The following is a 115,343-nucleotide window of genomic DNA, read 5'->3' as shown; positions in this document are numbered from 1 at the left end:
AGCTCTACCATTTCTTCCAAAGCCATCCCAGAGCTTTGCAGCACCTCCGCATCCGGATTGCCCAAGGCTACCAAATCCTCGTTTACGAGAGAGTCCGTGTAGAGAATCACGTCTGCCTTTTGCAAGAGCTTCAAGCCTTTTACCGTAATGAGATCGGGATCGCCCGGGCCTGCGCCTACGATGTACAGCTTCATGATTTTTTCACCACCATCAAGGTAAGATAGCTGAGCTCTGCGCGCTCCAGCTCCCGCACATCTGTCCACACCATTTCCTCTGAAGAGGTCACTTTCGTAGCAACAGCCGCTTTGTCCACCAGATTCATTTCTTTCAGAAGTCCGATGATCATCGGCAAGACTTTCGCCACCTTCAGGAAGATGACGCAATCGTGTGTCGCAATCGCCTGGCGCATCGCTTCCTTGTCTTCTGTAGCCGGGATGATCCCGATCTGCTCGTCGCCGTCTGCGAGCGGCAGATTAAAGCGGGAAGCCGCTCCCAAAAACGAGGAAACGCCTGGAACCGTCACAATCGGTACCTCGGGGTGCTCATCCTGCATCACGCGCATCATATGAATAAAGGTGCTGTAGAACATCGGATCGCCCTCTGTGACGAACGCCACGTCCTTGCCCTCGGAGAGACGCTCCCAGACCAGCTCCACCGTGTTGTTCCATTCGCGCTCCAAAATTTCCGGATCACGGGTCATCGGGAATACGAGCCCGAGCATTTCCTTATTGCCGGCAGCAGGCTGCACATACATCTCTGCGATTTGATGCGCGTAGCTCTTGCTGCCCATTCGCTTTTTCGGATAGGCGATAACCGGCGTTTGCTGCAGCAGACGAAACGCCTTTACTGTAATCAGCTCCGGATCGCCGGGACCTACTCCCAGTCCGTACAAGGTACCGATCTTGGTCACTTGCTGTCTCCCCCTTTTTCTTCCTCGACCTTTTTGGCCCATGCTGTGATGATGTAGATCGGATTTAGTGCTTCAAATCGAGTCAGAGACAAGATCGGCTTGCTGCGCGACAGCTGTGCGAGCGTTACAGATGTCTCAAATCCCTCTGCTGCAAAAGCCTGTGTCGCCTCATACAGCGTTTCGATGGTAGCGGCATTCACTACGATCCGGCCATTTGGACGCAGACGTGTGCAGCAGATGTTCAAAAGCTCGCGAAGCTCTCCCCCGCTGCCTCCGATGAAGACAGCATCCGGGTCCGGAAACGTGTCCAAACCGTGTGGTGCCCGGGCATTCACTACTGTCAAATCCGTGCGAAACTTGGCCATATTCTGGCGGCAGTTTTCCAGATCGTCTGCGTTTTTCTCGACACCGTATACTTCTCCATCCCGTGCGATACGCGCTGCCTCAATCGCTACCGAGCCTGTGCAGGTACCGATGTCCCAGACAATGCTTTTGGCATGCAGCTGCAGCTGCGCGATGCTCAGGATGCGCACTTCTTTTTTTGTAATGAGACCTTTGTCCGGCTTGCGCTGAGAGAACTCCTCGTCCGCGATGCCAAAAGGCCAAACCGGACTTTCCCGACGTTTTTTCAGGATGACGACATTCAGATCGGAAAAGACGCCGTCGGCCATTTCATCCAGCGTGTACCAGCCCGTTTTTTCCTCGTCGCTCCCCAGATTTTCTGCTACAAATGCGTCGTACTCCGTCATCCCAAACGACAGCAGATAGCCTGCAATCGCTGCCGGACTGTTTTGGGCGTCCGTCAACAGGGCCACCTTTTCCTTGCCGTCTATGCGCTGCGCCAGTCCCTTGATGCTGCGACCGTGTACACTCATCAGTGCCGCATCCTGCCACGCTTCTCCCATTTTGGCAAAGGCTAGCTGAATCGAGCTGTGATGGGGATAAATCTCCACGTTCAGCTTTTTGGCGAGCAGACTGCCAATTCCGTAGAACAGCGGGTCGCCCGATGCGAGAATCACGGTCTTTCTCGTCTCGCTGCGCAGCTCTTCTATCAGCGCCGTAAGACCACCTTTTAGCACACGTTTTTCGCCCGCGTACTCAGGGAAAAACGACAGATGTCTCTCGCCGCCTACTAATAGTTCACTTTCTTCTATCCTTGAACGGTACAACGGCAGCAGGCTTTGCTGTCCGTCATCCCCGATCCCGATCACTTTCATGGTCTGTGTCATCGATCGTCACCTTTCCCAACAGGGACCCTTTCATCGTAATGATCACGGTCTCCACCTCGATCCCGCCACCTACTTCCTGCAGGGCGGCACGGCAGCATTTTTCGCACATGATTTCAAAGAAGGCAGGCGTGTCAGCCATCAAATCGCCTACCTGTGCAGCTGTGTTCGCCCCGCGAATCTGGGTGAGCAGCTCTTCGGATGCTCCTGCTTGCTCCGCCATCTGGGCGAGATGTCCAAAATCAATGGGCGCGCTTTTGGAATGCACCATCATGACTCCCTGCGCGACCTTGGAGAACTTGCCCATCATCCCGACGAGCGTCACCTTCTTCATCTTCTTGCGCTTGCATTGCTGCAGGGAAAAACCGACGAAATCGCCCATCTCTACAAAGGCCTCCTCCGATAGCTGCGGGTACATCTCGATCCCGTAGCTTTCGGTTTTGCCTCCTGTAGAAAGGACGATATGCTCGCAGCCCGCTTCCTTGGCGACATTGACTGCTTGTGCCACACTCGCCTTGTAGGCAGAAGTGGAAAACGGCACCACGATTCCGCGCGTCCCCAAAATGGAGATGCCGCCGAGTATACCGAGTCTTCCGTTCAACGTTTTCTTTGCAATCTCTTCGCCAGCTGGCACCGAGATCACAATCTTGATTCCCCGATCGATTTCAAACTGATCGAGGACCTCCTGCGCGGCTTCGCGGATCATTTTTCGCGGAACGGGATTGATCGCCGCTTCGCCGATAGGGACAGGGAGCCCTGGCTTGGTCACCCGTCCTACACCAACTCCTCCGTCCAAAACGATCCCTGGCTCATCCAGCCACTCCACCGTACTGATGATCAAGGCACCGTGCGTCGCATCCGGGTCGTCACCGCCATCCTTGACGGTAGACGCAGTCGCCATAGCCTCGGTGAACTCGCAGCTCTCCATCTGGAAAGTCACGGTTTCACCGATCGGCAGACGAATCGTTGCTTCCCGCTGCGGTTCTTGGGTGATCAGCGCGAGCAAAGCAGCCTTCGTCGTCGCCGTTGCGCAGGATCCTGTTGTATAACCGTGGCGAAGGGGTTTTGCCTCTTTGTCATCCGTCGCTGCTTTTGCCGCCATGGTTTTAGTCCAACCGTTCCGCCATGATGGAAATGGCATTCAGTGCCGCAACCGTTACCGTACTGCCGCCTTTGCGTCCGATATTCGTAATGAACGGAATGTCCAGCTTCGCCAGCTCTTCCTTGGACTCAGCAGCGGATACAAAGCCAACTGGCATCCCGATGACGAGACCTGGTTTTGCTTCGCCTTCTTTCACCAAGCGAATCAGCTCGAGCAGAGCGGTAGGCGCATTTCCGATGCAGTAGATGCCGCCGTCCGCTTCCTTGATCGCTTTGCGCATGGAGATAATCGCACGCGTGGTGTTCAGGCGCTTTGCTTCCTCCATGACATCGCGGTCGGAGATGTATACGTTTACCTCGCCGCCATATTTTTCGATGCGGTTTTTGCTGATGCCAACCTGCACCATCTGCACGTCAGCTACGACCTTTTTCCCGCTGCGGATGGCTGCAATCCCTGCCTGAATGGCATCCTTGTGGAATACGAGGCTGCGTCCGAGATCGAAGTCTGCGGATGCGTGGATGACACGCTGTACGACAGGGAATTGCTCCTCCGTAAATGGATGCTCTCCCAGCTCATCCGCGATGATTTGGAAGCTCAGGTCTTCGATTTCTTGCGGCTGTACAGTCATTGGTTTGAAGTCGGTACGAAAATCCATGATTACTTTCCTCCCGTTACTAGTTTCAGTTGGCCAAGCACATTTTCGTAATCAGAGAACTTGGTGCCATAGTCGATCTGCGGGCGGCCGATGACGATCGTTTCGATCCCCATTTCGAGCGCAGCCTCCACCTTTTCATCAAAGGCGCCTACCTTGCCGCTCTCTTTGGTAATCATCAGCGTCACGCCGTAATGATCGTAGAGCGCTTTGTTCAGTTCTTTGGAAAAAGGACCTTGCATCGCGACGATGTTTTTCTGCTCGAGGCCCAGCTCTTCGCATTTTTGCATGTTGTCGATGCGCGGCAGCATTCTCGCTACCAACGTCGTTTCTGGCAGTCCTAGCAATCTGTCCGTAAAGGTCTTCAGCGTCTTGCTTCCAGTCGTCAGCATGATGACTCCGCGTTTGTCAGCAGCCAGCTCAGCCGCCTGCACGTAATCATCGACCATGATCAGCTTTTCACTGCCCGGTGCAGAAAGGCTTTCCCGCTCATAGCGAATGTAAGGAACCTCAGCCGCCTTCGCACCTGCCATCGCATTTTTGGATGCTTCCTCTGCAAATGGATGACTGGCATCGACGACTGCCTGCACGCCTTTTTCGGCGATCAGTGCCTGGATATCCTCTGCGGTCAATCGGCCTACCTGAACGGGGACCCCCGCTTCCTCCATGCTTTTGGCGGCGTTGTCCGTCACCACTGTCGTGAGCAGTGGGTAACCGGCTTGTTGAATCAAGATTGCCAGCTCCCGCGCATCGCTCGTTCCAGCCAATACGAGAATCATGTGGCGTACCTCCTACTTGGTCACGTGGTCGTGGTCGTGCTTATGATCGTGGTGGTGATCGTGTTCATGGTCATGGTCATGATCGTGGTCGTGATCATGGTGGTGATGCCCATGATGATGATGGTGATGATGTCCGTGTTCGTCATCGTGGTGATGATGGTGATGATCGATGTGCTCCATCGCTGCCAGTCGGTACTGACAGGTGTCGCAGTTCAGCTTGACTTCGCCGTGCAAGGCTTCCTCCACGCGGTCTTTCAGTACCTCTTTCAGCAGGGGATGGAATCCGAAATACTCCGCCATGGTGAACTGTGCGTCTGGATATTTCCCACGAAACTGCTCCAGCTGATCGCTCATCCGCTTGATCAATACCCCAGTGAACAGGAAGTACGGCAGCACCACCACATGGCGTGCCCCCAGCTTCAGGCAGCGCTCGATTCCTTCGTCATACAGCGGATAGGTCACACCCATGAACGCGGTTTCGACCCATTTCGCTTTGTAGCGCTCCCAGAACAGTCGGGACATTTTGTAAATATCGCTGTTGGCATCTGCATCGCTGCTGCCGCGTCCAATGACGAGAACAGCCAGGTCTTCATGCTCTTCGCCAGAGGCAAAGCCAGCATCGTTCATCCGGGTCGTCAGAATGTTGATGACTTCATCGTGAATGCCGATCGGGCGTCCGTAGATGAACTGGACGTGCGGATGCAGCTCCTTCGCCTCGTCGATCGCCGCAGGAATGTGGATTTTCGCATGTCCGGCCGAGAACAGAATGATCGGGATGACGGCTACGCGTGTCGCTCCGCGTTTGACGCAGGTGTTCAGCCCTTGGAGCATGTCCGGGCGTTCGAACTCCAGGAAACAAGTTTCAATGATCGGTACATCCAGCTCGGGTGCGAGCGAATTTACAAACTGCCTAATCTCTTCATTCCCGTCTGGGTCTTTGCTTCCGTGTCCGACAAATAATACTGCGTCCATGTAATCTCCTCCTGAAATCTGTATGGTTGTATCGTGAAAAGGTCAGCGCTGCTAGTCGCCGCAAGCCGCGTTTTCAATCTCTGCTTTCGCCGGTTCGCGCCAGGCGTAGCCTTCCAGCTCGCCTACCCGTTGGAAAAACTTGTGGAAGCGCTCGTTCGGGAAGGCTTCCTGTTTGAAACGAGTCACGATGCGCTCCACCACGGAGACGATCTCTTCCTTCGGGATGCCCTCTGCGACCGGGATACCGGAATGCGCGTTGCGTCCGACTGTTTTCGCTCCGAGGAACAGATCGAACTTGCCTTTGCGAAACACGATTCCGATATCTTCCTTGACTGCGCCGTAGCAGGCCATCCCGCAGCCGTTAAAGCCGATTTTCAGCTCCTTGGGCATTTCCTTGCCGCCCAGCTTTTGATGCAGCTCTTCTGCGAACGGAATACCGTCCTTTTTCTCGCCATCGCAAAAATCACAAGCTTTCACCGATACGACGTCACCAATCGGGCAAAGAATCAGTCCGAGCTGGCGGAGCTTTGTCGTGATGCTGTCCGGATTGGCAGTCGGGACCCGCAGGATCATCTGATGATGCGGCGTGTACTCCAGTTCGCCTCTTTCCCCGGCTACCTCGGCGAGTGCCATCATCTGCTGCGGCGTCATCTTTTTATTGGCAACACCCGGGCTAACCGCACACTCGAAAATCATTTCCGGCACAAAGGAGGATGCGGTACGCGCAGCTGGACTCACGCTCTGTGGCGCGACGATTCCTTTGGCTTCATTGGCAATGGTCAGTGCCTGCATCGCCCAATCCAGCGGCGTTTGCTTAGGCTCTGTCGCAGGCGGTGCCTCCAAAACAGCTGTCGCCGTCGTAGTCGAGAACTCAGCTAGGCTGGATGCGCCTGGCCCTTCCAATGGTGGGGAGAGCGTCACCGACTCACTGCCCTTCTCTTCGCGGGCGGATGGAGCAGATGCGATCGAGACTTGCGCTTCTGGCCTCATCTCGGCTTCTTCCGCCGCCTCCAGCGACCACGGCTCATTTTCTACACGCAAACGCTGATGCGGCTTTAGCGGCTGTTCATCTGCAGACAAGGTGTATTTGCGCTGGTAGCCGCGCGGGGTAATCATCTTTCCATCGTAGACGAACGTCGAGGTGTTACCGATAATCACGGTCGTCAGCATGCCGATATCGTGCTCGAGCATCTGCGCGAGCGTAGTCACTACGACATGCTCCCGTTCGCGAAACGCACTTTTGACGATCCCGACAGGCGTGTCCGGCGAGCGGTATTGGAGCAAAATGCGCTGCGCTTCTACAATCTGGCGCGTACGGCGACCACTGCGCGGATTGTACAGCGCGATGACGAAGTCTGCCATCCCTGCCGCATCGATTCGGCGGGCGATCAGCTCCCACGGCGTCAAATGGTCACTGAGACTGATCGTGCAGGCGTCGTGCATGATGGGTGCGCCCAAAATCGCCCCACAGGAGTTGATCGCTGAGATTCCCGGTACGATCTCGATTGGGACTCCAGTCGCTTCCGTCCAGCCCTTTTCCACCAGGACTTCGTAAACCAGACCTGCCATGCCGTATACACCGGCGTCGCCACTGGAGATCACAGCTACCTTTTTGCCCTCCTCCTCCGCTTGTCGCACAGCCTCACGAGCACGTGTCACCTCTTCTGTCATCCCGGTGCTGACCACTTCCTGATCCGTCAAAAGCTCACGAATCAAATCCACATACGTCGAGTAGCCAATGATGACATCCGACTCCTGAATCGCTTCCCGCGCCCGTTTGGTGATATGCTCAAAACTTCCCGGGCCAAACCCGATCACAAACAACTTGCCGCTCATACGGCCCCTCCTCTCCACTGGCGATGCCAGCGCTCCTTTTTCGTACTTTCTATCCCTGTTTCCATGTGTCGGGCACGTTACCTCAGCATGAAAGCTAACGCCATGCAAATGAGCAGACATAGCAAGGAAACCAGGTACATTAAACGAACGGTCGATTGAATATCTCCTGAACGCAAGGGTCTTAGCGGATCACCCATCCTCGCTCGATCGGACGGGACTCCCTGATAATAGTTCAGACCGCCCAGCTGCACCCCCAGAGCCCCTGCCGCGCCTGCTTCCGGCAAGCCGCTGTTTGGGCTTGGATGCAAATGCGCGTCACGACGAATCATTTCCCAGCACTGCCGATAGTCCAGATTCGCCAGTTGACTTGCCAACACCAGGAGAATGGCCGTGAGCCGAGCAGGAATGTAGTTCAGTACGTCATCAAAGCGGGCAGACGCCCAACCAAGATTCAGATACTTTTCATTCTTGTAGCCCACCATCGAATCCAGCGTATTGGCTGCCCGGTACGCCATCGCCAGGGGTGCCCCTCCAATGGCTGCGTATATCAGGGGAGAAACGATCGCATCCACGATGTTTTCCGCCACCGTCTCCACTGCTCCCCGGCAAATTTCCGATTCGTCCAAATGTTCGGTATCGCGACCCACTACCATCGAGAGCGAGCGCCTCGCCTGTGCAAAATCCCCAGCCAGCAAATGCTTCGCAATGTCCAATCCCGCATCTGCCAAGCCTTTTGTTGCGATCGTCGTCGAAATGAGCCAAGCACTTACGCACCAGCCAAGCAGGGGATGGATCCATGCGGCAACCCAGACGATCAGCCACACTGCTGCATAGCTGCCTGTGACAATCAGCAGCGGAAACAAGAGCCCCGCCCATTTCAAATGCTCTTCCTTTTTGACTCGTGCGCGGATGACTGCCTCCAGCCGTGCGATCCACCAGCCAATGATGACAACGGGATGCGTCAAGCCGCGCGGATCGCCTACTACCCGATCAATCAGGTAGGCTGCACCCAATATCAAAGCCTCGTTCATCTTGATCCTCTCTCGTTTCTAAGAGATTGCTTTACAAAGCATTGGCCGTTCCATTCCACGAGCATGGCTTCGCCGTTTTTCAAGCCTTCTGTCTGCCAGTAGCGACTCGGATTCTGCATGAGCCACGCTGCCTGAAACCAGCGGATGACACCGCCGTGTGTGACCAATACCTTTGTCGCTCCCTGCTTTTGTGCGAGTGCTTCACGAAGCATTCCTCGCAGCCACCCGTCGACCCGCTCCCCCAGCTGCAGCAAGCTTTCGCCGTCTGGCGGGCTGTACGCAAAAGGATCGTCGTACCACTGTGTTGCCCGCTCTTTGTCTCTTTGCATCAGTTCCTCGTATGTAAGCAGCTCCCATTGGCCAAAGGACAGCTCTCGCAGCGCAGGGACCGTTACGATCGGCACGCCCCAGCGAGACGCAAGGGGCTTCGCCGTCTGCACGCAGCGCTGCAAATCACTGGAATAGAGCTGAACAGAACCGTACTCCTCCCGCGCCAGTCTCTGTGCGAGTTCCTCTGCTTCACGCAGCCCTTGCTCGTTCAAAGAAACATCACTGTGGCCCAAATACCGCTTTTGCCGATTCATTTCTGTCTCTGTGTGGCGTATCCAGAGCCATTTCATCCCCACCAGCTCCCTGCCAATACGAGCAGCATGACTGCCTCGCTGCTCTCGATCACAGCCCCGTAGCAGTCGCCGTTCAGGCCTCCAAGCTTGCCTGCCACCGTACGCGATAACCACAGGGCAAACAGCAGCGATACCGCGATGGCTGTCACCGCTGCCCATCCGCCGAGAAACCATCCTGCTGCGAGCAAGAAGAGATAGCTGAGCCAGATGGCAAATGAAGACAGGCCTTCGCTGATGCCCTTGCCAATCCCTTTCTCAGCGGATAGATACGGCCAAAAGCGGATCGACAGCAGCACATGCGTCCTCGCCGCGAATGGCACAAGGACGAGCAGCGCCCATTTGGCAGAAGCCATTTCAGCCAGGGAAGCCGTTTTGAGCAGCAGCAGCAGAATCGCTGCCAGCACGCCCATCGCACCTACACGGCTGTCTTTCATTATGGCGAGAATTTGCTCTCGCGGTCGGCTGCTGCCCAGACCATCCGCCAAGTCCATCCACCCATCCAGATGAAGTCCTCCGGTGATGTACACCCAGACTGCAAGCGTCAATACGGCCGCAAGCAATGGGCTGAAGAGATACAACGCTGCTTGATGTATCGCACACAGGATGAGCCCGATCACGATCCCTACAACGGGATACCCATTGACACTCTTCTTCCAAGCCGTATCCGAAGGCTTCAGCCACGGGACGGGAATTCTCGTAAAAAACGCAATCGCATGCCACAACGCATTCATCCTTTTATCCTCCACGGAATCCCGGACAACACTGCGTAGACAGCATCCGCCTGCCTTGCCGTCATTTGATTGACGTCTCCCAGCACATCGGCGAACCAGCGCCCCAGTCGGCTCAAGGCTACTCCACCGAGTCCGACCTCGCTGGTAACGGCGATGACCGTCTGCTTTTGACGAGCGTCCTCTATCGTCTCCAGCCATTCCTGCGCGTCACGAAGCACTTCCCGCGTAATGGCCTCGCTTCGCAGCTCCTGCTCGGGTACGCACATCAACCGATTGCTCACCCAGGTCGACAGGCAATCGATGAGCACCACCTCATAGCCGGCAGCTGGAGCAATAGACGCGGTCAAACGCCCTCCTACCTCTACACAGCCCCAGCTTGCGGGGCGACGCGCCTGATGCCGCGCGATTCTCGCTGTCATTTCTTCATCCCAGGCTTCACCCGTTGCTACATAGAGGACAGATTCGCTCGTCTTTTCTGCCAGTTCCTCTGCAAATCGGCTCTTTCCAGAACGCACTCCACCTGTTACGAGGATGAGGCTCATCGCTCCCACCTCCCACCGCACCAGATGTCGCGCAGGGCTGACACGAGCTGTTCGTTTTCCTCTCGACCACGAACAGCCAAGCGCACATCATGTGCAGTCAAGCCGGGATACATGGCACAGCTGCGGATCAGGATTCCTTTTTTGCCGAGCAGCTCTTGCAATTGCTCCGCTGTCTTCTCTTTGGGAGAGCGAACCAGCAGGAAGTTGGCTTCTCCAGCCCATACCTTCCACCCCAGCTCTTCCCGAATGAAGCTGGTGAGGTAAGCTCGCTCCCCGGCAATCAGCTCTCGCGTCTTTTTCTCGTACTCCTGCTCTTGCAGACACAACTCGCCCGCCCGCAGCGCCAGGGCATTCACACTCCAGCTCACCTGCTTTTCACGCATGCGACCGATCACATCTGGATGCGCTATGGCATAGCCGAGCCTCAGTCCGGGGATCGCGTACATCTTGGTCATGGAACGCATGAGGATGACGTGTGGAAAGCTTTCCAGCTGGTCCGCCAGCGTATACTGTCTCTCCTCCTCCACGAAGTCGAGAAACGCTTCGTCCACGACCAGCCACGTCTTCGTCTGCTCCGCCCAGTCCGCCATTTTCACCAGCTCATCCGGCTGGTACAAAATGCCCGTCGGATTGTTCGGAGATCCGACGAAAACCAGATCCGCCGCTTCGAACAATCGGTACACCTCGCCCATCTCGGGCTTATAGCCGTTTTCTTCCACGCCGTAGCAGCCGACGACTTTTGCACCAAACTGGGTGGCCAGCTGCGCGTATTCGGAAAAGCACGGATAGACCACTCCGACCGTCTGCGGTTGAAGCCCTAGTATTGCCAGTGCCATAGCTTCCGCTGCTCCATTCGCTGGCAAGAGCCACTCTTTTGGCAAGCCCAGACGTGTAGCCAAAGCGGCCCGGAATACTCGATGCCCAGGGTCTGGATACTGCGTGACATCGGCTATGGAAGCCACCAGCATTCGTTTGACACTCTCCGGCATCCCGAGCGGATTGATATTCGCGCTGTAATCGAGAAAGTCCCCCGGAGACACTCCAAATCGCTCTGAAGCTGTCAGCAGGTTCCCGCCATGCCCAAACGTTTCTATGACGTTCATCAGAATTCCACTCCAAGGACGGCAGGAATTCCTTCGTCGTAATAGTGCTTGATCGGCTTCATCTCTGTGACCAGATCGGCCATGTCCATGATCTCCTGCTTGGCGCTGCGTCCGGTAATTACGAGGTGAATGTGCTTCGGTCTGCTTTTGATCGTCTCTAGGACGTCTTCCAGCGGCAGTACGTCATCAATCGGGAAGCGGTCGATCGCCAGCGCATTGTTCAGCTCATCGAAAATCACGACATCGTAGCCCCCGTGAAGGAGCTGCTCTTTTGCATAGCCCCACGCAGCTTGCAGCGCCTCGCGATGCTCTTCTGGCGTCTTCGTCCAGGTAAAGCCAATCCCTTTTTGCACGATGTCGATGCCAATCTTGTCAAACACGAGCTTTTCGCCATAGGTACGATCCGGTGATTTGATGAATTGCACCATCAGCACTTTTTTCCCACGTCCGGTCGCACGTACAGCCAGCCCGAGCGCCGCCGTCGTCTTCCCTTTTCCGTCTCCTGTATAGACCAGCAGCAAGCCTCGTTTTGCGTCTTGTTTACTCATGGAAAATCCTCCTGAAAATCAAATAAAAAACGCTTTGTTCTCCTTCATGCAAAAAAAGGAAAACAAAGCGCGGATGGCAAGCAAGCAACGATCCTCACCTCTTCCTTTGACCCGAAGGAAATCAGTGTAAACACAAAAACAGGCAGGTCTCCTGGCTCGAGGATCATCGCTTTCCTTCTCCTTCCCGCTCCCTATTGGGCAGTGGATGGCAGACGCCGTGAAGAAAAGCTCCTCTCTTACAGTGGCGGGACCGCGTTGGCATTTCACCAAACTTCCCTTTTAACCTTGCTCCTGCAAAAGGATTTCGCAGAAACAAGGACCTGTTTGTACTAACGTATTCAGTTGTCATTCACTCCTATGACAAACACTTGTTTTAATAATAGCAAATGCCTGTCGGGATTCAAGCAAAAGCTGGCAAAAAGGTGTTTTCCCCCTCTAGTAAAAAGAACTTCTCTAAAATCCTTTTACAAAATTTAGCAATCTACTACAGCAATGATTAGGATATATTTTCCATACAAGGAGTGAGAGAGTTGTCATCTACAGCTAGGTTATCGTCTCCCATCCGCTTGTTTTTGATGGGAGTTGTCTTGATCGCATTGTTGCTTGTCCACCTTCCCGTACAGGCTGCAGAAAAAAGGATAGAGGTTCCGGTGAAGCTAACCGTTGCTCCAGGAAATTACGAGCTTGGGGATGAAATTACCTTGGAAGCTGTAACTGAGAGGATGGGAGATTCTTATGAGGTGAAAACAGGAGATAAGCTGGGAGAGCTTCATGTGGAGACCACCCTCGAGGAGGGGAAATATATTTCGAGAATGTCATTTCTGGCCGAATACATCGGCGAGAAGACTTTTGACTACTCCATTTCTATGTACGGTGATGGGCAGGAATGGGTGGGACATGCCTCCGTTTCGATTCGGGTGAAAGATAACACGCCTCCGATGCTTCCTTCTGTGGATTCAAAGTTGCTGAAAACCCCAAAATCACCGTCACTCTCTCCCCCAATACCGCTTACATGAAAGCCGGGGAGGATATCTATCTTTCTGCCGCCTACATGGTCCAAAAGAGTCCAGCGTTTTCCGATCAGCTCATCACCTGGAATCAGCCTGGCCTTGATAAAATCTTTGGAACTTACGATGAAGAGCTCGGCGGATACCGATACCTCTATCGCTTCCATCCAGAGAAAAAAGGTACCTACAATCTCGAGGTGACCTTCCAAATGGAAAGCGATGGGGTGAAAAGAGAAGGCAAAGCGAAAACAAAAATATACGTTCGGTAAGGAAAAACGGGTACTCTGCAAGTCATTCTCTGGCTTGCAGGAGGTACCCGTCTTTTATTTGCTGCAAAGAGGACTCCCCTCCCTTTTCTCCTTTTCTTGGATATTTTGGCAACTCTCTTAACAAACTAATCTTAATAAGGAGAAAGTTGGAAGGGAGTGAGCGAGTAACCGATGCTTGATGCCGTCCTGCAGAAATTGTCTTTGTCGATGGATGTAGCCGTTTACCCTGTCGTCTCCTCGCCTTACAAAATATCGCTTGTCTATGTGTCGAGCATTGTGGACAAAAACCAGCTGCTCCAGTTTGTCATCCGACCTCTAACTGAGCATATGCCATGCGTGACAGATGATCCTGCCGAGAGCTTCCGATGGTGCAACGAATATTTGCCTGTTGCTGAAAAACAGCAGGCCTCATCCGTACAAGCGTGTGTGGAAGGTATTTTAGCGGGAAAATGTCTGATCGCCATCGACGGATTGTCTGCTGGCCTCCTACTCGATACAGCCAAATTTCCAACTCGCGCCATATCCGAGCCGACTGCGGAGACTTCGATACGAGGTCCCCAAGAAGGGTTTACGGAAGAGCTGGAGATCAATATCTCTTTAATCCGCAAGCGCCTGCGTGACCCCAGGCTCCATTTTGAAAAAATCATCATTGGCCATACCACAAAGACGAATATCAGCGTCGTCTACCTGTCTTCTCTCGCGGCAGATGAGACCGTGAACAAGATATGTTCACGTCTGCGTTCCATACAAACAGACAGCGTCCTGGAGAGCGCTTACCTCGAAGAATGGCTGCAAGAAACCATTTGGTCCCCTTTCCCAACGCTCTTGAACACAGAGCGCCCTGACGTAGTGACTGCCCACCTGTTAGAAGGAAAAGTAGCCATTTTGACAGAGGGTACACCTACCGCCATATTGGCTCCCATGACTTTTTTCCAAATGTTCGTCACCCCCGAGGACTATTATCAGCGGTCGGAGTTTGCCACCTTGCTGCGCTGGCTGCGGATTCTGGCGTTTCTTTTGGCTGTGTTCACGCCTGGTCTGTATATTTCCATCGTTTCCTTCAACCAGGAGCTGCTCCCCACACCGCTTTTGATCAGCCTTGCCGCCCAAAGAGAAGGAGTACCTTTTCCCGCTTTTCTCGAGACTCTCCTGATGATGGCTATTTTCGAGGTACTACGCGAAGCTGGACTGCGGATGCCGCGAATCGCAGGGCAAGCGATCTCCATCGTCGGTGCCCTGGTAGTGGGAGAAGCAGCTGTCGCGGCAGGACTGGTCTCGACAGGCGTGGTCATCGTCGTCTCTGTGACCGCCATCGCCAATTTCGTCGCTCCCAATTACAGCTTTGGCATCTCCCAGCGAATCATCCAGTTCCTTTTTCTATTCCTGGCAGGCTTCATCGGGCTCTTTGGCCTTTTGTGCGGCTTCCTGCTCCTGTTGATCCACCTCGTTTCCTTGGACTCATTTGGTACCGCCTATTTCGCCCCTCTTGCTCCGACAGTCCTATCTGACTGGAAAGACACGCTGGTCCGTGCCCCCAGAAAGTGGATGCATACGATGCCGAGAATCTTTCGCCCCAAGCGGAAAGTGAGGTGAATGACTGATGCCCCCTGCCAAATGGAAGCTGCCCGTTGTCGTGATCCTAGCCTCCTTTCTCCTCGCTGGATGCTGGGATATGAAAGAAATCAATCAGCTGGCGATCGTCAATCTGATTGGGGTAGACCATCACAAGAATACTGACAAGCAGGAGCTGTACTATCAAGTGATCAACCCAAAAGGGATCGCGACACAGGCAGGAGCTCCCGAGAAAGCGACGGTTTACACATACCGATTCATCGGAAGACTGGGCGATCAATTTGAAGATATTTCTCCCGACGTCATCCCCCGCCAGCTTTTTACGCAGCATTACCAGGCGATCGTCGTCTCCGAGCGGTATGCAAAAAGCGGTCTGCGAGAGTTGCTGAATTTTAAGGAAGGCCATCCTGAGCGCGGCACGAACGTCTATCTTCTCGTATCCGATGCGCCTATTGACCGGATCATGGATTCCTTTATTCCACTCGAACCGCTCCCTGGCCGTTCCATGCGATCCATCATTGAAAATCAGTCGGAAATGACCGGAAGAATCAGTACCCACACGAGAATGAAAGACCTGATCGAAAATATGGAGACGGGCCAAATCAGTGTCTTTCCGATCATCACCTACATCGGGGAAAAATCATCAGAGAACTCCAACCGACTCGAACATATTCAGGGCACCAATGGCAATATCGCTCTGCTCGGAGGAGCTCTGTTTATCCATGACCGCATGGTTGGAAAGCTAACCAAGGATGAAATGAAATGGTACAACCTCCTGAATAGAAAGCACGAGCGCTTCCTGGAAACCCTGGCCATAAACGGCGAGTCCGTGCAAGTAAGGACGTTAAATACACGACTCATGAAAAAACTGGAGCTTCACGGTGAAGAGCCGATCCTGCATATCCAGCTCTTTGCCAACACTAATCTCATCTTCAATGACCAAAAAGTCCCTACCTCCACTACCCTCTTCAACCAGATTGAAGCCGAATTCAATCAGAGAATCCAAAAAGAGTCGCAGCGATTCATTGAGGACTCTCGCAAAAAAGGCTGGGACGTCCTGGGGATCCAATATCTGCTTCACTTAAAAAAAGGGGCCCAATGGAAGCGGCTTGCCGAAGATAAAGACCGCTGGAAAAAAGTCAAGGTCGTCATCTCTTCCCACAACAAAATTGAGACGATCGGGAGCCTAATCAGCCCGTACAAAGGGGAGTAATCATGGAAAGCAAGAGCATTACAGCATGGCAGATGTTTCTCTTGGTTTTTAGCTACACATTGGGTACGGCCATTTTTCTAAGACCGGGAGAACTCATTTTCACAACCAAGCAAGATGCATGGCTGGTCCCGCTATGGTGCGGCCTGCTCGCGACGGTTCTCGCCATTTTCTGGCTGCTGCTAGCTCGGAAGTTTCATGGTCAAAGCATCGTACAAATCTGCGTGACGGTACTTGGGAAAAAAGCAGGGACGCTTTTTGGACTCCTGTATGCCTGGTATTTCATCCATTTATCCAGCTGGGTGGTCCGAAATTTGGGTGATTTCATGTCAGCCACGATCATGCCGCGAACACCGATCACTTCCTTTCACCTCTTGTTTTTGCTCGTCTGCACCTACGCCGTCATCCAAGGAATCCGCACCATCGGCAGGGTCTCGGAATTTTTGACACCCTTGATCTTTTTGACTTTTTCCCTCGTCTGGATTACGAGAGGCGGAGATTGGAACTTTGAGAGATTTTTACCGGTTTTCGAGCTGGATCTGTGGAAGTCGATTGTTGAAAATCGGCAAATGCTTGCTTTTCCGTTCATGGAAACGAGTGCCTTTTTGATGATCTTCCCACTCGTCCACGACGGCAAATATGTGAAGCCGTTTCTAAAGGGCATCGTTTTATCGTCCTTGACGCTTTCACTCGTGACCTTCCTTACGATTGGCATTCTAGGTGTCGTCCGCGCATCGCATTTGACCTATCCCCTGTTTACGATCGCGAAGGAAATCGATTTCGGCAACTTTATCCAGCACGTTGAGGCGACCACAACCATGTTTTGGATCTTTGCCATCTTTGTCAAATTAACCGTCTCGTTTTACTGCGCTACGCTGGCGCTATGCCAGCTATTCCACATCCAAAAGCGGGGGGTTGTCGCCTTTCCTCTCATCTGGCTGATTGCAGGCATTGCCCTCTCTGATCATGCAAACGTCGTGGAGATGATGGATTGGGATCACAAGTATGACTTCGCTTATCAGCTCCTTTACAGTCTGTTCATCCCACTCCTGCTCATCGCCGTCAGCTGGATGCGTAGAAATCATGTACGTCATGGGAGTGAGGAGTCCGTATGACCATGCTTGTCCTGATCTATGCAGCGGTGACCTTCCTGCCGATGCACGTCTTCGCTCGAAAGGGCTACGAGAAAAAGGAGATCATCCTCTTTTTTATCCTCTCCACCCTGAGCTTGTTCGTATGGCTGAGCATTCTGCTCAAGCATCCGTTCAGTCCAGATACCATTGCTGCTTGGACCATCGATCGTTTTCTTGAACTACTGCCCTAAGAGATCTTCCTTGGAAAAACAAAGAGCAACCCTATAGACTCTTCGATCCGCTGCGAATAATGGTATGATCAGTAGATAGTGGCTATGATTCTCGCGGAGGTGGAAAGTGAACAATCAGCATGTTCACACGAGCGCAATGTGAAAATATCCTGTTTCCCATTGCGGGACGAACGCGATCAAGTCAGTGGATGGGCCTCGATCATTCGCGATTTTACGGAAGAAAAACAGGCACAGGAGCTTCTGCTTCGAACCGAAAAGCTGTCTGTCGTGAGAGAGCTTGCGGCCGGTATCGCCCATGAAATCCGCAATCCTTTGACTTCTGTTAAAGGTTTTTTGCAATTGCTAAAATCCCAAGCCTTGGAAAACGGTATATACTACGACATCATGCTGTCGGAAATGGACCGCATCGATTTGATCCTCGGTGAGATGCTCATGCTCGCCAAGCCGCAAATAGCCCATTTTTAGCGAAAAAATGTCTGTTCGCTGCTGGGAGAAGTGGTAACGCTTTTAGAGGCACAAGCAAATATGTGTAACGTACAAATCGTGATGAAGTCCGCTGCGGATGACATCTATGTAACCTGTGAGGAAAATCAGCTGAAGCAAGTGTGCATCAACTTTATCAAGAATGCCATTGAAGCCATGCCAGATGGCGGGGAGCTGACAATTCAGCTGGAGGTGGAAAAGGAGACCGTCTCCATTCGCTTTATTGATCAAGGAGTTGGAATTCCCAAAGATGTCCTGGAGAAATTGGGACAACCTTTTTTCACAACCAAAGAAAAAGGAACCGAAAACCACGATGGAACCGTTCACGTATCCAGCGAGGAACAGAAGGGAACAACCATTGAGATTCGATTATCCGGGCTGTAAAGAATCATCAGGATTTACGAATGCTTTTTTATAAAGTGAAGCAAAGTTTGACCAAGTGCAGTTAAGATAACTCCTCTCCCGTCACACTTGGGACAAGCTGCCTTTTCCTCGTTCAAAATTACATATTTTTCTCCATTGCAATGCGGGCAGGGCAGTTCTAGATCATCGGTTGATATCGTGACTGACACTTTTCTCACCTTCCTTTTTTGGTGTGCGCGTTCTACTGGATCTGCGAGCATCCAACACTTCCATACTTAGGTTACCATACCAAAAGATTAGAGGGTCCTTCAACTCATTTGGCGGCGGTTCAGACGATACTTTTTCGTCTTGAACCGCCGCTCTTTTCAGGCTGGAGGGCTCCGCAAACTCGCTGGCGATACCTCTTCTTCTCCCTTTCCATCCGATAATTGCAGAAAATTAAATATAATTGCAGTTTACTAAAAACAGATTTTCCGCTACCATATTTCCTAAAGTCATCCAATCCTACCAAACATCAACCTACCAAGGAGGTGAACGATATGAACTATCCTCTGATCCCAGCAAAACACGATGATCGAACGGCCTACACGCCTCCAGTAGTAGAATGCGGCGAAGCGATGGTCCCTCTCTCTACTATCTCTCCTAGAATCACGGTCTACCCTGCCTACTATCACCTCGGCTATGCAGGCACTCAGACAGAAGCTTACCTGCGCAAAGGAGTCGCTGACAGGCTGATCCTGGCCGCTGACCGGCTTCCCGATGACTTGCGGCTGGTTGTGCTCGACGGCTGGCGCTCGCATGAAGTACAAGCGTCCCTGTACGAAGGTTTTCGCCAGGACCTGATCGCACAGGGCTGGACGGACGAAGAGGAGATCACAAAAGAGCTGAGCAAATTCGTGGCAAAGCCTACCACCGATATCTTGATTCCCTCTCCCCATCTCACGGGAGGAGCCGTTGATCTGACGATAGCAGGACCTGATGGCTGGCTTGACATGGGGACAGACTTTGACGATTTTACCGAGAAGGCGTTGACTCGCCACTTCGAAGAGCTTTCCGAGCCTAGCGAAAAGGACATCGAGATTCGAAACAACCGACGTCTCCTCTATCACATCATGATCGATGCCGGCTTCACCAACTATTCCAACGAATGGTGGCATTACGAGTACGGCACCCGCTCCTGGGCACGTCAGACGAATGGGCAGCCATTCTACGGCGGGATTTTGGAAATGAACGAAAAAAATGTTGAATAACGTCAATATTTGCAATATATTAAAAATTAATTAAATATACTATAGTACTTGGGGGTCGAATTCATTGAAGCGTCGATGGTCATCTCTCTTCACTTCTTCCCTGCTCGTCCTCTCCCTGATGGTTTCTGCGTGTTCAAGCACGCCAGCGAGCCAATCCCAAGGAGAAGCCAAGCCAGCGGAAAGCAAGCCTGCCGAGGCCGCGAAGCCAGCATCTACTACGCCTGCTGACACGCTCTTCGTCGGGATCACATCCGATCAAGGCACACTGGACCCAGCAGTCACATTCGACAACAGCGCTTGGAAAATCACCTATCCTACCTACCAGCGCCTGGTCGAATACGACGGTGGTACGACGGAAGTGAAGCCAGGTCTGGCAAAAGAATGGAAAGTGAGCGAAGACGGTCTTACCTGGACATTCACACTCGCAGAAGGCAACAAGTTCTCCGACGGTACGCCTGTCACAGCTGAAGCAGTCAAATTCACCTTTGATCGCACACTGAAAATCAAAAAAGGTCCTGCAGATGTCTACAGCGTCATTAAAGAAATAAAAGTAGACTCCCCGACCAGCGTCACCTTCGTACTCTCGAAAAATTTCCCGCCGTTCCTCTCCACCTTGGCAGCCAACTATGGCGGCATCGTCAATCCAAAGGTCATGGAAAAGGAACAAAACGGCGATCTCGGCCAAAACTTCCTCGCAAACAACACCATGGGCAGCGGTCCCTATCAGCTTTCCGAATGGAGAAAAGGCGAATACCTCAAGCTAACTCTCAATCCAAACTCCTCTGTGAAGCCTGCACTCCAAAACATCTTCTTTAAAATCATCCCAGATGCTACAGCACAACGCTTGCAGCTCGAGCAAGGCGAGATCGACATCGCCGAAGGTATTCCAAACGAACAGCTCAAAGCTCTCAAAGACCTGCCAAACGTCGAAGTCCTGCAGCAGCCTAGCCTGTTTGTCGATTACATCTACGTCAACTCCAGCAAAGGCAACCCGGCCCTGCAAAATCCAAAAGTACGTCAAGCGCTCAGCTACGCAATCGATTACGATGCACTGACAGAATCCGTACAGGAAGGCTATGCTACGCAAATGCGCGGTCCGATTCCAAAAGGTCTGTGGGGCTATGACGAGTCCGCACCGCAATACAAGCGCGATGTGGAAAAGGCAAAAGCACTCCTGGCAGAAGCAGGAGCTGCCAACCTGACGATCGACCTCTTGTACTCGGACAACAAAGCCTGGTGGGAAACAGAAGCACTCGCTCTGCAAGCCTTCTTCTCTGACATTGGCGTAAAGCTGAATCTGAAGAAAATCGCGTATGCCACTTCCCGCGAAATGATCGACAAAGGCGAGTTTGACCTCGCGATGGGTGTATGGAGCCCTGACTTCGGTGATCCGTACATGTTCATGAACTACTGGTTTGACTCCGTAAACTTCGGTCTCGCTGGAAACCGCGCTTTCTATAAAAATGACAAAGTGGACGAGCTGGTACGCAAAGCCGCTTCTATCAATGACAAAGCCGAGCGCGAAAAGCTGTACAAGGAAGCTCAATTGATCACGATCGACGAAGCTCCTTACCTCTATCTGTACCAGAAGGATTTCTTGCTCCCTGTCAGCAAGTCCGTAAAAGGCTTTGTTTACAACCCGATGCTAGAGGGGATTTACAACCTCGCCGAAATGTCCAAATAAAGCCGTTTGAAGGAGTGTCTTCCTCATGAGACAAATCATCACCAAACGCCTGTCCATGCTCGTGCTGGTTCTTTTGGGTGTGACGCTGATCACGTTCTTTCTCTCCCATGTCATCCCCGGAGATCCTGCTCGAATGATGGTAGGGCAACGCGCCAGTGAGGAAACACTGCAGGAAGTCCGCCGTCAATTGGGCCTAGACCAGCCGGTCTGGGTCCAATATTTTACGTATATGAAAGGACTTCTCGCAGGTGACTTTGGCAGCTCGATCCGTACACAGCAGCCCGTTGTCGACGATCTGATCAAATTTTTCCCTGCCACGCTGGAGCTAGCCTTGACCGCATTTATCATCGCGATTGTCATCGGGATTCCCATCGGCATCCTGTCCGCCGTCAAAAAGGATACAAGCTGGGATCACGCCGGGCGCTTTTTTTCTATCGCCGGTATCTCGACTCCCGTCTTCTGGAGCGGACTGATCGGGATTTTGGTTTTTTACAAGTTTTTTGACCTGCTGCCCTCGAGCGGCCGCATCGATTTGACAGTAACACCGCCGCCTACCATCACAGGATTGTACCTGTTCGACAGCCTCATCACAGGCAATTGGACAGCTTTTGGCAACAGTCTTTGGCATCTCGCTCTGCCTGCTTGCACACTCGCTTTTGCCCAGCTCGCGATCGTTACCCGCCAGGTACGCGCCAGCATGCTGGAGGTTCTCGGCCAAGAATACATTCGCACTGCCCTTGCCAACGGTATTCACGGGCCTGTCCTGCTTTTCCGCTACGCCCTGCGCAATGCGCTGATTCCTACGATAACCGTCGTTGGACTATCCTTTGGTTCCCTTTTAGGCGGAGCCGTTGTCACGGAAACGATCTTCAGCTGGCCCGGCATGGGAAAATACGTCGTCGAATCCATCGCGTTCCTCGACTTTCCGGCGATCATGGGCTTTACGTTTGTCATTTCGTTCGGGTACGTGATCATCAACCTGCTCGTCGACCTCACCTATTACGCACTCGATCCACAAATTAAGGAATAGAAAGGGGGATTTCCGATGTCTGGCATGACTGCGAATACAGAAAGCATCTCGAAAGTGGCAACCACGAAACCGGTCAACCCCTTTTGGTATAAAATCCGCAGAAATCCGCTGACGCTGTTTGGCTTGTTTCTGCTGCTACTCATCCTGCTCGCATCGATCTTCGCACCCTTGATCAGCTCGTATGATCCGACCAAAATCAACATCACCCAGCGCTTCGCTCCCCCAAGCGGGGATCACTGGTTTGGCACCGATGAAGTCGGGAGGGACATTTTCACCCGCATCCTGTACGGAGCGCGCCTTTCCCTCGGCGTTGGTGTCGCCGTCGTATTCGGTGCAGGTCTGATCGGTACCGTGATCGGAGCGATCTCCGGCTATTTCGGAGGAAAGCTGGATCAGATCATCATGCGTCTCATGGATATCGTGCTGGCGTTTCCTTCTCTCGTCCTGGCCATGGCCGTTGCTGCCACGCTGGGTCCCAATCTGCAAAACGCCATGCTCGCGATTGCCATCATCAAAATTCCAGTTTACGTCCGTCTGGCGCGTGCCGAAACGCTCGCCTTGCGGGAAAAGCTGTTTGTCAAAGCAGCTGTCACATTTGGCATCAAGCCTTGGCGCATTATTGCCCGTCATATCATTCCGAACGCACTCTCCCCTGTCGTCATCCAGGTCACCCTGGACATCGGCGACGCCATCCTGCTGGTCGCAACTTTAGGCTTCCTCGGATTGGGCGCACAGCCGCCAACACCTGAGTGGGGCGCGATGATCAGTATCGGCTGGAAGTACTTGTTGGACTACTGGTGGTACCCCACATTTCCTGGGCTTGCGCTATTCTTGGCTTCCTGCGGTTTTAATCTGATCGGCGACGGAATCCGAGATATTCTCGATCCAAAAGCCAACCGGTGAATGAAGGGAGAAATGGCACATGCTGCTGGAAATCAAAGAACTGACTGTTGAGTTTACCTCCATGCAAGACAAGATCAAAGCGTTAAAAAATGTCTCGATCTCCATCAACCAAGGAGAGATCGTCGGCATCGTCGGAGAGTCTGGATCGGGAAAATCCGTTACCGCTCTGACCATTTTAGGCCTGCTGGAGAAGAATGCGTCTATCCCGGCAGGTTCGATTACCTACAAAGGACGAAATATCCTCACTCTCGATAAAAAGGAATTGCAGGCTTTGCGCGGAAAAGAGATCGGTATGGTCTTTCAAGAGCCGATGACCGCTCTGCATCCTACCATGCGCATCGGGGATCAGCTCGCAGAGGTCATTCATCGCCATCGCAGGATCTCCTACCGCGAGGCCTACCAGCAGGCGGTCATCAGCCTGGCAGAGGTACAAATCAACGACCCAGAGCTCGTCGCCCGCAAATATCCGTTTGAACTGAGCGGCGGGATGAGGCAGCGCGTGGTCATCGCTCTCGCTATGTCAGCTCCGCCCGATCTGCTGATAGCAGACGAACCGACTACCGCTCTGGACGTGACCATCCAGCACGAAATCCTCAAGCTCATGCAGGATCTCGCCGCCAAGCGCGGGACCTCTATCATGCTGATTACGCACGATCTGGGTGTCGTCGCCGAGGTATGCCAACGCGTCGTGGTCATGTACGCGGGTGAGGTCGTCGAAACAGGAACGACAGAGGAAGTGCTGCATAGACCGAATCATCCTTACACGAAGGCGCTGATTGGTGCCCTCCCCGATCTCGCAGTGCCAGGACAGGCGCTTTCCGCCATTCCAGGTGAGTCCCCCGATCTGCGCAATCGCCCGCGTGGATGCGTCTTTGCTTCGCGCTGTGCAGATTCGCTTCCGATTTGCGTAGAGGAACCTCCTGTGCTGGAGCAAGCGTACAGCGGAGTTCATACCCATCAAGTCGCATGCTGGAGGAGGGAAGCCGAATGAATCCGTTGCTGCAAGTAGCAGGTATCGGCAAAGAGTACCGAAAAGGCAGTCAAAGCTTTCACGCTGTCTCTGGTGTCGATTTTTCCATTGCAAGAGGCGAAACTTTCGGTCTGATTGGTGAGTCTGGCTCTGGAAAAAGTACGATCGGGAAAATGATTACGGGTTTGGAGCATCCGACAAGCGGCTCACTCCTGTATGACGGCACTCCACTTTGGACGGACAACAAATTCAATCGACTGAAGCCGGGCGAAATGCAGATCGTCTTTCAGGATCCGCAATCCTCGCTCGACCCTCGCATGCGGGTGCAATCGATCATTATGGAGCCGCTGCAGGCCCTGCCGGCTGTGGAGAGAAAAGCCAAGGGAACGACGGAAAAGCTTCACGCCCTCATCACACGTGTCGGGCTGAAAGTCGAGCATCTGAACCGCTTTCCGCATGAATTCAGCGGTGGGCAGCGCCAACGGATTGCGATTGCCCGTGCCTTGATCACGGATCCGGCCTTTGTCGTACTCGATGAGCCTACTTCTGCCTTGGACGTGTCCGTGCAGGCTCATGTGCTGAATCTCCTGCAAGAGCTGAAGCGTGAGCGCAATCTTACCTATTTGTTCATTTCCCATAACATGTCTGTCATCCGCTATATGTGCGATCGCATGGCCGTCATGCAAAAGGGTCGCATCGTGGAAACGGGAACGGTCGCCGACATTTTCAACAGCCCCAAGGACGCATACACCCAAACCTTGCTGTCCTCCCTACCTAGTCTCCATGCAAAGAAGGTTGATAATGAATGTTCAACGGAGCAGAGCTTAGAGAAATCCGCAAACAAAAGCAGCTGACCCTGCAAAATCTCGCCGATAAGACTGGACTGAGCATGAGCTTGTTGTCACAGATCGAACGCGGACTGGTAGACCCCACCGTGGGCACCTTCTGGAAAATCTGTTCCGCATTGGAAGTGCCGATCAACCATTTCTTCCGTGTAAAAGATGATCATGAGCCTGTCATCCGCAAAGGGCTGCACAAGATTATCCAGCTGAAAAATACGATGACGAAATACCACGTGCTCACCCCTCTACAGGAAGGCAAAATCGAATTTCTGCTGATTGAAATCGAGCCAGGAGAAACGCTCGAGCAGGAGCAAATCTCCCATTCTGGAGAAGAGTGCGGCTATATTTTGCAAGGCGAGCTGAAAGTGCTGCTGGCTGATCGGGAATACCACCTGTACGAAGGCGACAGCATCGGCTTCAATAGTACCTCGCCCCACCGCTTTATCAATCCAGGCAAGTCTGTCTCCCTAGCAGTCTGGGCGAGAGCGACGTAGCCATAGTGAAAAGAGGAGTTTTCCCCTGCTTCAGCGGTGGAGGACTCCTCTTATTTTTAATTATTATAATTTGATATTGAATATAATCTATTATCGTGTTACTTTATTACCAGGATTTACATGCCTACGATCTACAGAAACGAGGAGAGACCTACATGACAGCACGCATCGGACTTCCTGCACCTGATTTCACCATGGACACGGTTACGTTTGAAAATGGCTTCCCCATCCCCAAGAGCCTGGTCGATTACCGCGGCAAATGGCTCATGCTGTTCTTCTATCCTTTTGACTTTTCCAAAGTGTGCCCGACCGAGCTTCTCAGCCTGAATCGCAGAATCAAAGAATTTTCGGATCTGAATGTCGAGGTACTGGGCATCAGCGGCGATAGCATTCACACCCATAAAGCTTGGATGCGCGCAAGCGACGGGATCGGCCCGCTGTCTTTCCCTCTCGCATCTGACTATAGCAAAGAAACGACCCTGAACTACGGCGTGCTCGATGAAGCGACGAAGGCACCGCTGCGCGCAACGTTCATCATTGACCCCGAAGGTATCGTGCAGTATTCTGTCATCTCCAATTCAAAGGTGGGCCGCAGTGTAGACGAGACGCTTCGGGTCATCTCCGCGCTGCAGTCTGGTGGACTATGCCCGATGGACTGGAATCCCGGACAAAAAACGATTTCCTAGTCGACGTTATTATCCCTCCACACCAAAAACCGCACGGCCCCGGAGGCTCGTGCGGTTTTCTTATGCGAAAAGCAGCTTTAGTCGTACCGTTCGTCTTCCATTCTCTCCTGTCCTTCTACGATCAGCTCCAGCTCCGTTTCAAAATTCAACTGAAGCTCGACAGGCAGAAGCTCCATGCTGGTTGCCATTTCTGGCAGGAGCAGTGCGTCCTCCAGATTCTTTGGCTTTTGTTCCAGCTCTTTGTACCACTGACGTACCGCCTCGATCCACTTGTAAAAGGAAGCCTCGAACTGCTCGGCATCATCTGCAGCGTCATCTTCGTGGCTCTTCTTCATCTTTTCCCAGTTGTCGAGTACCGTCCGCAAAGCTTTTTCCAATGTTGCATGCATCATGACCGTTCCTCACTGGCAGCTTACAGGACAGCTGCTTTTCCTCCATCAATGTTAACCGATGTCCCGGTGACATAAGAAGCAGCATCTGATACCAGGAACGTGATTACCTTTGCCGCCTCTTCCGTTTGGCCAATTCGTCCGAGTGGAATCGCATGGCGAGGGTCTTTTGCAAACTCATCCCACGTAAGCTCTGGTGCCGATGCTTGCCAGAAACGCTCGATCTGGTCGCTGCGAATCAAACCGATGCACACCGCGTTGACCCGGATGTTGTCTGGTGCGAGGTCCTTGCTCATCGCTTTGGTCAAAGCCAGACCAGCAGCCCGACTCACAGAGGTTGGCATCGAGGAAGCGGACGGTGTTTTGCCGCCGACTGCCGTCACATTCAAGATCGCTCCGCCCCCGTTTTGACGCATGTACGGAACAGCTGCCCGCGAAAAATGAACCGCTCCAAACAGCTTCAGATCCAGGTCGGCTTCCCACATGTCCTCGGACACTTCCTCAAATGGACGCGCAGCAGACGTGCCTGCATTGTTGACCAAAATATCCACGCTGCCAAAGCGCTCTACCGTCTTCTCCACAGCCAAGCGAACATCTTGCTTTGCGGACACATCAGCGGCAATGACCAACGGCTCCTGCCCCGTCTGTGCCGCAATCTGTTCCGCTGCCTTTTGCAGTGCCTCCAAACCCCGGGCAACAAGCGCTACATTCGCGCCTTCTGCTGCCAATGCCATGGCGGTTGCAAATCCGATCCCTTTACTGCCTCCCGTAACAATCGCTGTTTTTCCTTGCAAACCCAGATTCATCGCCTGATACCTCCTGCTCCATACCGATAGGGTGATAGGGACGTCTACATTCTTTGCATCTTTTTCCCATCCATTATACCGTCCCCCTGTCCTTTCAAACAGACGCTTCTTCCTTGGAAGTGCAGCCACGGTTTCGGCACTCGGCAGGAGTTAGTATCAGCGATCGATATAGATCGGCAGGCTAGTCAGTGTAGAGCCATGGGAAACGAGATGATCCCAAGGGCGGTACCCCTCTGCGAGACGAATATTGGCAAACGCCTTCATAAAAGATGTCATCGCGTACTGCGTTTCCAATCTCGCCAAAGGAGCGCCCAAACAGAAGTGCTGCCCGTTGCCAAAGGAAAGGTGCTCCTTGCTGTTCTGCCGGTGAATATCAAAAGTCTCTCCGCCTACAAACTGGCGCTCGTCGCGGTTTGCAGAAGACATCCAGGCAATCACGATCTCGCCACGCTTCATGGGTACGCCGAGAACGTCGGTATCCTCCTTCACGGCACGATCCAGGCTCGCGATAAAATGATAGCGCAGCACTTCTTCACAAGCCTGCGGAATCAGCTCCGGCTGTTTGCGCAGCTGTGGGTACACCCCTTCCTTGGCAAAATAATAGAAGCACTGCGTCAGCCAGGTTGTCGTCGTCTCGTTGCCTGCTCCCAATAGCCCGATTCCGGAGCCGACGACTTCCTCATCCGTCAGCTTTGTCCCCTCGTACTCCGCCTGTGTCAGATCGGACAGGATATCGTCTTGCGGCTGGCTGCGCTTTTGCTTGACCAACGGCAGCAGGTACGCGCCAAACTCCTTCATGACTTTTGCTTTTTGCTTGGTTGTCTCCTCGATTTCCTCCTGATGGTGCGGCAGGAACAAAATATCGGACCATTCCTTGATCTGCTCCCAATCCGAGTTCGGCACCCCTAGCAAATCGGCGATGATGGTTACGGGGAGACGAACGGCAAATCGCTCGTAAATATCTACAGGCTTGGACAAATCCTCAGCCGAAATTCCTTGAATCAAGAAGTCCACAACCGCTTGAATACGAGGCTTCCAGGCATCGAGGCTGCGCGGAGTAAAAGCGCTTGCGAGCAGTCCGCGGCGCTTTCTATGCTCGGGCGGATCAACCGAGGTCAGATTGATGCTGCTCTCCAGCTGTATCGGAATCGTACTCCGCTCCCGCTCACTGGTAAACGTTTTGTAATCGGAAAGAACCCGCTTGACGTCCTCATAACGAAAGACATTCCACACCCGCTGCTGCTCATCGAAGAAAATCGGGTTATGCTCCCTCATCTCCCTGTACCACGGGAACGGATTCCACCTCTCCTCATTCGTCTCAAGCTTGGATATGCCACTCAAAAAAATGATCTCTTTGCCATTCATACTGCCCCCTCCTCACCGTCCAGAAAAATGTAGTTCCACTGCCACACTTTGGCGTACCTATTTTGTCCTGCCGTCCTATCCCTTACCCGCGCAGATCCGGATGACCAGCAAGAACCCGTTTTCTTGTCAGGCCGTCCATAGTAAACTAACGATAAATAACATGCACGGCTCTTGGCTTGGCAAGTAGGATAAGGTGATAGAACGGTGAGTAAAAACAAAACGATTCAACGAACACGCATGTGGAAATATTTTGTGGAGGCTACGGCGGATATCATTCTGGAGGAAGGCGTACCCAACGTCACGATCCGTAAAATTGCCGATCGGGCCGGCTATAACAGCGCGACGATCTACAACTATTTTAGCGAGCTTTCCCATCTCGTATTTTTTGCCGCCATGAAGTTTCTCAAGCCCTACACGGAAGCAGTTGTTCAGACCTATCAGGACCCACAGCTTTCGGCACAGGAGCGCTACCTGCGCGTATGGGAAATCTTTTGCCAGCATTCCTTTCAAAATCCGCAAATTTTTCATGCGATCTTCATCGCGGACCTGGGGAGTCAGCCCGAGGAGCTGCTCTCGCACTATTACAGCGTCTATCCGGCTGATCTGATTGCGATCCCGGAAGAGCTGCAGCCTATGCTGGGCACGTACAACATCAACAGGCGCGGACTTATCAGTCTGGAGCTTCTCGTCAAGGAAGGCTTTTTGCTCCAGCAAAAAATCGAGGCTGTCAACGAGCTAACCCTCTTGATCTGGCAAGGCATGTTTACCGCTTTCCTGAACAATCGCAGCAGCTACGCGCCAGAGAAAGCCGCACGGCATGCGGTGCGCTACATTCGGGAAATCGTGCTGAATGCCAACCAACTGAATCTTGAGGACGAAGCGAGGACAGGAAATACGTCCCCTTTTGCCCCCTCTCTATGAACGAAACAGAAAAGCCAGCGAAAGCCCTCTTATAGGGACCACCGCTGGCTTTTTTTCATGTTTTCTCGCTCAAGGGCGCAGGCGCTTCACCCAAAATCCGCCTCGTAACTGCTTCGGTTCCAGGGAGATAACAAACGCTTTCGGCGCAATTTCATAAATATGATTCCACAATTTCTTTTCATTCGTGCGCTTGGTCAGGACCTGCATCATCAGCCGCTGGCCATCGCGTCCTTCGGCTACCCAAGAGGTCACGCCGAATCCGCATTGACGCAGCTTGTCCGGCAGCTCCAGATCGACCGAATCGACAACCACTTGCAAGGTGACGTAGCCGAGAGCCAAAAACTCCTCAATCTTGCTCCCAACAAACACACCCAATCCCCAGCCAATGCAATAGGCCGCCAGATTGACGGGATTGTCCAGGTTGTCCAGAACCAGACCCAGCCCTTTCAAGTAAACGAAAACCTCGACCATGGCGACGATTGATGCCAAAAAACGATACCCTTTGATCACCATCAGTAGCCGCAGCGTAAAGAATGACACGTACAAAATGTTGATGCCAATGATGATCAAAACAAACTCCCAACCCATTGCGCTCCTACCCCCACCCGAACCGGGCAATCCTGTATTTTCGTAATCGTGATTATAATATAATCCATACGAAATACAAAATCCAGATGGAAAATTTGCACACAATAGCGATTGGGACAACCTCACACAAAGCATCGCGCTATCGCATTTTTTCCTTTGTGGCTCTCGTTCAGCTCATCCGTTGCCAGCTTTTCATCGGTCTGCGTCAGAGTAATGATCTGCGGAAGAACGAGAAAATACCGGTTCTCCATCAAGGTTTCAAGAAAGTACTTGTTCTCCTGGTCCCACGAAAGAATACCTGAGATAATTCTGGTCTCCACATGCATCCTCCCTCTCTCATTTCAACTGCGGCTTGATTATATAGCAAAGACGGGTATGTTTACCCGCCTTCGTTGTCGTGTTCGATCCTGTTGTCTACGCTTTACGGCTGTTCCCGCTTGAGACGTGCGTCCAGTACAAAATTGCCAAATGGCAGCAGTGACGCGATAAACGCACCAGCCACTTTCAAAATGGACCATCTTTTTTGGAAGGTCACATGTGCAAGTGCAAGTAGATAGAGTACGAAGAACAAGCCATGCAGCGATCCGGCCACTTTTACGGCAACGGGCACATCCAGCCAATACTTCAGAGGCATTGCGATCCCGAGCAACACCAAATACGAGATTCCTTCCACAATACCGATTACACGAAAACGTCCGAGAGCCGTATTCATCATGAGCGGGTACCATCCTTGAATGTAATTACCATCATTATAAACGAAAAACTATCGAAAGAATGGTAATTGTCCAATGTTCATAATAATTTCAAAATCGGTCGCCCATCCCATTTTCCTCCAGCGAATCCAGCACTTATGCCCCGCCTCTCCCCGGATTTGGTTGCTTGTGCCCTGTGACATTCACCTGCACGCGCTCATTGCCCATCAGGATGATAAAGATGACGGCCAATCCCGCAGGAACCAACGCCCACAGAAACGTATGCGCGATAGACGAGGCGAGGAAATCCGTGATCTGATCCAGGATGGGGGAAGGTATCGCTGCCCGCGTTTCTGGTGTCAGGATCGCTCGCGGATCGCCTACGATTCCCTCTGGAAGACCGGATTGACCTGCAAACGCGTTTTTCATATCGCTCTCGAACAGGTTGCGCTGCACAATCCCAAAAATCGTAATTCCAAGCGTCATACCCAAGGAACGGAAAAACGAGCCTGTCGAGCTGGCCGATCCTCGCTGCCGCATATCAAACCCGTGAATGACCGCCATTCCCAGTACCGAGAAAGAAAAGCCTACTCCAAAACCAGTCAGTATCATGTAAATCGTGACAAGCCATCTCGGCACTTCCGGATTCAGCGTGCTTAACAGGAAAATACCAGGCACAAAAAAGACGGCGGATATCAGCATGATGCGGCGAAAGCTTATTTTCGTAGTGAGCATCCCGCCAAGCTGGCTGCCTATGACGGAGCCTACCATCATCGGTGTTAACAGCAAACCGGAATTGGTAGCCGATCCCCCGTACACCCCCTGAATATAAATGGGAAGATAGACCGTCGAGATAATAAAAGCAGCGCCATACAAGAGGGCAACGGCATTGCTGGCCGCAAACAAACGGCGCTTGAACATCGCAAACGACAGGATCGGCTCTGCCGCTTTCGTCTCGATCCATAGAAACAGGAGAAACAGAATCAGGAAGCACGTGAGCAAGCCCAGGATTTGCACCGACCCCCACGCGTATTGATTGCCGCCTAGCTCCAGGGAAAACATCAGGCTGACGACAGCTCCCACGAGGGTGATTGCGCCCCACCAGTCGATGCTTTGCTTTCGATGCTCCAGCGATTCCTTGTAATACACCGAAATGAAATAGAGGGAGAGCGCCCCAATCGGCACATTGATATAGAAGATCCAATGCCAGCCGATGTACTCGGTGATGTACGCGCCAAGCAACGGCCCAAACACACTGGACGTACCGAATACGGCACCGAAAAGACCCGTCATTTTCCCCCGTTTTTCTGGCGGGAACACATCAAAAATAATGGTGAAAGCGATCGGCATCAGCGCGCCGCCGCCAATTCCCTGGATCGCGCGGTAAATACTCAGCTCGACTATGCTGTTCGCTGTACCACACAAAATCGACCCTAGCAGGAATACGATCAACCCGAACACATAAAACCGTTTTCGACCATACATATCGGACAGCTTCCCGAAAATCGGCATCCCTGCCATCGTTGCCACCATGTACGCCGAGGTTACCCAGACGAACTTGTCTAGTCCGCCTAGCTCCCCTACAATCGTTCCCATCGCCGTTGCTACGATTGTATTATCCATTGATGCCATCAACAGGCCCAGCAAAAGACCTGCGAGGACAAAATTCACTTTGCTTTCCTTGGTGATCAACCAATCCCCTCCTTCCTTGCGGTACTTCCGGTTGCTCTTCCAAATGTATCCGCTTTTCCTTGCCTTTATAATGGTTCTACACGAAAAAAAATGCTCCTGCGCAAAGGAGCATGGAAACCATCTCATTCATTTTTCTGATACTAGGGCAGCCAGCTGTACATGTAGTTCGGATCTTCATAGGAATGGGCCTGCTTGACGACTCGCAGCGGACGGAAGGTATCGATCATGACAGCCAGTTCCTTTGTTTCCTTTTTGCCGATGCTGCCTTCCATTTTTCCTGGATGCGGACCATGAGGCAGCCCGCTTGGATGCAAAGTGATCGAGCCCTCGGAAATTCCTTTGCGGCTCATGAATTCGCCAGCAACGTAGTACAGGACCTCATCGCTTTCTACGTTGCTGTGCACGTAGGGAGCCGGGACTGCCAGCGGATGATAGTCGTACAGACGAGGAACAAAGGAGCAAACCACGTAGTTGTGCGCCTCAAAGGTTTGGTGCACCGTCGGCGGCTGATGGACGCGACCTGTAATCGGCTCAAAGTCGTGAATGCTGAAAGCATAGGGATACAAATAGCCATCCCACCCGACCGCGTCCAATGGATGAAAATCATAGAGGTACGATGTCAGCATCCCCTGCGCGCGTACGCGAACCTCGAATTCTCCCTGTTCATCCTTTGCCTCCAGTCTTTCGGGCACTCGAAAATCCCGCTCGCAAAACGGCGAATGCTCCAGCAGCTGTCCATGCGCATTGCGGTATCGTTTCGGCGGAACGATTTCCGAATTAGATTCGACCACCAGAAAGCGAGCCTCGCCCGTTTCCAGAACAACACGATAGGTCGTGCCAATCGGAATGATCAGGTAATCGCCCGGATAGAAGGAAAGCTCTCCGAAGATGCTCTCGATTTTCCCTTCTCCCTCGTGGACAAAGATCAGCTCGTCGCCTTCCCCGTTCCGGTAAAAATAAGGCATGCTCTGCGTCGGACGTGCCACTCCGATCGTCAGATCCTCATTTCCCAAAAACATGACTCTCGCTTCCATGAAGTCCCCGCCTGCTTCCACGCTTGCCGTCCCAAAATGGCGGTGCTTGAGGGCATCCTTTTCTTCCCATTCATAGTGAATGTCTTTGATTTTCTTTACGGCTTTCACCTGCGTAGGCGGGTTGATATGGTAGATCAACGATTGAATCCCGGAAAATCCCTTGGTCCCCATCAGCTGCTCGTAGTAGAGTCCGCCGTCCTCTTTTCGAAACTGCGTATGACGCTTCGGGGGTACGTTTCCCAGCTTTATATAGTGCGGCATCCATGCTCCTCCGTTTCCTATCCTTTATCACGTCTGACTGTCAGCTCGATTTTCCTGCTGGAAGAACGCGCCCCGTCACTTCACCAAATCCGATCCGATAGCCTTCCCCCTGACACCATCCGGTGATCGTCAGACGATCCCCATCCTCCAGCCAGACTCGCTGTTCGCCGTTTTCCATCTCAAGCGGTTCTGTTCCGCGCCAGGAGAGCTCGAGCAAGCTGCCCCGCATCTCTTTTTCCGGTCCGCTGATCGTTCCTGAAGCTAACAAATCACCAGGTCTCAGGTTGCAACCTCCCACGGTATGATGAGCGATCTGCTGTGCCATGCTCCAGTAGAGATAGCGGAAGTTGCTGGTGGCAATCCGCTGTGGCTTCCCCATACTCGCTCCTTGCAACGACACCTCGAGGTGAATGTCAAACGAGCCTGCGCCAGTGGACCGCAAATAGGGCAGTGGCTGCGGCTCCTGTTCGGGTCCTGCCATGCGGAAAGGCTCCAAAGCCTCAAATGGGATGACCCATGGCGAGATCGACGTCGCGAAGTTTTTCGCAATAAACGGCCCGAGCGGCTGGTACTCCCACGTCTGAATATCGCGGGCGCTCCAGTCGTTCACCAGCACAAGCCCGAAAATATGCTCCTCCGCCTCTTCCACCGGTATTGGTTCTCCCAGCGGATTGCCCGGACCGATCAGCCAGCCCATCTCCAGCTCGAAATCTAGCTGCTTGCAGGGACCGTAGACGGGTGCTTCTGCTGCCGGCGGCTTCATCTGGCCCTGTGGCCTGCGCACGTCCGTCCCGCTGAGAACAACAGAGCTTGCCCGGCCATGATAGCCGACGGGAAGATGCGTCCAGTTGGGCATGAGGGCATTGTCTTTTCCGCGGAACATGATCCCGACATTCGTCGCATGCTCCTTGGATGCATAAAAATCGGTGTAATCGCCGATCTGTGCTGGCATGAGCAGCTCGACGTCCGTCATCCGGTGAAAAGCCTTGTCCCGAAGCACGGCATCGTCGCGCAGGGTCGCTTCATCTGCACTGAGCAGCTGCTGGATTTTCGCCCTCACTTCCTTCCATACCTTGCGCCCGAGAGCCATATAGGCGTTCAAGGAGGGCTGGTCAAATACGTTTTTGCCAGCCACACCAGTCGTCTGGAAGTGCCCACATTTGTCGAGAACCGAAAGATCCAGGACGAATTCTCCGATGGCAACACCGATACGTGCCGTTCGGTCTGATCGTGGACGAAATACGCCGTATGGCAAATTCTGAATGGGAAAAGGAGATTCTGCTCCAACCTCGATAAAGGAACGCATCATGGTCATTTCTCCTCCTGAAAGGTAAAGTGCAAACCTCGCAAATCGTCCCGAGGCTCGTCAAAGCTGCAGCTGCCATACGAGCACAGGGCTACTTCTCGCAAACGCCTAATGTCTGCGGCAGAGATGGAAAGCTCTCGCCAAGTCAGCCCATCCGACTGAAACGAGAAGTGCTCGGCTTGCTCATCCCCGAGTATTTCCTGAACGGTCTGTGCATCCAGCTGATGGACGCAGGCTAGCAAGCCTGCTGTAAAAACGTTGAGAAAGCCATGCATCCGGGTTTGAACCTCCTGGCGGTACATGCGGATGGGATGGTGCAGCCCTGCCGTAAATTTGAGGGCAATCCCGCGGTCCCGACAACCGATGAGAACGGCTGCCACCTGCTCCACTGTTGGGAACGCTTCTGCCGTCACTCCTCCGGCACGCAGCTTCAGGCCCAGCTTCATGTCCCCTTGTGCGTTGATCGCGGCGATGGCATCGAGAGCTTCCATCAAACGAGCTTCCCGCTCTGGATGAAAGGGTTCCGCGAGCTCGCAAAAAACGCGCAGGTCTCGCTTTTTCGCCTCCTCCGCAATGAATGCTAGCAGGCTGCCGCCTTCCCAAGCAGGAGGAAGGGGCTGCTCCCAGACCCCGACCTTTCCCGACTCTGCGAATTCAGCGTGAAAGGAAGCCACCTGGTTCAGGTCTTCCAGCAAGTACTTCCTACAGCTTTCCTCATCTGCACTTTTCCGTCCCAGTGCAGCGATCTTCAAAGGCTGCTCTTTGGAAAACAGCGTCTTGTACGGAGCCAAATCCATCAAGGCCGAAGCCGGAATGACGAAGTGCCCCAGCATCCAGGCGTCAGGATCTGCCTGATAAGAAGCGTAATGACGCACCGATGTCTCCAGCGGCAGACTAGCTGGAGGAAACAATCCAGCGTAGTCAATCAGATGGGTCAGAAAAGCTTGTATGCTCCCCACTTCCAACTTCCCCTCCCGAGATACTTACATATTTCCACGCCGTTCTTGTTCGCGCTCGATCGACTCGAACAAAGCTTTGAAATTACCATCGCCGAATCCTACTGCCCCTTTGCGCTGAATGATCTCGATGAACAGCGTCGGACGGTCCACGATCGGCTTCGTGAAAATTTGCAGCAGATAGCCTTCATCGTCGCGGTCTACCAGGATATTCAGCTCCTGCAGCTTTTGCAGATCCTCGTCAATATCCCCTACACGGCTGGCCAGCTCTTCGTAATAGGTGGAAGGGGTCGACAGGAATTCAATGCCATTTGCTTTCAGCGCAGCTACTGTTTTGATAATGTCATTAGTCAGCAAGGCCAGATGCTGTACACCTGCTCCATTGAAGTACTCCAAATATTCCTCGATCTGCGACTTGCGTTTTCCTTCGGCAGGCTCGTTGATCGGAAACTTGATTCGACCCGTACCATTCATCATCACTTTGGACATCAAAGCGGAGTACTCCGTAGAAATATTCTCATCGTCAAAGTGCTTGAGAACCCGGAAACCAAACACGTTTTCATAGTAGGAGACCCACTTCTCCATCTCCTCCACGTTCCCTACGATGTGGTCGATCCCGATCAGACCCGTAGACTCGGCTGCAATCGTTCCCTCGTACGGCTCAAAGCCCGGCAAAAAGGCGCCCGTGTAATCCGTCGTTTCCACCAAGGTATGGATGGTGTCCCCATATGTACCGACAATCGCCTTCTTGACGGTTCCGTTTGCGTCCTTCTCTTCCCACGGCTCGCGAATCGCGATCGCCCCGCGCTCGACAGCTCCCCAGTAGGCCGCCTCCACATCGGACACCTTCAGAGCTATGTCGCTTGCTCCCTCTCCGTGAAGCTTGACGAAATCAGCAATCTCGGTATTCGCCGAAAGCGTCCCCGTCACGACAAAGCGGATCGCTCCCTGCTCGAGAACATAAGAGACTCGGTCCCGGCAATTCGTTTCCAGCCCTCGATAAAAAGTCATTTGAAAACCAAAGGCTTTGCACAAGTAATAAGCAGTCTGTTTGGCATTTCCTACGAACAGCTCAACGTGATGAATGCTTTGTACAGGGAAAATCTCTTCTCTTTGCTCGACTTTTCCAGTTACTTGTTGAACGGACATGAACATTTCCTCCTAGTGGTTTCCGAATTTTCATTTGAGGTGCGACTGAAATGATGAATGATTTTTACAATTCAAAATAGTAGGAGGAAATGATTGTCCGTGCAAGAACACGCGCCAACGCAGACGTGCTTTACCGGACTTGCCATGCGCTACGTTAAAGCGGTTGGGATTTGATGCATGCTCTTGCTGAGATTTCCATACGGCTTATAAAATTCATTCCAGAAGATCCAATACCGTTTTATGCAAAAGGGGCGAGGAATATGGAGCCTATCATCAAATTTTGTCCGTGCAATTTGGAAGGACAGCTGTGCGAGGTAAAGGAAAGGTTGAGGCAGCTGTCCAATGTCACCGTGACGGATGAGCGTTGCCTCAATTACTGTGGTCAGTGTCTGGAGAAGCCTTTTGCCCTGCTCCATAAAAAGAATGTTGTTGGCGATACGGCTGAGGAGCTCTATCGTCTTCTCGTGGAAAGGCTAGCTGTGGCGGAAAAGTCAGGAAGTACGTGACAGGTGGTCGTTTATGCTGTTGGGGAGGAGAGGAAAAGGGAGAAAACGCTCCGTTAGTAGGGCCACTTGCTTGGGGGCGTTCCTGTCCGGCTCCATTTCAAAAGCTTAAGCCCGCGTCCAAAGTGGTCGTTCCATAGATGCCTGTTCAGAGGTGGACGCTAAGAGCAGGTTCCGCTTTTTCCACTTCGCCTGGGCTGTGTCCCTAATGCCCTCGCTTATTTTCCCCTTTTCCTCGGCCAGCTAGATCGTTCGGGCGTCTTTTTTGGGGAATTTTCTTCGGTGTCCCTTCAAGAAATCAGGTGCCCAAAGCCAAGCAACGACGTTAAAGCAGCGTGCTGGAAACCATTTTAATTCTAAAGTGTGTGGGCATCGTATGGGAGTGCATTTTGGAAGCGTAGTATGCTATGAACCGGATTGGAAGATCGAACGCTTCCCCGCATAAAAAAACACCTTTCCTGTTTCCGCCAGAAGGCAGAGCTCCAAAAAAGGTGTCGTTTGGGTTTGTCCGTTTAATTTGTTTTCAAAACATCGTGATCTACATAACGCTCGCCGTTCAGCTCGCTGATGACATTGATCGCCACTTTTGCTCCATCGCCGGAAGTGATGATGGTATGTACGCTCACGCCAGCAACCGTACCTGCAGCCCAGATGCCTGCCACGTTTGTTTTTCCTTGTGCATCTACATCCACGACTGTCTTGATGCGAGGTTCTGTACCCGCTTTGGTAGCCACTCCCGCTTTTTCAGCCAGGTCTACCAGAGCACCAGTAGCCAGGATGACGTGCTTCGCTTCAAAGGAGCCTTTTTCAGCCGTTTCTACAGTCAGACCTTGCTCCCCTTTTACAATGTTCGTTACTTGATCGGTAATCAATTCAGCACCGAATTTGGCTGCATGCTTTTTGCCCGTTTCAATCAGGTCAGGGCCGGAAATTTCCATGATTCCATAATGATTTTCCATCCAAGCACGTTTTGTCATGCTTTTATCACTGTCGATCAACAATGTTTTTTTCCCTGCTTTCGCAGCAAACAAAGCTGCACTACCACCTGCGGGACCCGCACCAATAATCACGATATCGAACAAGACAAGCAACCCCTTTCCAAAATGTGTTTCACAACATAATTATATACTATGTCTAAAAAAAGAAAACCCCTGAAGTGTATCTCCAGTAGGTTCTCCAAAACCGGCACCCTGACTATTCGTTTATTATTACGCACTCCGTTCGCATCATTCTATCCGCTCCGCCAGCAAGGCTAGGGCAAGCTGCTCGATCTCGGCACTGATGGCGCGGTCTGTCTCCAGTGGCGGAACGATCGCGCGTACCCACTCCAGCTGCAGCTTGGTGCGTGGTGCAAGGTCGTCTTCCGCTTGCTGTAGATAGATCGCCTGCGAAGCGCAGATCATCTCGATGGCGATGACGCGGGCAGCATTATGAACGATTTCGCGTGCTTGACGGGCGGCAATGGTCCCCATGCTGACGTGGTCTTCCTGATTGGCCGACGAGGGGATCGAGTCGACGCTCGCAGGATGAGCCAGCACTTTGTTTTCCGAGACAAGTGCAGCGGCGGCGTATTGTGCGACCATCAATCCGCATTCCAGCCCCGGATTTACGGCCAGAAACGGGGAGAGTCCACTCAGTTGCGGATTTACCAGCCTCTCAATCCTCCGCTCGGAGATGTTCGCCCATTCAGCAGCAGCGATTTTCAGATGATCCATCGCCAGCGCGATTGGCTGTCCGTGGAATTGGCCGCCCGATAGGACCCGTCCGTCTGGAAGCACGATCGGATTATCCGTCGTCGCATTCATTTCTATCGTCAGTTTGTCAGCAACATAACCGACTGCTTGCCAAGATGCTCCATGCACTTGAGGAATGCAGCGTAACGAGTAAGCGTCCTGAACGCGAAGCTCGCCCTGTGCAGTCGTTCGTCTACTGCCAGCAAGCCATGTGCGAATACGGGAGGCTACTTGCTCAAGCTCACGATGGGGACGCGTCGCCAGTAGTTCGGCGTCAAATGCATCAGTAATCCCCCTTAGCGATTCAATCGTCAGGCAAGCCGCCATATCGGCAGCATAGCCAAGATTCTCCGCTTCCGTGATGGCGATCACGCCAACGCCAGTCATCGCCTGCGTACCATTGATCAAAGCCAGCCCTTCCTTTGCTTCCAGCCTGACCGCAACTAAACCTGCGCGAGCTAACGCTTCCGCCCCGCTCATCCTTTCTCCCTGATAGACCGCAGAGCCTTCTCCTACCAGTAGCAGCGCCATATGAGCCAACGGTGCCAAATCTCCACTGGCACCAAGTGAGCCTTTGCATGGAATGACAGGATGAACGCCGTGATTGATACAATCGATCAACAGCTGCAGCGTTTGCGGGCGAATGCCGGAGAAACCTTTTGCCAGTGCATTGGCCCGTAGCACCATCATGGCTCGTACGATATTTTCCGGGAGCGGCTCCCCTACCCCTACTGCATCTGCTCGCAGCAAGTTCAATTGCAGCAGCCCTACATCCCGCGCGTTTACGGAAACATCGCTTAGCTTGCCAAATCCGGTGTTCACGCCATAGATCACCTTGCCTGCCGCGATATGCTCCTCAATCAGACTACGGCTTTTCCGTACGCGCTGCCACGCCTCCTCGGAAAGTGCGCAGACCGTCTCTCCTTTGACGATCATCTGGATATCTTCACGCGTCAGCTGGTTGCCATCCAGCTCAACGATCCGGCTGCTTTTGCCAAGTTTGTTCATCTCTTCATCCTCCATCCCTTCGCTGCATCTGATTGGTTCGCCCTTTTTGCTTGTAAGCTATGAAAGCTACACGGCTGCATCGGCTTGCCCTCTTTTACCCAGGTCCAGATGACGCGTCGCCATACTGACTACGAGTGAAACGACCACATTGACGATCAACGCCACAATTCCGATATCTAGATCTTTAACCGCTTGCGGGAAAAAAGGAAAGATCTTGTCCATCGTCATATTCGTGACGGTCACATATCCAACGACGACGACTCCCGCGATGATTCCACAGAACGCTCCTTGAAGCGTCAGCACGTTTTTGCGCTGCAGACTGAAGACTAGTGCCGGGAACAGCTGGGTCACAAAGCCGTATGCCATAATCAGCAGCGTAATAATCGTCTTTCCGCCATGAAAGGTAAAGTAGAGGCAGATGAGAGCAATGACCGGAACGAGCCAACGGGTAATACGCGCAAGCTGGTCATCGGGCGTCTGCGGTTTCCAGACCTTGTAGACGTTTTTGGACAAGAGAGTAGCTGCTGCCATCAAAAGCAGGGAGCTGGGTACGAGCGCCGCCAAAATCCCCGCTGCGCCAATCACACCGACGAACCAGGGATCAAACACATTTTTCGCCATCTTGAACAAGGCGAGATCCATATCTGGGCCCTGCAGCCCCGGTACTTGCAGAATCGCCGCGAAGCCGATAAACAGCACCAGCACCAACACCAGTTGATACAGTGGAGTAAGCGCCGCATTTTTTCGCAAAGCACTCTCCGTTCTTGACGTAAAAATCGCACTGTACATATGCGGCCACATGCTTGCCCCGAAAGCGAACAGGATGCAGGTGGAGATGTACCAGGACACACTCAAACCTTTGTCAGGAACCAGCAAAAAGCCCGGCTTGGCTGCATCGATCGCCTGAAACATCGGCTTTAACCCGCCGTAATAGTGATACGGTAAGTAGAGCGCGACGAACACGATCACGACCAGCATCACAATATCCTTGATGACCGCTGTCCACGCAGAGCCATGAATCCCCGACACCATCACATAAAACGCGACAGACAGCATCCCGATCCAGACGGCTACGGTCGGCGAGATCAATCCGTAGGAGGCCTCCGATACGATGATGCCAAGCCCTTTTAGCTGCAGCACCAAGTATGGAACCATCGAGACTACCCCGACGACAGCGGCAAGCACGCCCAACGCCGGACTGTTGTACTTGCTCTGAAAAAAATCAGACTGGGTCAACAGCCGGTGCTCCTTGCCATAGCGCCAGACGATCGGTGTCACCCAGTACATCACGATGTAGCACAGGGCACTGAACACATAAATCGTTGGCCCACCCAGACCGTAAGCCGCTCCGCTAGCCCCCAGAAACGTGTAGGTAGTAAAATTTTCGCCAGCCATCAGCAAAAAGACGAGAAGTGTTCCGAAGCTTCGTCCGCCGACTGCCCATTGCTCGAAGTTCATCTGCTTGCCTTTACGCGCGCGAAACCCGAGATACAGCGAGAGCAGAAAAAAGAGCAGAATCATCAAAAGAGACATGTTCATCGCCTATTCCTCCTCCTTCTCGACCGTGAGCAGTTTATTGCTGATCAGGAGGCAAACAGAGGTCAAAACCATCCAGAGAACGGCCCAAAACATCACAAAAGGCATGCCCAAGACATAAGGCTCTACACGATTGATTACCACAAGCGAGCCCACAAACGGAAGAACACTCAAGACAAAATGAATTTTTCTCAAGACAATGCCTCCTAACTCCTTTGGGGGTCAGCGTCTGCGATCAGCCAGCAGCTTGCATGCAGCATAGACCGCCACTTTCACTCCGTTTTCCAGCGCGTCTTCGTCAATCGTGAACCGCGGATGATGATGCGCATACGTAATGCCTTTGGCCGGATTGCCAGCACCTGTCACAAAGAAAGCCCCCGGTGTCTTCTGCAAAAAGGCGGAGAAATCTTCACCACCCGTAACCGGTCGAAATTCTTCAAAGCTCTCGTCTCCCAGCACTTCTCGCACACTCTCCTCGATCACACGCGCGACCGCATGATCATTCACCACTGCCCGATATCCGAAGCGATACGTAAAATCATAGGAGGCTCCGTGCGCTGCGCAAATCCCTTTGATCACTTGCTCCATACGAGCAGGCATCGATTCACGCAGCTGACTGTCAAAGCTGCGCACCGTACCGGACAGGGATACGGTGTCGGGAATGACGTTGGTAGCCGTACCTCCGTGGAACTGCGTGACGGACAAAACGAGACTGTCGAGGGGATCGACGTTGCGTGCTACGATATGCTGCAGATTGGCTACGACCTGAGAGCCGATCGCGATACAATCCACTGCATGCTGCGGCATCCCACCGTGTCCGCCTTTGCCGTTGATTGTCAGGTAAAACTCATCCGAGGCAGCCATCATCCGCCCGTAGGTCACACCAACTTTACCGACGGGAAGCTGCGACATCAGATGGTTGCCGATCACGATGTCCACGCCCTCCATCACACCTGCTTGCATCATTTCCTCCGCGCCGCCTGGAAACTGTTCTTCTGCATGCTGAAAGAGAAAGCGTATCTCGCCCGACAGCTCCTCTCGTAGACCTACGAGGATTTTCGCCGCCCCTAAAAGCATCGCCGTATGTCCGTCGTGACCGCATGCATGCATGACACCCCGATTTTGGGAGACAAATGAAAAATCATTTTCCTCCGTGATCGGAAGCGCATCCATATCTGCCCGAATAGCAAGCACAGTTCCCGGCAGCTTGCCAGTCAGCCGTCCGACAACACTCGTTCGTGTCGGTCGGGAAAGCTCGATCTGTCCAAACGACTTCAGGGTGTCATACACGAATTGCGCCGTCTTCTCCTCGTGGTAGGACAGCTCAGGATGCTGGTGTAAATGACGACGCCATAAAATGACCTCTTCCTTGATCTCATCAACCAGTCGCGTAAGTCTCGCAGTGGCAAGCTCCATTCGGAATCCCCTCCTTTTTCCGGCATTATTGGTGGGCCGCACGCCATTCCTCGATCAGTGAAATGACACATTTGCCGGTATTGAACAAATTTTCTATGCTGATATGTTCCTTGAAGGTATGAATATTGCGAAAACCGAGTCCGAGCGTGATGCAGGAAAGACCATTCTCATTCAGTACGTTGGTATCCGCGCCTCCCAGTGTTTTCGTCAGATACGGCTCTACTCCGATTTTTTCAGCAGCGGCCAGTGCCGTGCGTACGTGAAGATCATCTGGAGCTGCCTGGAACCCCAGGTACTTTTTCTCGATGCGCGCAGTTGCTGTGCCCCCGTGCTGCATGGCGGCATCCTCGACAGTCTGGACCATATGCTCTATCTGTCGCTTGAGCCCCTCAGCCGAAAAGCTGCGTACCTCCGCCCCCATTTTGACTTTCCCCGGGATGATGGACGTCAGTTCTCCGCCTTCGATGACGCCGACATTGGCGAGAGTCTGATCGTCAATCTTGCCCAGCCGCATTCGGGTCAACGCCTCGGCTGCAATCAGGAAAGCGCTGATGCCTTCCTCTGGATTCAACCCGATGTGCGAGGACTTCCCTTGTACCTCCCACCAGATTCGGCTGCTGTACGGTCCTTGCAAAATAATCTGGCCCACGTCGCCGCTGCTGTCAAAAATGTAGCCGGCCTCGCTGCGTACAAGCGAGTAGTCGAGATGCGTGGCGCCTACCAGTCCAGGCTGCTCATTGACGGTCAGAATCAGCTCGATTGGGCCGCAGCGTGTTCCCTTTTCCTGTATCACCTCAATCGCTTCCAAATAGGCAGCCAGCGCAGCACGGTCATCCGCTCCCAAAATGGTGGTACCGTCCGAGTAAATCACGCCGTCGCGAATCACAGGCACGAGACCTTTTGTCGGCAGCACCGTATCCATGTGTGTAGAAAAAAACAAGGGTGGAATGTCCGAATCCGTCCCCTCCCACCAGGCGATCAGATTCCCGCAGCTCCCGCCAAACGCGTGGTGCGCCTGGTCGAATTGCAGGGAAAATCCCAGCTTCGTCAAGCGCTGAACAAGGTAGTCGGCGACAGGCTGTTCGTTTCCACTCGGTGCGTTGATGCAGGCGAGCTCCAAAAAGCTGTTCAACAAACGCTCTTCATTAACGGCAATTGCATCCGCAGTACGACCTTGATCCTTCATAGCAAAGGTCCCCTTTCACACGATCTACACCCACACTCTTTCTACCAAGGACCGGTCCACAACGACCTTGCCCCGTTTGACCACTTGATCAATGACGTTGACACCATAACGATAGATGGCGTGCTCGTAGCTAGGAACGTTCCATATTTGCAGATCAGCCAGCTTACCGGCTTCGATGGAGCCCCTGTCATGTGCAAGTCCCAGTGCCTTCGCTCCCCCTATCGTGGCTGCTCGCAGCGCTTCCGCCGGTGACATCCGATACAGACGACACGCCAGCATCATGACGAATTGCATCGACTCTGTCCAGCAGCCCGGACAAAGGTTGGTCGCCAAGGCTAGCGTCATCCCAGCGTCCAGCATCGCTCTGGCATCGAACGGGCGGGCATGCTGGACAGCAAAATCGATCCCTGGCATGATGACGCCCGGTACGTCGGCATCCGCAAGCTTGCGCATCACCGCTTTGGGTGTGTAATTGAGGTGATCCGCCGAAAGCATCCTCATCTCTGCCGCCAGATCTGATCCTCCTACATAGGAGTAGCAATCCGTATGAATTTTCGGCTGCAGGCCCGCTTTTTGCCCGGCCTCCAAAATGCGCGCCGATTCTGCCGCTGTGTAGTGCCCGTCATCGCACCAGACATCGCAAGCCGTAGCAATCCCGAGTCCACTGACCCACGGAATCATCTCCTCGACCAGGATGCTGATATAGACGTCCTTTGGCAGATCAGCCGGCCAGCCGTGAGCGCCGAGGAAGGTGCTGCAAATATCGAGCGGCAGCTCCTTTCCCAGACGGGCATTGACGTTCAGCATCTTAATCTCATCCTTCAGCGTCAGGCCGTACCCACTTTTGATTTCCACGGTGGTCGTTCCTGCGTGCATCATGCGGACCAGTCGCTCTTTTGCAGACAAAAACAGCTCCTCTTCGCTCTCTGCCTGCGTCATGCCCACGGAAACGTGGATACCCGTCTCAATGCCCATTTTCTTGAGCTGCTCCGGATTGTCCACGGTCATCCTAGCAGCGTATTCGGTCACGCGCGAGCCACCGAAAACCGTATGCGTGTGGCAATCGACAAACCCTGGCACTACAACCTTGCCGCTAGCCTCTATCACTTGTGCCTGTCCGCAATCCACAGCCGCAGTCACTTCTTGACGTGAACCGACTGCCACTATGCGCTCTCCTGCCACCGCGATCCAGCCGTTGGTCAGCTTGCCAATGGAATCCATGCCGTCCCCTGTGCAAGTCAGCACTTCTGCTGCCCCCGAAATCACCAGGTCAGCCTTTGGTTTTCCGTTCCTCTCCATACTTTCACCCCCCTGCATTTGTAGGGGGACTTCTTGGCCCCCCTCATTGAAAACATGCTGCTGCGCTTATTCTTCTTACAGGTCTTTAGGACCGAAAGTGGCTTTTGGCGTCCACCAGAGCGGCACTTTGATGCTCTCCTTCGTCAGGCTTCCTTTCCCGTTAGCGACGTCCTTTGCCGTCTGATAGCCTGCCTGCGCGTGACGCACGACACCGATGCCAGAGTCTACCGTCATGCACACAGACAGACGCATATTGGCTTCGTCGGTTCCATCCGCAATCATCGTGACGCCCGTATGGACCGCTTCGCCCATCGAGTAGTTCGCCTGCAGCGCGATCAAGTCACACATGCCGACTGCATTGAGCAGCCCGTTGAGCACCGGCCAGTCGGAGATGAGGTCTCCTCCGTCGAGCATTTTTTCGGATTCAAACGTGGGGTTGACGATCGAGCCAGAGTCCAGATTGTCCCGAGAGAATGCCACCGGACCTGCCAGTTCGCCGCGTCGCACCATTTCGTTTACTTCCAGGGCAAACTCCTTGCGTTGACCGAAGCCGAGGTAGCAAATGCGGGCGGGAAGCCCTTCGATGGGAATATGCTCACGCGCCAGCTTGATCCAGCGGGTGACAAGCAGATCGTCCTTGAATTTGTCTAGCACCATCTCATCGATCTTCGCTAAATCAGACGCTTCTCCAGAGAGGCAGACCCAGCGAAACGGCCCGCGGCCTTCGCAGAACAGCGGGCGGATATACTCAGAGACAAAGCCTGGAATCCTCATCGCTTCGTCCTCTGGCATCCCGGCATCGCGACATTCCTTGCGCAGGCTGGTGCCGTACTCAAACGCATGGACACCCTCATCAAAGAACCTGTTGGTCACACGCAGCTCGCGAATCATCGTCTCCCGCGCCTTTTCCAGGTACAACTCACGGTCTGCTTTGCGCAGCTCTTCTGCTTGCTGCACAGAATAGCCGGATGGCAAATAGGAGATCGGGTCGTGAGCCGGTGTCATCGAGGTAAGGATATCCGGCCGGAAGCCTTTGGCGAAGGCTTCCTCGAACAGATCGGCAGAGTTGCCCACTACCGCGATCCCGATCGCTTGCCCCTCGTTCGCATGCTCGCGCGCCAGCTGGATTGCTTCATCGAGCGAATCGGCAAGCAGGTCGATATAGCCCACCTTCATGCGGCGGCGAATAATCTCTTCGTTGGCATCAACCAGGATGCAGACTCCTCCGTGCATCGTCATCGCTCTCGTTTGATTACCACCCATTCCACCTGCTCCAGCCGTAAGCAGGATTTTTCCGACGAGCGTATCGTTGTAGTGCTTGCGTGCGATTGCAGACAATGTTTCAAATGTTCCTTGGATCACGCCCTGTGTCCCGATGTACTCCCAAGGTGCTGCCGTATACTGGGCAAAGATTGTCAGGTTTTTATCCTGCAGGTCATAGAACGTGTTCCACGATGGGCGCATGATGTTGGTCGTCGCCATGACGACTGTCGGCGCAAATTTATGTGTTTTGAACACTGCTACTGGCATCCCCGATTGGACGACCAGCGTTTCATCGTCCTCCAGCTCTTTCAACGATTGGACGATCGCATGGTAAGACTCCCAGTTCCGTGCGCATTTGCCGATCCCGCCGTAGATGACGAGCTCCTCCGGCTTTTCCGCGTTCTCCATGTTGTTTTCCAGCATGCGCAAAATGGATTCCTGCCGCCAGCCTTTGCATCGCAGAACCGGTCCGCGCTGGGCTTTGACGGAGTAAAGTATTTCTGGCTTTTGCGAAGTGATTTCGGATTGAGACATGTTGAGATCCCCCCTGGTTTTTATTGGCGAAAATCATCGATTCAGAAAATGAGTGGCTGGTCTTGTTCATCCCACAGCTACTCCTCTCTGTCTGCCCTCTCTAAATAGCAAGCCCCGTGCCAAATCAATACGCCAGACCTTAAAGAGCCGTTTTCCTTGCTGCATCAAGGCTTTTCAGGCAAAGGCTTCTCCATCCCCTCCTCCTGTTTTCCTCTCCAACGCAAAAGAAATCTGCCGCCAAATTTATCTGCGGCAGACTTAAAAAGTCGCTTCTGTTCGAAATCCCATCCTTCTGATATGGTAAATTGAGCGAAAGTTCTGAAAGAGGTACATAATGGCAAACAGGAGTGTGATCACCAAATGGTTGAAGCTGCTGCGATTGGAACCCTGCTGACAGAAATCGTGCCGGGTGTTGTCATTCTGGATGAAAATAGCCGTGTCGTCTGGCATGGAGGACGTTTGAACGACTGCTTTCCCTTAAAGAACGGCATGCTCGCTGCGGATATTTTCCCTTTCGCCTTGCCTGCTGCGCAGGATCAAACAACGACCTTTACGACCTCTCAGAGCAGAAAGTTTCTGCTGCGTTGCAAGCCGCTTGATCTCCCCACGACACGTATGACCATTCTCATGCTCGAAGAACTGACGGACCTTTTGGAAAACAAGGACGCGCGGCTCGCTTGCCTCGAGACAATCATCGATTCTCTCGACGAAGGCGTCATCCTGAGCGATTATCGAGGCAAAATGCTTTTGTACAACAAGGCGCAGGAGAAGCTGGAAGGGCTAGTAAGCGACAGGGTCGTAGGTAAATATTTATGGGAGGCCTACAATTACAGCCCCGAGCTGTCCGAGCATCGCCGTGTGTTTGACTCCGGTACTCCGATCATCGCGCAGTATCGGGCGCACGCTACTATTAAAGGCAAGCCGCAATATGTCACCTATAGCACCTATCCGATTGTGAAAGATGGCGAAACGATCGCGGTATTTTCTGTGAGCACCAACGAGACGAAGCTGAAAGATTTGCTGCACGAAACGCTCGAGCTGAAACGGCGCATCTCCGACCCAAGCAGCGCGAGTAAAGAGAGACCTAGCACGGGAGCCATGTATACGTTCTCGGACATTTCCGGGATCAGCCCTGCTTTTCGCAATCTGATTCAGGAGGCGGAGAATATTGCGCTTCACAACACCGACATTCTGATCGTGGGCGAAACAGGGACAGGCAAAGAGCTGTTCGCACAAAGCATCCATAACCTCAGCAAGCGCTCTAAAAGTCCGTTTGTGGCTGTCAATTGCGCAGCCATTCCAGAAAACCTGCTGGAGAGCACCTTGTTTGGCGCGGTAAAAGGAGCGTACACCGGTGCAACGGATCAGACAGGCCTGTTTGAATTCGCCCAGGACGGAACCTTGTTCCTCGACGAAATCAACTCGATGCCGATCGCACTGCAGTCCAAGCTGATGCGTGTGCTGGAGGAGCGCATGATCCGGCGCTTGGGCACGACCACGGTCACACCGATTCGCTGCGCTGTCATCAGTGCGTCGAACGAAGATCCCCAGGAGCTGATCACTGCAGGCAAGATTCGACTCGATCTGTACTACCGAATCGCCCGTTCCTGCCTTTACATTCCACCGTTGCGGGAGCGCAAAGATGACATCGCCTATCTGCTCCGCCATTTTATCGAGCTATATAACAAAACAATGAACAAGAGTATTACAGGCATGACGGATCGTCTCCGGGAGCTGCTCCTGTATTACCGTTGGCCAGGCAATGTGCGCGAGCTGCAACACGTTATCGAAAATCTGGTGATCCGCTCGAATGATAAACAGCAATTGCTCGATCTGAGCCACTTGCCTGCCTACCTGCGCGCAACGCTAAACAGCCAGCGAAGCACCGCACATTCACGCAAAAACGAGACACGCCCTCTGAAAACAGCGGTCTCTTCGGCTGAGCGTGATTATATTCTTAATCTGCTGGAACAGTCGGGCTGGAATATCACCAAGACCGCACAGCAAATGGGGATGACACGTCAAAGCTTGCAGTACCATTTGAAAAAGCTCCACTTACGGAAGGAAGAGCAGAGCTATTGAGCAAAAAAGAGAGCCAACCCACACGTTTAGTTCCGTGTAAGCTGGCTCTCCTATCTAAGCTCGCGACATTTCAGACTGTCATCGCTTCCTTATATTTCTACCAGGTTTTTGTTACCGCCGTTTTCATAGCACACCTCTCCGCCGATGATGGTCCGCTCAATCTGTGTGTTCAAAATCTCGTCGGCTTCGACCTTCATCAGATCCTGCGAATAGACGGTCATGTCGGCAAACTTCCCGCGACTCAGGGTACCTTTGACCGTTTCCTCGTTGGTCGCGAGTGCACCGCCGTATGTGAAAATACGCAGCGCTTCTTCGATCGTCAGATTTTGACCCGGGTTGTAGCCCGCATGCGTATCTTTTGGTGCACGGCGCGTAACCGCAGCGTGAATCCCGAGCAGTGGCTCCAATGGCTCTACTGGTGCATCTGAGCCGCCTGCACACATGATCCCTGCCTCCAGCATGGTCTTCCAAATATACGCTTGATCCGCTCTGTCTTGCCCAATGCGATCAGCTACCCAAGGGAAATCGCCTACCACAAATCTCGGCTGGATATCGGCAATCATCGTGGGACGCTTCAGTCGAGCAAGCTGATCAGGACGCAGGAGAGAGGTGTGAATCATGCGATCCCGCAGTGCAACCGCAGGAAAGCGGTCCAAGGTATCCAGTACGTTGTCCAGCGCGAGATCACCAATGGTATGAACCGCGATGGGCATATTCGCTGCCCGAGCCTCGCGGAAGATCTCATAAAGCCTGGCGTTGTCGTGAATCTCACTGCCTACGTTGCCCGCATCATCTGTGTAAGGCGCGGATAACAATGCCGTTCGGCCCCCAAAGCTGCCGTCCGCAAAGACTTTGACTGCACCGATTTGCAGCGTTTCATTGCCGTACCCAGCGTACATCCCCAGTTCCCGCACGCGCTGAATATGCGGATAGTAGATGAGCAGATTGCAGCGAAGCCTTTCCTGCTCCTGATTTAGCAGCTCATCGTACAGCTGCCATGTTTGGTCGATGCCGCCAAAGGTGCGCAAATCCTCTGTATGTACGCCAGTCAGACCTGTACGGATTGCGTAGCGAATGGCTTCTCGCAGGGAGTCCTTGTACTGCTGATAGGTAGGCTCCGGGATGTGTCGCTCGATAATCTCCGCAGCGGTTTCCAGCAGCATGCCTGTCGGCCGCTTCGTCTGAGGGTCCAAGACGACCGTTCCTCCAGACGGAATATCCATATCAGGAGAATACCCAGCGATCTCAAGCGCTTTGCTGTTCACCATATCGACGTGACCGCACACCCTCGTGAGGATAACTGGCCAGTGCGGAGCTACCCGATCCAGCTCCTCGATGGTCGGCATTCCGCCCTCGGTGAAACGGTTTTCGTCCCAGCCTCTTCCCTGAATCCACCCATTTACAGGTGTTTCGTCAGCCTTTTCTTTAATCGCCTGGAGCAGCTGACCCTTCGTCGTGATCGATCCGAGATCCATCGTCATCATTTTCGTCGCGATGGAAGACAGGTGCAGATGGCTGTCAATGAGACCTGGCGTAACCATGCTTCCTCCCAGATCCTTCACCACCGCGTCTGCTCGCCCCCACTGCAAAAGCATGTCACTCTGGCTTCCCAAATCGATGATTCTTCCATTTCGAACAACAACTGCCTCGACTGTCGGCTGATTCTGGTCAAACGTGTAAAAGCGGCCATGCGTATAGATCGTTGTCATAGATATCCGTCCTCCATCATTTGATAAACATCGCTGTGCGCCGCCACAATATCGTCTCGGGAGCGTCTGCTGATCTGCACGGCTGCCTCCTGTGCTTGTCGAATTGCTTCCTTTTCGTCTACCGTCAGCAGCTTGCGGTCCTCCATGATGATTTTCCCGTCGACGAGGACCGTCTCCACCTCGCTGCCTTTCGCCGAATATACGAGATTGGGTACGATATTGCGGATTGGATCGGTATAAACGGGGCTAAGACTCGGATCCTGTAAATTGATAAGGAGAAGATCGGCTTTTTTCCCTTTTTTCAGGCTGCCGATTTCATGCGCCAGACCGATCGCTTTGGCGGATTCGATCGTTGCCAGTCTCAAGGAAAGCCACGCCGGAAACACCCGGGGGTCGGAGCGTTTCACTTTATTTAGAATAGCAGCGAACTTCATTTCATTGAACATGTTATTGCAGTTGTTTCCCGGTGCTTGATCCGAGCCAAGTGCCGCCTGACCCCCTGCCTCCAAAAAGTCCATGACAGGTGGAACCAGTCCATCGATGATCCCGATGCTGCCTGCGCAGTAGATCATCGATGCACCACGTCTGGCTACGAGCTGCGCCTCTTCCACAGTGGCCTCCGTCAGATGAACCGCCATCAGGCGAGAATCCAGATAGCCGAGCTCATCGAGATACGGGATGGAACGTTTGCCGTACCGCTTGATCATCTGATTGATTTCGCGGTCACCCTGCGCCACGTGCATATGGATGCGCGTATCGTACTTTTCTGCCAATGCTTTGACTTCCAGCAGCAGCTCCGTGCTCATCATGTCTGGTCCCTGCGGCCCAAACAGCACCGTGATCCGCCCGTTTTCCTGCCCATGCCATTCCTCGAACAGCCGGATATTGTCCTGCAGTCTCTGTTCCCCTAGCCCTCTGTCAAAGGGATACAGCTCCCCGACCGGATTTTTCCCGATGTCATTTGGCAGCTCGTTGACCGTTTCCGCTACTCTGGCACGTGCCCCTACTTTGGCGTAATGCTGTACGATCCGGTTCATGCCGTAATCATAGTCGCAAAACGTCGTCGTGCCAGCCTTGATTCCTTCGATGATCGTCACCAGAGAGCCGGCGAGTGACTCTTCCTGGGTCGTATTCTTCTTGAACGGCCACAAGCCTTTCTGCATCCAATGCGACATATCCTGAGCCATTCCTCTGTAAATGGAAATGCCGCTGTGGATGTGCGCGTCAATGAATCCGGGCATGACGAGCTTTCCCTTTGCTTCTATCACTCGATCTGCCTGATAGCCTGCGAGAATTTCCTCTGTTGTTCCTACATCGAGAATCGTGTCGCCTTTTACAGCGACCGCCCCGTTCTCGATCATCCCGACACCCTTGCCCTCCATCGTCATGACATACGCATGAGCAATGATCAAATCCGCTTTCACATCCACGCCTCCTTTTTCTCCGAACGCAGAGAGTCTAATGATTGAGAACCTTGGAAAGGAAATCCTTTGCACGCTCGGTCTTGGGATGGGTAAAAAACTGTTCAGGTGGTGCCACTTCCACGATCGCTCCATCCGCCATGAAGACGATTTGATTGCAAATTTCCCGGGCAAACCCCATCTCGTGCGTCACGACCACCATCGTCATTCCTGTAGCGGCCAAGCTTCTCATCGCATCCAGCACCTCTTTGATCATCTCGGGATCGAGAGCAGACGTCGGTTCGTCAAACAGCATCACTTTTGGATCCATCGCCAACGCCCGCGCGATCGCCACGCGCTGCTGCTGCCCACCTGACAGCTGGCTCGGATACGAACCGAACTTCTCGCCCAAGCCGAGCGAGGTTAGCAGCTTTTTCGCCTTTTCCTCCGCCTGATCCTTGGGAACCTTCTTGACCTGAACCGGAGCGATGGCGACGTTTTCTACAGCAGTCAAATGCGGGTACAAATTGAATGACTGGAAGACAAAGCCAATGTCCGAACGCAGCTGGTTGATATTCGTCTTTTTGTCATGGACTGAAATTCCGTCCACGATGATCTCACCCGTCTGAATCGACTCCAATGCATTTATGCTGCGAATGAGCGTGCTCTTTCCCGCTCCACTCGGCCCGATCAGCGCAAAGACATGTGATTTCTGCACCTCTAAATCGATGTTTTTCAATACCTGCACACTTCCGAAGCTTTTGTTTACGTGTTTAATCTGGATCACTGGCGGGCCTCCTTCTTACGTTGATCGTACGGTTTCCCTATTCGGACACCCGGTATCTCCGCTCAAATGCACGAATGACTTGAGACAGGAAAAAGGTAATGCAGAAGTACATGATGGCGACGAAGCTCCATACTTCCAAGGATCGAAAAGACGTGGAAACGAGATTCTTGGCTACGAGCGTCAAGTCCACTACGGAAATGACAGAGACGAGCGAGGAGTCCTTGATCAGCGTAATGAACTGAGAGGCCATAGGCGGCAAGACTTTGCGCATCGCCTGCGGAAGCACGATAAAGCGCATCGCCTGCACGTAGGACATGCCCGAAGAACGTGCCGCCTCCATTTGACCGCGCGGTACCGCTTGGATACCCGCCCGGACGATTTCGGCAATAAACGCTGCCGAGAAAAGGCCTAATCCCATGACCCCCGCCAGGAATGGTCCCAGCTTCAGCCATTTGCCAAGCACAAAGTAAATCCAGAACAACAAGACAAGCAAGGGTACTCCGCGAACGAATTCCACATAGCTGACAGCCAAAAACGATAAAATACGGTTGCGCGAAATACGGAGCAATCCCAAAAGAATCCCAATCGGAATACTGACAACCAATGCGCATGCGGATAGTTGCAGCGTCAGCCACAATCCATCCATTAATAAACCAATATTTTGAGGAATCACGTCCCAAGCGCTACCCATGTTGAGCAAGCCTCCTTCTGTACAGCCTTATTTGGTAGTAGGAGCGGATAGCTACTGCTGCTGCACCTGATTGATCCAATCGTTGGATTTAAACCATTTTGTCGTCGATGCTTGATCATCCAATCCGTTGCGGTACGATGCCAGGAAGGAGTTTACCCACTGGATTGTCGCTTGATCGTTCAGAGGCAGGGCGATTCCCAGGTTTTCGGAAGACAGGATCTCATATACGCCGCGGACCGAATCGCTGTTCATCATTTCAAAGACGCGAACACCGGGCTCGTCAAAAATCAGGGCATCTGCCTGGCCCTGCTTCACTGCCAAAGCTGCGTTAGTAAAGCCGTCAAAATCCATAACCTGTGCATTCTTAAATAGCTGCTTGGCGAGCAAAGAGCCAGTCGACCCTTGTCCGACGGCAATCTTTTTGCCTGCCTGATCGAGCTCCTGCCAGCTTTTCGTCGTTGTATCCTTCTTTGGCACCATCACGACCTGTCCCGAAGAGTAGTACGGATCGGAGAAGCTGACGGCTAGAGCACGGTCTCCGCGAATCGTCATCCCGGAAATGACCATGTCGATGTCACCTGTCTGCAAAGCAGGAATCAAGCCGCCGAAATCCGTAAAATCTTTAAATTCCACTTCAACCTTTAGCGCGTTTGCAATGGCAGTCCCCAAATCCATGTCATACCCTACGAATTTGCCGTCTTTATCTTTCATTTCGAACGGAAAATAACCACTGGAAGTCCCGATAACAAGCTTTTTCTTATCCAGCACCTTTTGAATCGTGGATGGCCCGCTCACTGTGCCTCCCGCTTCCTGCGAACATCCCGTTACGATTGCGAGCAATAATGCCAACCATAAAAACGCCCATTTCTTCATCTTTTTACCCCCTGGATTTGTTTTTTGTTCCTTTTGTTGTAAATCAATTACAAAAAAGTAGAGCTATTTATATAAGCCAACAGGTGCTGGGTTATATACTGCATCCGAAAATGTTGTGTTTAGACAAGGGTGAGATAGCGAATGAATGAGAAGGGCCGATGGGCGGACGCCGTGCGGTAAGTTGTGAGGTCTGGATGGATGTCTGTCGGAGGTTACTATCGATATATTCATGATATTTTATCTATAGGCGACTAAGCAAGAATACCATTCTGAATATAAAGAATATTGATGAATTGCGCAATTTTCTATAATATTTCCATATCAAGAAATATCTACCGAGGAAGAATCGTTGACTAGGATCGGAAATGAATGCAGGAAAAATCACGGCGGTTTTGGACCTAAAGCTCGATCCAAAACCGCCGTACGACATTTCCGTCTTCTTCTATGAAAGCTGATTCAAATACGCCACCGTTTTTGACAATCGTCTTTTCCGAGCCGATATTCCCTTCGTCACAGGCAACCATGACCCTCTTCAGTCCCAGCTCTTTCGTTTTTTGCAAGGATTGGGCGAGGATCCTTGTCGCGTATCCTTTTCTTCTCTGCGAGGGGACGACTCCGTAGCCAATATGCCCTCCCGTGTTCAAAAGCTTTTCATTCAAGGTATGGCGAATGTTCACCGCCCCTACGACCTGCTCCTGTTCATCTACGAGCCAGTAGGTGGAGTTCGCTACCCAGCCTGGTTGCAGCTTCTCGCCGCTCTTTTCCACTTCCAAATACTGCAGGTACGCTGCAAGATCAGATGGATCTCTGTCGACAACCCAGGGAACGATCGGCTCCTGGGACTCTTTCCATTCCCGATAAAAAGCTAGATACGACTCTCGATATTGCATGGACGGCTCGACAAGATGAGCTTTTCCCATTGGAATCCACTTCCTTCCCGGATAAATTCCGTTTATCTTATCACGCTACAGACAGGCGCTCAAGCGCTTTTTTATTTGGCGAAAAAAAGAAGCGTGACACCGGCAAACTTCTGCCAGCATCACGCCTTGGTGTATCATAACTGTTTTGCTTAATACTTGTTGAACATCATGATCCAGATGGAACCCGCGATGATCGTAAACACGATCACCAGACCCAGAACCAATGTCTGTACGTTGTAGCGTGGCTTTTCGCCTTCGCGAACGTGCATGAAGAAGAACAGCTGAACGATAAATTGCAGGACCGCCATCACCAAGATCCAAATGACTGTGGTGGTCTTGTCGAGCATGTTGTTCATGACCATCACCAGTGGAATAATGGTGAGCACAATCGACAGGATAAACCCGATTACATAGGATTTCAACGATCCGTGATTGTGATGATCTCCATGGTTTTCATGTTGTGACATCCTACATCACCCCCATCAGGTAGACGACTGTGAAGAGGAAGATCCACACAACGTCCAGGAAGTGCCAGTACAAGCTCAGGTTGGTCACTTTGCGGCGTGTTACTGGTGTAATACCGCGGCGCTTCAGCTGAATCATCAGCGCCACCATCCAGAACAAACCAACCGAAACGTGAAGTCCGTGTGTACCGACAAGCGTAAAGAATGCGGACCAGAAAGCACTTGTTGCCATGGTTGCACCCTCATGCATCAGGTGCGTAAACTCGTTGATCTCCAGTACGACGAAGGCCAGACCGAGTACAGCCGTTACTGCCAGCCAGGAAATCATTTCTTTGACTTTGCCTTTATTCATTGCCAGAACTGCCAGACCGCTCGTAAAGCTGCTGGTCAACAGGATAAAGGTCGATGCGATAATCCCTGGAAGTTCAAACAATTCTTTTCCTGTCGGGCCACCCGCGAAGTTATGCATCAATACCGCATAAGTGGCAAACAGGGAACCGAATAAGATACAGTCCGTCACAACGAAGATCCAAAAACCGAGGACCTTTAGTTGTTCATGTTCTTCATGGCCATGTTCATGATCGTGTCCATGAGCGTGGTCGTGTTGAGTCGCCATTAGTAAACCCTCCCCAGTGAAGCCTCCGTGCTGCGCACTTCCTCCACTGGTACGTAATAATCCGTATCATATTGGAAGGAACGTGCCCACATGCACAGCGCCACGCCGATAAATCCAATTACCGCCATCCATACCCAGTGGAACGTAAATCCGAATCCGATCAAGAAGAAGAAGAGGGACATAATAAACGGAATACCCGAGTTTTTCGGCATATGGATTGGCTCCAGATGCGCCGGCTCTTCTTTATACGTGCCATTTGCTTTTGCTTCTTTTGTCAGCCACCAGTCGTCCGCGCCTTTTACCGTAGGAACGACAGCGAAGTTGTAAAACGGTGCTGGAGAAGGAATCGACCATTCCAGCGTACGTGCATTCCACGGGTCACCTGTTGTATCGCGTTCACCGTGCTTGATGCTGTAAGCAATTTGCCATACTTGGAAGATGAAACCGATCCCCATCAGGAACGCCCCGACAGTAGAAATCAGGTTGAGATCTGCCCAGCCGCGATCCCAGCCGTATGTGTAGTAACGGCGAGTCATACCCATGAAGCCCAGTGCGTATTGCGGCATGAAGCACACGTAGAAACCGATATTCCAGAACCAGAAACCCCATCTTCCGAGTTTCTCATCCAGTTTGAAACCGAACAGTTTTGGCCACCAGTAGTAAATACCTGCCAGGTAACCGAACACGACCCCACCGATCAATACTTGGTGGAAGTGGGCAATCAGGAAGTAACTGTTATGGTACTGATAGTCTGCTGGAGCTACCGCCAGCATGACACCCGTCGCACCACCCACGACAAAGCAAGGAATGAAGGCGATGGTCCACAGCATTGGCTGTTTAAAGGATATCCGACCGCGGAACATTGTAAACAGCCAGTTGAATACCTTTACCCCGGTTGGGATTGCAATAACCATTGTCGATATCGCAAAGAACGCGATAACACTAGCACTTGTACCCATTGTGAAGAAGTGGTGAGCCCATGTGAAGAACGATGCGATCGCGATCGCCATCAAAGCCCACACCATGGATTTGTAGCCGAAAATCGTTTTCTTCGAGAACGTCGCTACAACTTCAGAGAAGATACCAAACGCTGGTACTACTACGATGTATACCTCTGGGTGACCCCACATCCAGATGAGGTTGAGGTACATCATCGGATTACCGCCGCCGCCCATAGTAAAGAAGTGAGCACCTGCGAAACGGTCAAGGAACAAGAGAGCAATCGTTACAGTCAAGATTGGGAAAGCAAAAATGATCATGATGCTGCTGGACAGTACAGACCAGCTGAACAATGGCATTTGGGAAAGCTTCATGCCAGGCGCACGCATTTTCAGAATGGTTACGATGAAGTTAATCCCCGTCGCCAAACTACCAATCCCTGAGATCTGAATCCCCCAAATCCAGAAGTTCTGACCTGGACCCGGACTGAAATCATTTTGAGACAATGGCGGATACGACAACCAACCTGCATCAGGAGAGCCCCCGATAACGAACGACAGGTTGAACAGCATCGCACCCAGCATGAACAGCCAGAAGCTGACTGCATTCAAGAACGGATACGCAACATCTCGTGCGCCCAATTGCAGCGGAACGACCATGTTAAACAAACCAAACATCATCGGCATCGCCATGAACAAGATCATGATCGTACCGTGAGTCGTAAAGATGGCATTGTAGTGATCCGAATGCAGGAACTCTACGTTCGGGAATGCCAGCTGCACACGCATCAGCAGGGCGTCAACCCCACCGCGGAACAGCATCAGCAGGGATGCGATCAAATACATGATCCCGATACGTTTATGGTCAACGGTAGTCAGCCATTCAGTCCACAGCCAACCCCATTTTTTATACTTCGTAAGGACAAAGACGATCGCGACCATAGTCAGAGCGATGGAAACGTCTGCACCGTAGATCAGCGGATCACCCGTAACAAAGAACGTGGACGCAAATTCCTTAATGTTCTCCCACACGAGGTATTCCTCCTCCCTTTCGTCTAGTGATTCATCTTGGAATGATCCATTCCTGGCATGTTGGAATGATCCATTCCTGGCATTTGGCTCATATCAGAGCCTTGCTCGGTTTCTTTCGTTGTTGCCGTTTCATCCGGGTGCATGACGTGATTCATATCATGACCGTGGCTGTATTTCTGAACGATTTCTTCAAACAAGCCTTCTGGGAATGCAGAGAACATTTTTTCCTCTTCCATTACACCTGGCTTTTTCAGTTCATCATAATCTGCCTTGGACATGGCAGGCGTGGTACCTTTCACTTGCTGTACCCACTGGTCAAACTCATTTTGCGGCTTGGCAACCACTTTGAATTGCATGTGAGCAAAGCCTTCACCGGAGAAGTTCGCGCTAAAGCCTGCGAATTCACCTGGCTGATCCGCTTGCAGATACAGCTCAGTTGCCATACCGGACATCGCGTAGATCTGACCGCCCAGCTCAGGCACCCAGAAAGAGTTCATCGGTGCTTCAGCCGATACTTGGAAATGAATCGGCACACCGGCCGGGATTTCCAGGTAGTTAACAGTCGCGATGTTTTGGTCAGGATAAGTAAACATCCATTTCCAATCCAGTGCCGTAACCTGAATGGTCATCGGCTTCACTTCTTTATTCGGGTTTTCTTTCAACGCGTATGTGTCACGAACTGTGAAATAACCCAAGATGGCAATGATGACGATCGGAATTCCCCACCAAATCACTTCAAGGGTCGTATTATGGGCCCAAGTCGGTTTGTAAGGTGCCTTGTTCTCCGGTGTATCGCGATATCGATAGACGATAAAAGCGGTAAGCGCGAGAACGGGAACAATTATGATTGCGCACAAAATCACTGAGATGATAATGAGATTGTACTGCGTTTCGGCAACGGGTCCTTTTGGATTCAGGACGAGATAATCACTTCCACATCCCGATAGCAGGACAGTTGCTAGTGCTGCCAAGACCCAAAAATGAAATTGCCTCAGCATTTTTCCTCCACTCATTCTCCTAATCCCTCCCTCTTTCACACAACAACAGAAGCAATGCTTCTTTCTACACTTTTTTAGCACAAGTGAACACTTGTCGTAACCGCACCTACATACTATCAGAGCCAAGATGTTTTTGTACTCGTTTTTTCGCACGTTCAAGATTTCGTAGTTTTTCTGTTACAAAGTGTTCACGAAGCGGTCACTAGTTGATCATAATATTGCTATGAATATCCACTCCTCCCCAAAAATCCCCTTTTCCCCCTCCTTTTTCGGCACGCAAAAAAGCCCAATGAGACCTTGGCATCACTGGGCTAATTCACTGTCAATAAAATTTTACTGAGTAGAAGACAAGCGAAAGTGTCCTTTTTCGGCGACCGTCACATTTGTGAACGCCTAGGTTCACCGCTTGTCACTTTTGCTGTTCCTTTCGAAAAAACAAAAAACCTCTCATTTCATTTATATAGCGAAAATGAGAGGCTTCGTTTCCTATGCTTTTGTGATTGTAACTTTCTCACACTTCTTGTTTCCGGATGTTCATCAGACGAAATACTGTGCTCAGAAGGAAAATGTTCATACCTGCGATCAGGAAGCCGATGGATACCATCAACGGGAAATTCTCCGATCTGAAATCGCTTACATTAAATACAAACAATAAAACTCCAACGATCGTAGCGGTCCAAGCCATCCATTTCAGTGTATCAGCTGCTTTTGTCTCATTATTCATATCACAAGACCCCTGTCTTTTTTGTTTTCGTTTCTCTCTTATGAACACATTGTAACACAAAATTCATTTGTTGTTCATGTTTTGTTCAAATTTTTATTGAAAATTTGTCAAAAGTTTTTTCGCAAAGCTATTGGGGACTGTCTTGTTACATTTTTCCTTTGTGTCACAAATGTGAAGGGCCCTTTATTTCACCATAAATGGACGAATGGCTCTTGTCCCGAAAACGCGTAAGGACGGCCTTACTAGACAGTTTGTCTCTTTCGCGAGTGCGCTATACCGAAAAAGCAGCATGGGATCAAAACAAGAGGCCGTCCACATGACCATATTGTTATATAATATAGGTAAGTAAACGGTTTCATGCTTCCGGATCTGTCATCAAAGGTGGTTTGCCCATGGCTTTCGCTCGCAAAAAAACAAGGGTCAGCCTCTTGACCCAAATGGTCCTGCTCATCTCTATTGTCGTCCTCATCAGCATGGGAATCGGGACCGCTCTCTTTTCCTTCATTTTAGATGACATTCTGGATCGCTACATCGGACAGCAGGCTATGACGGTTGCCAAAATGGCCGCTATGGATGACGACATTATCGCTGCATTTGAGAAAGAAGATCCCTCGCGATGGATCCAGCCCCTCGCGGAAACGATCCGGACCACGACAGGCGCCAGCTATGTGGTCATCGGGAACAAGGAAGGCATCCGCTACTCCCACTACGATCCAGACCAAATCGGATTACCCATGGGAACGAGCAATGATCCTGTCTTTATCGAAAACCGCTCCGTCATCTATCGCGGATCAGGTATTTCCGGCCCTGCGATCAAGGCAAAAACCCCTATTGTCAACAGCAAAGGGGAAACCATCGGCGTCTCATCCGTCGGCTTTATCATGAGTGACGTCGAAAAACGGGTGGCGGAATACAAAGAAAGAGTCGTGGCCTTCTCCATGCTGCTTCTCGTCGTAGGAATCGTTGGCGCGATTATCATCGCCCGGCGCGTGAAGCGATTGATTTTTGGACTGGAGCCGGAAGAGATCTCCTTTTTATTCACGGAAAAAACAGCGATTCTCGAATCCATCCGGGACGCTACGGTCGCTGTCGATATGCAGGGCCGTGTCGTGTCTATGAATAAACGCGCCCGTGCTCTCCTGCAGGAAGATTTGACGCTGGGCAAACCCATCTCCAGCCCGCAAATTCGGGACATCATTCACACCATCAATCGAAATACACAGGATATGAATCAGAAAATCTTGCTGGGACACGAGATCTTTATTACGGATTACTCTCCCATATTGAGCAATAACGAGGTCAGAGGTGTCGTCTTCACTTTCCGTCCGGAGTCCGAAATCGAACAGCTTACGGAGGAAATTACGAAAATCAGCTCGTTCTCCGACAATATGCGTTCGCAAAATCACGAATATTTGAATCGTTTAAACACCATTTACGGGCTGCTCAAGCTCAAGGAATATGACAAAGCTTTGGAGATGATCACGGATGAAGTGAAAGAGAGACAGGATATTCTCGCCTTTCTCATGAGTTCGGTACAGGAGCCGTTCATCGCCGCCTGTCTGCTCGGGAAAATCAACCGCTCCAAAGAACTGAAGGTGTCATTGGAAATCGATCAGGAAAGCCATCTCGGAAATGTTCCCGCGCCGATCGATCCCAAAATCCTTGTCACCATACTCGGCAATGTGATCGACAATGCGATGGAGGCTGCGCTTGCAAAAAACTGCTCCGATGCCATGGTACACGTCTCCTTTACCGATTTGGGACAGGACATTATTTTTGATATCGAGGACAACGGCCCTGGCGTTCCTGCCGATATGGAGTCCCGCATCTTTGAAAGCGGTGTTACTACAAAGCCAGGCGAAAATCGCGGGCTGGGCCTCGCCCTTGTCAAAAATTCGCTCGTACATTTGGGCGGTCATATTGTGATCGAAAAAAGTGATCTGGGAGGGGCTCGCTTCTCCATCGTCGTACCCAAACAGAGAGAGGAATGAAAAAGGGGGTATCTACCATGTCTGATCAACCTATTACCGTCATGATCGTAGAAGATGACGAAGTAGCGGCCAAAATCTATGAGCAATTCACGCTCAAGCTGGAAGGATTCCAGATCATCGCCACGGCCACTACTGGAAAGCAGGCGTTGGACATGCTCCACGTCGTCACTCCTGATATGCTTCTCTTGGACATTTTCTTACCGGATATGAACGGCATCGACCTTTTGCGGGAAGTTCGAAAGCATTTTCGCGGTATTGATGTCATCATGATTACAGCCGCGAATGACGTGGAAACGGTCCGTGAGGCAATACGAGGCGGAGCGTACAGCTATATCATTAAGCCGATTATGATCGATAAATTCATGTCGACTCTGGCGCAGTATGCGAGTACCCGAAGCCAGCTTCAGCAGCATACCACCATGGATCAAATGGCCGTCGACAAGCTGTTTACCAAAGCTTCCATCGCGCCAGCTGCCCGAACAGCCGAGAACGTCACCACGCTCCCGAAAGGAATCGATAAGCTGACGCTCAAGCTCATTCGCGACAAGATGCAGGTGACGGCGCACAGCGTCAATGCGGATGATTTGGCGGCACTCGCTGGCATGAGTCATTCGACTGTGCGTAGATATCTGGAATTTCTGGTTTCTATCAATGAGGTTACCGTGGAGACATTTTACGGAACGGTCGGTCGACCGGAGCGAAAGTATCGTTGGGCAGGTGCGTAGGAGGGGTGTACGGGCAGTCTCCCTTTGTGACTGCCCATACATGAGATTTTTTCTTCGATTTTCTTTCTGTTATCTAGCCTGAAGCTTTCCTTCCTCTTTTCTGGCAGCCGTTTGATTCTGCCGGGCGCCTTTGCCGCGAAAAATCGTGATTATCGCAACCGCCGCGATAATCAACGCCGCCGCGACCCACGACTGGGTAGACAACTGCTCATCCGCCAGCAGCCAGCCTAAAAATACGGCGACGATCGGATTCACAAAAGCATAGGTGGACACAAGCGAAGGCTCTGCGTTTTTAAGCAGCCAAATATACGCCGTATAGGCGAGGATCGAGCCAAATACGATTAAATACCCGAGGGCGACCCAGGAACGAAGGGATATTTGCGTAACGTGCAGCTTCGTCCAGTCGTCGAGAAACAGGGATGCTACGCTAAGCAGAATTCCCCCTACAATCATTTGCAGGGCCGTCGACATCAAAGGAGATGCGGGGAGCTTTGCCGTACGGGAATACAGGGACCCAAACGACCAGCTGATCGAGGCCGCGAGCAGCACGATAATTCCAATGGTATCGGCCCCTTTCCCCTCCGAGCCACCGGGATGGACCACCAAAACCGCAACGCCCGCGAGCCCAACCAGGATTCCTGCCATCACTCCACCCGATGGTTTTTGTCTGCTCCCCCCTGCCCAGTTGAGCACCAGAATCCAAAGCGGGACTGTCGCCACCAGTAAGGAAGCGATGGCAGAGGGCAGTCTTAGCTCCGCCCATGCGACGACGCCATTGCCTCCGAGAAGCAGAAGCGCCCCCACAATACCCGCCCCTTTCCATTCGGCAGCACTTGGCAGCTCGGCTCCCTTCAAACGACTGAACAGGAAGAGAAACACACCAGCCAAAGTGAACCTCACCCCTGCCATAATAAAGGGCGGAATCGATTCAATGGCAATTTTCATGCCGAGATAAGTGCCTCCCCAAAATAAGTAAACGGTCAGCAAAGCGATCGTAATGGCAAAAAGCTTCGTATCCTTTTTTCCTGTCATCGCCTATTTCCACCCTTGCTTTCAAATTTCTTTCCACCCATCCTCATACAAGGTCGACAAGATGAAGGTCGTCGAGGTCTCCAATACTTCATCATGTTTGACCATTTCATCAATCAGATTCGTGAGATCCTCCGGTGCATTCACGCGCACCTTCAGCATCATGCACCACTCCCCTGCAAGTCTCTGGCATTCCACGATCTTGACGTTCGGCACCTGCAGCTCCACGATCTTCCCTGCCAGTTCCTTGAAGTTTTGACATCTCGCTTTCACAAAGATCAGCACCTTGATTTTTTGCTCCAGCAGTCTCCAGTCAATGATGCTGCGATATCCTTTGATCACTCCATTCTTCTCAAGCTTGCTGACCCGCTGATGGACAGCCGGACGAGAAATGTGCAAGATCTTGCTGATTTCCTCATGAGACAGTCTTCCGTTTTCCTCGAGCAGCTCCAAAATCCTCAGATCCACGTCATCCATCGCTGATCCCTCCTGTGGAAATAGTAGCACAATTCCGTCATAAAGAAACCATTCGTAATCGTCAGCCTCAAAACTCAAACGAATCGTAAAAAACAAGCAAGATTTCAAATAAAAACGTCAAATTCTGCATTGAATTTCCGCTTGATGATTACGGATCGTTCGCAGTCATTTGTACAAATAGGACGCCCCTCTACGCAATAGAACAGCGGCTGCCTAAGACCTGGTGACACTGTCTTAGACAACCGCTGTCTTACTCTTTTCCATCCCATTGATAAATGAGCTGCACCACGCCAGAGGAGAACGTTCTGGCTTCAACCTGCTTGAATTTCAACCTCTTTTTGATATCCATAAACAACGGTTTGCCTTCTCCCAAAACAACCGGGTGAACAGACAATCTGAATTCATCTACAAGGCCTAGGCTGATAAAGCTTGAAATGAGGCTCGATCCACCGTACAGCCAAATGTCTTTGCCCGGCTTGTTCTTTATTTTATTGACCTTTTCAAGAATGGGATCGTTTATAAAAATGGCTCTATCCCCAGTCCCTTTTTGCGTCCTGGAAAACACGTATTTCTCCTTGCTATGAACGACTCTCCACATTTCTTTTTCCATATCGGAATGTGTCTGTTCCGGATAATATTGTCCCCATAGCTCATAGCTTTTTCTGCCATAGAAAATCGTATCAATTTGATGCAAGAACGATAGAAACCCCATCTCCTCGTCCATCATGCACCAATCCACTTCTCCATTTTTTCCTTCAATAAAACCATCTAACGTAACGGCTACATCCAAAATGATTTTCCGTGCCATGGTCGATTCCCCTTTTCGTTGAGCTACCACCCATTCTAGCCATCCCAATATGCCAGCTTGTGTCATATTAACAACGGAAAGGGTAACAATCGTCTCCCCATTCCTTCCCGATCCGCTCTGCATAGAAACGGATATTTCACCCAAAATAAAACAGCCTGACCTGATTTATTCCAAACGCACAGAGGAGCAGATGAATTTGAAAAACAAATGGATGCTTGCTTTGCTGTTAGCCTTGGCGCTCGTGTTTAGCATGATGCCAGCGGGTGGATCCGCGCTAGCCAAGGAGGGTGGACAGAAGGATTCGGCCTGTCTTAGTCCCCAAATGGTCCAACTGAAAAGTGATATGCAGAAGGCGTGGATCGACCATACGATCTGGACGAGAAGCTATATTGTCAGCGCCATGTCGAATCGTCCAGATGCGAAGGACGTATTGGATCGGCTTTTGCAGAATCAACAGGACATCGGGAATCTGATCAAGCCTTATTACGGGGAAGAAGCCGGGAATAAGCTGGCTGAGCTTTTGAGAGAGCACATTCAGATCGCAGGGAAAATTGTCGCAGCTGCCAAAACGGGCAATCAGGCGGATCTGAAAAAGCTCGACGCCGATTGGCATAGAAATGCTGACGATATCGCCAAATTTTTAAGCGCAGCGAACCCGAACTGGCCGTTTCAAACCATGCAGGATATGCTTTATGCGCATCTTCAATTGATCACTGAAATTGTCCTTGCCTGTCTCAAAGGGGATTGGAAGGCTGATATTGCGGCAACTGACAAAAACGAGATCCATATGATTCATTTAGCCGACATTCTGACAGAAGGCATTGTCAAACAGTTTCCGGAAAAATTTTAAACGAATCCATAGACACGGCAAAGCGGACTCGCCCGCGGCATCGTTTCTCCACGCTCGTTCAACAAGCAAAAGTCCTTGATCAGAGACGATCAAGGACTTTCTTTTTTGCCGCATACAGCGGAACTTCAGTTCGTTTGATGACGGTTCGATCGCTGGATGATTGACAACGATTCTGGCGTGATGGATTCTGCCTTTACAATAGTTCGATGTACCCTTCCGTTCCATGCACACGAATTCGCTGTCCGTCTTTTATCAGCCTGGTCGCATTCTCCACGCCGACAACTGCGGGCAAGCCATATTCTCGTGCGATCACCGCTCCATGGGTCATCAGCCCACCGACTTCGGTGACGAGACCTTTTATGGATACAAACAATGGTGTCCAGCCGGGATCGGTAAAGGTGGTGACCAATATATCTCCCTCCTCTAGATTAGCGTCTTCCATGCGTAAGATGACACGTGCGCGTCCCTCTATTACTCCGGAAGAAACAGGTAGACCTGCAATCGCTTTGTCCGGGAGATTTTCCCTTTTGTACGCACCTGTAATGATTTCCCCATCAGACGTGATGACACGTGGCGGAGTTAGTATTTCAAAAAACTTGTAATCGTCTTTTCGTTTGCTGATCATCCGATCATCCAGCTCGTTTGTGCGTACCACCTCGTGAAGTTCATCAAAAGAAAGATAGTAGATATCCTCTCTTTCATGAATCACGCCAGCTTTGACCAGCTGTTCCGCTTCCTTTAGCAAAGCCTGCTTATAAACCAAGTAGCGATGAATCATGCCGTATTTGGGATACTCTCTATACCCGATAAAATTCCGGATTCGGTCGATCATTTGTTTGGTTTCTTCCGCTTTTTGCTCCCCATCCGGTAATGTCCTCAATCGCTCTAACCATTCTTGTTCTTTTTCCAACGCTTCCTGTCGCCCTTGCTCAAACTTTTGTTTGCCCGCATTCGGCTCAAAGTTTTTGATGTTGCTTAGAATCAGGGGGACAAGTGTCAGTGGTTTTTCGATCCAACGTGTTCTCGTTATATCGATTTCTCCGGCACAGCGCATTCCGTATTGCTGAAGATAGGAAGAGATCGCGTCTCGAGCTTTCTGTCCACCCTCAAATTCAGCCAGTGCCTCCAAAAAGCGATCGGATTTGCCATGCTGCAAAAAAGCAATGACTTCCGGAAAAGGACGAATCACATCTGCGACATCCATTAACGCCAGACCCATTTCCGAAGTAATATTGTTTGGCACGGATTGAGAAAGCGTATCCGCTGCGTTTTTTTCACCTAACCATTCGTACAGGTTTTCGTTAACCCATGCTGAAGCGTTCATAGCAGTCATAAACACAGCCGTACTTTGGGGATCAAATAAAATCTTCTTTAATTGCTCGATATCTTCTCGGATAAAATCAAGCAAGTCCGGCCCTGATTTCGCTTGGATGCTGCGCTTTAGCTCTTCGATCGAGGCTTGACTGCGCTTCATCAAATCAGCGACGATGGCGGGATCGCTTTCGATTGGTATTTGGGGACCCACAGGCGGCATCCCTTTCTGACTTTTACCAGGCACCGGTGCTTTTTTATCATCTGGCAACGCTTGTATAAAATCTTCTCGCCCGATGATGGTCGTAAGCGCGTCCTTTAAGAGTGGATCGGATTTTCCTAGAGTATCCACCATGACTTGCCTGCTGTCAGGGGAAGCCAGCATATTGGTAATATCGACGAACAATCTTCCCCCAGCTGTTCGCATAGGCGCACGAGTCGTTAACAGGAAAAAAGACAAGCCCAGTGGCTTTATGGGGTCGGTCATCATTTGCTGATGGCCAACAGAAATATAGACGTGATTTTCTTGATCGTTCACCTCGGGGATGGGGTACAACGTCGTGATTGGCCGACTCTGGACGATAGAAAAAGTGTCATCAGCCAAGCACCATTCGATATCTTGCGGGCTGCCAAAAGAAGCTTCAATCTGCCTTCCAATACGAGCCAGCTGTAAAATCTGTTGATCCGATAAAGTTTGCGTCTTTTGCAGAGCTGGATCGATCTCTTGTGTCACTGTCCCGCCTTCTTTTCGCCCGTAGATCGCCAGTTTTTTGGCTGCAATCCTCCGTTCGACGACTTCTCCCTCCAGTACTTTATAGCAATCGGCAGATACCACCCCAGAGACCAATGCTTCTCCAAGTCCAAAGCTGGCATCGATGGATAGCAGCTTCCGGTTGGACGTGATCGGATCAGCGGTAAATAAAATTCCAGATACCTGTGGGAAAACCATTCTTTGTACGATCACGGATAAAGAAACTTGACGGTGGTCAAATCCATTTTGCATCCGGTAAATGACCGCGCGTTCCGTAAACAGGGAAGCCCAGCATTTGCGAATATGCTCCAAAATGGCTTCGACGCCGATGACATTTAAATAGGTGTCTTGTTGACCCGCAAAAGAGGCATACGGCAAATCTTCCGCGGTCGCGCTAGATCGAATGGCATACGCGTGTTCTTCTCCAAGCTGGGTGAGATAATGAGCTACGGCCTCCGCGACATCCGCTGGAATTTCTACTTCCCTAAGGATTTGTCGAATCTTCCGGCTGATTTCATCAATTTGCTCTCGCTCTTCTCCTTTTAGCATCGCTAGTTGATCCAACAAGGCACGGTACGTCTCGTTATGTGCGATGGCCTTTTGAAATCCCACTGTTGTCACGCAAAATCCTTCTGGTACGTGGATTCCTTGCATTTTTGCCAATTCCCCTAAATGCAGCCCTTTTCCGCCAACGAGCAGCAGCTGGTCTTTGTGTATTTCCTGAAAACCGAGAGCCAAAGCACTCATTCCATATCTCCCCTAACCATTCAATTGAGAAAAAGCATTTGACATGAGATTGCCGGCATGATACAATTAAAATGTAAGATGGGATAACTATTGTAAATTTAACAAAACAGTCGTATTTCGATTATAGCATCGTGCCTGTTTTTACGCTATAGAAAAGAACCTGGTAAAGCTGTCCAGGTTCTTTTTTGATTTTCGTTGTCACTCGGCACAGCAAAAAGCCCCCACCGTAGGGCTAACAGGTAGGGACTTCTTGCTTTTTTCATCTTTCTGTTGGCGGCTTTTCAAACAGGGCCATCCATTCATCCACCGAAATGGATACGACCTCCTCGCCTGCCTTTTGCACTGCAAAGTAGGTTTGGACCTCTGCCTTCGCCTCGGTAATATGAGCCGTGACCTGAGCTACCTGTTCTTCTGACTCCGTCGTTCGTCTCACCCACGTCGCATACGGAAAGGTCTTTTTGCGAATACGGGACTGGCCTTCTGCAAGACCTGCCTGCTCGATCCACTCCCGCCATTCCGAGCGAGAATAGCTGCGTACATGACTGGTATCCCGCAGCTTCTCCAGCGTGTTCACAAAACGATCCAGCTCTTCCTCCTCCGGCGCGATGTTGTCAATCAGCACGAACTTGCCACCCGGCCTCAGGACACGTGCGACTTCCTGGACAAATGCCTGGGGATTGGGGAAGTGATGAGCGGCAATTCGGCAGCCGACCGCATCGAAGGTCTCGTCGAGAAACGGGAGTGCCTCTGCGTCCGCTACGACATAAAAGACATTGCTGCAGTGCACTTTTAGATGATTCCGAGCTGCCGCTAGCATTGGCCCGGTCAAATCCGTCGCAAAGACCTGACCTACATGCGGAGCGATTTTCTTGGTGAGATGCCCCCCACCTGTCGCCACGTCGAGAAAGACCCAATCAGACGACGGATTCAGCCAAGGCGCCAGCAGGGAGAGATCGTCTCCCGTCGCGTGTGTCTGGCTGGTCACATACTTTTCGGCATTGGCACCGAACTGCTGTTTGACTTCCTCTTTGATCTTTTTGTCATCTCGCATGCGTTTCACGCTCCTTTACCCTTCTACGTTCACCACTACTTTTTTCCCTCGCATTTTCATGATCAACGGAACCGAGATCCACAGAACCGCGATAATCAGGAAGACCAGAGATACTGGCTTTTCAATAAAGATGGAGAAGTCTCCGTTTGAAGTCGTCAGTGCGCGGCGCAGGTTGTTTTCAATCATTGGCCCAAGTACCAAGCCCAAAACAAGCGGTGCCATTGGGAAATCATTTTTCGCCAGGAAGTACCCGACTACCCCACAGATTAGCAGCAGCACGAGATCAAATACCGAGACACGTACCGCGTACACACCGAAAATGGAGATTGCCACAATCATCGGGATCAAATACTTCGGCGGTGTCTCAATCAGCTTGGCAAAAACTTTGACGAGAGGCATGTTGAGAATCAGCAGCATCAGGTTACCGATAAACATACTCGCGATCAAGCCCCACGCGATGGTCGGATGCTCGTCAAACAGCAGGGGACCTGGCTGCACGTTGTACATGATCAGGGCACCCATCAGCACGGCGGTCGTCCCTGTTCCCGGAATCCCCAAGGTCAAAAGGGGAATCATGGCTCCACCCGAAGCAGCATTGTTGGCTGACTCAGGAGCGGCCACACCCGCGATTGCCCCTTTTCCGAACTTCTCCGGATTTTTACTGATTTTCTTTTCCAGCAGGTATGCGAGGAACGACGCCAGTGTCGCGCCTGATCCAGGAACAATTCCTTTAAAGAAACCAACCAACGAACCGCGGATGATCGGCCCTGCACTTTCTTTCAAATCCTCTTTGGTAGGCAAAATGCGAGAGATTTTGGCGATCTCCCCTTCGTTCGCATCGCGCTCCAGTATCGTTTTGAAAACCTCACCGAGAGCAAATACCCCCACCGCAATGGTCAAAAATTCCAGACCGGAATAAAGCTCGGGCATGTCAAAGGTAAAGCGTGCCACACCAGATACATTGTCCATGCCGATCGTCGCGAGCAAAAGTCCGAATACGGTCATGATCAAGGCTTTGGTGACTGACTTTCCTGCCAATCCGCTCAAGGCGCACAGCCCGAGGATCATCAGGGAAAACTCATCGGCAGGACTGAGCTTGAGCGCGACATTTGATAATGGCTCTGCCAAGAATACCAGACCGACAAGCGAGACAATCCCTGCTACGAACGAACCAATCGCAGCGATCGCCAGGGCGACTCCCGCCCGTCCCTGCTTGGCCATCGGGTATCCGTCCAATACGGTAACAACTGAGGATGACTCACCTGGCGTATTCAACAGAATCGAAGTCGTGGAGCCTCCGTACATCGCCCCGTAATAAACACCCGCCAGCAAAATGATCGCGCTGGTCGCAGCCTCCTCTGGCGGTAGTCCGCCTGTTAGGGACGCCGTTACGGGAATCAGCAGCGCGACGCCGCTAATCGGTCCGATCCCTGGCAACACGCCTACTACCGTCCCGATCAGTACACCGACAAACGCAAAGATGATATTTTGCCATTGCAGGGCTGTAGCAAAGCCATTTAATAAGTAATGAAACGCATCCATTTGTCATCCACCTCCTAAAAGCCTAACCATGCTGGTAAACCGGGCAAGCTGCCATCGAGAACATTGACGTACAAGAAGTAGATACCAAAGGAAAACGCGCCGGAAATAAGCAGTGTCGAGAGCCATTTTCCCTTTGACATGGTCTGGAAGCCAACCAGCAAAAAGAGGAAGGTGCTCACCACATATCCGATTTCCTCCAACAGCAAGACGTATAAAAGTGCCGCAACGAGTATGATGAGAAATCGTTTGTAATCGAGCGCAGGTCCCTGCTTTTTCTCCTCTTGCTTGTATTTGAATGTTTCGTAAAACAAGCGCAGACTCAGCAAAACCAAAAGAGCTCCGAGGCCGAGCGGAAAGATATTCGGCCCGACATTGCTTCCGTACGCACTCGCGGAAATGTTTTGGCTGCCAATCAAAAATGCCGCTCCCAAGACGAGAAACAACAGGCTGGCGTAGCGATCAAATGTTTTGCTCACGTGCTCCTCCCCTTCTCATAAAAATTTAGGAATGGAGGAGGAGAAGAATCGCTTCTTCTCCGTCTCCGCTCTCCCTTTGTTTATTTCGCCATATTGAGCAGGCCCAGGATTTCCTTGAACATTTTTTCTTGTTCGCCCAAATAAGTCTTGAAGTCTGCCCCGTTTTTGTAACCGTCATCCCAGCCGTTTGTTTCCAGCTCCGTTTTCCACTCAGGCGTTTGCGTCATGGCTTTCAGCTTCTCTTCCCAGTACGCTACTGCATCCGGCGTCATATCTTTTGGTCCAAACACGCCGCGCCAGTTGATCAATTCGGTGTCATACCCCGCTTCTTTATAGGTCGGGATGTCCTTGAATGTGCCTTTCAGCCGCTCTGGAGAAGAAACGCCCAAGATTTTTACTTTCCCGGATTTTACGTACTCACCAGCACCCGATACATCGGTAGCGAGTACGTCTGCATTTCCGCCCAAAAGCGCTGCGATCGCCTCTCCACCACCGTCGTAAGAGATGTATTTTACCGATTTCGGATCGATGCCCGCTTTCACCGCCGGCATCAGGAAAGTCAAGTGATCGAGCGAGCCTGGAGCAGAGCCTCCTGCCACGGTTACCTTTGTCGGATCGGCCTTAATCGCATCCATCAGGGATTTCAGATCGTTGAAAGGAGAGCCGGCTGCCACAACGATGGCGCCATAGTCCTTCGTCAGCAGAGCCAACGGTGTCATATCATTGTAGGAATGAGGGCTGTTCCCTTCCTTTTTCAGGTTGTTGATGATAATCGGTGTAGAAGGAAGCAGCAGCTTGTAATTGTTTTTCTTGTCCTGCGTCACGAAGTCTGCCAATCCCACTGCCTGACCGCCACCTGGCTTGTTTTCGACGGTGATCGTCTTCTCTACCAGCTTGCTTGCTGACATGACCTTTGCAACGGATCTCGCTGTTTTATCCAACCCTCCGCCTGCACCCGATGGAGCCGAGATGACAATCGGTTTTTCCGGATAAGTCGAACCGGCCTTTCCGCCACCTGCTGCGGTTTGCCCACCTCCGCCGCCACAGGCTGCCAGGCTCAGTGCCATCGCTGTCGTCAGAAGTACGCCGCTCCACTTCTTCCATTTCTTTGTTTGATTCATCTGTATATCCCCCTTTGTTGATAGCGTTTTCAACTAAGGAGATCATAGCACCCTATGAAAGCGCTTCCTAGTTTGTTCGGATTTTTTGGATAAACCCTATTTTTATGATTATTTTCATATTTTTCACGCGAAACAGACCTGCTTCTCCATCTCGGGAGAACACAGGTCTAGCTGTTGAAAAAGGACTTCATTCTTGCGTCATGCACTCGTTTCTTGAGGCACCCCTCCTTCGCGGCGGCGGCGGTTGATCCATGTACGCACCCCGAAGGAAAACAATGTGAGCACAAACAGCACGCGAAACAGCTGAAAGGCTGTGACCAAGAGCGGGTCTGCCCCAAGGGTCAAGGCAGTCAAACTCATCTCTGCAATTCCGCCTGGCGCAGAAGCCAAAATCATGGTGATTGCCTCCGTCCCCATCCCATACGAGATGCCTACTGCCAGAGCGATTACCATCACGAACAGAAGAACGGAATGCATGAGGCCGAGCAGAAAGAAGCGGCGGCTGCGGGCGATGTCCTCTCGCTTGAAGCCAAGACCGATCCCGACTCCGATCAACACCTGAGCTCCTTTCACCAGAAAACCTGCCAGGGCTGGATGCCCGGTGGCAAGTGGCGTGTTCAGCATCACGACAGTGGTGAGCATCAGCGCTCCGAGCAGAAATGGGGCAGGAAACGAGCAGCGGGAGGCAATCCACGCCCCACCTATTCCCACGACGAGGATCAGCAGCGTCTTTCCGAATCCCAGCACCTGATCAGGCACAGCTGCCTGCATCGCGGCATGATGCGGCAGCCACGTAACGAGGAAAGGGGTGCAAAGCACGATGATGACAGCGCGAATCGAGTGAAAAATGGAGATGATCTGCTGGTTCCCCCCAACCGTCTTACCGATCGTCACCATTTCGGATAAGCCTCCCGGGACGTTGCTGAAAATGGCGGTTATGCCGTCAACCTTGCCCACTTTCCAAAAGATCCAGGCATTGATAAGGCTGATCAAGACAGTCAGGATGGTGGCGATCAGCATCAAACCGATATGACCCGTCATGGCCTCCCAGATTTCGGGTGTCATGCGCAAGCCAAGCGATATGCCGATCACGATCAAGCCTGCTTGGCGAGACCACTTTGGAATCCACAGGTTTCGAACACCGAGAAACGTACCTACAACCGTAGTAATCAAAGCTCCGAGCAACCACGGAAGCGGACTGTGAATCGCAGTAAACAGCAAGCCTCCCAGTGCTCCAAGCAGCAATGTAAACGTTGCGCGCAGCAGCATAGACGTTTCCCCTTTGGCGATCTGACGTGAAGTGCGGTTCTTTGGTGAAGTACCCCTAGTGTAGTTCAGCCGCTCCCGCAAAAAAAATACAAAATGGTTATCGGCAGCGATTCCTTGGGTGAATGATGGCGGGCTGTTGTGGTCTATTCCCATCCGATGATACAAAAAAACCTGCTGCCTCCAGCATGACTTCCATGCGGATGCAGCAGGTCTTCTTTTCTTTTACTGAGGGACTTCTATATCGATCTGTTCCATGAATTGTACAAAAGCTTTGACCATCTGCAGATCTAGCGCGTCCTCATGATAGAACATCCACGTCTTTCGCTTGATCGGATCGCCTGCTGCGCTCGTCAGTCCGATCATGTACAGATCGTCTTTGCCGCTCAGAACTACCCGGGGCAAAATGGCGTAGCCCAGTCCGCTCGCTACCATTTCGCTGCACGTATCCGCCTTGTCGACCTCCATGCCGATCTGCGGCGGCTGGGAAAAATTCTCGGTCCACCAGCCGTCAACCAGTGCTCGCAGCATGGGATCTGTCTCGTAGTCAATTCTCGGCAGATTAGGCAGTTCTTCTATCTGGATCGGTTCCCGGGAGACAACACAGACGGCTTCTTCAAACAGCAGCAGCTTTTTGTCCGTCCAATTGTAATTCCCCCGGACGAAGCCCACGTGGACATCTTGGTTGTACACGCTTTTGTAGACATCTTTACTCCAGCCGGTGATGACTTTGTAATCGATGTTCGGGTATGCTTCTTTAAACCTCTTCAAAATCATCGGGAGCTTGTAGCGCGCGAAGTAATTGGAAACCCCCAGCCTCAGTGTTCCGTTTACCTCGTTCCCCATGTTTAACACGTTTTCCTTGATATTGCGCAGCCGCAGCAGCATCTCATCTGCGCATTTTGCCAGATATTCGCCTTGGGGCGTAAATTGCACCCCTCTGCTCCCACGCTGCACGATCTGCACCCCAAAATCTTTTTCGATCTGGCGCAATCGTTTCGTCAGAGCAGGCTGGGAAATATACAACGCCTCTGCTGTTTTCGTGATATTCTGCTCACGAAACAAGGTTTGCAGGATGTGCCAGTCGCGATATTCCATGTATTACAACGTCTCCGCGTGATCTTGTCCGACCTGATTGGCTTTTTCCTTTTCCGCTTTGCGCTTGAGGTAGTTCCCCACTGCGATGACAACCAATGCCAAGGCAACTGGCAAAATGATGTGCAGGGCAGGCAAGGTCTCTTCGATAAATCCACCGACCAGCTTGTCTCCTACGATCATCTCGCCCGCCGTATATCCGAGCAATGCCGCTCCGAGCAGTACGATAATCGGAAAACGGTTCATCAGCTTCATCAAAAGCTGGCTTCCCCAAATGATCAGCGGAATACTGATGGCCAGACCGATCAGCACCAGCAGCATGTTGCCGTTGGCTGCACCCGCCACCGCGATGACGTTGTCCAGGCTCATGATCAGGTCTGCGAAAATAATGGTTTTCAGCGCTTCCATCATGTTCGCACCACCGCCGATGTGACTGTCCTCATCCTCACCTTTCAGCAGCTTGACTGCAATCCAGATGAGCAAGAGTCCGCCAACCACCTGTACCAGTGGAATTTTCAACAGATAGATAGCGATAAAGGTCAGAATGACACGAAGTCCGATAGCCCCAAAGCTTCCCCAGAAGACTGCCTTCTTTTGCAGCTCCGGGCTCAAGTTTCGACAGGCAAGAGCGATCACAACCGCGTTATCGCCACTCAGTACGATGTTTACAATAATGATTTGCAAAAGACTTAGTAAAAACTCTGTCATGATTGCTCCCTCCTAAAAATGTAACGGTACTGTCAATAATAGACCTTTCTCTATTAATGTGCAGTAGTAATTTAATTACTTGCATAAATTTTATGGGAAGAAGCCCAGATTCGTCTTGGTACCTCAGACGCAAAAAGCACCATAACTTTTTTGCTGCGCCCAGCGTCTAACTAGGAGAAAAGCAGATAGAATACGAGGTGAGATCATGGAGAAATATACAGGAAGCCTGCTGGGACTTGCGATCGGGGATGCTCTCGGAGCCACTGTTGAGTTCTGTAAACCCGGTACGTTTGAACCAGTTCGGGAAATTGTGGGTGGAGGCGTTCACAAGCTTGAGCCGGGAGAGTGGACAGATAATACTTCTATGGCGCTCTGCTTGGCGGAAAGTTTATTGCAGGCAAACGGGTTCGACCCGGCGGATCAAATGAACCGGTATGTCAAATGGTTCCGCGAAGGCTATTTAAGCAGCAAGGACCACTGCTTTGATATCGGCAATGCAACCCGGGATGCCCTCCTCTCCTTTGAAAAAACAGGGCGTCCCTACGCCGGTTCAACGGATCCTTGGTCTGCCGGAAACGGCTCGATCATGAGGCTAGCGCCGGTCCCGCTGTTTTATGCAGAGGACCCTGCTCTCGCCTTGGAAATGTGCGCTCGCAGTTCAGCTACGACCCACGCTGCGAAAAATGCCGTAGACGCCTGTGTCTACTTCGGTGGATTGCTTTTAGGTGCCCTTCGGGGAGAGGAAAAAGAAAGGCTTCTCGCAGATTTTTACTCACCGATCGAGAATGGCTCCTTCTTTGAAGAGATGACACCGGAGCTATCTGCTGTCGCCCGTGGTTCCTATAAACGCAAAGACGCCTCTCTCATAAAAGGGAGTGGCTACGTCGTGGAATCACTCGAAGCTGCATTGTGGGCGTTTCATCACAGCAGCTCTTTTGAGGAGGGGCTCTTGCTCGCCGTAAATCTAGGAGATGATGCCGATACCACGGGTGCTGTTTACGGTCAGTTGGCAGGTGCTTATTATGGCATGGAGGGATTGCCGTCAAGAATGTGCGCGATCATTAAACATCGAAAGCTCATCGAAGCCATTGCCCTAGAGCTATTTCAGAACAGGTATCAGGCATCTTAAATCGCTAAGATGCCTCTCCGGGTCACGAAGCGGAAGACTGTAGTCTCCGCTTTTTACCTACACGGACTTCATATACCGATACATCGCGTAATCTGTGCGTACCTTCCGAATCGCTAACCAGACCGGCAAACCTCGCGCGACCCAGCGCAGTGCGGACAGGATATTTTGTTCGTCTTCGAACTGTTCGACGATGACCACTGTTTTTTCATTGATATACTGCTGAAGCTCGTCCCAGCCCATTTCGGAGTAGGCATCCCGCCCGTACGTTTTCAGGTCCAGAAAGTCCTGGCGCTTCGGTTCTTGGATTTGCATGAGACGTCGGATGGCTCTCGCGCAGTCGGGGTGGATAGGATGATGAGATGACATGCGTTTTTTCCCTTCTTTCCTTTATGACGGTACGATCCTCAAATGAAAGGGTCGCTTTTTTGAAATCGAGAATAAAAAAAAGCAACTGCCCATAAGAACAGTTGCTAATTTCTATCATTAGACTACAGTTTTACAACATTCTCAGCTTGTGGGCCACGTTGACCTTGAGTAATGTTGAATTCAACACGCTGACCTTCATCCAAAGATTTGAAACCATCGCCTGTGATTGCGGAGAAGTGAACGAATACATCGTCTCCACCTTCAACTGAAATGAATCCAAAGCCTTTTTCAGCGTTGAACCATTTAACTGTACCTGTTGTCATCAATAAAAACCTCCAAATTTCAAGTGAGCCATATGTGCCGCATAAGCACTATTACTCTAACAACTACTATAACACATTTCATTTAACTATGATAGAAATATAAAAATATATCGTGCGCAAATCTGTTTCCAATTTTATTTCACTGTTTAGCCTCTTCAAGCGATTCGTAAACGAAAGACGGTTGGGGAGAGAAAAAGAAAAGCTTAGTACCCTATTGGCACTAAGCTTTTCCCCTCTCTAGCCACCAGCAAACAGGCTACTGAACAGTCGTGATGGGTTTATGTTCCACTTTCTTACGGAGCCATGGTCCTTTTCCAGCAAACAGGCATGGGATGTAAATGATGACTCCCACTCCCACCGCGATCCACAGCCAGGAATCCCAGCCGGAAGCAGCCACGACCAGAGGAGCGATCAAGGTAGTCAAAATGCCCATCATTTTGGATACGAGCCCAAACACCGCCCACGCAGAGGATTGCAGGGAAGGGTTGACGTCCTCTGCATTTTCCGAAAACAGGGCACACCATGGACCATAAGCGATACCAATCAGACCACCGAGAATGGAAGTATAGATCATCATGGCACCATCGGACACCTCTTTGCCAAACAGCGAGAGGAAGAACAGCATATAGAGGGCAAACAGAATAGCTCCTGTCAGCGATACGATTTTTCGCAGCTGCAGTCGGTCAGAGACCCAGCCTGCGATAAGCAGTGTCAGCAGGTTAAACAGCCAGAAATACTTGGCGATGGATGCCGCCGCATGTGGTTCATAGCCGAAAGCATCTACCAGCATTTTCGGGCCGAATGATGCGATCGTCAAATAGGTGAGCAAAAAGAAGGAAACACCGATGCTGAGCATCCAGATGTGAGGAATCCCCAAAATATCGCGCATCTTCGGTTTGACGACAGTCTTCTTGTCTTCTGACGCTTTTTTGTTTAGCTCCACCTCATTTTCAATAACATGGGCGCGAAGCTTCGGAGACAAGTCACGAATATTAAACATGATGACGATCGCCGAAACGGTCGCAACGGTTCCTCCTATAATAAACTGCGACTGCCACGACTGATAGATGGGCAGTGTCCATCCTGCCATTGCTGCTGCGAAAAAGTTGGAGCCCACTGGCCCAAACGTCCAAAATCCAAAGGCGAGTGCACGGCCGAGGCGTGGCGAGAAGTCACGCACCAAGCCTGCCGTCGTTCCCAGGGCCAAACCATCGACGAATGCGAGCAAAATACGCAGGAGTAAAAGTCCCGAGAGCGAGCTGACGAGAGCCATGCAAAAGACGCAAACAGCGGTGAGGAACAAGCCCGGAACCAAAAAGCGGACGCGGCCGTATTTGTCTGACAGAGGGGCAACGATCAAGCCCGAGATGGCGGAGGCAATGACGGAAATCGCAGAGACGACACCGTACTGGGCGAGCGTAATGTTCAAATCATTCAACAGGAGCGGCAGCACCGGTGCGATCTGAGCTTCGTAGGATGCGATAAAATTAGCGAGAATAGCGATAAACAATAACCAGATCCTTTTTCCTCCGACTGGATATTCCGTGAGTTCCCGGGACAATAATCCCGTGCTTTTTGGCATTTTTCGTCGCCTCCTTTAGTGGTAAAGCGCTTACAAATCCAAAGAATAAGAGCAAACTCAAACGAAACGCACCGAGTCACTAGCGTTGCATTTGGTAGGTGATGGCGTCCAGCAGACCTTGCCTCAGATCTTGCTGAACGCCGCGAAAGGAATGTTATTGGGAGACGACTCTATCCGTTTGTTTCCACTTCATCAAGGCATCGAGCGCCTCGACTTGCCCGCCATTTACCCAGAGTGGATTGATTTCCAGCTCCTGCAGACTTTGTTTTGCAGAAAAAGCAAGCTGACTCACTTTGTAGATCGCATCCGTTACCTTCTCCAGATCGGCAGCGACTCTGCCGCGCGTTCCTTTCAGCAAAGGAATGCCGCGCAGCTCTTCTAGCATCACTCTGATCTCATCACGCTCAACCGGCAGCACACGCAGGCTGGTGTCCTTGAACACCTCGACGAAAACGCCGCCTATTCCTACCGCCAGTACCAAGCCCCACAGCGGGTCATTGACAATCCCCACCAAAAGCTCCGTTCCCGGCGGCCGCATCGGGCTTATGAGCATCCCTTCGATTCGACTGCCTGGTGCTCGTTTTTGTACGTTCTCTAAGATCTCCTGATAGGCATCCGCTACCTCTGCCGCGGAAGCAAGTCCCAGCTTCACGCCGCCAATATCGCTTTTATGCGCGATATCCTCGGATTGGATTTTCATCGCTACCGGGTAGCCTACCTTTTCAGCTGCCGAGAGGGCTTCCTCCAGCTTCGTCGCGAGCAAGCCAGGAACGACCGGTACGCCGTGCTCCTCCAAAAACTTGCGCGCCTGGTATTCGGACCATTCGCCGCCTGATACATCTACAGCCAACGGGGCCACAGGATGCGCCTTGTTTGCCGCCGCCGCTTTCGTCGCCCGATATTTCTCGTTCCACCAGACCGCTTTCCCTAGTGCGGTAAGTCCGTGCTCCATCCCCCCCACGAAATGGAGACCGTACTTGTCGGCCACCTTCTGTCCGAACGGAGTCATCTCCAGTGAGGTGTTCATCACGAGAATGATTGGACACGCGGCGTTATTCACGATTTTGGACAGCTCTTCGTACTGCTCGTAGACGGGGGCGACGTCCTCCGGCTCTACCCTGGGCGGGTCTACCAATGAGATGATGAAATCCAGCTCAGGGTCCTGCGAGACTGCCGCCAAGGCCCGCCGCATCAAGGTTCTGTCCACAACGACGTATCCCGTCACATCGAGCGGATTGTGCACGGTGGAAAAGCTTGGGACGATCTCCTTGAGCGCTTGCACCGTTTGCGGCGAGAACTCCGGCAGCTCGATCTTCTCATCTGCAGAGCGATCTGACAAAATATCGCAGGCCCCTCCAGAAGGTGTTACGACGCCCATTCTTCGTCCAAACAGCGGCGGTGTGTAACCTAATAGCCCTGCTGTCGTGAGCAGATCCTCCAGAGAGTTGACGCGAATGACGCCGAGCTGACGGAACGCCGCGTCATTGACCGCGTCATCCCCGACCAGTGCACCGGTATGTGCCATCGCGGTATGTGCGCTTTTTTCACTGCGTCCGATCTTCAGCGCAACGACAGGTTTGCCGTACTGCAGCGCTTTTTTGGCTACCCGCGCAAACTCTTCAGGCTGCCGGATCGACTCCAGGAACAGGGCAATGACCTTTGTCGACTCATCCTCGATCAAATAATCGATAATATCCGTCGCCGAAATCATCGTCTCGTTGCCCATCGCTACGAGGAAGCTCAGCCCCACATTGCGTACCTGCGCCAGTGTCATAATCGAGCTGGCCAACGCGCCGCTCTGCAGAACCACACCGACCGGCCCTGCCTTGAGCGGCGGCGTGATCGGCAATCCATACGGCGTCAGGCTCGAGGTAACGTTGACGAACCCGTTGCCGTTTGGTCCCAGAATCAGCTGATCATGCTCTTTGGCAAAGGCGAGCAGCTCCTGCTCCAGCTTTTGTCCCGCTTCCCCCAGCTCACTAAAGCCAGCCGTCAAGAGGACCAGATTGCGGATTTTTTTCTCTGCCGCTTCCTTCATCACCTGCATGATGTGACTGGAAGGGACCATGACGTAAGCCAAATCAATCGAGTCCTCAATATCTAGCAGGGAGTGATACGCTTTTTGCCCGTGCACGACATCCCGATTGGGGTTAACACAGTAGATTTCACCACTAAAATTCATAATCTTCAGATTTTTATAGGTGAAAACCGACCACATGGACTTGTCTGTTGCCCCGATCAGCGCTACATTGCGCGGATGGAAAAACTCCCGCAAACGTTCGGGGGATACGGCTACTTTTGCCTTTCCACTCAATACCGACACCTCCAGTTCAATTCAACCTGCTTTGTAGCTAGACTAGCTTGAAATAAGGCAGAGTGAGATCATCGTCCACTTTCTCGAAGGTGACCGTAACCGGTTTACCGATGGCAATGTCCTCCCGATTTCCGGTGATCCGCGTCATCATTCGCACGCCCTCTGCTAGCTCAACGATCGCCACTACATAGGGAGCCTGATCAGCAAACGGACCAAACGCTCGATGAACAACGGTATAGCTGTAGATTTTTCCCTGTCCGCTCGCCTGTGTCCATGAGATCTGATCGGAAAAGCAGTGTGGACATAAGAGCCGCGGATAAAAAATGTGCTTGCTGCAATCATCGCAATGCTGGATCATGAGCTCGTGGTTGTTCAAGCCATCCCAATACGGCTTGGAATCGCTGTCGACCACCGGCTTTGGAATTTGGCCCGCCATATTAATCCCTCCCCAGAATAACCGTTGATGTGGATGAGAGGACGCCGCCTGTACCGTTGACCAAAGCAAGCTTGGCATCTGGCACCTGACGCTCTCCGCTTTCCCCCCGAAGCTGGCGGGCCGCTTCGATCAGCAAAAAGATCCCGTACATGCCTGGATGGGTATAGGAAAGCCCTCCGCCGTTGGTATTCATCGGGAACGCCCCGCCTGGTGCGGTTCGCTGACCGCTGACAAACGCCCCGCCCTCACCTGGCTTGCAGAAGCCGAGCGCTTCCAAGGTGAGCAGTACGGTGATGGTAAACGAATCGTAAATTTCTGCCACATCGATCTCATCATGCGTCACTCCCGCCATCTCAAAGGCGCGGCGACCGGATTCACGCGCTCCTGTCATCGTCAAATCAGGCATGTTGGCAATGGAATTGTGGGTATGCGTCTCTCCGTGTCCGAGAATCCAGACCGGACGTTTTTTCGCCCGAGCCGCTGCCCGTGCAGACGCCACCACCACAGCCCCGCCGCCATCCGTCACCAGGCAGCAGTCCAGAAGATGCAGCGGCTCTGCAATCATCCGGGATTTCAGAACATCCTCGATCTCGATCGGCTCGCGCATCATCGCTTTTTCATTTTTCATTGCCCATTTGCGCGTAGCTACCGCGATCTCTGCCAGCTGCTCCGATGTCGTCCCGTACTGGTGCATGTGCCGCATGGCCGCCAGCGCATACGCCCCGACTGTCATGGGCAAGCCAAAGGATCGCTCATACTGCTCGGTGAGAGGAGCAAAAGGGACGGCAGCGCCCCGTGCAGGATTGGAGCGCTGGGTGCTGCCATAAGTGATCAGCGCTACATCGAACAGTCCTGCTCGAATCCCTGCCAAAGCATGCCCGACATGCGACTCAAATGAAGACCCGCCTATATTGGTTCCATCCGTAAATTTCGGCTTGATGCCCAAATATTCTCCCAGCATCAAATTGGGCGCCCATGCCCAGTTCCCCGCGGTAAAGAGTGCATCCACATCGTCTTTTGTGAAGCCAGCATCATCCAGCGCCGCTTTTGCCGCTTGTGCCTGCAGCTGCAGCACGTTTTTCCCTGGCACCAAACCTAGATCAGACTCGGCGACCCCCACAATCGCCGCTATACGCTCGGATTTCAAAACCACTCACCCCCACTAAACTGTTTTCTGAACGGTATTGGATTGCTGATGTGCAGACGTTTTCCTCTCCCGACGCGTCCAGAGCAGAAAGGCGCCGACCGTCAGAAGCAGCAGCCCACCGGAGAAGAAGAACGGACTGCTCGCATGCACCGAGAACAGCCATCCGGCAATCAACGGCCCTAGCGTACGTCCCAAGCTGCCTACTGTGTTGTAGGAACCAAAACCGCTGCCCTGCAATGCCGACGAGATTCGCAAGGAAATCCCGGTCGTAATCGAAGGAAAAGCAAGACCACGACAAAGAGAAAGGAGCGCTACTGCGCCAAATGCCCACACCAGCAATTGAGAGAGTCCCAGAAGAAAGAAGCCGACTGCTCCAAAGGAAAAGCCAATCACAATCGTCATCATGTCTCCGTAGCGGGTAAAGATACGGGCAAAGACGGTTGCCTGGGCAATCGCACTCACCCCTGCATTCATCATGAACGCCCAGCCCGCCATCGTCTGCGTCGACTGAAGCGGGCCTGTGATGTAGTAGGAAAGCGTTGAGGATATGCTCGCGTCCGCCAATGCGATGACAAACGATCCGAACAGAAGCGGCGCGATCATCCTGTTTTTCAGCAGTAAGCCTAATCGTTTTACCCCAGCCACCCATGCGTTTTCTTTGTTCACTTCCGGGCGGATCGCTTCCGAAGCCCCTTCCGCAGGCTTGCTCCCTCTCGGCAAAAAGCGCATCGCCAAAAGTCCGTTGAGAATCGAAAGCAATCCGACACTGGCAAAAGGCACCCCAATGCCAAAGATACTGAGAAACGCTCCAACCGGCGGCCCGAAAATAAAACCAATGCCATTGATCGAGCCCATATAGCCCAGTATTCGCGGCCGTTCCTCGGCACTGGTCAGCTCTGTCACCAATGCCATCGAAGACGGTGATACGGCTGATGCCATCATCCCTGCCAGGAACCGCAGGATCAGCAATACCGTAATATTGGGTGCCAGCGCCAAAAGTGCGGAGGACAAACCATAGCCGACGATGCCCATGATCAGGACAGGTCGACGTCCGAGCCTATCGCTTGCCGCGCCCCAGAGAAAGCTGGAGAATAAGGAGGCGACCGAAAAGACGGAGATCGCCAGCCCCATTTCCAGAGGAGTGGCACCCAAGTGTTTTGATAAAAAAGGCAAGGTGGGCAAGATTACCCCAAATCCCAAGCTCGTGAGAAACATGGTTGAGAGCAGGAGCCAAATGGAAGCCTTTCGCGTGAGATCCACCCTCTTTCATGCAAGACAGGAGGGATGGTCAGGCGGTCTGATAGTACGTAAGCGACGCTTCCCCGACTGTTAAGGCTTTTCCCTCTTCCCGTTCAATCCGAACCTCCAGGCCAACGGTACGCTCTGTCTCGTCCTTGGCTACCACCTTTGCATGGCAGGTCAGCACGTCTCCTGGAAATACCATTCCGGCAAAGCGCACCTTCAAGCGGCTCACAAACCCGTGCGTTCCCACGATCCCGGCAGCATGCTCTGCGAGAAAGCCCATGCTCAGCATGCCGTGGGCGATCACGCCAGGAAGGCCTACCTTGCGCGCCGTCTCGTCATCCGTATGAATCGGATTAAAGTCTCCGGAAGCTCCTGCGTATTTCACCAATTGCACTTTATCTATAGCCGTTTGAATCAATGGTTCCAGCTGCTGTCCTACCTCGATTTCGTCCCAGCGAATCGACTGCATGGACCTATCCTCCTTTCCTGACCAGCCTTACAGAATGATCGTGCTTCTTCCCGTGAATACCAGATTCCCATCCAAATCCTCGCCGCGAATTTCCGTTACCAGAAAGGTCATCGCCCCTAGTTTTCCTGCGCGCTCGTACACATCGACTACCTTGCTCGTGCAGCGCAGCGACTCTCCTGCGACGATCGGACGTACATAGCTATACTCCTGCTCGCCATGCAGCACGCGCGCCGCCTTGATTTGAAGATTGGGATTGGGTACACGGAATGTCGTCGGGAATGTCGGAGGTGCGACCAAGCTGGCAAAGCCGTGTTTTTTCGCAAATTCCTCATCCGTATAGAGAGGATTGGGGTCGCCAATCGCATTGGCAAACGTCCGGATTGCCCCTTTTTCGATCTCTACCACTTTCGACTCGCTTGTGCTGCCAATCACACTGCGATCAAGTACCAAAGAAGAGCCCTCCTTTCATAGAATCGATTCGGTTTTACAAGAGCTCGCCCACTTTCACATGGCCTTTGAGCAGGTTGCGGGAGATCGTCCGTTTTTGAATCTCATCCGTTCCTTCAAAAATGCGCCACAAGCGAGCTTCGCGGTACCAGCGCTCGATGGGCAGCTCCTTGGTGTAGCCCATACCGCCGTGAATTTGCAGCACGCGGTCCACGACCTGGTTCGCCATGACCGATCCGAACAGCTTGGCGATGGAGGATTGGTGACGGGCATCCATGCCGTTTTCCACCATCCATGCGGCGCGCAGCACGATCCATTTGGCTGCTTCGATCTCTACAGCAGAATCGGCGATCATCCATTGGATCGCTTGACGCTCCGCGATCGGTTTGCCAAAGGTAACACGCTGCTTGGAATAATCAATCCCCATTTGCAGCAAGCGTTCTGCCGCCCCTACTGCACGTGCTGGAATCGCCCAGCGCCCTTGACCAATCCATTTCATACTCAGGTTGAAGCCTTTGCCCAGCTCGCCCAAAATGTTTTCTTCCGGTACACGGACGTTTTCAAAGACGAGAGAGGCAGGTCCCCATTCGCCCATCGTCGGGATGTTTTCCGAGCGCCAGCCCATGTCACGGTCCACCAGGAAGCAGGTCACTCCGCCATCTGCGCCTTTTTCCTTGTCCGTTACCGCGAATACCATCACGAAGTCCGCTTCATTTCCGTTCGTGATGAATGTCTTTTCCCCATTCAGCACATACTCGTCGCCGTCCTTGACTGCCGTCATGCGAATGCTCCGTGCATCCGACCCCGCTCCTGGCTCTGTGATCGCAAAGCAGGAACGGCGCTCGCCATTAATCAATGGAATCAAATATTTTTTCTTTTGCTCCTCGTTGCAGTGATACAAAATGTTATCCGCACTCCCGCCGAAGTTGAAGGGGACGAAGGTTCGGCCCAGCTCCATGGTAATCAAGGCACTCATGATCGGACCGAGATTGGCTCCGCCGTATTCCTCAGGCGTATTGATTCCCCAGAAGCCCGCTGCTTTCGCTTTTTGCTGCAGCGCTTTCACTTCTTCACGGGAGATCCCTGGCTTGCCTTCCCGTTCGTTGCGCAGCACCTGCTGCTCATAGGGCATGACTTCCTTTTGTACGAAATCCCGTACCGTACGTTGTATCATGCGTTGTTCATCGGTTAATGTGAAATCCATCCTGCATTCCTCCTCTTAATTAGCGGCTGCCGCCGTTGATATAAATGACTTGACCAGACACATAGCTCGCATCGTCACTCACCAGATACGCCACCAGATTTGCTACGTCCTCCGGCTGGCCCACACGCCGCAACGGGATTCGCTGCGAAGCCAGGCGTTGATTTTCTTCAAAATCAGCCCCTACCCGCTCTGCTGTCTGGCGTGTCATGTCCGTCGCAATGAAGCCAGGAGCAACGGCATTGACGTTGATGTTGAATGGGCCAAGCTCGATGGCCAGTGTCTTCGTAAAGCCCTGCAAGCCTGCTTTCGCTGCGGAATAGTTGGCCTGCCCGCGATTGCCCAATGCAGAAGTGCTGCTCGTATTGACGATTTTTCCGTAGCGCTGCTCAACCATGTACTTTTGCGCCGCGCGACTGCACAGAAAGCTCCCCTTTAGATGGACGTTCATGACCGTATCCCAGTCGTCATCGCTCATTTTGAAGAGCAGATTATCCCGCAGCACGCCTGCATTGTTCACCAGGATGTCGAGTCTGCCAAACTTGGCGGCCACTTTGGCAAAGGCTTCATCTACATCTTTCGAGTCTGCCACGTTGCAGCCGATGGCGATCGCTTCACCGCCCGCTTCCTGGATTGACTGCACGGTTTCCAGGCAGGCTTCCTCTTTCAGATCGATTACCCCCACCTTTGCACCGTCTTTCGCCAGTCTTTGTGCCGTCGCCGCTCCAATGCCGCGACCAGCCCCCGTCACCACCGCTACCCTGCCTGTCAACTGCCCCATTCCCAAGCCTCCTTTTCTAAATCGCCCGATAGTGGGCCACCTTGCCAACCATCTGAACGGCAGCTCGAGCCTGCTCCTCCAGCAGGTCCAAATGCCCCTGAATTTCCGATAGCCCTAAAAAGATCGATCTTCCCTGTAAGAATGGAAAAAGTGCGTGGCTCAACTCATAAACCGAATGTGGATTCTCTCTCAAATGCTCGTAGATCCGCTCGCAGCGCTCCATTTGTTCGGTAAAACGCTTGTCAATCACACGCCGATGCCCGCAATAAGCGGTACCATGACCCGGATAAATGGTCCGAAACGACAAATCGTAGGTTTTCCGTAACGACTCGCGCAGCTGGATGAGTGGCTTTTCTCTCTCTTCCTGCTCTTGATCGGGCGGGGTAATGAAAGCGTTTGCGGAAATGTGTTCCAGCAGGTAGTCACCGACGAATGCGTCCCCCGTCCTTTCATTCCACAAACAAATGTCGCTCTGACTATGTCCCGGCACATACAGTACTTTCAGCTCTGTTCCACCGGCCATTACCGTATCGCCATCTTTTACGTACCGAACGTGCCTCCACTCTTTCGGGCGATAGGGCTGCCTGCGCTGAAAAATATCTGCGGCACCACACCGCGCAATGAACGAGTCAAAAAATGATTCCGACTGCTCGTGAACAGCTTTGCCGTAAGCCAGCTGTCTTCTTGCCTGCTCGTGGACGTAAATCGGAATGTCTACGTGCCTCTGGATGTCTGCCACGCCGCCACAGTGATCGTCGTGCATATGGGTCACAATGATTTGCTGCAAGTCGTGAAGGGAAAGCCCATGCTTGGCTAAGCCTGCTTGCAGCTGCTCCAATGACGCTTGCCCAGGTATCCCGCTATCGATCAGGGTAACGGGGTCACCTGCCAGCACGTAAACGTTCACGTCTCCTTCCATGTAGGTCGTTTCGATTTCAATTTGGATCACCTCAGAGATTAGCCGACCCTCCCCTCTCTGTATCTATCTGAATGTTCACACTCTTTATCTTTAGCAACAACCGTGCCAGTGAAGAGCAAGCTGGAATCCCTCCTGCTCTTCCACCCTGTCAGCCTCCGCTGTACCCTGCCAAGTCAAATTTGATTTGCTCCCCGTCTTTTAGGTGCGTTCATCGTAAGCCACAACTGAGTAACTTATTTTTGACTCATTAATTCATTTTTGTTTCACTGCCCGCCTTTGCCGCTCCTACGAAGGCGGGACGCGTAAATTGGTCCACATGCTCCGGATTCAGCTTGTGAGCCATGGCGTACTCCAGAAAGTAATCACCCAACGGCTCTCCCTTGCGAATCATTCGCTTCAAATGCTTGGCGATTCCCATTTGCTCATTACGTACGATAAAGGCTGCTTGCCCATGGTCCTTGCGAAAATAGATCACGTCCTGCAGGATCAGCTCTGCCGGCGAGCAGCCTTTTTTGATCGCCTGCTTGATCCGCTCCTCGCGACGCTCGATAATCTCCAGGTACTGCTCCAGCTTCCTCGGATACTCCTCCCGCAATACCATGCCCTTCTGGTGGGAGGTGAGAAAGTATTTCGCGTCTACCTCCAAGGTCATGCGAGCAGAAGCAATGAACTGATCGATGTCGCTGTCAGGGCCAAAATACCAAGGCCCGAAGCTGGTCAAATCAATATCGCCGATCATCAGAATGCCATGCTCCGGGATATAGGGGCAGCAAAAGCCCTCGCTGTGCCCGGGTGCATGGAGCATGATGACGGTCGTTCCTGACATGCTGATCTCCTGCTCATAAGGATAGATCAGTTGGGGGGTTCCGACTGCTTTTCTGGCATCCGTGCCGCCGCTTGCCCCAGTCTTCCTCATTTCCGCAAACTGCAGGAGCCTTGTGTAGTCATACGGATTGATCAGGATTTGCGTCTGATCAAACAAAGGCGTCCCGCTCGTATGGTCAGGATGAAAGTGTGTCAAAAAGATTTGCCGGATCGACTGCTGCTGCAAATAGGCGAAAACGGAAGGGCCGCCGCCGCAATCGATCAGTGTGCTCTCCCCGCCACTCTTGTCGCGGATCAAAAGAGAGGTGGAGAATGGCGAACGGCTCTGACTCTCTCCGGGGATGATTTCCACGGGACCGATTTTTTCGTAATTCATGACGTTACCCCTGTGTCAGCAGCACGTTTTGAAATTCCGCCGTCAGAAGCGGTACCACCTCGAAGAGATCGCCCACAATCCCGTAGTCCGCCACCTGAAAAATCGGAGCTTCCGGATCTTTGTTGATCGCTACGATGCATTTGGAGTTCGACATTCCCGCCAAATGCTGAATCGCTCCAGAGATGCCGCAAGCAATGTACAGATCAGGGGTCACGACTTTTCCGGTCTGCCCGATCTGCATCGCATAGTGGCAGTATCCGGCATCGCAGGCACCGCGTGATGCGCCGACCGCGCCTCCAAGTACGTCAGCAAGCTCCTTTAATACGGCAAAGCCTTCTGCGCTTTTGACCCCGCGCCCGCCGGAAATGATGATCTTTGCTTCACTCAGATCGACGCCGCCCGCCGTTTTGCGCACAATCTCTTTGACAATCGTTCGGATATCCTTGATCTTTGGCTGGAAGGGAACGATCTGCGTCTGCACCGGGTTCTCCACCGGCTGAAAGTTGTTGGCACGCAAGGTCGCAAAGATGACCCCTTCCTGGAATCCCCGCTTCTGAAATGCTTTTCCCGCGTAGATGGGACGGTCAAAGGCAATGCTCCCCTCTCTGTCTTCCATCGCAGTGCAATCGGTGAGCAGACCTAGCCCCAAACGAGCCGCCACTCGAGGTGCGATCTCTTTTCCGATCGCGGTATGCCCCATCAGGATGACATCGGGAGAAATCGTTTGGACCAGCTGGAGCAGCGTTTGTACATAGGCATCAGGCGTGTAAACAGCGAGGGCATCATCCTCCGCCACATACAGCTTGCTGGGACCGTACTTGCTGATGGCTTCCACATGAGCAGCTCCGCCATTCCCGATGAGAGCGGCGACAACTTCCCCGCCCGCTGCCAGCTTCTGCGCCACCGTCAGCGCTTCAAATGAAACATTTCTCAGCTTTCCATCCTTTGTTTCCGCAAGCACCATGACTTTTTTTCCCATGGGTATTCCTCCTCTATTAGATGACTTTCGCTTCTTTGCGCAGCAGTTGGACCAGCTCGCTCACCTGCTGCCCGAAATCGCCGGCGAGGATCCGCCCCGCCTTTTTTTGCGGTGGATAAAATTGATCGAGCACGACTGTCCGTGCAGCCAGCTCTTCTTTGTTCACTCCCAAATCATCAAAAGTCAGGTACTCCAGCGGCTTTTTCTTCGCTTTCATAATGCCCGGCAAAGAGGGGTAACGCGGCTCGTTTAATCCTTGCTGTGCCGTTACCAGAAGGGGGAGTGGGACCTCGGCAATCTCGACGTCTCCTTCCACGTCGCGCTCGACGGTAGCTGTATCTTTCTCGATCACGAGCTTGGTCACCGCCGAAGCATGCGCGATCCCCAAGGTCTCTGCAACGCGCAGTGCCACCTGGCCTGCTCCCGAATCTACTGCCATATTGCCCCCGATCACCAAGTCAAAGGGGCGTGTCTGAATCGCAGCCGCGAGCAGCTGGGCTATCGTCCATTCGTCACATTCGAGGTCTTCCGGATCAATCCGTACGCCACGGTCAGCTCCCATCGCCAAGGCTGTGCGGATCGCATCCTCTGCCCGCTGCGGACCGACCGTGATCACTGTTACTTCACCGCCGACCTCTTCCCGCAGCTTGACAGCCTCTTCCACCGCGTACTCGTCATACGGGTTGATGATAAACTGCACGCCATCTTCACTGATTCTCCCATTCTGCAGGACGACTTTTTCTTCGGTATCAAATGTTTGCTTGAGCAGTACCAAGATGTTCATTTGTGTCCCTCCCCTTTTTCCAGCCTTTTCGAAATGATGGATACGTAGGTTTCATAAAGCACAAAGCGTGCCAAAAGAAAGAGTGTTCTCCCCGCAGCAGAGACAAAAAAAGACAGCCTCCTGTCCTACGGAGGCTGCCTGCATGCTTCTCGTTTTTTCCTTACAGCTTGTATTTTTTCAGCTTTCTGACGATCGTTGCCTGACTCGTTCCCAGCTCCTCCGCCATCTTGTAGGTGCTATGGAACTTTTGTACAGCGAGCGCTAGAATCTCCCGCTCAGCGATCTCGGCAGCTTCTTTTAGCGTCATCACTCGGTTGAGCTCACTGGTTACGGAATGGCTTCCTGCACATTCACACTCGGCATAGTCTACGGGCAAATCCTCGACCATGATAATGCTTGACGGCACAGTGAGGACCAGACGCTCGACCAGATTCGTCAGCTCGCGGACGTTTCCCGACCATTTGTAATGGTAAAAAAAGCGTTCCAGCTTATCATCGAATCGTTTCTCCGTGCTGTATTTTTGATTCATTTTTTCGAGCACAGAATTGGCGAGCGGCACGATATCTTCCTTTCGCTCTCGCAATGGCGGGATGGAAATAGGCAGCACGTTTAGCCGGAAGTATAGGTCTTCCCGAAACTTGCCCTCTGCCACCATCTGCTTCAAATCGCGGTTCGTCGCTGCTATCAAGCGCACGTCGACTTTTTTGGACTTTGTCGCACCTATGCGCTGAATTTCCCTTTCCTGCAGCACCCGCAGCAGCTTCACCTGAAGAGCGAGAGGCAGCTCACCGACTTCATCCAAAAATAGCATGCCATTGTCCGCCAGCTCAAACATGCCCGGCTTGCCCGTTTTGTTGGCCCCCGTAAAGGCACCTGCCTCGTAGCCAAACAGCTCCGACTCCAGCAAATCGTAAGGGATCGCACCGCAGTTTACTTTGATGAACTCTCCCTTTTGACTGCGCTTGGAGGAGGCGTAGAGATGCCGAGCCAGCACGTCCTTTCCGACACCCGTTTCACCTAAAATGAGAACGGTCGCATCGACATCTGCCACCCGCTCTGCCATATCGTAAATATCAATCATTTGCTTGCTTTCGATGACGACATCCGAGTCGATCAGCTTCAGCTTGCCTTTCAACAGGTCCAGCTCGCGGCGATACTGGCTGTTCAATTCAAAAGCCCGCTGCAGCTCGTTGTAGTAGTGATTGACCTCCGTCAGATCTCTCACGTTCGTGATGATCTTGTCAATTTCCCCGTTTTCTTTCAAAATCGGGATGCCTGTCGCGAATGCCTTCCTCTCCGATAACTGATACACGTAGTCGACTCGCTTTCTCTCCTCCAGCACTTTTAAGGTAATGGAGCGTTTCAGCGTCCCTTCCTTGACCAAGTCAGCGACATTGTGCCCCACAAAGCAGTGCTTGGGATAGCCGGTCATCTTTTCAATCGCGCTGTTGACCTTCAATGTCACACCTTTCTCGTCAGTGATGTATATCCCGTCATTGGAGCTTTCCATCACGGCTTCCAGCTGCGTTTCCAGATTGGCGACCTCTTGGCGCAGCTGCTGTACCGGTGTGGTATCCGCTACGATGTACAAGGTGAACGGCTGCTCTTCTACCAGGATGGAATGGTGCAGCAAAACATAGGGACGGTTATGTAAGGTAACGGAAACAAGAAAGGATTCTTCTGGCTTCCACTGATCAAACACGGTTTTCACATCCGCACCAACCGTATCTCCACCAGCAAGTCTGGCAAAAAGGAAATTGTAATGCTCGATACAGTCCTCTGCATTCGTAATCACCAAAGGAAAGGGTAGATACTCCAACCATTTTTGACAATGCTGCACTTTGGTTCCCTCCTGAGTTTCATGATCGAAAGCGTTTTCAGATCGACAGCTGACGAAAAGTCCACCAAGAAAAAAACACACGAATGAGCAATCCCGTGCGAGCTTCCCTTGCTATTCAGTTTCCCTTAAATTGCCATTGTTTAAATAGTACAACATTTCTGAATACTTGTCTTGATCATTTTTGAATTTTTGATTCAACTTTGAATTACGGTCTTTTCCGTTCGCTTTAAAAATGGTGTCTGAGAGGCTGTGGTGGAGGGGAGGAAAAGGGAGAAAACGCTCCGTTAGTAGGGCCACTTGCTACGGGATCATTCCTGTTCGGCTCCATTTCAAAAGCGGACCCCGCATCCAAAGTGGTCGGCTCCCGGATGCCTGTTCAGAGGTGGACGCGAAAGGCAGGTTCCGCTTTTTCCACTCCGCCTGGGCTGTGTCCCTAATGCCCTCGCTTTTTTCAAACCAAAAACCCCTCACGGACGGTCCATCCCATCCGTGAGAGGCTTGTTAACCTGCGATCAGCGATTTTTCTACGATTTCTGCGATATCCAGCGCTTTTACTTGTTCCTCGGCTTCCTTTGCCTTGATTCCGTCGCCTAGCATGGTCAGGCAGTAGGGGCAATTGCTGCCGATCGTCGTTGGGCCAAGCTGGAGTGCTTGTTCGGTTCGCTCTACGTTGACGCGTTTTCCCTGCGTTTCCTCCATCCACATCATGCCGCCGCCAGCGCCGCAGCACATCGCGTCCTGCCGGCTTCGCTTCATTTCCAGAATCGAGACGCCAGGGACGGACGCCAGGATTTGCCTTGGGATGTCGTAAATGTCGTTGTAGCGGCCAATGTAGCAGGAGTCGTGATAGGCGACGGCTTCTTTCACCTCATTGGTTGGGACGATGCGCCCTTCCTGTATCAGCTTCCAGATCAGCTCGGTATGGTGGTACACCTCTGCTTCCAGACCAAATTCAGGGTACTCATTTTTAAACGTATTGTAGGTGTGCGGGCAGATCGTCACGATCTTCTTCACGTCGTGAGCCTGGAATGTCGCGATGTTTTCCTGACAGAGCTGCTGGAACAAAAATTCATTGCCCATACGCCTTGCCGTATCTCCAGAGTTGCGCTCTTCGTTGCCCAGGATGGCAAATTTGACGCCTGCTACATTCATGATTTTAGCGAAGGCTTGCGCGATCTTCTGGCTTCGGTTGTCAAAGGAGCCCATCGAGCCGACAAAGAAGAGATATTCGAACTCATCTGTTTCCTTCACAGTCGGGATAGAGAGATCCTCCCTTCCCTCCCGCCACTTGATTCTCTCCTTGCGATTGATTCCCCACGGGTTGCTTTGGCGCTCGATGTTTTGGAAATAGCGGGTCGCCTCGTGTGGCATGCTGCCTTCGGTCAGTACGAGAAAGCGGCGCATATCAATGATTTTCTCTACATGCTCATTCGCTACCGGACACTGATCCTCGCAGTTGCGGCAAGTGGTACACGCCCACAGCTCTTCCTCTGTGATCACATCGCCGATCAGCTGCTTCGCCGTATGCTCCGCTGTGACGGCAACCTCATCCATACCCGGACCTGCAAGGACAGCTGCTGCGTTCGGCTGAAAAACAAATCGGGGCATCCATGCGGTGCGAGAGGTGATTGCCGCTCCCTTTTCAGTAAGGTGGTCGCGCATTTTGACGATCAAATCCATGGGAGACAGCGTCTTTCCTGTTCCTGATGCCGGACACATATGGGTGCAGCGTCCGCACTCCACGCAGGCGTACAGATCGATCAGCTGATTTTGCCGGAAATCCTCGATCTTCCCCGCCCCGTACTGCTCCAGCGTTTCATCCTCAAAATCGATGGTGGTTAGTTGCCCGACCGGCTTGGTATCTCGCAGCATCACATTGACTGGAGCGAACAGCAAGTGCGCGTGCTTGGACTGCGGTACATACACCAGAAACGAGAGCAGAGTCAGCAGATGAATCCACCAGAAGAGGTAAAACAACCCTCCCGCAGCCCCTTCGCTCAATCCGGCAAACAAGTATGCGATCACAGAGGAAAACGGCGCAAACCAGCTCGCTTCCTCCCCCACCCAGCGCTGCTCGGCGGCAAGACTCAGCAGAATCGAAGACATGAGTACTGTCAGAAAAATGATCACCAGCCCCGACTTCAGTCCCCGTTTCAGCCGCTTCAACTTTTCCACATACCGGCGATAAAAAGCGTAGATGACGGCAAGCAAAACGAGAACTGTGGTAACCTCCTGCAGCAGGCTGAAATATTTGTGAGCGCCGCCAATCGGATAGGCAAAGCCTTTGACGAACCCTTTGATGATTAACTCGAGTGCTCCCAGCTGCAAAATGATAAAGCCATAAAACATGATGACGTGCATGATTCCGCTTTTCTTGTCTTTTAACAGCTTCTTTTGCCCAAATACGTTCACGAGAACTTCCTGTAATCGCTGCCTCGTATCCTCTTTCAGATTCGATTTGCGGCCCAGTCTGATGAAAACGACTCGACTGTAAACCACTTGGGCAAACATGTACAAGGCAAGTCCCGTTACCACGATAAAAGCGAGTGCGTTCAGCAGATCCAACATCGGCATTCTTCCTTTCCTTGGTTGCTAGCTTTTCCTACTCAAAAAGGAATTGCAACACCCATGCCAATACTTGCAGCAAAAAAAAACCACCAAGCCAAAAAGCCTGGTGGTCCACAAAAGCTGCGTGGAGAAAATCGATCTGCCTGTTATTCGCCTGCTACGTTCCCCATCGTTTGAAGCCTTTTCATCGAGCCATAGCGGCTGAGAATATGGGCGTATTCGGCTTCGTCATAAAAAGTAGTGACGCCGTTCGTAAACTCTTTCGCGACTTCCACCGCGAATTTGACAGCAAGCGCGATATCGGATTCATGACTGGCACCCGTACCGCAGCCTGGAACCGCTGTCTGCGCCGTAATGGCGACCCCGACTACCGGAGCATCGGTAGCAACGGCAGGCTGCAGGATGCTGTTGATGTGGAACAGGTCATTTCCGTATGGCGTAATGTCCTGCATCGTAATTGGGAAAGTGACCGGGAGCTGACCTGTTGTCATTTCCATGATGCGGAGCAAATCCTCGCTGATGCGCAGGATGTAGCCTTCCTTGACTGTCGGGGAGATCGCGATCCCTTTGTGGTTGATGATGCGATTTCCTTTTGTCGTATCGATCGAGAGGATCGCTTCCATCTCTGGAATGACCTCGTAGCGGTTCATGGTCAAAATATCGACAGGCGAACCCATGAAATCGACGGGTTCATGCGGCTGTGTCGGTGCATTCGGGCAAATATGCGTGCTGATGATGACATCCCCTGCGAGGACGTCCCCTTTTGTTTGCATATCCGCCAGCTTCAAAGCAGAAGCAATCGCGGCAATCGCTCCATCCGCATCCGATACCATGCCGATCCGGCTAGGACGTGCTCCGATTCCGCCCAATCTTCCGATGATCCCGAAGGTTGGTGCAGTACCGCCCGTCGATTTTCCGTTTTTACCCGGGATGACGATCTTCACGAAATCGGTGCTGCCTTCTTCTCCTGTAACGGTTTGGACGCTAACCGTCACCTCTTGATAAGGGGCAAAAATCTCCTTGATCGTCTCCCCGCTGACATGCGCACTATCCAGCGCCTCAAAGACGGTGATTGTTTGTTTCCAAGACATGCACGTTACCTCCTTGTTGTCGCTCTCGTTGTTCTTACGCAAAGATGTAGGAAAGAATCTGTTTGTTGACGGCACCTTCGACGGAAGCCATCAGCTCGCGGTTTCGCATCGTCGCACCTAATATCAGATTTTCTTTTGGCACGTGGATGATCGCGAGCTTTTGACCTTTCTCCACCGCGGCGGAGACAACCGGTTTGGCCGTCTCGGCATCCAGCGTCATGATGAGATCCGGGAATGTACCGAGGCGCTCTCCGTTCACTTCGAGCGTCATGTACTCGTTCCAGAACGTCATCTCATGGCCGTTGACCACCACTCGACCCACGTCAAAGCCGCCAGCGGTATTCAAGTCGAATTCATCTACCACCCCTGCTGTGACGACACGTCCGCCGAGCTTCTGGCAAACCGCATCGATGGCGGCTTCCCCTTTTGCCCCGAGCAGTGCTTCCCCTACCTCAATCGCTTGCTGGATCGCTCCAGGCGCACCGTTGGCCCGAGCGTATGCGGCTGTCACCGGATTGCGGGCAACGACAACCAGTCCACCTGCTTCTACGGAAAGCTTGCGAACCAGACCAGCTGCCTGGTGCAAGCGGCCACTTACGCATACCTCGTGATAGCGCTCATCCTTACCACCTACAGCGGCTTGATGGGAAATGAAGCCTTCCAGCTCGTGCAGATTCATCGCACCCATCAGACCGGTAGGATGGGCACGACCATTGCACGGGGAGTCGATCACAGGAAGTCCGGTCACCGCTGCCTGGAACCAGCCGTTTACCGTCGTTCCTGCCCCGTTTTCATTGGTGATGATCCCTTTGATCGGCTGACCGATTGTCTTTTCCAACAGCTGCAGGGCACGAACGTAATGCATCGGTTTGGTGTATTGATCCGTGGCGGCAGGTGCCCCCACCAGTGCAACCGTCGCCAGCAGATCTTCATCGTTCATTTCATCTGCCGTGAACAGCTGCGGTGCTCCTACTTCCAATGCGAGACGTCCTGATTCCAGTCCATCCTCCAGCCATCCGCCTCCGCCTCCGCCAAGTACGCATCCGCCGTATACAGCTGCTTCCATCATGGAAGTCGTTAAGGTCACTTTCGCCATTTCGTTTCTCCTCCATCTCCTGATGCTTTTTATTTTTTGGCAAATTTCACAACAGAACTAAAGAAGCTGTAGATCGCATCCCCGGCGATAAATCCAGCCGCGAGAATGCTGAGCGTGCTTTCTGCTTCTTTGCCTTTCAGCTTCAGCACGATCATGCGAATCAAAATACCGCCCAGTACCGCCCAGCCTGCGTTTGGATTGAGGATCAAAAGGCCAGTTGCAAACATAACCCCAACCTGACGACTGGACCCGCCAACCAGCTGCAGGATCGCGCCAGGAATCGCCCACATCAAGAGCTGCTTCGCTACCTCTGGGGATGTACCCGCTTCAATCGTGCTGGCGTACACTTTATCTACCGGCGGGATGAGCCCTTGGGAGAAAAAGCTGTTGTACGAGAATGCTACAGTGATCAGCGCCACACCAAATGCGATCAGACCCGCGATGTACTGCTGCTTGCGGCCTTCCAGCTCAGCATGTGCATCTGCACCCTGTCCACGCAGGATGTAACCGGTTTTCAGGTCGTAGCCCATGTCTGCAAAAGCAGGACCTGTGGCAGCACTAAAGCCGACCAAAAGCGCCAACGCCACTGGCGGGAATCCGATCATCATCCCGATGATCAGCGTGATCAACGCAATCGCAAACGCTGGGAACCAACCGGAGTGCATCGCGGCGATCCCGACGATCAATTCGTGAACATACGCAGCAAAAGCAGCAAAGAGCAAGAACCCGATCAGCATGCCAAACGACATGTCTGTCATCAAACCGCCCAGCAAAGCGACGATCAAAGCGACAACCAGGTAAGCGATAAATCCGAGTCCCAATGTCCGGGAGGTTTGTTTGTCCCCTACGGTATAGGTCACTTCTTCCACACCAGCAGAGGTTGTAACCGGTTTCTTTTTCCGGAAAATAATAAACGCCACTTGGAACAAGGCAACGATACCAGCCCCGATCATGAAGCCGTGCGGGACGTACATCGTGTTTACATCGACATTGAAAAGCGGTACAGAGTACTGACGGAGCAAAAGCCCGATCCCAAACATCGCGAGCGCCCAGATGTTTCCGATAAACGCTACCCCGAATGCCGACATCGAAATGCCGAAATAAGAACCAAGCAAACCAACGACAGTACCTACTCCCAAAAGCGCCCCGCGTTTTCCACCTTTATCACCGGCGATGATCGCTTCGGCTGTTGCCACACCAGGAGCCCATGTGCCAGATGCCGGGAACACTTTGGAATCAAAGAGCTTGTACAGCAAAGCCGTATCTACAAACATCGCAAGACCTGCCCCGATCAGCATGGGAACGATCAGCTCGGGCTTGCCCATCGCAAACGGAATCCCGATTGGTATCAGCAAGCTGTTTGCCGCACCGAATGTCGCAGACGAGATCGACGTTTGCACCAGGTTTTGCCGGTGGATCGATCTGTATTTTGAAAAGATCTCCATCGGAATCCGGGCGATCAGCATCGCAGCCAGCGCACCAATGATCGAGGTACTTGGCGTTACCCCCAGCGATGTAATCAACTGCATCCCAATAATTGCCCCAAATACGGACAAACCAACGTTCAATAGCAGTGAAAACGGCTCAAAAACAGAGGGATGTTTTTCTCTAGGTGCTTTATCCTTGGCCATGTTCCTACCCCCTTGTAAAATGATCTGTATGATTGCACATATCCCGTTAAACGCTCTTCCTTACTACTGTTTCTTCCTTTTGCAGATGGGATACGTTCGCGCAAAAGGTCTTGAAAGGCTGTGCTGCTGCGAGGGAACCAGTGAAACGATTAACTTGAGATTCTCACTCCTTTCCAATGGATTGTTGTTCATTTGGCTGATCGCCACCAAATAGCGAAAGCCTTCGTTTTTCCTATACTTTCAACCTTTATCAAACTTTCTGAAAGTATAACAAAAATGGGCCGCTTTCCCCTATGGGAAGCGACCCAAAAGATGACCCCCATTTTTGGGCGTCATCACAAAACACTGATTGTACGAATGCTTTTACTTCATCTGATTGGCATGAATATCCTTCGTCTTCCATACCCGCATGGCAACATCTAGGCGAAAGCGCACCTCCGGATCGTTCAGGTCATTCTGGATGATCTCGTTTACCCGATCCAGTCGATACAGGACGGAATTGCGATGGATGAACAGCTCCTCTGCTACCCGCTTTGTATTTCCGCCCAAACGCAGAAACGCATGCAGCGTAGCCAGAAGCTCTGTGCCATACTCCTTGTCATACGCCACAATCGGCTCGATCAGCATCGAAGTCAGAGCGGTCAGCACAGGATGTCCGGCAGCATCCAGGAGCAAATCCTCCACTAGCACCTCGTGAAAGTGAACGATCTTCTGCTTGGGCTGCGTGTGCAAGCTGATCGCCATAGCTTTATGCGCTTCCTGCCGACTCATCGGAACATCGGACAGCAGCTCACGAATCCCACCGATCCCAATCGTCAGCTGCGTACTTGGAGATATCTCCTCTGCCGGGGCCATCAGCTCACGCAGCAGCTGTTCGGCTTCCGCCCGCTGCTTCTCCGCCGAGTCATGAACGGTCGCACACAAAATGATCAGGGAATCACTGATGACAACCGCTTTTCGCGTGTACACGCCAGGCTTGTTTACCCGCTGAACCAGCAGGTTGTTCATCCGGGTCAAGGTCTCATCTCTGCCCTGTTTGTCTGCTGCTGAACGGTTTTGCAGCACCATACAATAGAAAAATTTGCCGAGTGGAATACCGAGCTGCTGGGCACGATAGCGCAGCAGATCCTCTTGATGGGAGGAGCCGGAAAACAGCTCCACCAAAAAAGACTCCTGCTCCCGCTCACGCTGCATCTGCTGCGACTGGCGAATCGTAAACTCGATAGCGAGCACGGTAACCGCGTGATCGAGGCACATCTCTTCGAAGTGCTCCTGCTCCCCGAGCTTACGGGAAATGGCCAAATACCACATAACTCTGCTGCCCACCTGCACCGGCCGCTTTTCTACATAATCTACGCCGCCAAACCGTGTCGTGCTGCTCTCTACTTCGCCTGCCTCGTTTATGACCGCTGCCTCACATCCCAGCAAATGCCCGATCAGAACCACCAGCTCCGTCGTTCGGCGATTCAGCACCAGGTTTGTAAACTGCTGATTGATCTCGCGTACCTCTCGCAGCAAGAACGCCTGCCGTCCGAGAATATGGTCAATCACCGTGTGGGTCATATCGATAAACGTCGTCTCGAGGGGAATGTCAAACAGCGGAATCCCGTACAAATTGCTTTTGTCCAGCGCCTCCTGCGGCACCTCGTGAATGAATCGCTTCGTTTTGATCCCGATCGCCGTACCGCCTGCCCGATGCATTTCGTCCAACAGTCTGCAGAGGAGGGTCGGCTCATGGCGAAACGAGTATCCGGTCGTCAAAATCAGCTCATTGGGCCGCAGAAAGCCCGTCAGCGTCGGCGTTTCCATGCAGTCGATATAATAAATTTCCTTGGAAATGCCGCTCTCGCCAGCCATGATCTTCGCCTCTTTAAACAAAGGCAGCTGAAAGAGACGTTCTACGGTAAAGGGCTTGTTGTTTTCCATGCAATCACCTCGTCGCGCTCCATCCTCTCCGTATGCTACCACATTTGTCCATCGAATAGAAAAAAGACCTGCACGCAGGTCTCTCTCTTTTCTTTCTTCCCTATATAGACGTTGCGGGCACACTGAACTTAATAGGCGATTGCGTGACCGATCAGAACAAACACCGCACCCGTGATGACCCACATCAGCATCAGCGGCCACATGAATCGGAACCATTGCTGATAGGTGATGCCAGACACTGCCAAGCTTCCCATCAAGGCTGAGGATGTCGGCAAAATCATGTTGGTAAAGCCATCTCCCATCTGGAAGGCGAGCACGGAGGTTTGACGCGTCACACCGAGCAGGTCCGCGAGCGGCACCATGATCGGCATCGTCGTTGCAGCTAGTCCCGTACCCGATGTAATAAACACGTTCATCACGGTCTGGAAGAAATACATCCCCAGTACCTGGATCGAGCCATGCAAATGACCAACGGCATCAGACAAGCCAAACACAATCGTATCGATGACATTCCCCTGCTCCAGCACGATCAGGATCGAACGCGCAATCCCGATGATGAATGCCCCGTACGTAATCGCGCTTGCCCCTTTTACGAACTCGCTGGCGATGCGGCTCGGACCAAACTTCGCGCAAAAGCCTGAAACAATCCCCATCGTGAGGAACAGAGCCGAAAGCTCCTCCATCCACCAATCCTTTTTCGATACGCCCCAAATCAACAGCGCAAAGCTGGCGACGATCGTGATCACGGTTAAGATGTGCTTCGCCTCCAGCGCTGGAAGGGAATGCAGATCGAGCTTTTTCTCTGTCGTCGATTCCTCGAGATTGCGAACGATGCTGGCCTGCGGTGTCTTTTTCACTTTGCGTGCGTAGCGAATGATGTACCAGCTCGTGATGGCCAAAAGCGTGAGCAGCAAAATCGCCCGCAGCCACATCCCTGAAAACATCGGAACTTCTGCAATCACCTGTGCCAATCCTACGTTAAACGGATTCAGCAGTCCCGCCGTAAAGCCAACGGATGCGCCTAGTGAAACCATCGCCGTTCCCGTCAAGGCGTCATAACCGAGGGAACGGGCAATCGCGATTCCCAGTGGAACGAACACCATGACCTCGGAGGACATGCCCATCGTAAAGCCGCCGACGGAGAACAGCCCCAAAAATACCGGAATGATCAAGATTCCACGCTTGGAAAACGTCTTGGCGACCCGGCTGGTCACCGCTTCGATGGTGCCCGTTGCCGTGATGACCTGAAAAGCTCCACCAATAATGAAGATAAAGAAAACAATATCACTGGAATCAATGAGTCCTTTTACAATCGCTTTGGGTACCTCGAGCAGACTGACTGGGTCCCCCTCCACTGCATGATAGGAGTTGGGCACAACCAGCGTTTTTCCCGAGGTCGGATCCTTGGCACGCTCGAACTCCCCGGACGGCACCATGTACGTGAGTGCCGCCGCGAGCAGAGTGAGGATGACCAGAAGAACGAAAGTATGGGGCATTTTGATATATTTTCGCCAGGATGACGTTGGCTGGCTGGAATTGGGCATGGCTGGCTGTGGCGAATGTGCGCTCATCCTTATGCCTCCTCTGCTTGTTTATTCTTTTTCCAATTCTCGAACTCTTCACGAACGCTTCGCAAAAGAGCTGGGTCCGTGCAAAGATCATACGTGGTCATAGCTAAGGCTTTGGCCGCTTGGTTCATTCCAACCAAACCTGCCTCCGATGCAGTCGCTACGGTAAACGCCGGTGTGTGCGTACCCGCCTCCGTAATTTTGATGTAAGGATGGATGGTTGCCGTCACTTGGCCGACATTTCCGATATCCGACGAGCCGATCCCGCCTTTTTTCGGAGGATCACTCACTTCGATGCCCATTGCCTCCAAGTTTTCCGCGAATAAACCCGCGAGCGCATGATTGTTGTTGCGTTCGGCGTAGACCAGACCTTCCTTGATTTCAGCTCTCGCCCCTACCGCTTCCGCTGAGTGATGAACCGTCTTGTACACCTTTTCGGTCAGCTCGCGCAGCTCCCGCACATTGGCCGCCCGAAGGATGAATTTGGCTTCGCAGTACTCCGGCACTACATTTGGAGCATCTCCGCCTTTTGTAATAATGCCATGAATTCGCACATCATCCTTGCAAAATTGACGTAGGGAATTAATGGCAACGAAGGTATGAATCAGCGCGTCCAATGCACTGATGCCTTTTTCCGGGGCGGAAGAGGCATGCGCCTGTTTGCCGTAAAAGCTGAAGGTCGCATCTACACAGGCCAAGGCTCCGCGCAGGACCATCGTCTTTTTATGCGGGTGACACATCATGGCCGCATCAACTTCATCAAATAGTCCCTGCTCACACATGATGATTTTGCCTCCGCCGTCTTCCTCGGCAGGTGTCCCCATCACGATAATGCGGCCCGGCAGCTCGGGAAAAGCCTGCTTCAATGCCAATGCCGCTCCGACCGCCGACGTCCCGATCAGATTGTGGCCGCAGGCATGCCCGATTTCTGGAAGCGCATCATACTCTGCCAGCAGCGCAATCGTCGGTCCTCCTGGCTTTCCTTCCCATGTTGCGCGGAAAGCGGTTTCAAGTCCGGCTACGCCTCTTTCTACTTCAAAACCTGCTGCAACCAACGGCTCTGTCAGCCACTGAGATGCTTTATGCTCAAAAAAACTGAGCTCAGGGTTTGCGTGAATCGTCAAGGCGATCTCGCGCAGCTGGGAATCCAGCTCATCGACGGCTTGTACAATCCGTTGCTTGTTCTCCAAAATCTGTCCCATATCCTGATCTTGCCCTCCAATCTCTCTCATAGACATTTCAAAAAATTTAATCACCTTCCGTACGCCCTCATTGTACGACCCAGCTTTCTATAAGTAAAATCTAAAAAACTTTACCCCTAACTATAATTTTCTTTATAACATCTCGAAAAAAAGACAAAAAAAAGAGACCATCATCACTTTGAAAGGATAACGACCTCTTGTGCTTTTGCTGGTTCCATTTTTCTGCTTTCGTTTTGGTCTTGCGCTGTCTCATATCCGCCAAGGCGAAAATGCTCCGGTTCAGCTCCGGGTTGCGTTTGCCTTCGCGCGCCAGCTTTTCCCTCGCTTTTTTGGCACTGCTTTTTGCCATATCAATCACTCCTTTGTATGACTATGATAATCCTGTTCCAGACAGGATGCAACGAATTTGGGGGATTTGCCAGTATCACTTGTCCATTCCTTTTTTCCGCATGCGAATAAGCTGTAGAGAAACGGCAGGTGATTAAGGATGAAAAAAATAACGGTAACCAGGACCGAAAATCAAGTCTATTCCACTCGTGTCCTTCGCTCGGAATTTGATAGCAAGTGGCGCGTCTTCATCACTGGCAGCGGCTACGTGATGTACATCGCGACGGCGAATCGCGCCAAGGTTGTCGTCTTGCTTGCCAACGGGTCCAGCAAGCTTTTGACCTTTCCCAAAGGCGGGAGAGTGTTGGTCGGCGGCGGGGGTACGAGCCACTATAGTAAACCACATGTCGCAACAGATCTGTAGTTGATTCATGGTAAACTTGCTTTTGTTTTCCCCTCCCTCTGGAGCTCTCCAGGGGGATTTTTTATGAAAAGGAAAAGCCCGGATGAAACCGGGCCTTGTCGTATACTCACCGCAGTTCATACTGCTTTAGAAATGCCACAAATCGATGGACGACAGTGAACTGCATGGTTGCCTCGCGATACAGCATCCACGTACGCCGTGTGATCGGCTGTCCGTCCAGCATGGTCAAATCTACGGTGTAAAGCTCTTCATTCGGCCGTATAAAAACACGCGGGATAATCGTATAGCCCAATCCGAATTTCGCCATTTCCTTGCAGGTCTCATAGCTATCCACCTGCATGGTAATGGTCGGAGGCTCTGTATAACGCTCATGCCACCATTGATCGATCGCGTGCTTAAGCGAAAAGGACATTTGGTCCCCCAGCTTCACTGCCAGCTTGGGTGCCCGATAGTTAATCCGAGGCAAGGAAGGCAGCTCGTCCAGATTCAGCTCTTCCGTTGATACGAGGCAAATATTCTCTTCCTGAATCAAATGCTTCTGATCCAGCCATTGAAAATCCCCGCGGATGATGCCTACCTGAATCTCCTCTTGGAGCAGCATGTCATAGATTTCAGAGCTGAAGCCCGTGTCGACATGAATTTGGACCTTGGGATACAGCTCCAGAAACTTTTTGATAATCAAAGGAAGCTCGTACTGTCCAAAGTAGATGGACGCCCCGATCCGCAGCGTTCCCTGTACCTCCTGCTGCATATTCACGATATGATCTCGCGTATCCCGCAGCTCAGCCAGCATTTTCGCTGCATACGTCGCCAAGTATTCGCCTTCTGGTGTGAACCGAATCCCTTTGCCGTGCTTCACTATCAGCGAGACACCGAACCGTTTTTCCAGCTGCTGCAGTCGATAGGTCAGGGCAGGCTGCGTCATGTACATGCGCTCCGCTGCTCTGGTCAAGCTTTTCTCTCTGCTCAAGGCTTGCAGCAAGAGCCAATCCTTTTCATCCATGCGATCCCCTGCCTCACTATCTTCCCTTTATCCGCGCTTCATTTTTGCCAGTCGAATAAATTGCTCGTCTCTTTGCTTCCATTTTTCCTCGACGGACGTATCCGCATACGAGTAAATGCCAGAGCCTGTTTTCGTCCCCAGCTCCCCTTTTTCCACCAGCTCATCGATGAGCTCAGGAGCCTTCTGGGATGCATTCAGCTCAGGAGCCAAATTGTCAATCACGCGCTTCCATGTATCGAGTCCACCGAAATCAGCCGTCTCGATCGGACCGACAAACGCCCAGCGGAATCCGATTCCGTCCTTCATCACCGTATCGATCTCGCGCGCGTCCGCGACTCCTTCTTTCAATAGAGAAAAGGCTTCGCGCATCAGAGCTGCCTGCAGGCGGTTGGCGATAAAGCCGGGAACATCCTTTTTCAGCAACACCGGAGACTTCCCGATTTCCGCCATGAGCTCCATGATCCGTGCTACAACCGCATCCGACGTACTTTCATGCCGGACGATTTCCACGAGGGGAACGAGCTGTGCCGGGTTGAAAAAATGCGTGATGATGATCCGCTGCGGTGTTTTCGCTTTTTCGATCAGTCGCGCAATCGAGAAAGTGGAGGTGTTGGATGCAATGATAGCATCTTCTTTTGCAAATTGCTCCAATTTCTCGAACAAATCCCACTTCATTTCAATGACTTCCGGGATCGCTTCCGTGATGACGTCAGCTTTCGCTACAGCCGTCTGCAAATCCGTGGTCAGTACGATCCGCTCCAGTGCGTCCTTCTTGGCTTGCTCTGCAATGACCTGCTCTTTAACCAGCAAGCTCAGGCTGTTTTCCACACTCCGCTTGGCTTTGATCAAAAATGATTCCTGTAAGTCGTATAGGAAGACGGTGTAACCAGCCAGCGCATATTCCTGTGCGATACCATGTCCCATTACACCCGATCCGATGACTGCTACCTGCTTTGCCATGTGAAATTCCTCCCAAGATGCAAATAGTAAACGCTTTCTTTTCGACGCATACAAAAGAACTGTCCCGTTCCCTTATGCTTTAGACACTGTCCTTTTCACACTACCCCTTTATAGATACAAAAGCGTTACAAAAGCTCTTCTCTTCCTACTGAAATCTGCGTTCACGGCGCTTATATGGACTTGCTAGTAAATTTCTGCTTTTGAGAGGGGGCTGGCAGCTCCTCCCGCTCTCCCTGTTGGGCATCCGCCTTTACACAGAGCAAGACTTTTTCCTGAAATGCCCACAGCATCGCTTATACACGAATATACCACAACTTGTTTTTTGACTTCGAACCGCTTGTTCTTCCACCTGTTTTTGCTAGAAAAATCCGCACTCTCGCTCAATCGTGGTCCAGATCGATGTGACAAACGTACATGACTGGTATGCCCTTGCGTTGAGCAGCAAATCAGGCTGCTGGAATGTCAGTCAATCCGGGCAGCTCCACGCTTGACCCGAGCAAAATATGCCGTAGAGGTTGTCCCCTGCACATTCACGAATGCCGATTGGCAATTCGTGTGGCTGCCTGGATAAGAAAAGCCTGTTCAAGGGGGAGCGACCGCGTTGTCATGTTCTCCGGATTTCGCAATCGTAAACACTTATCCATTCCTATGCGTTAAAAAAGACTTCTTCCCCCGATGCAAGGCTGGGGGAGGAAGTCTTTTTGCTGTTCCTTCTCGACTCACTGATCTTTACAAAAACCGGCGATGCACCTTTTTGCCATCGTACGTAAACAAGACCTGCCGATCCTCGATGACCGTTTCCAAATGCACGTTTTTCCCCCAGAGGGTATAGACGTGCGGCAATGTTTTCTCGACGTACTTCACATCCAGCTCCAGACCCTCAAAGTGATGCTTCAATAACAACTCGCCTGCGCGCAAATAGTCGCCATCGTGCACCATCACGTAAGGGAACCCTCCGTTGACCCGGGTGCCTGCCAGACCGTCTCGCACCTGCTCCCATTGTTTATCCGTTACGATCCAGTCATTCCCCTGCTTGCCGAACATGTACAAATCCAGATCGCTCACCAAATCCTTGGTCATGAAGTTGCTGATGAAGCTGATATCCGACTCCAGCTCGCGCACTTCAAAAATCTTGGAGCGTCCTTCACCTGGCTTGCGGCCAAACCGCTCCTGCTCTTCCTTCGTCGGCTTATCCCAGCGTCTTTCGATATCCTCGAAAATTTTGAGCCCGAGATGGTACGGATTAATGCTCGTTGTCGAAGGCTGAATAACCGAAGAGTGCAGCTTCGCAAAATCGATCGTCTCTGCCTCCGTCAGCTCCATCTCCCGCAAAATGCGCATGTGCCAGAAGGTAGCCCAGCCTTCGTTCATGATCTTCGTCTCCATCTGCGGCCAGAAGTACAGCATTTCATCGCGGACAATGGTCAAGACATCACGCTGCCAATCCTCCAGGACACTGCTGTACTCCATGATGAACAGCAGCAAATCCTTTTCCGGAGACGGTGGGAATTTGCGGACAGGCTTTACCGGTTCGGTCTCCGTCTTCTCTTGCCGGTCCAGACCCCATAGGTCATCGTATGAAGAATGGCGGTCTGCCTTTCCTTTCTTTGCAGACTTTGCAGCCTCCTCCGGCTCGCGTTTCCAGCGCAGCTTGGGTCGCATCAGGCTCGGGTCGATATGCTCCTGAATCGCCAGGCTCGCATCGAGCAGATCCTCCACGGCTTCCTTGCCGTATTCGATTTCGTACTGACGGATGCGCTCCGAGCTGGCAGCCATGCTCTCCACCATGTCTCGGTTCGTGTTGGAGAAGCGCATGTTGTTCTTGAAAAAATCGCAGTGTGCCAAGACGTGCGCTACGATCAGCTTGTTCTGGATCAGCGAGTTGCCATCCAGCAAGAAGGCGTAGCACGGATTGGAGTTGATCACCAGTTCATAGATTTTGCTCAAATTGAGATCGTACGACAGCTTCATGCGATAAAAGGATTTTCCGAAGCTCCAGTGCGAGAACCGCGTCGGCATTCCGTAGGCTCCAAACGTATAAATAATATCCGCCGGGCAGATTTCGTAGCGCATCGGATAAAAATCGAGACCAAACCCCTTGGCAATTTCGGTAATTTCATCAATCGACCGCTCTAGCTCTTTGCGTTCTTCGTTGGTCACAGTCTTTCCCCTCCCATTTGCCAAAGCCTATTTTATATATATGGAGAAAGATGACAAAAGAAGCCAGCATTCGGAGAAAAGAGAGGCTGACTTACACATTTTTATTAGAAAACTTGACTCCGCCAAGCTTTGTAGCGGAGCCTTAGTTGCACTTATACTGGCTAAGAAAAAGGCATCTCCCGCAAAAAGGAGACGCCTCTTGATTTGCATTACGCTGGGACGCCGCGCATTACTTCTGGAACCAATCGCGTACACCTGCATAAATAAGAGCACCCGAAAAGACCAGCATTGCGATCAGGCCAATCCCATCAACCAACGGATTCAGTCCGTTCAGGAAGGTACCATCGAGTGGGGTTTTCAACAAAGCGTAGCCACCAACCAGACCGCCAGCAAGAGAGAGCCATTTGTTCATCTTATCTATTCACCTCCCGAAACAGCGGCGGTTTACGTTGCCACTGCGTATTACACTTTATGTCGGGAGTTGACAAGCGGTCTGTACGGTAGTCCAAAACACTGTTCATCAAATTGCAATTGGGCAATGTGCGTCCCTATACTGTAAAATAGTCACGATGACGATGATAGGACGTGAGGAGTGAAACACGCATGAAACTGTTTCTGTTGCTAGGCAGTATCAGCGGATTTTTGTCTGTTGCCTTTGGTGCCTTTGGAGCCCATGCCCTAAAAGAAAAACTGGACGAGTACTCCCTCGGCATTTTCCATACCGGGGTCACCTACCAAACGACACACGCTCTGGCACTGGTGCTGGTCGCCTTATTGCTCAAATGGTATCCGGGTGCCGCAGGACTTTCTTGGGCAGGCTGGTGCTTCTTCGTAGGAACGATCGTCTTTTCCGGCAGTCTTTACGCCTTGGCGCTGTCGGGTGTCAAAGTCCTGGGAGCGATCACCCCGATTGGCGGTGTTCTGTTTCTCATCGGCTGGGCATTGCTCGCCATCCACGCCTGGAAGGTCGTATCCTAAGCGAAGCGACTTCTTTGCAAAAGCGTCCAACGGCTGCGTCTCGCAGCCGTTCGGGCGTTTTTTGCTTTCCGCACCTCGTTTGGGCGAGCGCCATATGCTGTAGGGTTACTACACCCAAAGGAGAGGAACCGATGGCAAAGTCCTCGTTCAACCAATCCCCCTATTACTACGGCGTGCCAGATGTCTACATGCAAATGGGCTACTATCCCTTTCCTACCCCACCCATTTCAGATCAGACCCCCAAGCAACTTCATGTTCCCTACCCCATGTCGATGGCCGCTCACTGTAAATATTTTCTTGGCCAAACGGAAAAAATAACCGCTGGTGGAGAAATTCAAGGATTTGGGGCCCTGTCCAATCCCTTCCGTTCTGGCGTGATTCTCTTTGTTCATAGCTGGCAGCTGACCAATTACTCCGAGCACCCCGCCGAAGTCCAAATCTGGTTCGGGAAAACCGAGTCCATCACGGGGGCCAAAACCTCCACGGCCGTTAGTGCGAGCTATGCCCAACTCAGCGCCTGTCCACCCCCTCAAGGAAAAATACGGTTCGCTACAGGAGACAGCGTTCTGCCACGCGGGGGAGCAGCAGTCACGACCCGGATGGTTCCACCCACGAGCACCATCGAAGCCAAGCTAAACGGACAGTGGATGCTTGGCCCCGGGATGACAATGATGGCCGCAATTCCTGCAGAAGGGAACAGCGCCACCATTCTCTTTTCCACGAGCTGGTGGGAGCAGTCTGTTTATTGAAGGAGGAGCGACCGCGTTTTAGCGGAAAGATTTACCGAAGGAATGCCAGAAGCGGACGCTGAGGCACTTCGTCATGCGCTCCGGAATTGATAAACGTAAACGCTCATCAATTCCTATACGTAAAAAAAGCGGAGTGCCTGCGCACCCCGCTACCGTTGTCGTAAAAGTGATATACATGTTGAAACACCAAGTCCCCTATGCTACAATGGGAATTGGTCTTTTGATGCAGATTTAATATATTGATTATTTTTACCCAATATTATCTTATCACATCACCGGGGTAGTTGTCAAACCCCTCAGACCAAAAATGGGCAAGAAAAGGAGCGGTATCATGAACGAAGCTGACCAAGACAGACAAAAGGAAGAACAGCGGGTCGTGCAGGTCATCTCCGAGATCAATCGACAGATCGACAGCCTGCAGGAGCATGTCACCGAAGTCAGTGCTGACATCGTTGGAATCCGCAAGCATTTTTGGGACGATGTCACTGTCAACTTCGAGGATGCCAGTGAAGCAGCCGAAACCTATGCCAGCATCAAGCAGCAAGCAGAGGTGCTTTCCGAGAGAGAACGTGTCCATCGCCACGCGATACATCAACTGCGTACTCTTCGGAGGCTGGTTCAATCTCCGTATTTCGGCCGAATTGACTTTCGGGAGGAAACCGAGTCTGTGGCAGAACCCGTTTATTTGGGAATTGCCTCCTTACTCGATAAGAACGAGGAGCAGTTTCTGGTCTATGACTGGCGCGCCCCGATCTCAAGTCTCTACTACGACTACGCTCCAGGACCTGCCACATACGAGACCCCGAGCGGCACGGTCACGGGTGAAATTACTTGCAAGCGCCAGTACGTCATCCGCGACGGACAGCTGCTCCATCTGTTTGATACGGGTGTGACCATCGGGGATGAGCTGCTGCAGGAAGTGCTGGGCAAGCAGGCTGACTCGCAAATGAAGAGTATCGTGGCGACGATCCAGCGCGATCAAAACCGCATCATTCGCAACGACAAGAGCCGTCTCGTCATCGTTTCCGGAGCAGCTGGCAGCGGCAAAACGTCGGCCGCCCTTCAGCGGATCGCCTACTTGCTGTACCGTTACCGGAAAACGCTGCGTGCCGAGCAAATCGTATTGTTCTCCCCCAATTCGTTGTTCAACAGCTACGTCTCCACCGTGCTGCCTGAGCTGGGAGAAGAAAACATGCAGCAGACGACCTTTCAAGAATACGCAGAGCATCGTCTCGGCGCGATCTTTCAGCTGGAGCACCCACTCACCCAGATGGAATACGTGTTGACGGCCATGGAAGAGCCCGGCTACCCCGAAAGGATCGCTGGCATCCGGATGAAAACATCTCCGCGATTCATGCAGGTGATCGATGACTACGCGACCGCTCTCAAAGAAAGCGGAATTTTGTTCCGCCCGCTAAAATTTCGCGACCGCACCCTCATCAGCGCCAATCGTATCAGCGATCACTTTTATTCCCTGGATCCCTCGATCTCGATTCCCAATCGGATGACACTGGTAGGCAGATGGCTGCTCGGCGAACTGAAGAAGCACGAGCGCGTAGAACGCAGCAAGCCGTGGGTGGAAGATGAGCTGGAGCTCTTGGACAAAGACGCTTTTGCCGCTGTCTATCAGGAGCTGCGCCGGAAAAACCAGTTCCGGGAAGATACGTTCAACGACTTCGATCGCGAGCAGGAGCTCTTAGCGGCGAAAATCGTAAAAAAACAGTTTCAGCCGCTGCGCACGTGGGTGCGTGAGCTGCAATTCATTGATTCGACAGCAACGTATCGTCAGCTCTTCACGGATTCTCCCCTGACCATGTCCATTTTTGGGGCAGACGAGCGGCCCTCCCAATGGTCCGAAATCTGTGCCCAAACCTTAGCGCGACTGGATCAAAACGAGCTGACCTATGAGGATACGCCGCCGTTTTTGTATTTGCAGGAAAAGCTGGAGGGCTTTCAAACCAACAACATCGTCCGCCATGTATTCATCGACGAAGCCCAGGATTACTCGCCATTCCAATTTGCTCTGCTGCAACGACTGTTCCCTCGCGCCAAAATGACAGTTCTGGGAGACTGGAATCAGGCGATCTACGCCCATGCCTACGAGAGCTCAAGCTTTGAGGCAGTCGCCTCGCTGTATGAGCCGGAGCAGACGGAAACGTTTGTCCTGACCAAAAGCTACCGTTCCACAGAGCCGATTGTCACCTTTACCCGCCAGCTAGTGAAGGACGGGGACCGGATCGAGCCCTTCCGTCGCATCGGGCGAAAGCCAAGCGTGACCGCCGTACAGGATCGTGAAGCACTCGCAGAACAAATCGCCGGGCGAATTGCAGAGCTAAAAGCAGAAGGCCATCAAGCCATTGCGGTCATCACCAAGACAGCGCAAGAGGCTCAGGAGGCTTATGAAAATCTGCGCGACAAGCTGGATATCCGCATGATCGGTACACGCGCGATTTCCTATGAGACCGAGGTCTTGATCATCCCGTCGTACTTGGCAAAAGGGGTGGAGTTTGACGCGGTTCTCCTCTACGATGCTTCAGCAGAGCGTTACAGCCGCGAGAGTGAACGAAAGCTGTTTTATACAGCCTGCACACGTGCTATGCATGAGCTGCATCTGTACAGCATCGGCAATGTGAGTCCTTTTCTCGATTCTGTCTCTGCCGATAGCTACGACTTTCTCTCCTCATGATCCATGGAAAAAGAGACCAGGCAAAACGCATCTCACATGCGTTCAACCCGGTCTCTTTTCTGTTTTTTCACCCCTACGCATACGGTGACCGCGAGCAGGATGAGATTGAATTCGTAGCCGTTCTGCCCGCCGCTACCCAGAAAACCATGCTTCCACTTCACTGTCGCGATCGCACCCGCCATTATGACTGCCAGCCCCCAGGCCGCGACTCGTACTCCTACTCCCAGGATTAGCGCCAGACCTCCGATGACCTCGATAGCCATCACCGGATATGCCAGCCAAGTCGGCAATCCGAGGTCGCCGAACGAAGACATGACCACCGCCATTCCTTTCTGCAGCTTGGAGACTCCGTGCACGAGAAAAATGATGCCTGTCACGATTCGCAGCGCTACAAACGCCTTTTCTTCCGCCATCTTTGTCCCCCTCCTCCCCACTACCATATGCCGGGAGAAGGACAAACATTTCCAATGGCTGCGTGTGCGAATTCGTCGCCTTTACACGCCAATGACGAAGTGAGACGCCCGATCACGCAGCGTTTTCAAGACGCTCATGGCGACAATATACCCGGTTTTCGGATTGCGCGCGGACGGTGTATTTTGAATTTGCAGCTTGATTTGCCCAAACTTTCCTCTGGCTTCAATCTCATGCGTGTTGTGTGTGATATGCGGGTCGACGAACACCTTTACTTTCGTTTGGTCAAATCCGACTCCAGCCAGACTCAGAGCAGCGGACACGTTTACACTCTCGGGAAACAGCCTTGCCGAATCTCTCGCCACTCCTTCAAAAGCGCAGTACGGCTCTGTCAAGTCAGCCAAGGAAACCTGCTGCTCAATCATCGTGCCATACCATG

Annotated in this window: 112 protein-coding genes, 1 pseudogene and 1 riboswitch (2 of these 114 cut by a window edge); of the genes and pseudogenes, 27 read left to right on the top strand and 86 right to left on the bottom strand. The window is 52.1% G+C overall.

Annotated features, from left to right (window positions below):
• The 14 genes from cobM to cobO all read right to left on the bottom strand — a co-directional run.
• On the bottom strand, positions 1-194 hold the 5' portion of the coding sequence (gene cobM / locus EDM59_RS14445; RefSeq protein WP_122924244.1) for a precorrin-4 C(11)-methyltransferase. 586 nt of this gene lie to the left of the window's left edge; the window shows 194 of its 780 coding nt (coding positions 1-194); the start codon lies at positions 192-194; its stop codon lies off the left edge, out of view.
• Positions 191-910 (bottom strand): precorrin-2 C(20)-methyltransferase, encoded by a 720-nt coding sequence (gene cobI / locus EDM59_RS14440; protein WP_122924243.1) that lies wholly within the window; start codon positions 908-910, stop codon positions 191-193. Before cobI ends, cobM begins: the two co-directional genes overlap by 4 nt.
• Positions 907-2,139 (bottom strand): precorrin-6y C5,15-methyltransferase (decarboxylating) subunit CbiE, encoded by a 1,233-nt coding sequence (cbiE, locus tag EDM59_RS14435; protein WP_122924242.1) that lies wholly within the window; start codon positions 2,137-2,139, stop codon positions 907-909. The genes cobI and cbiE overlap by 4 nt, the downstream gene beginning before the upstream one ends.
• Positions 2,102-3,238: a cobalt-precorrin-5B (C(1))-methyltransferase gene (locus tag EDM59_RS14430; protein WP_122924241.1), complete on the bottom strand. Its 1,137-nt coding sequence runs from the start codon at positions 3,236-3,238 to the stop codon at positions 2,102-2,104. Before EDM59_RS14430 ends, cbiE begins: the two co-directional genes overlap by 38 nt.
• 4 nt (positions 3,239-3,242) lie before the next feature.
• Positions 3,243-3,893 (bottom strand): precorrin-8X methylmutase, encoded by a 651-nt coding sequence (locus EDM59_RS14425; RefSeq protein ID WP_122924240.1) that lies wholly within the window; start codon positions 3,891-3,893, stop codon positions 3,243-3,245.
• Between the two features lie 2 nt (positions 3,894-3,895).
• Entirely contained in the window at positions 3,896-4,669 is a 774-nt protein-coding gene (gene cobK / locus EDM59_RS14420; RefSeq protein ID WP_122924239.1) for a precorrin-6A reductase, read from the bottom strand.
• Between the two features lie 12 nt (positions 4,670-4,681).
• On the bottom strand, positions 4,682-5,641 hold the full coding sequence (locus tag EDM59_RS14415; protein ID WP_122924238.1) for a sirohydrochlorin chelatase: 960 nt from the start codon (positions 5,639-5,641) through the stop codon (positions 4,682-4,684).
• A 51-nt stretch (positions 5,642-5,692) separates the two neighbouring features.
• On the bottom strand, positions 5,693-7,477 hold the full coding sequence (gene cobJ / locus EDM59_RS14410; protein WP_122924237.1) for a precorrin-3B C(17)-methyltransferase: 1,785 nt from the start codon (positions 7,475-7,477) through the stop codon (positions 5,693-5,695).
• Between the two features lie 77 nt (positions 7,478-7,554).
• On the bottom strand, positions 7,555-8,508 hold the full coding sequence (cbiB, locus tag EDM59_RS14405) for an adenosylcobinamide-phosphate synthase CbiB (protein WP_122924236.1): 954 nt from the start codon (positions 8,506-8,508) through the stop codon (positions 7,555-7,557).
• Entirely contained in the window at positions 8,505-9,128 is a 624-nt protein-coding gene (locus tag EDM59_RS14400) for a histidine phosphatase family protein (protein WP_122924235.1), read from the bottom strand. The genes cbiB and EDM59_RS14400 overlap by 4 nt, the downstream gene beginning before the upstream one ends.
• Positions 9,125-9,862: an adenosylcobinamide-GDP ribazoletransferase gene (gene cobS / locus EDM59_RS14395; protein WP_122924234.1), complete on the bottom strand. Its 738-nt coding sequence runs from the start codon at positions 9,860-9,862 to the stop codon at positions 9,125-9,127. The genes EDM59_RS14400 and cobS overlap by 4 nt, the downstream gene beginning before the upstream one ends.
• Positions 9,859-10,404: a bifunctional adenosylcobinamide kinase/adenosylcobinamide-phosphate guanylyltransferase gene (gene cobU / locus EDM59_RS14390; protein WP_122924233.1), complete on the bottom strand. Its 546-nt coding sequence runs from the start codon at positions 10,402-10,404 to the stop codon at positions 9,859-9,861. Before cobU ends, cobS begins: the two co-directional genes overlap by 4 nt.
• Positions 10,401-11,507, bottom strand: a complete 1,107-nt coding sequence (cobD, locus tag EDM59_RS14385) for a threonine-phosphate decarboxylase CobD (protein ID WP_122924232.1) — start codon at positions 11,505-11,507, stop codon at positions 10,401-10,403. Before cobD ends, cobU begins: the two co-directional genes overlap by 4 nt.
• Positions 11,507-12,055, bottom strand: a complete 549-nt coding sequence (gene cobO, locus EDM59_RS14380) for a cob(I)yrinic acid a,c-diamide adenosyltransferase (RefSeq protein WP_122924231.1) — start codon at positions 12,053-12,055, stop codon at positions 11,507-11,509. Before cobO ends, cobD begins: the two co-directional genes overlap by 1 nt.
• A 124-nt stretch (positions 12,056-12,179) precedes the next feature.
• A riboswitch (cobalamin riboswitch) is annotated at positions 12,180-12,394 on the bottom strand.
• Between the two features lie 248 nt (positions 12,395-12,642).
• On the opposite strand from cobO, the gene EDM59_RS14375 reads away from it, so the two are divergent.
• The 8 genes from EDM59_RS14375 (at position 12,643) to EDM59_RS14340 (ending at position 18,304) form a co-directional block, all read left to right on the top strand.
• Positions 12,643-13,071 carry a hypothetical protein gene (locus EDM59_RS14375; protein WP_148040839.1) on the top strand — a complete coding sequence of 143 codons (429 nt, stop codon included), beginning with the start codon at positions 12,643-12,645 and terminating at the stop codon, positions 13,069-13,071.
• Positions 13,068-13,331, top strand: a complete 264-nt coding sequence (locus EDM59_RS31060) for a hypothetical protein (protein ID WP_183192920.1) — start codon at positions 13,068-13,070, stop codon at positions 13,329-13,331. Before EDM59_RS14375 ends, EDM59_RS31060 begins: the two co-directional genes overlap by 4 nt.
• 171 nt (positions 13,332-13,502) lie before the next feature.
• A complete protein-coding gene (locus EDM59_RS14365) occupies positions 13,503-14,924 on the top strand; it encodes a spore germination protein (protein ID WP_122924228.1) in 1,422 nt (473 codons plus the stop codon).
• Between the two features lie 7 nt (positions 14,925-14,931).
• Positions 14,932-16,116 (top strand): Ger(x)C family spore germination protein, encoded by a 1,185-nt coding sequence (locus EDM59_RS14360; RefSeq protein WP_122924227.1) that lies wholly within the window; start codon positions 14,932-14,934, stop codon positions 16,114-16,116.
• 2 nt (positions 16,117-16,118) lie between these two features.
• Positions 16,119-17,228 (top strand): GerAB/ArcD/ProY family transporter, encoded by a 1,110-nt coding sequence (locus tag EDM59_RS14355; RefSeq protein WP_122924226.1) that lies wholly within the window; start codon positions 16,119-16,121, stop codon positions 17,226-17,228.
• Positions 17,225-17,437, top strand: a complete 213-nt coding sequence (locus EDM59_RS14350) for a hypothetical protein (RefSeq protein WP_148040838.1) — start codon at positions 17,225-17,227, stop codon at positions 17,435-17,437. Before EDM59_RS14355 ends, EDM59_RS14350 begins: the two co-directional genes overlap by 4 nt.
• Positions 17,438-17,521: 84 nt before the next feature.
• Positions 17,522-17,902: a histidine kinase dimerization/phospho-acceptor domain-containing protein gene (locus tag EDM59_RS14345; protein WP_122924224.1), complete on the top strand. Its 381-nt coding sequence runs from the start codon at positions 17,522-17,524 to the stop codon at positions 17,900-17,902.
• Positions 17,903-17,962: 60 nt separating this feature from the next.
• A complete protein-coding gene (locus tag EDM59_RS14340; protein ID WP_122924223.1) occupies positions 17,963-18,304 on the top strand; it encodes an ATP-binding protein in 342 nt (113 codons plus the stop codon).
• Positions 18,305-18,318: 14 nt separating this feature from the next.
• Here EDM59_RS14340 and EDM59_RS14335 read toward each other — a convergent pair whose 3' ends face one another.
• On the bottom strand, positions 18,319-18,543 hold the full coding sequence (locus EDM59_RS14335) for a tryptophan RNA-binding attenuation protein (protein WP_122924222.1): 225 nt from the start codon (positions 18,541-18,543) through the stop codon (positions 18,319-18,321).
• A gap of 279 nt (positions 18,544-18,822) precedes the next feature.
• On the opposite strand from EDM59_RS14335, the gene EDM59_RS14330 reads away from it, so the two are divergent.
• The 8 genes from EDM59_RS14330 to EDM59_RS14295 all read left to right on the top strand — a co-directional run bounded on the left by EDM59_RS14330 (position 18,823) and on the right by EDM59_RS14295 (position 26,142).
• The gene (locus tag EDM59_RS14330) at positions 18,823-19,533 is read left to right on the top strand and encodes a M15 family metallopeptidase (RefSeq protein WP_122924221.1); all 711 of its coding nucleotides are present in this window, start codon (positions 18,823-18,825) and stop codon (positions 19,531-19,533) included.
• 64 nt (positions 19,534-19,597) lie between these two features.
• On the top strand, positions 19,598-21,217 hold the full coding sequence (locus EDM59_RS14325; protein WP_221176057.1) for an ABC transporter substrate-binding protein: 1,620 nt from the start codon (positions 19,598-19,600) through the stop codon (positions 21,215-21,217).
• A gap of 25 nt (positions 21,218-21,242) precedes the next feature.
• A complete protein-coding gene (locus EDM59_RS14320; RefSeq protein WP_092266255.1) occupies positions 21,243-22,247 on the top strand; it encodes an ABC transporter permease in 1,005 nt (334 codons plus the stop codon).
• Positions 22,248-22,262: 15 nt separating this feature from the next.
• A complete protein-coding gene (locus EDM59_RS14315) occupies positions 22,263-23,150 on the top strand; it encodes an ABC transporter permease subunit (RefSeq protein ID WP_174769289.1) in 888 nt (295 codons plus the stop codon).
• A 19-nt stretch (positions 23,151-23,169) separates the two neighbouring features.
• Positions 23,170-24,141, top strand: coding sequence for an ABC transporter ATP-binding protein (locus tag EDM59_RS14310; protein ID WP_122924220.1), 972 nt, complete (start codon positions 23,170-23,172; stop codon positions 24,139-24,141).
• A complete protein-coding gene (locus tag EDM59_RS14305; RefSeq protein WP_122924219.1) occupies positions 24,138-24,974 on the top strand; it encodes an ATP-binding cassette domain-containing protein in 837 nt (278 codons plus the stop codon). The genes EDM59_RS14310 and EDM59_RS14305 overlap by 4 nt, the downstream gene beginning before the upstream one ends.
• Positions 24,926-25,456 carry a cupin domain-containing protein gene (locus EDM59_RS14300; RefSeq protein ID WP_092266528.1) on the top strand — a complete coding sequence of 177 codons (531 nt, stop codon included), beginning with the start codon at positions 24,926-24,928 and terminating at the stop codon, positions 25,454-25,456. Before EDM59_RS14305 ends, EDM59_RS14300 begins: the two co-directional genes overlap by 49 nt.
• Before the next feature lie 155 nt (positions 25,457-25,611).
• Entirely contained in the window at positions 25,612-26,142 is a 531-nt protein-coding gene (locus tag EDM59_RS14295) for a peroxiredoxin (protein ID WP_122924218.1), read from the top strand.
• Between the two features lie 77 nt (positions 26,143-26,219).
• Here the strand turns inward: EDM59_RS14295 and EDM59_RS14290 are convergent, their stop codons facing one another.
• The 3 genes from EDM59_RS14290 to EDM59_RS14280 form a co-directional block, all read right to left on the bottom strand.
• Entirely contained in the window at positions 26,220-26,534 is a 315-nt protein-coding gene (locus tag EDM59_RS14290; RefSeq protein WP_246011053.1) for a hypothetical protein, read from the bottom strand.
• A 20-nt stretch (positions 26,535-26,554) separates the two neighbouring features.
• Entirely contained in the window at positions 26,555-27,337 is a 783-nt protein-coding gene (locus EDM59_RS14285) for an SDR family NAD(P)-dependent oxidoreductase (RefSeq protein ID WP_122924217.1), read from the bottom strand.
• A gap of 156 nt (positions 27,338-27,493) precedes the next feature.
• Positions 27,494-28,702, bottom strand: a complete 1,209-nt coding sequence (locus tag EDM59_RS14280) for a cytochrome P450 (protein ID WP_122924216.1) — start codon at positions 28,700-28,702, stop codon at positions 27,494-27,496.
• Positions 28,703-28,906: 204 nt separating this feature from the next.
• Between EDM59_RS14280 and EDM59_RS14275 the strand changes: the two genes are divergently transcribed.
• On the top strand, positions 28,907-29,623 hold the full coding sequence (locus EDM59_RS14275) for a TetR/AcrR family transcriptional regulator (protein WP_246011052.1): 717 nt from the start codon (positions 28,907-28,909) through the stop codon (positions 29,621-29,623).
• Positions 29,624-29,692: 69 nt separating this feature from the next.
• Here the strand turns inward: EDM59_RS14275 and EDM59_RS14270 are convergent, their stop codons facing one another.
• The 8 genes from EDM59_RS14270 to hppD form a co-directional block, all read right to left on the bottom strand.
• A complete protein-coding gene (locus EDM59_RS14270; protein WP_092266259.1) occupies positions 29,693-30,211 on the bottom strand; it encodes a DUF2179 domain-containing protein in 519 nt (172 codons plus the stop codon).
• Positions 30,212-30,333: 122 nt separating this feature from the next.
• Positions 30,334-30,537: a hypothetical protein gene (locus EDM59_RS14265; RefSeq protein WP_174769287.1), complete on the bottom strand. Its 204-nt coding sequence runs from the start codon at positions 30,535-30,537 to the stop codon at positions 30,334-30,336.
• Between the two features lie 95 nt (positions 30,538-30,632).
• Positions 30,633-30,926: a DUF3817 domain-containing protein gene (locus EDM59_RS14260; RefSeq protein WP_092266261.1), complete on the bottom strand. Its 294-nt coding sequence runs from the start codon at positions 30,924-30,926 to the stop codon at positions 30,633-30,635.
• A 133-nt stretch (positions 30,927-31,059) separates the two neighbouring features.
• Positions 31,060-32,595 (bottom strand): MDR family MFS transporter, encoded by a 1,536-nt coding sequence (locus EDM59_RS14255; protein WP_122924215.1) that lies wholly within the window; start codon positions 32,593-32,595, stop codon positions 31,060-31,062.
• 140 nt (positions 32,596-32,735) lie between these two features.
• Positions 32,736-33,890, bottom strand: a complete 1,155-nt coding sequence (locus EDM59_RS14250; RefSeq protein ID WP_122924214.1) for a homogentisate 1,2-dioxygenase — start codon at positions 33,888-33,890, stop codon at positions 32,736-32,738.
• Between the two features lie 40 nt (positions 33,891-33,930).
• Positions 33,931-35,199, bottom strand: a complete 1,269-nt coding sequence (gene fahA / locus EDM59_RS14245) for a fumarylacetoacetase (protein ID WP_122924213.1) — start codon at positions 35,197-35,199, stop codon at positions 33,931-33,933.
• 2 nt (positions 35,200-35,201) lie between these two features.
• A complete protein-coding gene (locus tag EDM59_RS14240) occupies positions 35,202-36,155 on the bottom strand; it encodes a hypothetical protein (protein ID WP_246011050.1) in 954 nt (317 codons plus the stop codon).
• Between the two features lie 24 nt (positions 36,156-36,179).
• Positions 36,180-37,301 carry a 4-hydroxyphenylpyruvate dioxygenase gene (gene hppD, locus EDM59_RS14235; RefSeq protein WP_122924211.1) on the bottom strand — a complete coding sequence of 374 codons (1,122 nt, stop codon included), beginning with the start codon at positions 37,299-37,301 and terminating at the stop codon, positions 36,180-36,182.
• Positions 37,302-37,561: 260 nt separating this feature from the next.
• Here hppD and EDM59_RS14230 point away from each other — a divergent pair, with 260 nt between their 5' ends.
• Positions 37,562-37,807, top strand: coding sequence for a DUF1450 domain-containing protein (locus EDM59_RS14230; RefSeq protein WP_122924210.1), 246 nt, complete (start codon positions 37,562-37,564; stop codon positions 37,805-37,807).
• 509 nt (positions 37,808-38,316) lie between these two features.
• On the opposite strand, the gene EDM59_RS14225 is transcribed toward EDM59_RS14230, so the two are convergent.
• From EDM59_RS14225 to EDM59_RS14190, 8 genes are all read right to left on the bottom strand, one after another.
• Entirely contained in the window at positions 38,317-38,886 is a 570-nt protein-coding gene (locus EDM59_RS14225) for an FAD-dependent oxidoreductase (protein ID WP_122924209.1), read from the bottom strand.
• Positions 38,887-39,030: 144 nt separating this feature from the next.
• The gene (gene hutH, locus EDM59_RS14220; protein WP_122924208.1) at positions 39,031-40,545 is read right to left on the bottom strand and encodes a histidine ammonia-lyase; all 1,515 of its coding nucleotides are present in this window, start codon (positions 40,543-40,545) and stop codon (positions 39,031-39,033) included.
• Between the two features lie 66 nt (positions 40,546-40,611).
• The gene (locus EDM59_RS14215) at positions 40,612-42,084 is read right to left on the bottom strand and encodes a sodium:solute symporter family protein (RefSeq protein ID WP_122924207.1); all 1,473 of its coding nucleotides are present in this window, start codon (positions 42,082-42,084) and stop codon (positions 40,612-40,614) included.
• A 3-nt stretch (positions 42,085-42,087) separates the two neighbouring features.
• A complete protein-coding gene (locus tag EDM59_RS14210; protein WP_122924206.1) occupies positions 42,088-42,276 on the bottom strand; it encodes a DUF3311 domain-containing protein in 189 nt (62 codons plus the stop codon).
• Between the two features lie 27 nt (positions 42,277-42,303).
• Positions 42,304-43,497 (bottom strand): M20 family metallopeptidase, encoded by a 1,194-nt coding sequence (locus EDM59_RS14205; RefSeq protein WP_122924205.1) that lies wholly within the window; start codon positions 43,495-43,497, stop codon positions 42,304-42,306.
• A 25-nt stretch (positions 43,498-43,522) separates the two neighbouring features.
• Complete coding sequence (locus EDM59_RS14200; RefSeq protein ID WP_122924204.1) at positions 43,523-44,683, bottom strand: M20/M25/M40 family metallo-hydrolase; 1,161 nt, start codon at positions 44,681-44,683, stop codon at positions 43,523-43,525.
• Positions 44,684-44,707: 24 nt separating this feature from the next.
• Positions 44,708-45,982, bottom strand: coding sequence for an imidazolonepropionase (hutI, locus tag EDM59_RS14195; RefSeq protein ID WP_122924203.1), 1,275 nt, complete (start codon positions 45,980-45,982; stop codon positions 44,708-44,710).
• A 75-nt stretch (positions 45,983-46,057) separates the two neighbouring features.
• The gene (locus tag EDM59_RS14190) at positions 46,058-47,779 is read right to left on the bottom strand and encodes a urocanate hydratase (RefSeq protein ID WP_122924202.1); all 1,722 of its coding nucleotides are present in this window, start codon (positions 47,777-47,779) and stop codon (positions 46,058-46,060) included.
• A gap of 360 nt (positions 47,780-48,139) precedes the next feature.
• Here EDM59_RS14190 and EDM59_RS14185 point away from each other — a divergent pair, with 360 nt between their 5' ends.
• Positions 48,140-49,861 (top strand): sigma-54 interaction domain-containing protein, encoded by a 1,722-nt coding sequence (locus EDM59_RS14185; protein ID WP_122924201.1) that lies wholly within the window; start codon positions 48,140-48,142, stop codon positions 49,859-49,861.
• Between the two features lie 89 nt (positions 49,862-49,950).
• Here EDM59_RS14185 and EDM59_RS14180 read toward each other — a convergent pair whose 3' ends face one another.
• The 11 genes and pseudogenes from EDM59_RS14180 to EDM59_RS14130 form a co-directional block, all read right to left on the bottom strand.
• Positions 49,951-51,570 (bottom strand): amidohydrolase, encoded by a 1,620-nt coding sequence (locus tag EDM59_RS14180; RefSeq protein ID WP_122924200.1) that lies wholly within the window; start codon positions 51,568-51,570, stop codon positions 49,951-49,953.
• Positions 51,567-52,994 carry an amidohydrolase family protein gene (locus EDM59_RS14175; RefSeq protein WP_122924199.1) on the bottom strand — a complete coding sequence of 476 codons (1,428 nt, stop codon included), beginning with the start codon at positions 52,992-52,994 and terminating at the stop codon, positions 51,567-51,569. Before EDM59_RS14175 ends, EDM59_RS14180 begins: the two co-directional genes overlap by 4 nt.
• A gap of 34 nt (positions 52,995-53,028) precedes the next feature.
• Positions 53,029-53,769 (bottom strand): annotated as a pseudogene (locus tag EDM59_RS14170) (amino acid ABC transporter ATP-binding protein); the annotation flags it as partial.
• A 25-nt stretch (positions 53,770-53,794) separates the two neighbouring features.
• Entirely contained in the window at positions 53,795-54,448 is a 654-nt protein-coding gene (locus EDM59_RS14165) for an amino acid ABC transporter permease (RefSeq protein WP_122924197.1), read from the bottom strand.
• A gap of 51 nt (positions 54,449-54,499) precedes the next feature.
• Positions 54,500-55,321, bottom strand: a complete 822-nt coding sequence (locus EDM59_RS14160) for a transporter substrate-binding domain-containing protein (RefSeq protein ID WP_092266272.1) — start codon at positions 55,319-55,321, stop codon at positions 54,500-54,502.
• Positions 55,322-55,719: 398 nt separating this feature from the next.
• Positions 55,720-56,241, bottom strand: coding sequence for a GNAT family N-acetyltransferase (locus tag EDM59_RS14155; protein ID WP_122924196.1), 522 nt, complete (start codon positions 56,239-56,241; stop codon positions 55,720-55,722).
• A gap of 149 nt (positions 56,242-56,390) precedes the next feature.
• Positions 56,391-56,708 carry a cytochrome o ubiquinol oxidase subunit IV gene (gene cyoD, locus EDM59_RS14150; RefSeq protein ID WP_092266274.1) on the bottom strand — a complete coding sequence of 106 codons (318 nt, stop codon included), beginning with the start codon at positions 56,706-56,708 and terminating at the stop codon, positions 56,391-56,393.
• Between the two features lies 1 nt (position 56,709).
• Positions 56,710-57,321, bottom strand: coding sequence for a cytochrome o ubiquinol oxidase subunit III (cyoC, locus tag EDM59_RS14145; protein ID WP_122924195.1), 612 nt, complete (start codon positions 57,319-57,321; stop codon positions 56,710-56,712).
• Positions 57,321-59,291 (bottom strand): cbb3-type cytochrome c oxidase subunit I, encoded by a 1,971-nt coding sequence (locus tag EDM59_RS14140; protein WP_122924194.1) that lies wholly within the window; start codon positions 59,289-59,291, stop codon positions 57,321-57,323. The genes cyoC and EDM59_RS14140 overlap by 1 nt, the downstream gene beginning before the upstream one ends.
• A 23-nt stretch (positions 59,292-59,314) precedes the next feature.
• On the bottom strand, positions 59,315-60,304 hold the full coding sequence (cyoA, locus tag EDM59_RS14135; protein ID WP_122924193.1) for a ubiquinol oxidase subunit II: 990 nt from the start codon (positions 60,302-60,304) through the stop codon (positions 59,315-59,317).
• A gap of 496 nt (positions 60,305-60,800) precedes the next feature.
• Positions 60,801-61,013: a hypothetical protein gene (locus EDM59_RS14130; protein WP_092266278.1), complete on the bottom strand. Its 213-nt coding sequence runs from the start codon at positions 61,011-61,013 to the stop codon at positions 60,801-60,803.
• Between the two features lie 392 nt (positions 61,014-61,405).
• Here EDM59_RS14130 and EDM59_RS14125 point away from each other — a divergent pair, with 392 nt between their 5' ends.
• Positions 61,406-63,004, top strand: coding sequence for an ATP-binding protein (locus tag EDM59_RS14125; protein ID WP_122924192.1), 1,599 nt, complete (start codon positions 61,406-61,408; stop codon positions 63,002-63,004).
• Between the two features lie 17 nt (positions 63,005-63,021).
• Positions 63,022-63,729 carry a response regulator gene (locus EDM59_RS14120; protein ID WP_122924191.1) on the top strand — a complete coding sequence of 236 codons (708 nt, stop codon included), beginning with the start codon at positions 63,022-63,024 and terminating at the stop codon, positions 63,727-63,729.
• 69 nt (positions 63,730-63,798) lie between these two features.
• Here EDM59_RS14120 and yedA read toward each other — a convergent pair whose 3' ends face one another.
• The 3 genes from yedA to EDM59_RS14105 all read right to left on the bottom strand — a co-directional run bounded on the left by yedA (position 63,799) and on the right by EDM59_RS14105 (position 66,043).
• Entirely contained in the window at positions 63,799-64,761 is a 963-nt protein-coding gene (gene yedA, locus EDM59_RS14115; protein ID WP_122924190.1) for a drug/metabolite exporter YedA, read from the bottom strand.
• A gap of 21 nt (positions 64,762-64,782) precedes the next feature.
• Positions 64,783-65,235 carry an Lrp/AsnC family transcriptional regulator gene (locus EDM59_RS14110; protein ID WP_122924189.1) on the bottom strand — a complete coding sequence of 151 codons (453 nt, stop codon included), beginning with the start codon at positions 65,233-65,235 and terminating at the stop codon, positions 64,783-64,785.
• Between the two features lie 250 nt (positions 65,236-65,485).
• Complete coding sequence (locus EDM59_RS14105; protein ID WP_122924188.1) at positions 65,486-66,043, bottom strand: dihydrofolate reductase family protein; 558 nt, start codon at positions 66,041-66,043, stop codon at positions 65,486-65,488.
• Between the two features lie 196 nt (positions 66,044-66,239).
• Between EDM59_RS14105 and EDM59_RS14100 the strand changes: the two genes are divergently transcribed.
• A complete protein-coding gene (locus tag EDM59_RS14100; RefSeq protein WP_183192919.1) occupies positions 66,240-66,893 on the top strand; it encodes a glycosyltransferase in 654 nt (217 codons plus the stop codon).
• Between the two features lie 193 nt (positions 66,894-67,086).
• On the opposite strand, the gene ppsA is transcribed toward EDM59_RS14100, so the two are convergent.
• From ppsA to EDM59_RS14060, 8 genes are all read right to left on the bottom strand, one after another.
• Positions 67,087-69,702 (bottom strand): phosphoenolpyruvate synthase, encoded by a 2,616-nt coding sequence (gene ppsA, locus EDM59_RS14095; RefSeq protein ID WP_122924186.1) that lies wholly within the window; start codon positions 69,700-69,702, stop codon positions 67,087-67,089.
• 259 nt (positions 69,703-69,961) lie between these two features.
• Positions 69,962-70,753 (bottom strand): class I SAM-dependent methyltransferase, encoded by a 792-nt coding sequence (locus tag EDM59_RS14090; RefSeq protein ID WP_122924185.1) that lies wholly within the window; start codon positions 70,751-70,753, stop codon positions 69,962-69,964.
• A 15-nt stretch (positions 70,754-70,768) separates the two neighbouring features.
• On the bottom strand, positions 70,769-72,295 hold the full coding sequence (locus EDM59_RS14085; RefSeq protein WP_122924184.1) for a tripartite tricarboxylate transporter permease: 1,527 nt from the start codon (positions 72,293-72,295) through the stop codon (positions 70,769-70,771).
• A 14-nt stretch (positions 72,296-72,309) separates the two neighbouring features.
• Positions 72,310-72,771: a tripartite tricarboxylate transporter TctB family protein gene (locus EDM59_RS14080; protein ID WP_092266292.1), complete on the bottom strand. Its 462-nt coding sequence runs from the start codon at positions 72,769-72,771 to the stop codon at positions 72,310-72,312.
• 80 nt (positions 72,772-72,851) lie between these two features.
• Positions 72,852-73,892, bottom strand: a complete 1,041-nt coding sequence (locus EDM59_RS14075) for a tripartite tricarboxylate transporter substrate binding protein (RefSeq protein WP_122924183.1) — start codon at positions 73,890-73,892, stop codon at positions 72,852-72,854.
• 198 nt (positions 73,893-74,090) lie between these two features.
• A complete protein-coding gene (locus EDM59_RS14070) occupies positions 74,091-75,314 on the bottom strand; it encodes an AbrB family transcriptional regulator (RefSeq protein ID WP_122924182.1) in 1,224 nt (407 codons plus the stop codon).
• Between the two features lie 69 nt (positions 75,315-75,383).
• Positions 75,384-76,256 carry a LysR family transcriptional regulator gene (locus EDM59_RS14065; RefSeq protein WP_122924181.1) on the bottom strand — a complete coding sequence of 291 codons (873 nt, stop codon included), beginning with the start codon at positions 76,254-76,256 and terminating at the stop codon, positions 75,384-75,386.
• Positions 76,257-76,259: 3 nt separating this feature from the next.
• Complete coding sequence (locus tag EDM59_RS14060; RefSeq protein WP_122924180.1) at positions 76,260-76,961, bottom strand: TerC family protein; 702 nt, start codon at positions 76,959-76,961, stop codon at positions 76,260-76,262.
• A 205-nt stretch (positions 76,962-77,166) separates the two neighbouring features.
• Between EDM59_RS14060 and EDM59_RS14055 the strand changes: the two genes are divergently transcribed.
• Positions 77,167-78,090 (top strand): ADP-ribosylglycohydrolase family protein, encoded by a 924-nt coding sequence (locus EDM59_RS14055; protein ID WP_122924179.1) that lies wholly within the window; start codon positions 77,167-77,169, stop codon positions 78,088-78,090.
• Positions 78,091-78,147: 57 nt separating this feature from the next.
• Here the strand turns inward: EDM59_RS14055 and EDM59_RS14050 are convergent, their stop codons facing one another.
• From EDM59_RS14050 to EDM59_RS31410, 24 genes are all read right to left on the bottom strand, one after another.
• Positions 78,148-78,456: a hypothetical protein gene (locus EDM59_RS14050; RefSeq protein ID WP_122924178.1), complete on the bottom strand. Its 309-nt coding sequence runs from the start codon at positions 78,454-78,456 to the stop codon at positions 78,148-78,150.
• Between the two features lie 122 nt (positions 78,457-78,578).
• A complete protein-coding gene (locus EDM59_RS14045) occupies positions 78,579-78,779 on the bottom strand; it encodes a cold-shock protein (RefSeq protein WP_092266299.1) in 201 nt (66 codons plus the stop codon).
• A 256-nt stretch (positions 78,780-79,035) separates the two neighbouring features.
• Positions 79,036-80,361, bottom strand: coding sequence for an MFS transporter (locus tag EDM59_RS14040; protein ID WP_122924177.1), 1,326 nt, complete (start codon positions 80,359-80,361; stop codon positions 79,036-79,038).
• 154 nt (positions 80,362-80,515) lie between these two features.
• Positions 80,516-82,675, bottom strand: coding sequence for an acetate--CoA ligase family protein (locus EDM59_RS14035; RefSeq protein ID WP_221176054.1), 2,160 nt, complete (start codon positions 82,673-82,675; stop codon positions 80,516-80,518).
• Between the two features lie 37 nt (positions 82,676-82,712).
• Complete coding sequence (locus tag EDM59_RS14030; protein WP_092266301.1) at positions 82,713-83,111, bottom strand: Zn-ribbon domain-containing OB-fold protein; 399 nt, start codon at positions 83,109-83,111, stop codon at positions 82,713-82,715.
• 1 nt (position 83,112) lies between these two features.
• Positions 83,113-84,264: an acetyl-CoA acetyltransferase gene (locus EDM59_RS14025; protein ID WP_246011048.1), complete on the bottom strand. Its 1,152-nt coding sequence runs from the start codon at positions 84,262-84,264 to the stop codon at positions 83,113-83,115.
• Positions 84,265-84,273: 9 nt separating this feature from the next.
• Entirely contained in the window at positions 84,274-85,518 is a 1,245-nt protein-coding gene (locus EDM59_RS14020; RefSeq protein WP_122924175.1) for an MFS transporter, read from the bottom strand.
• A gap of 28 nt (positions 85,519-85,546) precedes the next feature.
• Positions 85,547-85,972, bottom strand: a complete 426-nt coding sequence (locus EDM59_RS14015; protein ID WP_122924174.1) for a MaoC/PaaZ C-terminal domain-containing protein — start codon at positions 85,970-85,972, stop codon at positions 85,547-85,549.
• A 27-nt stretch (positions 85,973-85,999) separates the two neighbouring features.
• Positions 86,000-86,422 carry a MaoC family dehydratase N-terminal domain-containing protein gene (locus tag EDM59_RS14010; RefSeq protein ID WP_122924173.1) on the bottom strand — a complete coding sequence of 141 codons (423 nt, stop codon included), beginning with the start codon at positions 86,420-86,422 and terminating at the stop codon, positions 86,000-86,002.
• Positions 86,423-86,456: 34 nt separating this feature from the next.
• Complete coding sequence (locus EDM59_RS14005; protein WP_122924172.1) at positions 86,457-87,623, bottom strand: acyl-CoA dehydrogenase family protein; 1,167 nt, start codon at positions 87,621-87,623, stop codon at positions 86,457-86,459.
• Between the two features lie 19 nt (positions 87,624-87,642).
• Entirely contained in the window at positions 87,643-88,401 is a 759-nt protein-coding gene (locus tag EDM59_RS14000; RefSeq protein ID WP_122924171.1) for a beta-ketoacyl-ACP reductase, read from the bottom strand.
• 16 nt (positions 88,402-88,417) lie between these two features.
• Positions 88,418-89,350: an MBL fold metallo-hydrolase gene (locus EDM59_RS13995; protein WP_122924170.1), complete on the bottom strand. Its 933-nt coding sequence runs from the start codon at positions 89,348-89,350 to the stop codon at positions 88,418-88,420.
• 217 nt (positions 89,351-89,567) lie between these two features.
• Positions 89,568-90,521 (bottom strand): MBL fold metallo-hydrolase, encoded by a 954-nt coding sequence (locus EDM59_RS13990; protein WP_122924169.1) that lies wholly within the window; start codon positions 90,519-90,521, stop codon positions 89,568-89,570.
• Between the two features lie 4 nt (positions 90,522-90,525).
• Entirely contained in the window at positions 90,526-91,500 is a 975-nt protein-coding gene (locus EDM59_RS13985; protein WP_092266309.1) for an electron transfer flavoprotein subunit alpha/FixB family protein, read from the bottom strand.
• Between the two features lie 16 nt (positions 91,501-91,516).
• Positions 91,517-92,284, bottom strand: a complete 768-nt coding sequence (locus EDM59_RS13980) for an electron transfer flavoprotein subunit beta/FixA family protein (protein WP_122924168.1) — start codon at positions 92,282-92,284, stop codon at positions 91,517-91,519.
• 160 nt (positions 92,285-92,444) lie between these two features.
• On the bottom strand, positions 92,445-94,124 hold the full coding sequence (locus EDM59_RS13975) for a sigma-54 interaction domain-containing protein (protein ID WP_122924167.1): 1,680 nt from the start codon (positions 94,122-94,124) through the stop codon (positions 92,445-92,447).
• A 501-nt stretch (positions 94,125-94,625) separates the two neighbouring features.
• Positions 94,626-96,692: a (Fe-S)-binding protein gene (locus tag EDM59_RS13970; RefSeq protein ID WP_122924166.1), complete on the bottom strand. Its 2,067-nt coding sequence runs from the start codon at positions 96,690-96,692 to the stop codon at positions 94,626-94,628.
• Positions 96,693-96,838: 146 nt separating this feature from the next.
• Positions 96,839-97,783 (bottom strand): DUF1177 domain-containing protein, encoded by a 945-nt coding sequence (locus EDM59_RS13965; RefSeq protein ID WP_122924165.1) that lies wholly within the window; start codon positions 97,781-97,783, stop codon positions 96,839-96,841.
• A gap of 34 nt (positions 97,784-97,817) precedes the next feature.
• Positions 97,818-98,879 (bottom strand): S-methyl thiohydantoin desulfurase family protein, encoded by a 1,062-nt coding sequence (locus tag EDM59_RS13960; RefSeq protein ID WP_122924164.1) that lies wholly within the window; start codon positions 98,877-98,879, stop codon positions 97,818-97,820.
• A gap of 29 nt (positions 98,880-98,908) precedes the next feature.
• Positions 98,909-100,510: an OPT/YSL family transporter gene (locus EDM59_RS13955; RefSeq protein WP_122924163.1), complete on the bottom strand. Its 1,602-nt coding sequence runs from the start codon at positions 100,508-100,510 to the stop codon at positions 98,909-98,911.
• Positions 100,511-100,873: 363 nt separating this feature from the next.
• A complete protein-coding gene (locus EDM59_RS13950; protein ID WP_122924162.1) occupies positions 100,874-102,436 on the bottom strand; it encodes a PucR family transcriptional regulator in 1,563 nt (520 codons plus the stop codon).
• 128 nt (positions 102,437-102,564) lie between these two features.
• Positions 102,565-104,007, bottom strand: a complete 1,443-nt coding sequence (locus EDM59_RS13945; protein ID WP_246011046.1) for a YfcC family protein — start codon at positions 104,005-104,007, stop codon at positions 102,565-102,567.
• A gap of 2 nt (positions 104,008-104,009) precedes the next feature.
• Positions 104,010-105,260, bottom strand: coding sequence for a M20 family metallopeptidase (locus EDM59_RS13940; RefSeq protein ID WP_246011044.1), 1,251 nt, complete (start codon positions 105,258-105,260; stop codon positions 104,010-104,012).
• Between the two features lie 46 nt (positions 105,261-105,306).
• Positions 105,307-105,555, bottom strand: a complete 249-nt coding sequence (locus EDM59_RS31410; protein ID WP_122924161.1) for a hypothetical protein — start codon at positions 105,553-105,555, stop codon at positions 105,307-105,309.
• Positions 105,556-105,693: 138 nt separating this feature from the next.
• Here EDM59_RS31410 and EDM59_RS13930 point away from each other — a divergent pair, with 138 nt between their 5' ends.
• A complete protein-coding gene (locus tag EDM59_RS13930; protein ID WP_122924160.1) occupies positions 105,694-105,957 on the top strand; it encodes a hypothetical protein in 264 nt (87 codons plus the stop codon).
• A gap of 106 nt (positions 105,958-106,063) precedes the next feature.
• Here the strand turns inward: EDM59_RS13930 and EDM59_RS13925 are convergent, their stop codons facing one another.
• The 4 genes from EDM59_RS13925 to EDM59_RS13910 all read right to left on the bottom strand — a co-directional run bounded on the left by EDM59_RS13925 (position 106,064) and on the right by EDM59_RS13910 (position 110,492).
• Positions 106,064-106,960, bottom strand: coding sequence for a LysR family transcriptional regulator (locus EDM59_RS13925; RefSeq protein WP_122924159.1), 897 nt, complete (start codon positions 106,958-106,960; stop codon positions 106,064-106,066).
• A gap of 27 nt (positions 106,961-106,987) precedes the next feature.
• Positions 106,988-107,920, bottom strand: coding sequence for a 3-hydroxyacyl-CoA dehydrogenase family protein (locus EDM59_RS13920; protein WP_122924158.1), 933 nt, complete (start codon positions 107,918-107,920; stop codon positions 106,988-106,990).
• A gap of 729 nt (positions 107,921-108,649) precedes the next feature.
• A complete protein-coding gene (locus EDM59_RS13915) occupies positions 108,650-110,080 on the bottom strand; it encodes a SpoVR family protein (RefSeq protein ID WP_122924157.1) in 1,431 nt (476 codons plus the stop codon).
• Positions 110,081-110,309: 229 nt separating this feature from the next.
• Positions 110,310-110,492, bottom strand: coding sequence for a hypothetical protein (locus EDM59_RS13910; RefSeq protein WP_122924156.1), 183 nt, complete (start codon positions 110,490-110,492; stop codon positions 110,310-110,312).
• Between the two features lie 191 nt (positions 110,493-110,683).
• Between EDM59_RS13910 and EDM59_RS13905 the strand changes: the two genes are divergently transcribed.
• From EDM59_RS13905 to helD, 3 genes are all read left to right on the top strand, one after another.
• Positions 110,684-111,058, top strand: coding sequence for a DUF423 domain-containing protein (locus EDM59_RS13905; RefSeq protein ID WP_092266371.1), 375 nt, complete (start codon positions 110,684-110,686; stop codon positions 111,056-111,058).
• 131 nt (positions 111,059-111,189) lie between these two features.
• Positions 111,190-111,807, top strand: a complete 618-nt coding sequence (locus EDM59_RS13900; protein ID WP_122924155.1) for a DUF6143 family protein — start codon at positions 111,190-111,192, stop codon at positions 111,805-111,807.
• 331 nt (positions 111,808-112,138) lie between these two features.
• Positions 112,139-114,493: an RNA polymerase recycling motor HelD gene (gene helD, locus EDM59_RS13895; protein ID WP_122924154.1), complete on the top strand. Its 2,355-nt coding sequence runs from the start codon at positions 112,139-112,141 to the stop codon at positions 114,491-114,493.
• Positions 114,494-114,525: 32 nt separating this feature from the next.
• Here the strand turns inward: helD and EDM59_RS13890 are convergent, their stop codons facing one another.
• Together EDM59_RS13890 and nadX are read right to left on the bottom strand one after the other, a co-directional pair.
• Positions 114,526-114,906: a DoxX family protein gene (locus EDM59_RS13890; protein WP_122924153.1), complete on the bottom strand. Its 381-nt coding sequence runs from the start codon at positions 114,904-114,906 to the stop codon at positions 114,526-114,528.
• A gap of 81 nt (positions 114,907-114,987) precedes the next feature.
• Positions 114,988-115,343, bottom strand: partial view of an aspartate dehydrogenase gene (gene nadX / locus EDM59_RS13885; protein ID WP_122924152.1) — the 3' portion only. 451 nt of this gene lie beyond the right edge of the window; only the last 356 of its 807 coding nucleotides appear in the window; the start codon falls outside the window, past its right edge; its stop codon occupies positions 114,988-114,990.

The organism is Brevibacillus nitrificans, assembly GCF_003710965.1.
Taxonomy (GTDB): Bacteria; Bacillota; Bacilli; order Brevibacillales; family Brevibacillaceae; genus Brevibacillus; species Brevibacillus centrosporus.
The sequence above is the reverse complement of the archived record's forward strand: the minus strand, read 5'-3'. Positions and strand labels throughout refer to the sequence as shown.

Excerpts from the sequence above, each read along its gene's own strand:
- cbiE (WP_122924242.1), bottom strand. The coding sequence starts at position 2,139 with ATGACACAGACCATGAAAGTGATCGGGATCGGGGATGACGGACAGCAA.
- EDM59_RS14430 (WP_122924241.1), bottom strand. The coding sequence starts at position 3,238 with ATGGCGGCAAAAGCAGCGACGGATGACAAAGAGGCAAAACCCCTTCGC.
- EDM59_RS14425 (WP_122924240.1), bottom strand. The coding sequence starts at position 3,893 with ATGGATTTTCGTACCGACTTCAAACCAATGACTGTACAGCCGCAAGAA.
- cobK (WP_122924239.1), bottom strand. The coding sequence starts at position 4,669 with ATGATTCTCGTATTGGCTGGAACGAGCGATGCGCGGGAGCTGGCAATC.
- EDM59_RS14415 (WP_122924238.1), bottom strand. The coding sequence starts at position 5,641 with ATGGACGCAGTATTATTTGTCGGACACGGAAGCAAAGACCCAGACGGG.
- cobJ (WP_122924237.1), bottom strand. The coding sequence starts at position 7,477 with ATGAGCGGCAAGTTGTTTGTGATCGGGTTTGGCCCGGGAAGTTTTGAG.
- cbiB (WP_122924236.1), bottom strand. The coding sequence starts at position 8,508 with ATGAACGAGGCTTTGATATTGGGTGCAGCCTACCTGATTGATCGGGTA.
- EDM59_RS14400 (WP_122924235.1), bottom strand. The coding sequence starts at position 9,128 with ATGAAATGGCTCTGGATACGCCACACAGAGACAGAAATGAATCGGCAA.
- cobS (WP_122924234.1), bottom strand. The coding sequence starts at position 9,862 with ATGAATGCGTTGTGGCATGCGATTGCGTTTTTTACGAGAATTCCCGTC.
- cobU (WP_122924233.1), bottom strand. The coding sequence starts at position 10,404 with ATGAGCCTCATCCTCGTAACAGGTGGAGTGCGTTCTGGAAAGAGCCGA.
- cobD (WP_122924232.1), bottom strand. The coding sequence starts at position 11,507 with ATGAACGTCATAGAAACGTTTGGGCATGGCGGGAACCTGCTGACAGCT.
- cobO (WP_122924231.1), bottom strand. The coding sequence starts at position 12,055 with ATGAGTAAACAAGACGCAAAACGAGGCTTGCTGCTGGTCTATACAGGA.
- EDM59_RS31060 (WP_183192920.1), top strand. The coding sequence starts at position 13,068 with ATGAAAGCCGGGGAGGATATCTATCTTTCTGCCGCCTACATGGTCCAA.
- EDM59_RS14365 (WP_122924228.1), top strand. The coding sequence starts at position 13,503 with ATGCTTGATGCCGTCCTGCAGAAATTGTCTTTGTCGATGGATGTAGCC.
- EDM59_RS14360 (WP_122924227.1), top strand. The coding sequence starts at position 14,932 with ATGCCCCCTGCCAAATGGAAGCTGCCCGTTGTCGTGATCCTAGCCTCC.
- EDM59_RS14355 (WP_122924226.1), top strand. The coding sequence starts at position 16,119 with ATGGAAAGCAAGAGCATTACAGCATGGCAGATGTTTCTCTTGGTTTTT.
- EDM59_RS14350 (WP_148040838.1), top strand. The coding sequence starts at position 17,225 with ATGACCATGCTTGTCCTGATCTATGCAGCGGTGACCTTCCTGCCGATG.
- EDM59_RS14345 (WP_122924224.1), top strand. The coding sequence starts at position 17,522 with ATGATTCTCGCGGAGGTGGAAAGTGAACAATCAGCATGTTCACACGAG.
- EDM59_RS14340 (WP_122924223.1), top strand. The coding sequence starts at position 17,963 with ATGTGTAACGTACAAATCGTGATGAAGTCCGCTGCGGATGACATCTAT.
- EDM59_RS14335 (WP_122924222.1), bottom strand. The coding sequence starts at position 18,543 with ATGCTCGCAGATCCAGTAGAACGCGCACACCAAAAAAGGAAGGTGAGA.
- EDM59_RS14330 (WP_122924221.1), top strand. The coding sequence starts at position 18,823 with ATGAACTATCCTCTGATCCCAGCAAAACACGATGATCGAACGGCCTAC.
- EDM59_RS14320 (WP_092266255.1), top strand. The coding sequence starts at position 21,243 with ATGAGACAAATCATCACCAAACGCCTGTCCATGCTCGTGCTGGTTCTT.
- EDM59_RS14315 (WP_174769289.1), top strand. The coding sequence starts at position 22,263 with ATGTCTGGCATGACTGCGAATACAGAAAGCATCTCGAAAGTGGCAACC.
- EDM59_RS14310 (WP_122924220.1), top strand. The coding sequence starts at position 23,170 with ATGCTGCTGGAAATCAAAGAACTGACTGTTGAGTTTACCTCCATGCAA.
- EDM59_RS14305 (WP_122924219.1), top strand. The coding sequence starts at position 24,138 with ATGAATCCGTTGCTGCAAGTAGCAGGTATCGGCAAAGAGTACCGAAAA.
- EDM59_RS14300 (WP_092266528.1), top strand. The coding sequence starts at position 24,926 with ATGTTCAACGGAGCAGAGCTTAGAGAAATCCGCAAACAAAAGCAGCTG.
- EDM59_RS14295 (WP_122924218.1), top strand. The coding sequence starts at position 25,612 with ATGACAGCACGCATCGGACTTCCTGCACCTGATTTCACCATGGACACG.
- EDM59_RS14290 (WP_246011053.1), bottom strand. The coding sequence starts at position 26,534 with ATGATGCATGCAACATTGGAAAAAGCTTTGCGGACGGTACTCGACAAC.
- EDM59_RS14285 (WP_122924217.1), bottom strand. The coding sequence starts at position 27,337 with ATGAATCTGGGTTTGCAAGGAAAAACAGCGATTGTTACGGGAGGCAGT.
- EDM59_RS14280 (WP_122924216.1), bottom strand. The coding sequence starts at position 28,702 with ATGAATGGCAAAGAGATCATTTTTTTGAGTGGCATATCCAAGCTTGAG.
- EDM59_RS14270 (WP_092266259.1), bottom strand. The coding sequence starts at position 30,211 with ATGGGTTGGGAGTTTGTTTTGATCATCATTGGCATCAACATTTTGTAC.
- EDM59_RS14265 (WP_174769287.1), bottom strand. The coding sequence starts at position 30,537 with ATGCATGTGGAGACCAGAATTATCTCAGGTATTCTTTCGTGGGACCAG.
- EDM59_RS14260 (WP_092266261.1), bottom strand. The coding sequence starts at position 30,926 with ATGATGAATACGGCTCTCGGACGTTTTCGTGTAATCGGTATTGTGGAA.
- EDM59_RS14250 (WP_122924214.1), bottom strand. The coding sequence starts at position 33,890 with ATGCCGCACTATATAAAGCTGGGAAACGTACCCCCGAAGCGTCATACG.
- fahA (WP_122924213.1), bottom strand. The coding sequence starts at position 35,199 with ATGATGCGTTCCTTTATCGAGGTTGGAGCAGAATCTCCTTTTCCCATT.
- hppD (WP_122924211.1), bottom strand. The coding sequence starts at position 37,301 with ATGTCCGTTCAACAAGTAACTGGAAAAGTCGAGCAAAGAGAAGAGATT.
- EDM59_RS14230 (WP_122924210.1), top strand. The coding sequence starts at position 37,562 with ATGGAGCCTATCATCAAATTTTGTCCGTGCAATTTGGAAGGACAGCTG.
- hutH (WP_122924208.1), bottom strand. The coding sequence starts at position 40,545 with ATGAACAAACTTGGCAAAAGCAGCCGGATCGTTGAGCTGGATGGCAAC.
- EDM59_RS14215 (WP_122924207.1), bottom strand. The coding sequence starts at position 42,084 with ATGAACATGTCTCTTTTGATGATTCTGCTCTTTTTTCTGCTCTCGCTG.
- EDM59_RS14205 (WP_122924205.1), bottom strand. The coding sequence starts at position 43,497 with ATGGAGCTTGCCACTGCGAGACTTACGCGACTGGTTGATGAGATCAAG.
- EDM59_RS14200 (WP_122924204.1), bottom strand. The coding sequence starts at position 44,683 with ATGAAGGATCAAGGTCGTACTGCGGATGCAATTGCCGTTAATGAAGAG.
- hutI (WP_122924203.1), bottom strand. The coding sequence starts at position 45,982 with ATGGAGAGGAACGGAAAACCAAAGGCTGACCTGGTGATTTCGGGGGCA.
- EDM59_RS14190 (WP_122924202.1), bottom strand. The coding sequence starts at position 47,779 with ATGTCTCAATCCGAAATCACTTCGCAAAAGCCAGAAATACTTTACTCC.
- EDM59_RS14185 (WP_122924201.1), top strand. The coding sequence starts at position 48,140 with ATGGTTGAAGCTGCTGCGATTGGAACCCTGCTGACAGAAATCGTGCCG.
- EDM59_RS14180 (WP_122924200.1), bottom strand. The coding sequence starts at position 51,570 with ATGACAACGATCTATACGCATGGCCGCTTTTACACGTTTGACCAGAAT.
- EDM59_RS14165 (WP_122924197.1), bottom strand. The coding sequence starts at position 54,448 with ATGGGTAGCGCTTGGGACGTGATTCCTCAAAATATTGGTTTATTAATG.
- EDM59_RS14160 (WP_092266272.1), bottom strand. The coding sequence starts at position 55,321 with ATGAAGAAATGGGCGTTTTTATGGTTGGCATTATTGCTCGCAATCGTA.
- EDM59_RS14155 (WP_122924196.1), bottom strand. The coding sequence starts at position 56,241 with ATGGGAAAAGCTCATCTTGTCGAGCCGTCCATGCAATATCGAGAGTCG.
- cyoD (WP_092266274.1), bottom strand. The coding sequence starts at position 56,708 with ATGTCACAACATGAAAACCATGGAGATCATCACAATCACGGATCGTTG.
- cyoC (WP_122924195.1), bottom strand. The coding sequence starts at position 57,321 with ATGGCGACTCAACACGACCACGCTCATGGACACGATCATGAACATGGC.
- cyoA (WP_122924193.1), bottom strand. The coding sequence starts at position 60,304 with ATGAGTGGAGGAAAAATGCTGAGGCAATTTCATTTTTGGGTCTTGGCA.
- EDM59_RS14130 (WP_092266278.1), bottom strand. The coding sequence starts at position 61,013 with ATGAATAATGAGACAAAAGCAGCTGATACACTGAAATGGATGGCTTGG.
- EDM59_RS14125 (WP_122924192.1), top strand. The coding sequence starts at position 61,406 with ATGGCTTTCGCTCGCAAAAAAACAAGGGTCAGCCTCTTGACCCAAATG.
- EDM59_RS14120 (WP_122924191.1), top strand. The coding sequence starts at position 63,022 with ATGTCTGATCAACCTATTACCGTCATGATCGTAGAAGATGACGAAGTA.
- yedA (WP_122924190.1), bottom strand. The coding sequence starts at position 64,761 with ATGACAGGAAAAAAGGATACGAAGCTTTTTGCCATTACGATCGCTTTG.
- EDM59_RS14110 (WP_122924189.1), bottom strand. The coding sequence starts at position 65,235 with ATGGATGACGTGGATCTGAGGATTTTGGAGCTGCTCGAGGAAAACGGA.
- EDM59_RS14105 (WP_122924188.1), bottom strand. The coding sequence starts at position 66,043 with ATGGCACGGAAAATCATTTTGGATGTAGCCGTTACGTTAGATGGTTTT.
- ppsA (WP_122924186.1), bottom strand. The coding sequence starts at position 69,702 with ATGAGTGCTTTGGCTCTCGGTTTTCAGGAAATACACAAAGACCAGCTG.
- EDM59_RS14090 (WP_122924185.1), bottom strand. The coding sequence starts at position 70,753 with ATGCGAGATGACAAAAAGATCAAAGAGGAAGTCAAACAGCAGTTCGGT.
- EDM59_RS14085 (WP_122924184.1), bottom strand. The coding sequence starts at position 72,295 with ATGGATGCGTTTCATTACTTATTAAATGGCTTTGCTACAGCCCTGCAA.
- EDM59_RS14075 (WP_122924183.1), bottom strand. The coding sequence starts at position 73,892 with ATGAATCAAACAAAGAAATGGAAGAAGTGGAGCGGCGTACTTCTGACG.
- EDM59_RS14070 (WP_122924182.1), bottom strand. The coding sequence starts at position 75,314 with ATGGGAATAGACCACAACAGCCCGCCATCATTCACCCAAGGAATCGCT.
- EDM59_RS14065 (WP_122924181.1), bottom strand. The coding sequence starts at position 76,256 with ATGGAATATCGCGACTGGCACATCCTGCAAACCTTGTTTCGTGAGCAG.
- EDM59_RS14060 (WP_122924180.1), bottom strand. The coding sequence starts at position 76,961 with ATGACAGAGTTTTTACTAAGTCTTTTGCAAATCATTATTGTAAACATC.
- EDM59_RS14055 (WP_122924179.1), top strand. The coding sequence starts at position 77,167 with ATGGAGAAATATACAGGAAGCCTGCTGGGACTTGCGATCGGGGATGCT.
- EDM59_RS14050 (WP_122924178.1), bottom strand. The coding sequence starts at position 78,456 with ATGTCATCTCATCATCCTATCCACCCCGACTGCGCGAGAGCCATCCGA.
- EDM59_RS14045 (WP_092266299.1), bottom strand. The coding sequence starts at position 78,779 with ATGACAACAGGTACAGTTAAATGGTTCAACGCTGAAAAAGGCTTTGGA.
- EDM59_RS14040 (WP_122924177.1), bottom strand. The coding sequence starts at position 80,361 with ATGCCAAAAAGCACGGGATTATTGTCCCGGGAACTCACGGAATATCCA.
- EDM59_RS14030 (WP_092266301.1), bottom strand. The coding sequence starts at position 83,111 with ATGGCGGGCCAAATTCCAAAGCCGGTGGTCGACAGCGATTCCAAGCCG.
- EDM59_RS14015 (WP_122924174.1), bottom strand. The coding sequence starts at position 85,972 with ATGCAGTCGATTCGCTGGGACGAAATCGAGGTAGGACAGCAGCTGGAA.
- EDM59_RS14005 (WP_122924172.1), bottom strand. The coding sequence starts at position 87,623 with ATGGATTTCACATTAACCGATGAACAACGCATGATACAACGTACGGTA.
- EDM59_RS14000 (WP_122924171.1), bottom strand. The coding sequence starts at position 88,401 with ATGGGGCAGTTGACAGGCAGGGTAGCGGTGGTGACGGGGGCTGGTCGC.
- EDM59_RS13990 (WP_122924169.1), bottom strand. The coding sequence starts at position 90,521 with ATGAATTACGAAAAAATCGGTCCCGTGGAAATCATCCCCGGAGAGAGT.
- EDM59_RS13985 (WP_092266309.1), bottom strand. The coding sequence starts at position 91,500 with ATGGGAAAAAAAGTCATGGTGCTTGCGGAAACAAAGGATGGAAAGCTG.
- EDM59_RS13980 (WP_122924168.1), bottom strand. The coding sequence starts at position 92,284 with ATGAACATCTTGGTACTGCTCAAGCAAACATTTGATACCGAAGAAAAA.
- EDM59_RS13970 (WP_122924166.1), bottom strand. The coding sequence starts at position 96,692 with ATGTTGGATCTGCTGAACGCACTCGCTTTTATCGTGGTAACGGGACTT.
- EDM59_RS13965 (WP_122924165.1), bottom strand. The coding sequence starts at position 97,783 with ATGTCTTGGAAACAAACAATCACCGTCTTTGAGGCGCTGGATAGTGCG.
- EDM59_RS13960 (WP_122924164.1), bottom strand. The coding sequence starts at position 98,879 with ATGGCGAAAGTGACCTTAACGACTTCCATGATGGAAGCAGCTGTATAC.
- EDM59_RS13955 (WP_122924163.1), bottom strand. The coding sequence starts at position 100,510 with ATGGCCAAGGATAAAGCACCTAGAGAAAAACATCCCTCTGTTTTTGAG.
- EDM59_RS13950 (WP_122924162.1), bottom strand. The coding sequence starts at position 102,436 with ATGGAAAACAACAAGCCCTTTACCGTAGAACGTCTCTTTCAGCTGCCT.
- EDM59_RS13945 (WP_246011046.1), bottom strand. The coding sequence starts at position 104,007 with ATGAGCGCACATTCGCCACAGCCAGCCATGCCCAATTCCAGCCAGCCA.
- EDM59_RS31410 (WP_122924161.1), bottom strand. The coding sequence starts at position 105,555 with ATGGCAAAAAGCAGTGCCAAAAAAGCGAGGGAAAAGCTGGCGCGCGAA.
- EDM59_RS13930 (WP_122924160.1), top strand. The coding sequence starts at position 105,694 with ATGAAAAAAATAACGGTAACCAGGACCGAAAATCAAGTCTATTCCACT.
- EDM59_RS13925 (WP_122924159.1), bottom strand. The coding sequence starts at position 106,960 with ATGGATGAAAAGGATTGGCTCTTGCTGCAAGCCTTGAGCAGAGAGAAA.
- EDM59_RS13920 (WP_122924158.1), bottom strand. The coding sequence starts at position 107,920 with ATGGCAAAGCAGGTAGCAGTCATCGGATCGGGTGTAATGGGACATGGT.
- EDM59_RS13910 (WP_122924156.1), bottom strand. The coding sequence starts at position 110,492 with ATGAACAAATGGCTCTCTCTTGCTGGCGGTCTGGTTGGTGGCTACGCT.
- EDM59_RS13905 (WP_092266371.1), top strand. The coding sequence starts at position 110,684 with ATGAAACTGTTTCTGTTGCTAGGCAGTATCAGCGGATTTTTGTCTGTT.
- EDM59_RS13900 (WP_122924155.1), top strand. The coding sequence starts at position 111,190 with ATGGCAAAGTCCTCGTTCAACCAATCCCCCTATTACTACGGCGTGCCA.
- helD (WP_122924154.1), top strand. The coding sequence starts at position 112,139 with ATGAACGAAGCTGACCAAGACAGACAAAAGGAAGAACAGCGGGTCGTG.
- EDM59_RS13890 (WP_122924153.1), bottom strand. The coding sequence starts at position 114,906 with ATGGCGGAAGAAAAGGCGTTTGTAGCGCTGCGAATCGTGACAGGCATC.